Origin of the sequence: Enterobacter sp. Lyrl_3 (assembly GCF_051948675.1) — a bacterium.
Classification (GTDB): Bacteria; Pseudomonadota; Gammaproteobacteria; order Enterobacterales; family Enterobacteriaceae; genus Enterobacter; species Enterobacter cloacae.
The window spans coordinates 1-115,343 of sequence record NZ_JAYJLI010000004.1; the positions used below are offsets into that span (position 1 = coordinate 1).

Genomic DNA, 115,343 nt, shown 5'->3' on the forward strand with positions numbered 1-115,343 from the left:
GGCCTCCGGGGAATGACAAGCGGAAATATGCATTTTTATTTCAACCGCTCATCTTTTCACCAAAAAGCCTATTTTTGGTGCTTTTTGATCGCTTCAGGCAGCTCGGCCAGGCTATTAATCACCCAATCCGCTGCAGTCTCTGCTTCTGGCGTCACGGGTTTGCCGGTGCGAACTAATACTTTGGTACCCACACCCGCCGCGGTTGCCGCCTGCATATCTTCCATTTTATCGCCCACCATATAAGAAGCGGCCATATCAATATGCAAAAATTCCTGCGCCGAGATAAACATCCCCGGGTGCGGCTTACGGCAATCACAGGTCTGGCGATACTCTTCTACCGTTCCCTGCGGGTGATGAGGACAATAATAGATGCCATCAAGATCAACACCGCGGTCGGCAAGAGACCAGTCCATCCATTCCGTCAGCGTTTCGAATTGCGCTTCGGTAAATTTGCCACGCGCGATACCAGACTGGTTGGTGACAACCACCAGCGCATAGCCCATCTCTTTTAGCTGGCGCATGGCATCGATAACGCCTTCGATAAATTCGAACTCGTCAATCTCGTGAACATAACCGTGATCCACATTAATAGTGCCATCACGATCGAGAAAAATTGCGGGTACTGATTTTGCCACCGGTTTGCTCCTGAAAAAGGCGTGTTCAGCTAGTATCTCATGAATCGCAGCGCAATAAAGTGCTCATCGCACAGAGTTGGATTGATTTAGACGTCTGGATGCCTTAACATCCGTTTTGTTTACGGGCATCACCCGTATCTGGCAGACGAAAATGCCACGGCTAACTTACATACGATAAAAATAATCTAATGATTAAACTTTCCAATATCACCAAAGTGTTCCAGCAGGGGAACCGAACCATTCAGGCGCTGAACAATGTCAGCCTGCATGTTCCTGCTGGTCAGATTTATGGCGTCATTGGCGCATCGGGTGCAGGTAAAAGTACACTGATCCGTTGTGTTAACCTGCTTGAGCGCCCAACCCAGGGCAGCGTAGAAGTTGGCGGACAAGAACTGACCGCGCTCTCAGAAAAAGAACTGACCAAAGCGCGTCGCCAGATTGGCATGATCTTCCAGCACTTTAACCTGCTGGCGTCACGCACGGTGTTCGGCAACGTCGCCTTACCGCTGGAGCTCGACAACACGCCTAAAGATGAGGTTAAGCGTCGCGTAACCGAGCTGCTGGATCTCGTGGGTCTGGGTGATAAACATGATAGCTACCCGGCCAATCTGTCTGGCGGACAAAAACAGCGTGTAGCCATTGCCCGTGCGCTGGCAAGCAATCCCAAAGTGCTGCTGTGCGATGAAGCCACCAGCGCATTAGACCCGGCCACCACCCGTTCTATTCTGGAACTGCTGAAAGACATTAACCGTCGTCTCGGCCTGACGATCCTCCTTATTACCCACGAGATGGATGTCGTAAAACGCATCTGTGACTGTGTTGCCGTGATCAGCAACGGTGAACTGATTGAGCAGGACACGGTAAGTGAAGTGTTTTCACATCCCAAGACCCCGCTGGCGCAGCAATTTATTCAGTCCACACTGCATCTGGATATTCCGGAAGATTATCTGGAACGTTTGAAAACCGAACCCACGACGGACAGCGTCCCGATGCTGCGAATGGAGTTCACCGGTCAGTCCGTTGATGCCCCGCTGCTTTCCGAAACCGCGCGCCGCTTCAATGTGAACAACAACATCATCAGCGCGCAGATGGATTACGCCGGTGGCGTGAAGTTCGGCATCATGCTGACGGAAATGCACGGCACACAAGAAGAAACCCAGGCGGCAATTGCCTGGCTGCAAGAACATCACGTAAAAATAGAGGTACTGGGTTATGTCTGAGCCGATGATGTGGCTGCTGGTTCGCGGCGTTTGGGAAACGCTGGCAATGACCTTTGTATCCGGTTTCTTTGGTTTTGTGATTGGCCTGCCGGTCGGCGTACTGCTGTACGTGACGCGTCCGGGTCAAATCATTGAGAACGCGAAGTTGTACCGTACGCTCTCTGCGCTGGTGAATATCTTCCGTTCTATCCCGTTTATTATTCTGCTGGTATGGATGATTCCATTCACCCGCGTGATTGTCGGCACCTCTATTGGTCTGCAGGCGGCCATTGTTCCCCTGACGGTCGGCGCCGCGCCGTTTATCGCGCGTATGGTGGAAAACGCCCTGCTTGAAATTCCAACCGGGTTGATCGAAGCTTCCCGCGCAATGGGCGCCACACCGATGCAGATCGTGCGCAAGGTTCTGCTGCCGGAAGCACTGCCAGGCCTGGTGAATGCGGCAACCATTACGCTTATCACCCTGGTCGGTTATTCCGCGATGGGCGGTGCCGTTGGCGCTGGCGGTTTAGGCCAAATTGGTTACCAGTACGGCTATATTGGTTATAACGCTACCGTAATGAATACCGTTCTGGTATTGCTGGTTGTACTGGTTTATCTCATCCAGTTCTCTGGCGATCGCATCGTCCGGGCTGTTACGCACAAATAACGTTACACACAACACAAACTCGACGAGTTAAGGATAAAAACATGGCGTTTAAATTAAAGACCTTTGCTGCAGCAGGCGCGCTGATCGGCTCTCTGGCACTGGTGGGTTGTGGTCAGGACGAAAAAGATCCAAACCACATTAAAGTGGGCGTTATCGTGGGTGCAGAACAGCAGGTTGCTGAAACTGCTCAGAAAGTGGCAAAAGAGAAGTATGGCCTTGATGTTGAGCTGGTGACCTTCAACGATTACGTTCTGCCGAACGAAGCGCTGAGCAAAGGCGATATTGACGCCAACGCCTTCCAGCACAAACCGTACCTGGATCAGCAGATTAAGGATCGCGGCTACAAACTGGTTGCTGTGGGTAACACCTTCGTTTACCCAATCGCGGGCTACTCCAAGAAGATTAAATCGCTGGACGAACTGCAGCCAGGCTCTCAGGTTGCTGTGCCAAACGATCCAACTAACCTGGGCCGCTCCCTGCTGCTGCTGCAGAAAGTGGGCCTGATTAAACTGAAAGACGGCGTTGGCCTGCTGCCGACCGTTCTCGACGTGACCGAGAACCCGAAAAATCTGAAAATTGTTGAGCTGGAAGCGCCACAGCTGCCACGCTCTCTGGACGATGCGCAGATCGCCCTGGCTGTTATCAACACTACCTACGCCAGCCAGATTGGCCTGACCCCGGCAAAAGACGGCATCTTTGTGGAAGACAAAGATTCCCCGTACGTTAACCTGATCGTGACCCGTGAAGACAACAAAGACGCGGAAAACGTGAAGAAATTCGTTCAGGCTTATCAGTCTGAAGAAGTTTACCAGGAAGCCAACAAAGTGTTTAACGGCGGCGCGGTTAAAGGCTGGTAATCTGACCTCAGTGTAATATCATCAAGACGGGCTTCTGCCCGTCTTGTCATTTGTGCAGTCAACTGATTCAATATCTGACGTTTTGATTATCCACTGAGGAATTATTATGCGTGCTTTACCGATCTGTCTTTTAGCACTGATGCTGAGCGGCTGTTCTATGCTAAGCAGATCTCCAGTTGAACCCGTTCAAAGCACTGCAACCCCGCCAAAAGCAGAGCCCGTTAAACCTAAAGCGCCTCGCCCTGCGCCGGTACGTATCATTACCAAAGCCGACGAACTTGTGGGCAAGCCTTTCCGTGAGCTCGGTGAGGTGAGCGGTGAATCCTGTCAGGCTACCAATCAGGACTCCCCACCCAACATTCCGACAGCCCGTAAACGTATGCAGATCAACGCGGCCAAAATGAAAGCTAACGCGGTACTGTTGCACAGCTGTGAAGTCACCAGCGGGACACCCGGCTGCTATCGTCAGGCGGTGTGTATTGGTTCGGCGCTGACCATTTCGGCGAAATGAGTGCCTTTCATTTCGAACAGATAGGCGTTATCCGCTCTCCTTACAAAGAGAAGTTTGCCGTACCACGCCAGCCGGGTCTGGTCACCAGCGGCAGCGGTGAACTTCACTTGATTGCGCCCTATAATCAGGCCGATGCGGTGCGCGGGCTTGAGGCGTTCAGCCATTTATGGGTTGTTTTTGTGTTTCACCAGACGATGGACGGTGGCTGGCGTCCTACGGTGCGCCCTCCTCGTCTGGGCGGAAATGCCCGGATGGGGGTATTCGCGACCCGCTCAACCTTTCGTCCAAACCCGATCGGCATGTCGCTGGTTGAACTGAAAGATATACGCTGTCAGAAAGATCAGGTGATACTGGAGTTAGGCAGCCTTGACCTGGTTGATGGCACCCCGGTTATCGACATTAAACCCTATCTGCCTTTTGCCGAAGCGTTGCCAGATGCCCGGGCCAGCTACGCCCAGCAAGCACCGCAGGCGGATATGCCTGTTCACTTTACGCCAGAACTGCTTACGCAACTTGGCCAACTGGAAAAGCGCTATCCCCGTTTGCGGGACTTTATCGTAGATGTTCTGGCGCAGGATCCGCGTCCAGCCTACCGTAAAGAAGAGGAAGCCGGGAAAACCTACGCCGTCTGGCTGCTGGATTTTAATGTCCGCTGGCGCGTGACAGAGACCGGTTTTGAAGTGTTTGCCCTGGAACCCAGGTAATTTTCTTCTCCTCTCTTTTGGCATCTTTGCCACACTGGTAAACTAAACCACTTTTTTTGTGTCAGGCTGGCGTTTCAGCCTGTTCCAATCGTCGAAATGGAACCGTAACAACATGCGTACTAGCCAATATCTGCTCTCCACACTGAAGGAGACACCTGCCGACGCCGAAGTCATCAGCCACCAGCTGATGCTGCGCGCCGGGATGATCCGCAAGCTGGCCTCCGGGTTGTACACCTGGCTGCCGACCGGCGTGCGCGTCCTGAAAAAAGTCGAAAACATCGTGCGTGAAGAGATGAATAACGCCGGTGCTATCGAGGTGTCCATGCCCGTGGTTCAGCCCGCTGACCTGTGGCAGGAGAGCGGCCGTTGGGAGCAATATGGCCCTGAACTGCTGCGCTTCGTTGACCGTGGCGAGCGTCCGTTCGTCCTCGGCCCGACGCATGAAGAAGTGATCACCGATCTGATTCGCAATGAGCTGAGCTCTTACAAACAGCTGCCGCTGAACTTCTTCCAGATCCAGACCAAGTTCCGTGACGAAGTTCGCCCACGTTTCGGCGTTATGCGTTCTCGCGAATTCCTGATGAAAGATGCTTACTCTTTCCATACTTCTCAGGAATCTCTGCAAGAGACCTACGACAAAATGTACGAGGCTTACAGCAAAATCTTCTCCCGCATGGGTCTGGATTTCCGTGCTGTGCAGGCCGATACCGGCTCTATCGGTGGTAGCGCGTCCCATGAGTTCCAGGTTCTGGCGCAGAGCGGTGAAGACGATGTGATCTTCTCTGACTCCTCTGACTACGCGGCAAACATTGAATTTGCTGAAGCTCTGGCACCAAAAGAACCACGCGGCGCGGCAACCCAGGAAATGACGCTGGTTGACACGCCAAATGCCAAAACCATTGCCGAGCTGGTTGAGCAGTTTGCGCTGCCGATCGAAAAAACCGTTAAAACGCTGCTGGTGAAATCCACAGAAGGCAGTGCATACCCGCTGGTTGCCCTGCTGGTACGCGGTGATCACGAGCTGAACGAAGTGAAAGCTGAGAAGCTGCCACAGGTTGCCAGCCCACTGACCTTCGCAACGGAAGCGGAAATCCGCGCCGTCGTAAACGCAGGCCCAGGCTCTCTGGGTCCGGTGAATATGCCTGTGCCTGTTGTGATTGACCGCACGGTTGCGGCGATGAGCGACTTCGCTGCAGGCGCTAACATTGATGGTAAACACTACTTTGGCATCAACTGGGATCGCGATGTGGCAACGCCAGAAGTGGCGGATATTCGCAACGTCGTTGCAGGCGATCCAAGCCCGGATGGCCAGGGCACCCTGATGATTAAACGCGGCATCGAAGTGGGCCATATCTTCCAGTTGGGCGATAAATATTCCCGTGCGCTGAACGCTGCCGTTCAGGGTGAAGATGGCCGTAACCAGATCCTGACCATGGGTTGCTACGGTATTGGGGTCACGCGCGTGGTAGCTGCGGCGATTGAGCAGAACTACGACGAGCGTGGCATTGTCTGGCCGGATAACATCGCGCCGTTCCAGGTAGCGATCCTGCCAATGAACATGCACAAGTCTTACCGTGTGCAGGAGCTGGCTGAGAAACTGTACGCAGAGCTGCGCGCGCAGGGTATCGAAGTGCTGATGGACGACCGTAAAGAACGTCCGGGCGTGATGTTTGCTGATATGGAACTGATTGGTATTCCTCATACCATCGTTATCGGTGACCGTAACCTCGACAGCGACGAGATTGAATATAAATACCGTCGTAGCGGCGAAAAACAGATGATTAAGACCGGTGATATCCTTGATTACCTGGTAAAAGCCATCAAAGGTTAAATAAAAAACCCCGCTCAGGCGGGGTTTTTTCATGGCGCAAAGCCAGCGTTATTTACTGTTACAGTCTTTGCCTGCCGCGAACTTCGCATCTTTATCTGCCACAAGGGTTTTCACCAACTCGCCGCTATCCGGGTTTGGCTCCAGCGTAAAGTGACCGTCGACCGTCAATAATACCGGCTTACTGTCATTTCCGCGTGCGACCGCATAATCCCGTTCCAGCTGGGCATTGTTCGCCACGCTCACTTTCTTACCCGTTGCGCATTCTGTAAAGATGGCCGCATCAGCCATATAGAAATACATGCCCCGCATCGGCATCGGCGTGGCCGGCAGCGCCGCTTTCACCGGAGCCAGCGTGTAGTTGAACTGGGATTCAATCGGGTTGCCTTCACGGTCGAGCATCTCCATCCCCTCGCCTTTGGCGCGGAAATACGTTTTCTCGCCGCTCGTATCGGTCAACACCAGCTTCTCGGCCGTGCGTGCCCATGTCCCGTAAGTCGCAAAAGAGGAGGGTTCTTTCGCGCCCTGATACCGCTGATTCATGACCCACGTACCGTCTTTTTGCAGGAACAGCGACGTCTCAATGCCTTCACAGTCGGCACAAGGCAGTACGCCGCGCCAGCTCTGCTGCATTGGCTTTAACTCTTCATTCTGCGTGGGCTGCAGGATCTGCGTTTCCGAACGGTTGTTACATCCGAAAAGCGCAAAGAGCGTACTCACTGCCAACGCTGACCATAATGCTTTTTTCACAATGAATTCCTTATGAAATAGTGTTCCTTTTCGTCAATCCAAAGGGCGACGAACTTTACCGCGTAGTGCTTTCACTGTGGATTTCTGAGCCTTTGACGACAACCGACGCTCTTTCGATGCGCGGGTTGGCCGCGTTGCCCGACGGCTTTTTTGCACCGCAGTTAATTCTTTTATCACCGCCACCAGTCTGGCAATTGCCGCTTCCCGGTTTAACTCCTGGCTACGGTACTCCTGCGCCTTGATCACAATGACACCGTCGCTGGTGATCAGATGATGGCTGGCAGCGAGCAGACTTTCCTTATAATACTCTGGCAGGCTTGAGGCCCGAATGTCAAAGCGCAAATGGATAGCGGTTGAAGCCTTGTTAACGTGCTGTCCCCCCGCCCCCTGCGCACGGATGGCGGTGATCTCCAGCTCATTGTCCGGGATGCTGACGTTTCGGGACAACACGATCATGAAGCAGGCTGCCACGCCGTCAGATGAATTTCCAGATTATTCTGAGAGTCAGAAAGCCAGATAGCGCCGTCCTGGATCGTCGCCTGCAGAGTCATCGTCCGGCTGGCGAATTCGCTCAGCTGCGCCAGTTGTTCATCATCCAGATACCAGACCGTGAGGTTTTTAAACTGACCGCACTTGCTCTTGTTTTGCTGCCACCAGATTTCCGCAGCGCGTTGGTTGTACGCGAATAGCGCCACTTCCGCAGACTGGGTACACGCCTTTTTGAGGCGGCGCTCATCCGGCAGACCAAGTTCAATCCATAAATCGATACCCAGATGATCGTTACGCAGCCAGGCTTCCGGCTCGTCTTCTGCGCTTAAGCCACGGGTAAACTGCAGACGCTCGTCGGCATATTTAATCCACGCCAGCAGGCGCAGCATCATGCGCTCCTGGGTTTCAGAGGGGTGACGCGCCAGCGTCAGTGACGCATCCAGAAACTGGTTGCGGTCAAGGTCAGCCACATTGACCACCGCTTTATAAATTGTCGCTTTCAGCGCCATGGGAGAACCCCTTTCGAATCAGGCGCACATTGTAGCGAAAACAGCGGCAAAAGGCTGTTACGCCGTGATGAATACGGCGCCATCAAGGCTCTGATATTGCTTAAATGAGTATGGTATAGTCACCTTGCTAAACCGAGTTTATCTTCGTAGGCTTAATGATATCTCACAGTAAGTCAGTGCGCTGGCGGGAGGGGATGTGAATAATTATTGTGAGCTAATTCGCAAACGGTATGCGGAAATCGCCAGCGGAGATCTGGGATATGTCCCGGATGCGTTGGGCTGTGTATTGAAAGTGCTTAATGAAGTGGCCTCTGATGAGAGCCTTTCAGAATCGGTCAGGGAAAAAGCAGCGTATGCTGCGGCGAATTTACTGGTGAGCGATTATGTCGATGAATGATACTTATCAACCCATCAATTGTGATGACTATGACAACCTCGAACTCGCCTGCCAGCATCATTTAATACTGACGCTGGAGTTAAAAGATGGCGAAGTGTTGAAGGCGAAAGCCAGCGACCTGGTTTCACGTAAGAATGTGGAATATCTGATAGTGGAAGACGCCGGTGCGACGCGTGAGCTACGCCTGGACAAAATTGCCAGCTTCAGCCACCCGCAAATCGGCACCGTCGTGGTGAGCGAATCCTGATGACACTAACGGGCAGCCTGGCTGCCCGTTACGTTTTCCACTCCAGACTCACGCCCGATTCTGCCCAGCCCTCTTCTGTAATGAATACCCCTGCCGCCGCAATCAGTGTTTCACCGTAAAAAAGTAACGGCGTGGTATCGCGCAACCAGGGCGGCACATTGCACTCCTGCCAGATTTTTTTGAGCTTCCTTCCACCGTTACGTCCGACAATGTGCAGCATACCGCTGGCCTTAAAGCGCACGGTGACCGGTTCTTCGGCTTTCGGTAAACGCACATGGCCTGGCGTCTCCAGAGACAAGCTTCCCATATCCCAGGGCAACAGCAGCGGTTTCGCAGGCGATGGCCAGCCGAGCACCACATCTGCAAGCGAGGGGGCCGATTTCACCCACCACAGCTGGCCTTTATAGCGCCTGACGTCAAAACCGTTCAGGTGCACGCACGGCGTTGCATCCTCCCGCGCCTGGGCGACTTCGTCCCAGATACGTCCCAGCATGGCACGCGATGGCATCGTTGCACGGTGAGAGGCCAGCCAACGGCGCAGCAGCGCGGCCCGACGAACCGGACTCATCGCCTCCAGCGGTGCGATCGCCAACGCCCCGTTTACCGAAATCAGTTCAGCCAGTTCTTCACTCAGCAGTTCATCCAGCAGGCTCTCCTGTTCGGCACACAGCAGGGCGCTTCGTGCTGTTGCGTCTGCAAAGTGCGGCCAGCGTGCGGTCAGTAACGGCAAAACACGCAGACGCAGGAAATTACGATCGTAGCCATCGTCCTGATTGCTCTCATCTTCAATCCAGCTCAGCTGATATTGCTGCGCCCAGGCTTCCAGCGATGCGCGCGACTCGCCAAGCAGCGGACGCAATAATTGCGTCCCGGCAAAATCAGAGCGTTCAGGCATGGCGGAGAGCCCCGCCGGGCCACTTCCCCGTTTTAACGCCAGCAAGAAGGTTTCGCACTGGTCGTCAAGGTGCTGTGCCGTGACCAGCGCTTCGCCGGGTTGTAATGCCGCGGTAAATGCGGCATAGCGCGCTTTACGCGCGTGCGCTTCAATACCGAGCCCTTCATCTCTGAGCACCACCCGTTTAATCTCAAGCGGGATCGCCCAGGCCGAGCACACCGCTTCACAGTGCGCAACCCAGGCGTCGGCATGAGGACTCAGCCCATGATGGATATGCATCGCCCGGAGCTGAACGTCAGGCTGTTGATCGCGCCAGAGTTTGAGGCGATGGAGCAACACCGTGGAATCCAGGCCACCGCTAAATCCCACCAGCAGCTGGCGGTACGGTGAAACGGCTTGCGCAATAGCGGGTAGGGTCATAGAGAATTACACATAAAAAATGCCCGAACAGAGCGGGCATTATCACACAGGATGGCGCTTACTGCTGGTAAAGCTCCAGCGGAAGACCGTCCGGATCGTTGAAAAAAGTAAAACGCTTGTCGGTAAACGGATCGACACGAATCGCTTCGCACTTCACGCCATGCTCTTCAAGATGTTTTACCGCACGGTCAAGATCATCCACGCTAAAAGCCAGATGGCGCAGGCCGCAGGCTTCCGGACGGGACGGACGCGCAGGTGGGAAAGGAAAAGAGAAAAGTTCAATGACATACTGCCCGTTTAACGCCAGATCGCCTTTCCAGGAGTCGCGCTCCACACGATAGGCCTCGCTTAACAGCGTAAAGCCCAGAATGTCGCAATAAAAGGCCTTACTTTTGGCGTAATCGGTGGCAATGATCGCAATATGATGAACCTGTTTTAAACCCAGCATAGCTTCTCCTTTTTATGATGCCTGAACGTTACAACCGAAAACCCGCCACTGGCAAGCAGCCACCTTTATTTTAGGACTCGCACCCAGTAAACCCCATTTTCATCACGTTTCGCACCGTGGATATCCGTCTCGAAGCCCGGGTAGTGACGCCCCACAGAACAGAGCATCAGCAGAAAATCGAGCACCGCACGGCTCTCTTCGGTGATCATCTCTCCCGGCATCAGCAGCGGTACGCCCGGTGGATAAGGCAGGATCATATTGGCCGAGACGCGTCCCACCAGATTTTCCAGCTCAACGGTTTCTACCTCCCCTTTCACCTGTCGCTGCCAGGCTTTGTGCGGCGTCAGTTTCATCTCAGGCAAGACGTCAAACGCCTGCAGCATCAGGCGCGGCAGATCGTGCTGGCGGATCAGTTTGTGGATCCCCTGGGCCAGATCCTGTATACGCATATTGCGATAAAAATCAGGATCCTCCGCATAGAGATCCGGCAGCATGTTCTTCACGCGCAGGTTCAGATCGTACGCACGCTTAAACTCCATCAGCCCACGTAGCAAACCCATCGCGCGGGTTTTATCAATCCCAATGCTGAACAGGAACAACAGGTTATACGGTCCGGTTTTCTCCACCACCACGCCGCGCTCATCAAGGAATTTCGCCACCAGCGCGGCCGGAATACCTTCGTCGCTCATGTTACCCTGTTCATCCATGCCCGGCGTCAGGATTGTTACTTTTACCGGGTCGAGGAACATGTGGTCGGCATCGGCATCACGGAAGCCGTGCCACTCTTCACCCGGCGCGACCGGCCAGCACTCCGCCTCGTCAATCTCTTCCGGCTGCCAGATATCAAAGAACCAGCCCTCAGCCTCATCTTTTAACCGCTGAACCTCTTTGCGGAAATGCAGCGCGCGCTCTACAGAGCGATTGATAAGACGTTTACCCGGATTGCCGCGCAGCATCGCCGCAGCCGTTTCAATGGAGGCCACCAGCGGATAACTTGGTGAGGTGGTGGTGTGCATCATAAACGCTTCGTTAAACGTCTCTTCGTCGTACTCACCTTTGATATGGATAAGCGAGGCCTGGGAAAACGCAGCCAGCATTTTGTGCGTCGATTGCGTTTCGAAAAACACTTTGCCCGGCACACGTTCGCCACTCATTCCACTTTTACCCGCGTAGATGGGGTGAAAATTGGTATAAGGCACCCACGCGGAATCAAAGTGGATCGAGGGGACATCCAGCGTCTGTTTGATCCAGTTGGTGTTATACAGCAATCCGTCATAGGTGGAGTTGGTGATCACCGCGTGGATCGGCCAGCTTGCGCCGGGGATCGCCGCCACCTTATTTTCTATGGCTGAATGGGTGAATTCACGGCGCGGAATTCCCCCCAGGATCCCCAGCGCGTTACGCGTGGGTGACAGCCAGAGCGGTACGACATCGCTCATCATCAGCAGATGCGCCAGCGACTTATGGCAGTTACGGTCGATCAGTAACGTACTTCCGGCCGGGGCGGCATACATGCCGACGATTTTGTTTGACGTCGACGTACCGTTGGTCACCATATAGCTCTGCTCGGCCCCAAAGGTGCGGGCAATGTACTCTTCGGCTTCAAGGTGTGGACCGGTGTGATCCAGCAATGAGCCAAGCTCGGTAACCGAAATCGATACATCCGCTTTCAGGGTGTTGCCGCCGAAGAAATCATAGAACAGGCAGCCAACCGGGCTTTTTTGATAAGCCGTCCCCGCCATATGACCAGGCGTGCAAAAGGTGTACTTCCCTTCCTTCACATAGGTAAACAGCGCCCGGGTAAACGGCGGCGTGATGTTATCCAGATACTCGCCGGTATATTGCTGAATGCGGGCCGCAATATCTTCGGCCACGCCGAGTGAGTATTCGAAAAACCACAGCGCCATCCGCATATCCTGGGCACTGACGTCCATGGTCGAGTGGGTATTGATAAACGCATACAGCGGGAGATATTCATTCAGCTTGTTGATATCGCTGCACAGCTCCAGGTCGTACTCATCCCAGTCGAAGATCACGCCACAGATCCGCGGGTTGTGCTCAATGAACTTCAGCAGGTCAGCGCTGTTGTGCGGCCAGATCAGCTGATAGCCACGTGACTGCAGGGCCTGCTCCAGCTCCTTGATGGGCTCATCTTTATAAAAGACGCCGTGTGGCCCCATAATGGCAATAATATTCACGGGCTTCCTCCTTAAAAAACATTAGCTAAGCATAGCCAGGGTAAACCGCAGGTATAAAAAAAGCCGCAACAGTGTGCGGCTTTTCAGATAATTGTGAAGCTTACGCGTAACCGTAGGTCATCAGACGCTGGTAACGACGATTGAGCAGATCTTCTTTGCTCAGCACATCCAGGTCCGCCAGATCGGCCAGCAGCTGCGCTTTCAGGGAAGCGGCCATCACTTCCGGCTTACGATGCGCACCACCCAGAGGCTCAGGGATGACGGTATCGATCAGCTTCAGCTCTTTCAGGCGTGGGGCAATGATGCCCATCGCTTCTGCAGCCAGAGGCGCTTTATCGGCGCTCTTCCACAGGATAGAGGCACACCCTTCCGGAGAGATAACGGAATAGGTGCTGTACTGCAGCATATTCACTTTATCGCCCACGCCAATCGCCAGCGCACCACCGGAACCACCTTCACCAATAACGGTACAGATGACAGGCACCTTCAGGCGAGACATCTCACGCAGGTTACGTGCGATGGCTTCAGACTGACCGCGCTCTTCCGCGCCCACGCCAGGGTAAGCACCCGGGGTGTCGATAAAGGTGATGATGGGCATATTGAAACGCTCAGCCATCTCCATCAGACGCAGGGCTTTACGGTAGCCTTCTGGTGCCGGCATACCAAAGTTACGACGGATCTTCTCTTTGGTTTCACGGCCTTTCTGATGGCCAATGATCATCACCGGACGTCCATCCAGACGAGCGATACCACCGACGATAGCTTTATCGTCAGCGTAAGCGCGGTCGCCTGCCAGTTCGTCAAATTCGTCAAACGCCAGGCGGACATAATCCAGGGTGTACGGACGCTGTGGGTGACGCGCCAACTGGGCGATCTGCCATGCGCCGAGATCGGCAAAGATTTTGCGCGTCAGTTCTACGCTTTTTTCGCGCAGACGATGCACTTCTTCGTCGATGTTAATATCCAGTTTTTCATCCTGACGGCTTACCGCTGTCAGAGAATCGATTTTCGCTTCCAGCTCAGCAATCGGCTGTTCGAAATCAAGGAAATTCAGACTCATAGTATTCCTGTATTAGTCAAACTCCAGTTCCACCTGCTCCGAACCAATGAGGCCACGGAGATCGTTCAGTAAACGATCGCTCGGAGAGACACGCCACGTTGCACCAAAGCGCAACCGCGCACGTGCATCCGCCCTCTGATAGTAGAGATGTACTGGAATTGTCCCCGAGCGGTGGGGTTCCAGAGACTGACGGAGTCGGTTTAAAAGCTGGTCATCAATTTGCCTGTCCGTCAGCGAGATAGCAAGCCCGCGAGCATATTTTTCCCGGGCTTCGTCAATGTCCATCACTTCGCGGGCGGTCATTTTAAGCCCCCCGCTGAAGTCATCAAAGCTGACCTGTCCGCTGACGATAAGTATGCGGTCTTTTTCCAGCAATTGCTGGTATTTATCCAGCGCGTCGGTGAATAACATCACCTCCAGACGCCCGGAACGGTCATCCAGGGTACAGATGCCGATACGATTGCCGCGCTTGGTGACCATAACCCTTGCAGCAATCACGAGCCCCGCAGCCGTGGTGATTTTACCACGTTCTGTCGGATGCATGTCTTTCAGCCTGTAGCCTCCGACATAGCGCTCAATTTCTTTGATGTACTGATTGATCGGGTGCCCCGTCAGGTACAAGCCTAACGTTTCACGCTCACCATCCAGCACCACCTGTTCTGGCCACGGCAGACAGCTGGCGTAAGACTGCTCGATCTGCTCTGGCTCTTCCGCCAGCACGCCGAACATGTCCGCCTGGCCAATGGCTTCCGCTTTTGCGTGCTGATCCGCGGCTTTCAGCGCGTCGCCAAGCGAGTTCATCAGCGCGGCGCGGTGCGGCCCCAGCCTGTCGAACGCACCGGACATGATCAGTTTTTCCAGCACGCGGCGGTTCAGTTTTTTGGTATCGGTGCGGGCGCAAAGATCAAACAGCTCGCGGAAATAACCACCGTTATTACGCGCTTCGATGATTGCCTCAATCGGCCCTTCACCTACGCCTTTGATCGCGCCGATCCCGTACACAATCTCCCCGTCGTCGTTAACGTGGAAATGGTAAAGACCCGAGTTAATGTCCGGCGGCAGGATCTTCAGTCCCATGCGCCAGCACTCATCCACCAGGCCAACCACCTTCTCGGTGTTATCCATATCGGCGGTCATTACCGCCGCCATAAATTCAGCGGGATAGTGCGCCTTCAGCCACAGGGTTTGATACGACACCAAAGCATAGGCGGCAGAGTGCGATTTGTTAAATCCGTACCCGGCGAATTTCTCCACCAGGTCGAAGATTTTCATTGCCAGCTCGCCGTCAATGCCGTTTTTCTTCGCGCCATCTTCAAAAATAGAGCGCTGCTTGGCCATCTCCTCCGGCTTTTTCTTACCCATTGCACGACGCAGCATATCCGCACCGCCGAGGGTATAGCCGGAGAGCACCTGAGCAATCTGCATGACCTGTTCCTGATACAGGATGATGCCGTAGGTTGGCTCCAGGACCGGCTTCAGGCTTTCGTGCTGCCACTGAACGTCCGGGTAGGAAATCTCTTCCCGACCATGCTTACGGTCGATAAAGTTATCTACCATCCCTGACTGCAGCGGTCCCGGACGGAACAGCGCCACCAGTGCGATCATATCTTCGAAGCAGTCAGGCTGCAGACGTTTAATCAGATCTTTCATGCCACGGGATTCAAGCTGGAAGACCGCGGTGGTCTCCGAGCGCTGCAGCATGTCGAAACTTTTCTTGTCATCCAGCGGGATAGCCGCGATATCCAGCGGCGGCTCGCCGTTCTTCTCGCGGCGGGCGTTGATCATCTCCAGCGCCCAGTTGATGATGGTAAGCGTACGCAGACCGAGGAAGTCGAACTTCACCAGCCCGGCGTATTCAACGTCGTTCTTATCAAACTGGGTAACCGGGTGCTGCCCCGCTTCGTCACAATAGAGCGGCGCAAAGTCGGTAATTTTGGTCGGGGCGATAACCACACCACCCGCGTGTTTACCGGCGTTACGCGTGACGCCTTCCAGCTTACGCGCCATGTCGATCAGCGCTTTGACTTCTTCGTCAGCTTCGTAGATTTCCGGCAGCTGCGGCTCGGCTTCAAACGCTTTTGCCAGCGTCATCCCCGGATCGGGCGGCACCAGCTTAGAGATACGATCGACGAAGCCGTACGGATGCCCCAGCACGCGGCCCACGTCGCGGATAACCGCTTTCGCCGCCATCGTACCGAAGGTAATGATCTGCGATACCGCGTCACGGCCATACATATCCGCCACGTGCTCAATAACCTGGTCACGTTTTTCCATACAGAAGTCGACGTCGAAGTCGGGCATGGAAACACGTTCCGGGTTAAGGAAACGTTCGAACAGCAGGTCAAATTCCAGCGGGTCGAGGTCAGTGATCTTAAGCGCATAGGCCACCAGTGACCCGGCACCGGAACCACGTCCTGGACCAACCGGCACGCCGTTATCCTTCGACCACTGGATAAACTCCATTACGATCAGGAAGTAGCCCGGGAAGCCCATCTGGTTGATAACCTGAAGTTCAATATCCAGGCGCTCGTCATACTCCGGACGACGTTTTTTACGCTCTTCTTCATCCGGGAAAAGGAATTCAAGACGTTCTTCCAGACCTTCTTTGGATTTCATGACCAGGAAGTCTTCCGTGGTCATTTCCCCGGTCGGGAACTGCGGCAGGAAATACTCACCCAAACGCACGGTAACGTTACAGCGCTTGGCGATTTCAACGCTGTTTTCCAGCGCTTCCGGGATGTCAGAGAAGAGTTCACACATCTCCTCTTCGCTGCGCATGTACTGCTGAGCAGAATAATTACGCGGGCGCTTGGGATCGTCGAGGGTGAAGCCATCATGGATCGCCACGCGAATCTCGTGAGCGTCGAAATCCCCGGCCTCAAGGAAGCGTACATCGTTGGTTGCCACCACGGGCAGCCCGCGCGCTTCCGCAAGCGCCACAGCGGCATGGAGATAACTCTCTTCATCCGGGCGACCGGTGCGGATTAGCTCCAGATAATAACGATCCGGGAAGTACTCTTCATAGAATGATACGCACTGATCCACCAGCGCACTATTGCCGCGCAGCAGGCATTTGCCCACATCACCCATGCGGCCGCCGGAGATCAGCAATAACCCTTCGTTCAGCTCCGCCAGCCAGTCCCGGTCAATCCATGGCCCCAGGGCGCCGTAGCCTCGCTGGTAGGCTTTGGAGATTAGCAGGGTGAGATTCTGATAACCCGTGTTGTTCATCGCTAACACGGAAATTTGCGTCATTTCGTCGCCGAGCAGTTCGCTCTGCACATGAAAATCAGCTCCGACGATGGGTTTCATCCCCGCGCCATGCGCCGTTCCGTAGAACTTCACCAAACCACACAGGTTGGTAAAATCGGTGATCGCCAGCGCAGGCATACCCAGTGAGGCCGCCTTTTTTACCAGCGGCCCGGTTTTCGCCAGCCCATCGATCATGGAGTAGTCGCTATGCACCCGCAGGTGTACGAAACGTGGTTCAGCCATCTTCAGATTCCGCGTTACTTAATTGCTTGCGTATTGATTCAGGACACCAGTCCCAGCGCGCGTTTCACCGGGCCAAAACTGCGCCGGTGGTGCTCGGTTGCGCCATGTTCAGCCAGCTTTTCAAAGTGGAAGGCTGTAGGATACCCTTTATGCTGAGCGAAGCCATACTGAGGGTAAGTGAGATCCAGCGCGGCCATTTCAGCATCGCGAGTCACTTTGGCAATAATAGAAGCCGCACTGATTTCCGCGACCCGGCTATCCCCTTTTACTACCGCCATGGAAGGCACAGGTAATGCAGGGCAACGGTTGCCGTCAATAAGAACATACTCCGGGGCAATTTTCAGCCCCGCCACCGCACGCTGCATCGCCAGCATTGTGGCATGCAGGATGTTCAGCTCGTCAATTTCATGCGGCTCAGCACGCCCAAGGCTCCAGGCTAATGCTTTTTCCTGAATCTCATCAAATAACGCCAGTCGGCGCTTTTCTGAAAGCTTTTTGGAGTCATTCAACCCGATAATCGGACGGGCCGGATCGAGGATCACCGCCGCGGTCACAACAGCGCCCACTAACGGGCCACGGCCCACTTCGTCCACACCCGCAACAAGGTGGGTGTGAGGATAAATAAATTCCATCATCTTGCTAACTCCAGCACCGCATCAGCCGCTTGCTCATCGGCATTACAGCGGATCTGCTGATGCAGTTCGCGGAACGTATCATGCATCTGGTGGCTAGTCTTGCCGTTGGCAAGCAGCGGTAGCAGCGCATCGGCCAGCGCCTGAGGCTGACATTCGTCCTGCAGAAGCTCTTTCACCAGTTCACGCCCGGCGAGCAGGTTTGGCAGCGAAACGTACTCCGTCTTCACCAGGCGTTTGGCCAGCCAGAAGGTGAACGGTTTCATGCGATAGCCTACCACCATCGGACATTTCGCCAGCATGCACTCCAGGGCTGCCGTACCGGAGGCCAGCAGCGCGGCGTCGCTCGCAACCATCGCCTCACGGCCTTTTCCATCCAGCAGATGGATGTGAAGATCCGGTGCAACCTCGGCTTTGATACGCTCAAACTGCTCCCGGCGCTTGGCGTTCACCAGCGGCACAACCACTTCGAGATCGGGATAGGTATCGCGCAGAATTTGCGCGGTTTTCAGGAAGTCCGCGCTAAGCATCTCTACTTCTGCGCCACGGCTACCCGGCAGAAGAGCCAGACAGTGCGCATCGTGAGGGATCCCCAGCACGTCACGCGCTGCGTTTTTATCCGGATCCAGCGGCATCGCATCCGCCATGGTATGCCCGATAAAACGGCACGGAACGTTAAATTTGTCGTAAAACGCTTTTTCGAAAGGCAGGAAAGCCAGCACCAGATTGGTTGACCGTCCGATTTTGAAAACGCGTTTCTGTCGCCACGCCCAGACGGACGGACTGACGTAGTGAATTGTTTTAATGCCCTGCTTTTTCAGATTCCCTTCGAGGGTAATGTTGAAGTCAGGCGCATCGATACCGACAAAGACATCGGGTTTGAGCTCGGTGAAGCGGCGGGTAAGATCGGCGCGGATATGCAGCAGACGACGCAGTCGCCCCAGCACCTCAACAATGCCCATCACGGCCAGCTCTTCCATTTCGTACCAGGCTTCGCAGCCTTCAGCCTGCATTAGCGGGCCTGCAACGCCAACAAAGCGAGCATCAGGTACGCGAGCCTTAAGCGCGCGGATAAGACCGGCACCAAGAATATCGCCGGAGGTTTCTCCGGCGACCAGGGCTATCGTAAGCGGACGACTGTCGACCATTAACGAATCAGACCCCTTGTGGAACGGTCAAAGAATTCCATGAACGCGTTCACTTCAGGGTGCTTTTCCGCCAGTTCGGCAATTTCCGGCTTCGCCTCTTCCAGCGTTTTGCCGCTACGGTACAGTAACTTATACGCGTTGCGGATAGCCGTAATCGCTTCGCGACTAAAGCCACGACGCTTGAGGCCTTCGATGTTCACGCCGAATGGCGTGGCATGGTTGCCCTGCGCAATTACATACGGTGGGACGTCCTGCGCCACACCGGAGCATCCGCCGACCATCACATGTGCACCAATGATGCAGAACTGATGGACTGCGGTCATACCGCCAATAATTGCGAAATCATCAACCGATACGTGTCCTGCCAGCGTTGCGTTGTTGGCAAGAATACAGCGGTCACCTACGGTACAGTCGTGCGCGATGTGCGCATTAACCATAAACAGGTTATCGCTGCCCACCTTCGTCAACCCACCACCCTGTACTGTTCCACGATGAATGGTGACGCTTTCGCGGATACGGTTACGATCGCCAATTTCCAGACGGGTCGACTCACCAGCATATTTTAAATCCTGGTTAACTTCGCCGATGGAGGCGAACTGATAGATCTCATTGTTGCTGCCAATGGTCGTATGACCATTCACGACAACGTGAGATTTCAGTACTGTACCCTCACCAATTTCGACATGGGGACCAACAATACAGAACGGGCCAATGTGGACATTAGCACCAATAATGGCGCCGGTTTCCACAATAGCGGTAGGATGAATAAAGGCAGATTTATCAATCACGTATCAGGACTCCCGGCTACGAGCACACATCATCGTCGCTTCGCAAACAACTTTGCCGTCAACCAGCGCTACGCCTTTAAAGCGAGTCAGGCCACGACGCGTTTTTTCAAAAGTGACTTCCATGATCATCTGATCACCAGGCACGACAGGACGCTTGAAGCGCGCTTCATCGATACCCGCGAAGTAGTACAGTTCACCCGGCTCCAGTTTGCCTACGCTTTTAAACGCAAGAATACCGGTAGCTTGTGCCATCGCTTCCAGGATCAACACACCCGGGAAGATGGGTTTACCAGGGAAGTGCCCCTGGAAGAATGGCTCGTTAACGGAGACATTTTTCACTGCGCGCAGAAAACGACCTTCTTCAAAATCCAGCACACGGTCTACCAGCAAAAACGGGTAACGGTGCGGCAGAAGTTCTAAAATCTCTTCAATATGCAGAGTATGAGTGTCGGTAGTCAAAATACTCTTCCTGTCAAAATGTACTGATTAGCAATAATAACACGGCCTGCCGGTTTAAAAGAAAGCCGACAGGCCGGGAAATTAAGCGTTAAAAAGATGAACGCTTAGTCTTGTTGATCGATCTTACGCTCAAGGGACTTGAGTCGCTTGCTCATATCATCAATATTCATCACCAGAGCTGCTGTTTTACGCCATACCTTGTTAGGTTGCAGCGGGATGCCTGAGGAATAGACGCCTGGCTCAGTGATAGGACGCATTACCATGCCCATTCCCGTCACGGTGACCTTGTCGCATATTTCCATATGACCATTGATCACGCTGGCACCGCCAATCATGCAGTAACGGCCAATTTTCAGACTGCCTGCCATGATGACGCCACCTGCAACCGCGGTATTGTCGCCAATCACAACGTTATGCGCAATCTGGCACTGATTATCGATAATAACACCGTTGCCGATAATGGTATCGTCAAGCGCACCACGGTCAATGGTGGTACAGGCTCCGATCTCAACGCGATCGCCAATGATAACGCGACCAAGTTGCGGGATCTTAACCCAATTACCACGATCGTTAGCGTAGCCAAAACCGTCAGAACCAATCACTGTGCTGGACTGAACGAGGCAATTTTCGCCGATTTCAACTTCGTGGTAGACGGACACATTGGCCCACAAACGGGTCCCGGCGCCGATTTTTGTGTTTTTCCCAACGAAGCAGCCCGGGCCGATGACGACGTTATCGCCCAGTACGACGCCAGACTCGATCACGGCATTTGCGCCGACTGCTACGTTGTTACCCAGCTGAGCCGTCGGATCGATTGCTGCACTGGCAGCAATGTTTTGCGCCGGCTGCGGCGTGGTATCAAGAATTTGTGCCATGCGAGCATACGTCAGGTAGGGATTTTTCACTACCAGTGCCGCACCAGTGGCAAACGGAAGATCGTCCTGCGTCAGAACAACAGCCGACGCCTGGCATTGAGCCAGATGTTCACGGTACTTAGGGCTTACCATGAAGGTAATATTGCCAGCTTTAGCAGATTGCATGGACGCAACAGCGGTGATGACGATATCGCCATCACCGTGTAATTCTGCATCCAACTGCTGAGCTAAATCAGCCAGTCGAATTGAAGGCATTACTTATTTAACCTGTTTCAGAACATCAGCGGTGATGTCTTTAACATCGCTGCTGTTGAAAGCAACGGCGTTCGCATCAACAACCAGATCGATGTTCTGATCGGCAGCAACTGCTTTAACAGCAGTCTGAATGCGAGTCACCAGCTTGCCACGCTCTTCGTTAGAACGACGCTGACGATCCTGCTCGAAAGCCTGCGCTTTCTGGGAGAACGTCTGGCGCTGAGCCATTACGTCTTTTTCCAGTTTGCTGCGCTCGCTTGATTTCATGGTAGAACCATCACGCTGCAGACGCTGCATTTTGGACTGAAGATCGTTTTCCATACCCTGCAGTTCGCTTGCACGGCCTTTGAATTCGTTTTCCAGAGTCGCAGAAACGCCAGTTTTCTGTGCAACCTGCTGGAACAAATTACCCATGTTGACGATTGCAATTTTGTCTGCTGCCTGAGCAGAAGTTGCCATCGCTAAACCGAGACCTGCAGCTAATAACCACTTTTTCACAATTAACTCCTTACCATCCCATTGGCACCAGAAGGTACCGTTCTTTGCGTGGCAAGGCGATCGTTTTACCGATCGCCGGTTGTCAGCGCTACACTGCCAACGCATTCCTTTGCAGCGGAGAATTACCAGGTTTTACCAATGTTAAACTGGAATTGCTCCGACTTATCTCCATCATATTTCTTAAACGGCTGGGCGTAAGAGAAGACCAACGGCCCCAGCGGTGACATCCATTGTAATGCGATACCTGCAGACATGCGAATATTGCCCGGATCGCTGTAGTCTGGAACACCTGCCGCACGCATCTGGGCAGTGTTCTCCCAGTTGGTATCCCACACGGTACCGGCATCCCAGAAGAAGGACGTACGGACTGAGTTGGCGTATTTATCACTGATAAATGGCGTTGGCGTGATGAACTCAAGGCTCGCCACGGCCATGGCGTTACCGCCTACCGCATCATCAGAGCTACAAACCTGTTTTGGATCCCGGCTTGCGCAATTATCTTCGTCATTACCGCCGTAATAAACCGCTTTCGGACCAATGTTATTGGACTGGAAGCCACGAACGGTACTGGAACCACCGGCGTAGAAGTTCTCATAGAACGGCATCTCTTTGCCGCCTAAACCATCGCCATAGCCCCAACGGGTACGACCCAGAACCACCCACTTATGATCGTCATCGATCGGGAAGTACGAGGCAGTATCGAGCGTTAACTTGTAGAACTCGTTATCAGAACCAGGAATAGTCACTTTACCATTCAGGTTGACACGAGAGCCCTGCGTTGGGAAGTAACCACGGTCAAGGCGGTTATACGTCCAGCCGTAGTTGAAGGTGAAGTCATCCGCCGCAAAACCGTTGTTATCGCTCGAGGTGCTCGCCGACTGGCCGATAGAGTCGAGATAACGCCACATTGCCACCTGCGGTTGCATATTGGACAGGTCGTTATGCACGTAACCTAAGCCCGCACGCAGGGTGTTGTATTCGTTAACCGGGAATCCAAGCGTACCGTCTACACCGTAGCTCTTGTTGGTGTACGAGGACAGATCCGCGTCGTCTGCTTTAAAGTCGTTATAGAAGATACGACCACCCAGGCTCACACCGTCAACGGTGAAGTATGGGTTAGTGACAGAGAACTCAGAGTAGGTCTGGTAGTCGTTTTTGGTACCGTTGATACCCACCGAGTAACCCGTACCCAGCCAGTTATCCTGCTGAACGCCAACCTGGAAGCTCACGCCGCTTTCAGTACCGTAGCCCACACCGAAGTTAAAGCTACCGGTATTACGCTCTTTCACTTTGTACACGACATCAACCTGGTCCGGGCTGCCCGGCACACGCTGGGTATCGGTATCAACCGTTTCAAAATAGCCCAGACGGTTCAGACGCTCTTTACCCTGGTCAACGAGGTCGCTACCCAACCATGCCCCTTCCATCTGGCGCATTTCGCGACGCAGAACAGAATCTTTGGAGGTGTCGTTACCTTCGAAGCGGATCTTACGCACGTAGAAACGGTTGCCCGCATCAACGTTAACGTGAAGCTTAACGGTTTTATCCGCGTCGTTGATTTCCGGCTGAGTTTGCACACGCGGATAGGCATAACCATAACGGCCGAGCAGCTTTTTAATGCCGTCTTCCATTTTGGTTACTTTAGAACCGCTGTACAGATCGCCTGGCTGAATTTTGGTCAGCGATTCGATCTCGGCAGAATGCCCCGCCAGGTTGCCACTTACTTCAACACCCGAAAGCTTGTACTGATCGCCTTCTGTGATGTTAATCGTAATGTAGATCCCTTTCTTGTCCGGGGTCAGACTCACCTGAGTCGAGTCGATGTTGAAACGGGCATAACCGCGATCCAGATAGTAGCTGCGCAGGGTTTCGAGGTCGCCCGCCAGTTTCTGTTTCTGGTATTTGCGATCGCCCACAACGTTCCACCACGGCACTTCGTCACGCAGCTGGAAGGTGGAGATCAGTTCGTCGGTAGTGAACGCGTGGTTCCCGACGATGTTGATCTGTTGGATCTTCGCCGAGACGCCTTCCTGGAAGACCAGCTTAAGGTCAACACGGTTACGCGGCAGCGGAGTCACCACCGCTTTCACGCTGGCGCTATACTTACCGACGCTGTAATAGAAGTCTTCCAGACCTTTTTCAATGTCTGAAAGGGTGGTGCGGTCCAGAGATTCCCCCACACGAACACCGGATGCTTCAAGGTTCTGCTTGAGCATGTCATCTTTCACCGACTTATTACCGGAGAAAGTGATACTGGCGATCGTTGGACGTTCTTTAACCTGAACCAGCAGCGTATCACCATCGCGCAGGACGCGGACATCCTCAAAGTTGCCGGTGGCAAACAGAGCACGGATGGTGTTACTGATGTCATCATCATTAACCGTATCGCCGGGGCGCACAGGCATACTGAGGAGGGCCGCACCAACGGCGACACGCTGAAGGCCTTCGAAATGAATGTCTTTCACTACGAACCCGTCAGCACCGTATACGGTGGCGCTGCTAAACAGCAGCGACGCTATGAGCAACTTTTTCATCGCCATCGTTATTATGCGTTCTTCCTAACTAACTCTCTTACAACCGAGAGAAATCATTGAAAAGTGCAAGCCCCATTAACAGCACCAGCAAAATCGAGCCAATGCGATAACTAAAGTCTTGAACTCGCTCGGATACCGGCCCGCCTTTTAGCTTTTCAATCGCTAAAAACAGCAGATGACCCCCGTCTAAAACGGGAAGCGGGAACAGGTTGATGATCCCAAGGTTCACGCTAATGAGCGCGAGAAACATGAGATAGTAAATCACCCCGAACTCCGCTGACATCCCAGCCCCCTGAGCTATCGAAATTGGCCCACTGAGGTTGTTCAGTTTCACATCACCGGTTATCAATTTCCCCAACATGTTTACCGTCAGCTTCATCAGTTGCCATGTTTTATCCGTGGCTTCAAGGATGGCGCTAAACGGCCCATACTGGCGTATTGTCTTGTACTCATCAGGCAGCGGGATCACTTTAGGCACAACGCCTGCAAACCCTTCTGCCTTTTTGCCGACCGATTTGCTATCCGGGATCAGCGTCAGCGAGAGTGGACTACCCTGCCTTTCAACTTCCAGCGCGAGCGACGTACCCGGATTATCGCGCACCAGAGTAACAAAGGTCATCCACTGTGTTAATGGCTGACCATCGACTTTAACGATCCTGTCGCCAGCTTGCAAACCCGCTTTGCTCGCCGCCGAATTTGCCTGAACTTCGGCTAATATCGGTTCGATCTGCGCACCACGTGGGCGAATCCCCAGCGCGGAGACGGGATCTTCTTTGTCTGGTTCGAAACCCCAGTGACGCAAATCCAGCACTTTATTCTGTCGCTGGTCAGAACCAAACGGTGACACGCTGACCATGGTCTGCTCATCACCGATTTTGGCTACCAGTTGCAGTCGCACGGCATCCCAATCAGGGGTTTCGATACCATCAATCGCTTTAAGTTCCATCCCCGGCGTAATTTGCGCACTCGCCGCGATGGAATTGGGGGCGATTTCACCGACAACCGGACGCACGCCCGGAACGCCGATGATAAACACCAGCCAGTAAGCGAAGATAGCAAAGATGAAATTGGCTACCGGTCCGGCAGCAATGATGGCGGCACGTTGTCCAACGGTTTTGTTGTTAAACGCGCTGTGTCGAAGCTCAGGGGCCACAGGCTCAACACGTTCGTCGAGCATTTTGACGTAGCCACCGAGCGGGATAAGGGCGATGACAAATTCCGTGCCGTGACGGTCGGTACGCGTCCAGAGTGATTTGCCAAAACCGATGGAGAACCGCTCTACGCGCACACCGCAACGGCGAGCAACCCAGAAATGGCCAAATTCATGCACGGTAATCAGTACACCCAGTGCAACAATGAACGCCGCCAGATTCCAGAGAATGCTCAGCATAAAACCTTCCGTTAAATCGTCCCGAATACCAGTAAAAGCAGACAAGCAAACACGGGAACAGCCGCTGTCAGGCTGTCAATGCGATCCAGTATCCCGCCATGCCCTGGAATCAGGTGTCCGCTGTCCTTAATCCCTGCTTCTCGCTTGAACATACTTTCGGTTAAATCACCGAGTACCGAGGCCAGCGCGGCAAAAATCGAACACACCAGCAGTATTGACGGTGCAATGTCCAGATTCGCCCAGACGCCATAGCCCCAGGAGATAATCGCTGCCGTAAACAGGCCGCCGATGAATCCTTGCCAGGTTTTACCAGGCGACACCTTCGGAGCCAGTTTATGTTTGCCGAACAGTTTACCAAACATATAGGCCCCAGAGTCAGCCCCCCAGACCAGAATCATCACATAAAGCAGCCAAATCGCACCGCTGTAGTGGTTTTCGTCGTAGTGCCAGGCGCGCAGAGCCACCATGCCCCAGAAAAAAGGCACGATGGTAAGAAGACCAAATATAAGGCGCAGCACTTTTGAGTTGCGCCATAACGCCGCGGAGCCTGGATAAAAAAGCACCAAAACAAGGGCGGCGATCCACCAGGCCAACGATACCCACAGGGACCCGGCAACCAGTGGTTGGTGAATATCATGGTGATATTCCGGCAAGGTAAACAGCATCAGGGCCAGGATCAAGCCACAGAGTACCGCCAGCCATACCCGCTGACTGCGCGATGTAAAGCCGCTAAACTGTCCCCATTCCCACGCGGCCAGCATACACACCACCAGCGTGACAATAGCAAATCCCACCGGGGGCAGTAAAAACAGCGCCGCAATGACAATGGGTATTAATACAAAAGCGGAAATCAGGCGATACTTCAGCAAAAGCTACCCCCATCAGGCTTTGTCGCCACCAGGCTCGGTGCCGCCGAAACGACGCTCTCGATTGGCAAAGGCATGCAGCGCACCTTCAAAGTCTTGTTCATCAAAATCGGGCCAAAGCACATCCGTAAAGTAAAGTTCGGCATAGGCAATTTGCCATAGCAAAAAGTTACTTATGCGATGTTCTCCCCCTGTCCTAATTACCAAATCCACAGGTGCCAGTTCATTCATGCAGATTTGCTTGCTCAGCGCGTCTTCATCAATTTGGTCGGGTCTCAACAACCCTTCCTGAACCTGTTCGGCCAGGTGCCGAACCCCCTGGATAATATCCCAGCGTCCACCGTAATTCGCCGCGATATTCAGCGTCAGACCCGTGTTATTTTCAGTCAGCGCTTCTGCTTTACGAATCCGTTCCTGCAAACGTGAGTTAAAACGACTGGTTTCGCCAATGACACGCAGGCGCACGTTGTGGCGGTGCAGGCTTTTTACTTCGCTGTCGAGCGCCCACACAAACAGTTCCATCAACGCAGTCACTTCCTGCGCAGGTCGATTCCAGTTTTCACTGCTAAAAGCATAGAGCGTTAACGCATCAATGCCGTTATTGGCGGCAAAAGAGACGGCGCGGCGAACAGATTTCGCCCCAGCTTTATGCCCAAAGGCTCGTATCTTCCCTTGTCTTTTCGCCCAGCGGCCATTGCCATCCATGATGATTGCTACATGACGGCAGCCATGAGCTGGCAAGTTTTCGCTTATTGGTTGATTCGCAGACAACATAACGCGTTTTTAGTCCCTGAAAAGGATTTAACGGTACTCAGGAATACTGAAGCCTATACGTAAAAAAGCCGTGTCAAACCACGGCTTACCTGACCACTTAAAGTCAAATACCTGCGATCAGGTGGCGCAGACTATATCACCGAAGCCCAACGCTAACAAATAGCACGACGACTAGTGCTTGCTTTATCACCAGCTTGCGAGACGTGTCACCTGTTTGCGCGCAATAATACGAGCCTGCTCATCCACCGCCAGCACCTCTTCCACGCTTTGTGGTTCGCGCAGATCCATCAACTCCAGTACCGACAAATTCAGCATAGCGATATCGGTGAAACGGATCTGCTGATTCAGAAATGCTTCAACGGTAATTTCATTGGCTGCATTGAGTGCCGTCGTCGCCGCCTGCCCCTGGTCAAAGGCATTCATTGCAAGCTTAAGACACGGATAACGATCGTAGTCAGGTTCACTGAACGTCAGAGAACTCAGCTTGCAAAAATCGAGTGGCTTTACGCCAGATTTCACGCGTTCAGGCCATGCCATTGCATGTGCAATTGGCGTACGCATATCCGGCTCTCCCAGCTGTGCCAGCACGCTGCCGTCCTGATAGCGCACCATCGAGTGAATCACCGATTGCGGGTGGATCAGCACTTCCATCTGTTTCGCCGACGCGTTAAACAGCCAGCGAGCTTCAATGTATTCCAGACCTTTGTTCATCATAGTGGCAGAGTCAACGGAGATCTTACGCCCCATTGACCAGTTCGGATGACGGCACGCCTGATCCGGCGTCATTGCGCTCAGTTCAGACAGTGGCGTTTCACGGAACGGGCCACCAGACCCGGTAAGCAAAATCGATACAACCCCATTCTGCTCCAGGTCAGCGTACCCCAGGTTCTGCTGAAAAGGTTGCGGTAAACTCTGAAAAATGGCGTTGTGCTCGCTGTCGACCGGCAAAAGACGTGCTCCGCGCTGCTTAACCGCCTCCATAAACAGACGTCCGCAGGTTACCAGCGACTCTTTATTCGCCAGCAGAACATCTTTACCGGCATCGATGGCGGCCAGCGTCGGCAGCAACCCGGCCGCGCCAACAATGGCGGCCATCACCTGATCGACCTCGTCCAGCGCGGCCATCTCACAGGCAGCCTGCTGCCCGCTCAGAACCTCAGTACGACTGCCCTTCTCTTGCAGAGCGGCTTTCAGCTGGTGGGCACTCTCTTCGTCATCCATTACCGCATAGCGGGGCGTAAACTCCAGACACTGCTCGACCATTCGCTGCACATTCTTCCCGGCCACCAGTGCTGTCACGGTGTAAAGCGCAGGGTTGTGGCGTACAACGTCGAGAGTGCTGCAACCGATAGATCCGGTTGAGCCAAGGAGAGTTAAATGCTTCATGAGATGCCCGAAAAAAGTTAGACCAGATAAAAGCAAAACGCCGCCAGCAAGACCCGAAGTCCCTCTGAACGGCGTTTATCAGTGTAAGACAGAAATCAGAACTGCATCAGTTCCGCTTCTTTATCTGCCAGCGCCGCATCAATTTTCTTGATGGCAGCGTCAGTCATTTTCTGAATATCGTCCTGTGAACGACGATCGTCATCTTCACTGATCTCTTTTTCTTTCAGCAGCGCTTTCACTTTATCGTTAGCGTCGCGACGGACGTTACGCACGGAAACACGACCCTGCTCAGCTTCGCCACGCACGACTTTGATCAGGTCTTTACGACGCTCTTCGGTCAGCGGAGGCAGTGGAACACGGATATCAGCACCCGCAGAGCTTGGGTTCAGACCGAGGTCAGATGCCATGATCGCTTTCTCAACCGCCGGGCCCATAGAGCGATCGAACACGTTGATTTTCAGCGTACGGGTATCTTCCACGGTCACGCTCGCCAGCTGGCGCAGAGGGGTAGGCGTACCGTAGTACTCTACGATGATGCCATCCAGCAGGCTTGGAGAAGCACGGCCAGTACGGATTTTGCTGATTTGGGTTTTGAACGCTTCTACGCATTTTTCCATGCGTACTTCAGCATCTTTTCTGATGTCGTTAATCACGTTACGAATCCTTGAAAACTTGTCTCAGGCAGACTATCCGCCAGCACAGTGCTACAGGTGTGCTAAGTATAGTCGCGTTTAATTCATGACAACGCCAATGGCGCGTCCGGGTAAGATACCACTTCAAAATAAAGCGGAATCTTACCTGTATTTATCGCCGACGGAAATTATTCCGTGATCAATGTGCCTTCTTTTTCGCCCATGACCACGCGGCGCAGTGCGCCAGGCTTATTCATATTGAAGACACGGATCGGCAGTTTGTGGTCGCGAGCCAGCGTGAAGGCGGCAAGATCCATCACTTTCAGCTCTTTTTCCAGCACTTCGCTGTAGGACAGCTGATCGTACATAGTGGCAGAGGGATCTTTTGCCGGGTCGGCGGTAAACACGCCATCCACTTTGGTTGCTTTCAGCACCACATCGGCTTCGATTTCGATACCGCGCAGGCAGGCAGCGGAATCGGTTGTAAAGAACGGGTTACCCGTACCGGCGGAGAGGATCACCACGCGGTTGTTGCGCAGCAGGCTGATCGCTTCTGCCCAACTGTAGTTATCACAAACGCCATTCAAAGGAATAGCGGACATCAGGCGGGCATTCACATAGGCACGATGCAACGCATCACGCATTGCCAGACCGTTCATCACGGTTGCCAGCATACCCATATGGTCGCCCACAACGCGGTTCATCCCCGCTTTCGCCAGACCAGCACCACGGAAAAGGTTGCCACCGCCAATGACCACGCCGACCTGAATACCCAGTTCGACAAGTTCTTTGATCTCCTGTGCCATGCGGTCGAGAATGCTTGCGTCAATACCGAAGCCTTCCGATCCCTGCAGCGCTTCGCCACTCAGCTTAAGCAGAATGCGTTTGTACACGGGTTTTGCATTGGTAGCCATGTTTCTTTCCTGAGACTGTCAACGATTAAGATGGGGGTTAATTCTGGCGACATAGTATGTCGCATACCAGCACAGCGATACGGGATCCTGTCTGATTTTCGTCTGACGGGTGACAAAAAGAAGCCGCCCTCAGGCGGCTCCTTTTTCATCATTAAGACTGCTTGGACATTGCAGCAACTTCTGCTGCGAAGTCAGTCTCAACTTTCTCGATGCCTTCGCCCACTTCGAAGCGGATGAAGCCAGTTACGTCAGCGTTGTGCTCTTTCAGCAGCTGAGCAACGGATTTGCTTGGATCCATAACGAAAGGCTGGCCAGTCAGAGAAACTTCGCCGGTGAATTTCTTCATGCGGCCTTCAACCATTTTCTCTGCGATTTCTTTTGGCTTACCAGACTGCATCGCGATGTCCAGCTGAACCTGGTACTCTTTCTCTACCACTTCAGCAGACACGTCTTCTGGTTTAACGAATTCTGGTTTGCTTGCAGCGATGTGCATTGCCAGCTGTTTAACCAGCTCTTCGTCAGCGCCTTTAGCCGCAACCAGAACACCGATACGCGCACCGTGCTGGTAAGAACCCAGAACGTCGCCTTCCAGGGAAGCTACGCGACGGATGTTGATGTTCTCACCGATTTTAGCAACCAGCGCAACACGTTCTTCTTCGAACTGTGCTTTCAGAACTTCAACGTCAGTGATTTTGCCAGCAACAGCTGCGTCCAGAACTTTGTTAGCAAATGCCTGGAAACCACCATCTTTAGCAACGAAGTCAGTCTGGCAGTTAACTTCCAGAATGATGCCGTAGTTGCCGTCGATTTTAGTGATGATCACGCCGTCAGCAGCAACGTTGCCTGCTTTTTTAGCTGCTTTGATCGCACCGGATTTACGCATGTTTTCGATTGCCAGCTCGATGTCGCCGTTCGCTTCAGTCAGCGCTTTTTTGCAATCCATCATGCCTGCGCCAGTACGCTCGCGCAGCTCTTTTACCAGGGATGCGGTAATTTCAGCCATTCTTAAATCCTCGGGAGATGTGAACTGCCCGGCCTGCGGCCAAACAGTATAAATTGAAAAAAGGGGCCGATAATGGGCCCCTATTCATACACGGTACTAATAAGGGGTGAAACCTTATTATTCAGCTTCTACGAAGCTTTCTTCCGCCTGAGAAGCCAGATCCTGGGAACGGCCTTCACGAACGGTAGCAGCTACAGCGCTCAGGTACAGGCTAACAGCACGGATTGCGTCGTCGTTACCCGGGATAACGAAGTCAACACCGTCCGGATCGGAGTTGGTATCAACGATAGCGAATACCGGGATACCCAGGTTGTTAGCTTCTTTGATTGCGATGTGCTCGTGGTCTGCATCGATTACGAACAGCGCGTCTGGCAGGCCGCCCATATCTTTGATACCGCCCAGGCTGTTTTCCAGCTTGTCCAGCTCACGAGTGCGCATCAGCGCTTCTTTCTTAGTCAGCTTGTCGAAAGTACCGTCCTGAGACTGGGTTTCCAGATCTTTCAGGCGCTTGATGGACTGACGAACAGTTTTCCAGTTGGTCAGCATGCCGCCCAACCAGCGATGGTTCACGAAGAACTGGTCGCAGCTGTTAGCAGCATCTTTCACAGCTTCGCTTGCAGCGCGCTTAGTACCAACGAACAGAATCTTACCTTTACGGGAAGCGATCTTGTTCAGCTCAGCCAGGGCTTCGTTGAACATTGGTACAGTTTTCTCAAGGTTGATGATGTGAACTTTGTTACGCGCGCCGAAGATGAAAGGCTTCATTTTCGGGTTCCAGTAACGGGTCTGGTGACCGAAGTGAACACCAGCCTTGAGCATGTCGCGCATGGAAACAGTTGCCATGTTTAAAACCTCTATATTGAAAGTTGGGGTTATGCCTCCACGTATCCCATATTACCGACCCCGAAGGGCACCCCGGAATATGTGCCGATACGTGTGTGTTGTTACACAAAGTGAGATATATCGCTCCCGTCCAGCCTGTGTATCTGAGATGGATCGGAAGTCCGGCGCGCTTTATACCACAAATCACGACCAGAAACCAATAATTGTTGGCGTAGTGTGCTGTTAATGATTCTCAGTTTGGCACGGGGTGCGCCTGACTGATACCATTGACGGTACTTAGACTAGTATTGTCGAAAAAATCGACACCGATGGACAGATTACATGGCTATCTCTATTAAGACCCCTGAAGAAATTGAAAAGATGCGCGTCGCCGGTCGTCTGGCCGCGGAAGTGCTGGAAATGATCGAGCCGTTCGTGAAACCGGGCGTCAGCACCGGCGAGCTGGACCGCATCTGTAACGACTATATCGTTAACGAGCAGCACGCGGTCTCCGCCTGCCTCGGCTACCACGGTTTCCCGAAATCCGTCTGCATTTCTATAAATGAAGTGGTGTGCCACGGTATTCCGGATGACGAAAAACTGCTGAAAGATGGCGACATCGTCAACATCGACGTCACCGTCATTAAAGATGATTACCACGGTGACACCTCGAAGATGTTTATCGTGGGCAAGCCAACCATCCTGGGCGAGCGCCTGTGTAAAGTGACGCAGGAGAGCCTCTACCTGGCGCTGAAGATGGTGAAACCGGGCATTCGCCTGCGCACCATTGGTGCCGCTATCCAGAAGTTTGTCGAAGCGGAAGGTTTCTCCGTGGTTCGCGAATATTGTGGTCACGGCATTGGCCGCGTCTTCCACGAAGAGCCGCAGGTTCTGCACTACGATGCGGATGACGGCGGCGTGGTGCTGCAAAAAGGGATGACCTTCACCATCGAGCCGATGGTCAACGCGGGTGACTACCGTATCCGTACCATGAAAGATGGCTGGACGGTGAAAACCAAAGACAGAAGCTTGTCTGCACAGTACGAGCATACTATTGTGGTAACAGACAACGGCTGCGAAATTATGACGTTGCGCAAGGATGACACCATCCCGGCAATACTGACGCACGATGAATGATAAAAAAGCCGGCAAATGCCGGCTTTTTTAATGGCGATAGCTTTTTCTTATGGGTGGCGCACGATGAGTAATCTATTACCCGAACAGTATGCTAACACAGCACTCCCCACCCTCCCCGACCAGCCCGATAACCCGGGCGTCTGGGCGCAGCACGAGCTGAGCTGTGCCGGCATCAAAGCCCATATGGATGTCTTCCAGCGCTGGCTGGGAAGCGCGTTTGATGCGGGCATTTCCGCCGAACAGCTCATTGAAGCGCGCACCGAATTTATTGACCAGCTTCTGCAACGCCTGTGGATTGAGTACGGGTTCGGGCAGGTCAGCGACGTGGCGCTGGTTGCCGTCGGGGGCTATGGCCGCGGTGAGCTGCATCCGCTTTCCGATATTGACCTGCTGATCTTAAGCCGCAAAAAGCTGCCGGACGAACAGGCGCAGAAGATTGGCGAATTACTGACGCTGCTCTGGGATGTGAAGCTGGAAGTCGGCCACAGCGTACGCACCCTGGAAGAGTGCCTGCTGGAGGGACTATCGGATCTGACCGTTGCCACCAACCTGATTGAAACCCGCCTGCTGATCGGCGACGTCGCGCTGTTCCTGGAACTGCAAAAACACATATTCAGCGACGGCTTCTGGCCATCAGAAAAGTTCTTCGCCGCTAAGGTCGAGGAACAAAATCAACGCCACCAGCGCTATCACGGCACAAGCTATAACCTTGAACCGGATATCAAAAGCAGCCCCGGCGGCCTGCGCGATATCCACACATTACAGTGGGTAGCTCGTCGCCACTTTGGCGCCACCTCGCTGGATGAAATGGTGGGTTTTGGCTTTTTAACCGAGGCCGAGCGAAACGAGCTCAACGAGTGTCTGCATCTACTGTGGCGCATTCGTTTTGCCCTCCATCTTGAACTTAATCGCTACGATAACCGTCTGTTGTTCGACCGCCAGCTCAGCGTGGCCCAGCGCCTTCACTACAGCGGCGAGGGTAACGAACCGGTTGAGCACATGATGAAGGATTTCTTCCGCGTGACCCGACGCGTTACCGAGCTCAACCAGATGCTATTGCAGCTGTTCGACGAAGCTATTCTGGCGCTGACGGCCGACGAAAAACCGCGCCCCATTGATGATGAGTTCCAGCTACGCGGCACGCTTATCGATCTGCGCGACGAAACGCTGTTTATGCGCGAGCCGGAAGCGATCCTGCGGATGTTCTATACCATGGTCCGCAACAGCACGATCACCGGGATCTACTCCACCACCCTGCGCCATTTGCGCCATGCGCGCCGCCATCTGACGCAGCCGCTGTGCTATATCCCGGAAGCGCGTTCGCTGTTCCTGAGCATGCTCCGCCATCCGGGCGCCGTCAGTCGCGGACTGCTGCCAATGCACCGTCATAGCGTACTGTGGGCCTATATGCCGCAATGGTCGCACATTGTCGGGCAGATGCAGTTCGATCTGTTCCATGCCTATACGGTGGATGAACACACGATCCGCGTCATGCTCAAGCTGGAGAGTTTTGCGAAAGAAGAGACGCGCTCCCGCCACCCTCTGTGCGTTGAGCTGTGGCCACGGCTGACCCATCCGGAGCTGATCCTGATTGCCGCCCTGTTCCACGATATCGCCAAAGGGCGCGGGGGGGACCACTCGGTGCTCGGCGCGCAGGATGTGTTGAAATTTGCCGAACTGCACGGTCTGAACTCACGTGAAACACAACTGGTGGCCTGGCTGGTGCGCCATCACCTGCTGATGTCGGTCACCGCACAGCGTCGTGACATTCAGGACCCTGAAGTGATCAAGCAGTTTGCAGAAGAGGTACAAACAGAAAACCGTCTGCGCTATCTGGTCTGCCTGACGGTGGCCGATATCTGCGCCACCAACGAAACGCTGTGGAACAGCTGGAAGCAGAGCCTGCTGCGTGAACTGTACTTTGCGACCGAAAAACAGCTGCGCCGCGGAATGCAAAACACGCCGGACATGCGTGAGCGCGTGCGCCACCATCAGCTGCAGGCTCTGGCCCTGCTGCGGATGGACAACATTGATGAAGAGGCGTTGCATCAGATTTGGGCCCGCTGTCGTGCCAACTACTTTGTCCGTCACAGTCCAAACCAGCTCGCCTGGCATGCGCGGCATCTGCTGCAGCATGATTTGTCGCAGCCGATGATCCTGCTCAGCCCGCAGGCGACGCGCGGTGGTACCGAGATCTTTATCTGGAGCCCGGACCGCCCTTATCTGTTTGCTGCGGTATGCGCTGAACTGGACAGACGAAACCTGAGCGTGCACGACGCGCAGATTTTCACCACCCGCGACGGCATGGCGATGGACACCTTTATTGTGCTGGAGCCGGACGGCAGCCCGCTGTCGTCGGATCGTCATGAGGGGATACGTTTTGGTCTGGAGCAGGCCATCACTCAGCGCAGCTGGCAGCCGCCGCAGCCGCGTCGTCAGCCCGCGAAACTGCGCCACTTTACCGTCGATACCGAGGTCAATTTCCTGCCAACCCACACCGATCGTAAATCGTTCCTGGAGCTCATTGCCCTGGATCAGCCAGGTCTGCTCGCCCGCGTCGGCCAGGTCTTTGCCGATCTGGGAATTTCGCTTCACGGGGCCCGAATTACAACCATTGGCGAGCGAGTAGAAGATTTATTTATAATCGCAACAGCGGACCGGCGTGCCCTTAATAATGACCTGCAACTTGAAGTGCAACAACGGTTGACAGCAGCCCTCAATCCAAACGATAAAGGGTGACGTGTTTTTTAGTGAAATGGAAAGAGTAAACAATGCAGCAGTTACAGAACGTTATTGAGTCCGCTTTTGAGCGTCGCGCCGAGATTACCCCGGCAAATGTGGATACCGTTACCCGCGAAGCGGTTAACCAGGTGATTTCTCTGCTGGATTCCGGCGCGCTGCGTGTAGCAGAAAAAATCGACGGTCAGTGGGTCACTCATCAATGGCTGAAGAAAGCCGTGCTGCTCTCTTTCCGTATCAACGATAACCAGGTTATCGACGGAGCTGAAAGCCGCTACTTCGATAAAGTGCCAATGAAATTCGCTGATTACGACGAAGCGCGTTTCCAGAAAGAAGGCTTCCGCGTAGTGCCACCTGCTGCGGTGCGTCAGGGCGCGTTCATCGCCCGTAACACCGTACTGATGCCATCCTACGTAAACATCGGTGCCTATGTAGACGAAGGCACCATGGTGGATACCTGGGCTACCGTGGGCTCCTGCGCGCAGATCGGTAAAAACGTTCACCTGTCCGGCGGCGTCGGCATCGGTGGCGTACTGGAACCCCTGCAGGCTAACCCAACCATCATCGAAGACAACTGCTTCATCGGCGCGCGCTCTGAAGTGGTAGAAGGCGTGATCGTTGAAGAAGGCTCAGTGATCTCCATGGGCGTTTACATCGGTCAGAGCACCCGTATTTACGACCGTGAAACCGGCGAAATCCATTACGGCCGTGTTCCGGCAGGCTCCGTGGTTGTTTCCGGCAACCTGCCGTCTAAAGATGGTAAGTACAGCCTGTACTGTGCGGTTATCGTGAAGAAAGTGGACGCGAAAACCCGCGGTAAAGTGGGCATCAACGAATTGCTGCGCACCATCGATTAATCGGATATAACAAAAAGCGGGGGCAACCCCGCTTTTTTCATATCTGAGGGTGGCGAAAATAGATTTTTTCGTTAATTATTCAAAGGTTATGTTGAGATCAAGGGTACCGCTATGTACGATAATCTGAAAAGTCTGGGCATTACCAATCCTGATGAAATTGATCGTTACAGCCTTCGCCAGGAAGCCAACAACGACATTTTAAAAATCTATTTTCACAAGGACAAAGGAGAGTTTTTCGCCAAGAGCGTGAAGTTTAAATATCCACGCCAGCGTAAGACCGTCGTCGCAGACGGTGTAGGACAGGGATACAAAGAGGTTCAGGAAATCAGCCCCAACCTGCGCTATGTGATCGATGAACTCGATCAGATCTGCCAGCGCGACCGTACCGAAGTCGATCTCAAGCGTAAGATCCTTGACGATCTGCGTCACCTTGAAAGCGTTGTGACTAATAAGATCAGCGAGATTGAAGCGGATCTTGAGAAATTAACGCGTAACAAATAAGTTGGGTGCGGCCTGATGCCCTCACCCCGGCCCTCTCCCACAGGGAGAGGGAGAAAACCATCATGTAGGCCGGGTAAGGCGAAGCCGCCACCCGGCAAACAACATCATCGCTGTTCATCCAGCTGCAACGCCACATACAGCAGCAGCCTGTCGTCAAAACTTCCCAGATCCAGCCCTGTCAGCTCCGAAATCCGGTTGAGCCGATACTCCAGCGTGTTGCGGTGAATGAACAGCGCTTTCGACGTCGCCAGCGGCTGCACGTTATGCCGGAACCACGCCTGTAGCGTCCGGCGCAGCAGGCCATTGTTGTCCATCGCTTTCAGACGCGCGAGCGGACGCGCCAGCTCATTGGCCTGCCAGCCACCGCGCAGGCTGTCGAGCAGTACCGGCAGCATCAGATCCTGATAAAAATAGCTGCGGCTTTCCGGCATTCGCTGTTTACCCACCATCATCGTGGTACGCGCCGTACGCCATGAGCGGGCGATACTGCCAGGCCCGGTAAAGTAATTCCCCAGGGCGACGCGAAAACGCAGCTGACCATTCTCTTTCATACGGGAAATTAACTGCTCCACACGACGACGGTGATCTTCCGCATCCCAGCGACCGAACGCGTTAAGCGCCGGCTTGAGCACCACCATTTCCGTCAGGGATACAATCGCCACCAGGTTGTCGCGCTCCGGCGTTGCCAGCGCGTTTTGTAGCTGCTGCAATTCAGCCATCGCGCTATCGACCCCCAGCTGGCCGCTATCCACCTCAATCACCGCCACGACGCGCGGTTGGTTCAGGTCAATACCCAGACGCTGCGCCCACTCGCTCAGCGCAGGCGTATGCTCCTCTGCCTGAATCAGGTTCATCACCAGCTCTTCGCGCAGACGGCTGTCCTGGGCCAGCAGGTGCATCAGGCGCGACTGCTCCAGCATCATCTCCGCCGTCATGCAGACCAGCTCGCCATATTTACGCAGTGATTCGGGTTCACCGGTCAGGCCTATTACGCCAACAATTTCCCCTTCAAGGCGCAGCGGTAAATTGATGCCCTGACGGACGCCGTGCAGGTGTTTCGCCACGGCATCATCGATATCCACGACCCGCCCCTGGGAAAGCACCAGCAGTGCACCTTCGTGCAATTCCCCAATACGCTCGCGATCGCCGCTGCCAATAATGCGCCCGCGGGCATCCATTACGTTGATATTGGTATCGATGATGCGCATGGTGCGCGCCACGATATCCTGCGCCATTTTGGTATCAAGATGCCAGCCAGCCATGTAACCCTCCTGTGAGCAGAGCTCAAGCATAGGGGAGTTCGGTTACGGTCGCATTGTGCGAATGCACAAAATCAGGCAGTGAAGTATGGACTTGTGGGAAGGGTCACAGAAACAAAAAAGCCCCTGCTTACATCACGCAGGGGCTTACGAGGATTATTGCATCAGGAGGTAGATAGAGGTATCACCACGCTGAATATTCAGCGCCAGCACGGATGGTTTGCTGTCGAGAATTTTACGCAGTTCAGCGATGTTTTTCACCGGCTGCTGGTTAGCACCCATGATCACATCACCTTTTTTCAGGCCGATACGGGCTGCCGGGGAATTCGCTTTCACGTTATTCACCACCACGCCTTTATCTGCACCTTTGTTGCTCATCTCCGCCCCTTCAATACCGCTGAAGATGGTGCTGGAATCAACCTGATTCTGGCTGCTCTGCTGCAGCTCCAGACTCACGTTAACCGCCTTACCGTCACGCAGCAGGCCGAGGGTAACTTTGCTGCCAATTGGCATTGAACCCACTTCGGCACGCAGGGCGGCAAAACTGCTGATCGGTTTACCGTTCAGGGAGGTGATCACATCCCCGGCTTTAATCCCCGCTTTTGCTGCGGAGGAGTTCGGCATAACCTGGCTCACGAACGCGCCGCGCTGGGCGTCAACTTTCATCGCTTTCGCCAGTTCAGAGTTCAGCTCGGTACCCATGATACCCAGCTCACCGCGTTTCACCTGGCCGTACTGCACCATCTGCGCGGTCAGGTTTTTCACCATATTACTTGGGATAGCAAAACCGATACCGATGTTGCCGCCGTCCGGTGCCAGGATGGCAGTGTTAATACCAATCAGCTCACCGTTCAGGTTCACCAGCGCACCGCCGGAGTTACCGCGGTTGATCGCCGCATCCGTCTGGATGAAGTTTTCATAGTTCTCCGCGTTCAGGCCGCTACGGCCCAGCGCTGAAACAATCCCCGAGGTCACGGTTTCGCCCAGACCGAACGGGTTACCGATGGCCACGGTGTAGTCACCGACACGTAGCGCGTCGGAGTCGGCAATTTTAATCGCCGTCAGGTTTTTAGGATCCTGAATCTGGATCAGTGCGATATCAGAGCGTGGGTCCTTGCCCACCACTTTGGCGTCAAATTTACGCCCGTCGCTCAGCTGAACCTTAATGCTGTTGGCGTTATCCACCACGTGGTTGTTGGTAACGACATACCCTTTCGCGGCATCAATAATAACCCCCGAGCCAAGCGCCATGAATTTCTGCTGCTGGCCGCCGCCCTGGCCGTCATCCCCTGCGCCACCGCCCTGACAGAACGGAGAACTCTGGAATGGCGAACCGTCCTGGCAGAACGGCGAGTTATCGCCGAAGAACTGCTGGAAGTTACGCGGCATACGCGGCGTATTGACGGTCGTGCTGCCCTCAACGTTAATACTCACCACCGATGGCATCACTTTTTCGAGCATCGGTGCCAGGCTTGGCATCTGCTGCGCGGTTGCTGCCGATGACGCGGTCTCGGCTGCAGTAGCAGTCAGAGGAGACAGCGCTAAACCTAAACTCAGAGCCAGTGCACTCATTGCTAATGTGGTTTTTTTCATGTTTCTCAATCTCGATTTACAGATAACGCAAAATTGCTGTGTAACTCAGATTCGTTTTATACCGCTTAGTTCCGGCGATAAGTTTATGGAAAAAGTAAAAATTTATTGGTCGTCTTTACAAAACTCCGGGATTATTCCACCGCCATCAGCTTGCGGTACTCATCCCAGGCATACAAATCGGTCATTCCGCTGATATAGTCCTGGATGAGACGACAGCGATAATAATATTCGAGCACCGGCCACTGCGGTGAGTGGCGATCCAGTTTGCCGATGGCTTCAACGTAAGCCAGACGATGACGGGTAGAAAGTTTCTGATAAAGCCGGGACTCAATCGGTATTCGTCGCACGCGCTCTTGTTCCACCAGCTCGCTGAATTCATCGACCGACAATTGCAGCAGAGGGCGATATATTTCCAGTAAGCCGCTGATTACCCGGTATCCCTGCAGCTCTAACTGTTCGACATCGGGGTGGCTGAATACATGACGCATCGCGACATGTTTATATAACTCAAGCAACTGGCTGAAGCTACTGTCATCCTCCAGCAAGGCATGATTGAACTCGCCGCTAAAAATCATCGGCAAATTATCAATAAAGCGCGAGGCGGCGTAAGGCACCAGTTTATTTAATGTATTGACCCGCAAATACATAAAGAACTGATCTTCGGTGCTCCGGCTTAATGTATTTGCACGCGATTTTTCCCAGGCATTTTCGACCACCTGGGCAAACAGCGAACCTTTTTCATGTTTCCCCCATGCATCATAAAGATGCTGATAAAGCTCCTCGACGCTAAATATTCTTTTTTCAACCGCGTCTTCCAGGTCAGCAACGCAATAGGAGATGTCATCGGCGGCTTCCATAATCCACGTCAATGGGAAGCGGCCATTTGCAGTCAATGAAAGTTCTTTACGTAACCGCTCAATATAGCCCTCTTCGGAGAGGTAATAGCCCGGCTTTTTCATCAGATAGCTGTGCGAAGCGGGCGTTTCGCCCATCCACCAGGCGGGACGGGTATATTTGAGGATGCATCCCACCTGTGCCCAGGTCAGATTCATGCGCATCAGGGAGTGCACCAGCCGTATCCCCTGCGCATTGCCTTCAAAATGACAGAGATCCTGACGCACTTTACGACGCAGATCGTTTAGCCCGTCTTCGCCTTCACGCAGGCGTAAATCCCGCACCACGCAGCGGTCATCACTGAGCGGCTGGCTGACGGCATCCGACGGGAAGAGTCGCTGCCTGAACCAGTCGTTGATCGCCGCCTCGCCAAAGTGACCAAACGGCGGGTTGCCGATGTCGTGCATCAGGCAGGCCATCTCAACAATACTCTCAAAGGGCCCGGTCAACTCATCCAGACCGTAGGTTTCCAGCAAGCGCTGCTCTTTGAGACGGCTTAAAATCTCTTTGGCAATGTAGCGCCCCACCTGCTGAACTTCCATTGAGTGGGTAAGGCGTGTGCGCACGGCAGCGTTACGCTCAAGCGGAAACACCTGGGTCTTTTGCTGCAGACGACGAATGGCAGGCGAGTTAATGATCCGCCCGCGATCGCTTTCGAAGATACGCAGGATCTCATGTTCGCTCTTTTCACCCTGCGGCGAACGGAAACGTCGGTGCCAGTTAATTTTGGTGCGAAAATCGATCTGTGACATGTGCTCCCCCGCGTGAGAATGCGTTTCCCCTTAAGCGCATGATAGACTATGCATCTTAACAAGGCACATCGCGAGTAAATCTATGAAAATCGGCATTATTGGTGCAATGGAAGAAGAAGTTACGCTGCTGCGTGACAAAATTGAGAACCGTCAGACTCTCTCTCTGGGGGGTTGTGAGATCTATACCGGTCAACTGAACGGTGTTGACGTGGCTCTGCTGAAATCAGGCATCGGTAAGGTTGCTGCTGCGCTGGGCGCAACGCTGTTGCTTGAGCGCTGCAAGCCAGACGTGATCGTTAACACCGGCTCTGCAGGCGGTCTGGCACCGACCCTGAAAGTGGGTGATATCGTCGTCTCCGATGAAGCGCGTTACCACGATGCAGACGTTACCGCATTCGGCTACGAATACGGTCAGCTTCCAGGTTGCCCGGCCGGCTTTAAGGCCGACGATAAGCTGGTTGCGGCGGCAGAAGAGTGCATTGCTGAGCTGAACCTCAACGCCGTACGCGGCCTGATTGTGAGCGGTGATGCCTTCATCAATGGCTCCGTCGGCCTGGCAAAAATCCGTCACAACTTCCCGCAGGCTATCGCCGTTGAGATGGAAGCGACCGCGATTGCCCACGTTTGCCATAATTTCAACGTCCCGTTCGTGGTGGTCCGCGCCATCTCTGACGTGGCCGATCAGCAGTCTCATATCAGCTTCGACGAATTCCTGGTTGTCGCGGCAAAACAGTCCACCGTGATGGTGGAGAGCCTTGTGCAGAAACTGGCTCGTGGCTAAACATGCCGTCAGGGCGCTGGTCGCCCTGCTTCTGCTCGCACCGGCCTGGCTCTGCGCCGCGCCGCGTGTGATTACCCTCTCCCCCGCTAACACCGAACTGGCGTTTGCCGCCGGTATCATCCCCGTTGGTGTAAGCAGCTTTTCCAATTACCCACCGCAGGCCGCGCATATTGAACAGGTCGCAACCTGGCAAGGGATGAACCTTGAGCGCATCGTGGCGCTTAAGCCCGATCTCGTGCTCGCCTGGCGTGGCGGTAACGCAGAGCGGCAGGTTAATCAACTGACGTCGCTTGGGATCAAGGTCATGTGGGTGGATGCCGTGAGCATTGAGCAGGTCGCTCAGGCGTTACGCGCTCTGGCGCCCTACAGCCCAACCCCGGCCAAAGCCGAGGATGCGGCAAAACAACTGCTCAGCGACTATGCGGCACTCAAAGCAAAATACGATACCCCCGTTAAAAAGCGCATCTTTTTGCAGTTTGGCAGCCAGCCGCTGTTCACCACCGGAAAAGGCTCCATTCAGAATCAGGTCCTGGAAGTGTGCGGCGGAGAAAATATCTTTGCGGCCAGCCGGATACCGTGGCCTCAGGTCAGCCGGGAACAGGTTCTGGCTCGCCGACCACAGGCGATCGTTGTGGTCGGAAATGCGAGCGAGATTCCTAAAATTGAACAATTCTGGCAAAGCCAGCTAAAAATTCCGGTGATCCCCCTCACCAGCGACTGGTTTGAACGCGCCAGCCCGCGTATTATCCTCGCCGCAAAACAACTCTGTGCCGCTCTGGCCGAGAGTCATTAACATAAGACCCCCTTCGAGGATTTAACGATGCTCGTTTATTGGCTGGATATTCTTGGCACAGCCGTTTTTGCTATCTCCGGCGTTCTGCTCGCCGGAAAGCTGCGCATGGATCCGTTTGGCGTGCTGGTGCTTGGCGTGGTGACCGCCGTAGGCGGTGGAACGATCCGCGATATGGCGCTGGATAATGGCCCGGTATTTTGGGTGAAAGATCCCACCGATCTGGTGGTGGCGATGGTCACCTGCCTGTTAACCATCGTGCTGGTTCGCCAGCCCCGCCGCTTACCAAAATGGATCCTCCCGGTGCTGGATGCCGTCGGGCTGGCTGTGTTTGTCGGCATTGGGGTGAATAAAGCCTTTAATGCGGGTACAGGGCCCATGGTTGCCATCTGCATGGGCGTGCTGACTGGCGTAGGCGGCGGGATTATTCGCGATATTCTGGCACGAGAAGTGCCGATGATCCTGCGTACCGAAATCTATGCTACGGCCTGCATTATTGGCGGGATTGTACACGCCACGGCGTACTATACCTTTGCGATACCGCTGGAAAATTCAGCCATGCTGGGAATGGTGGTGACGCTGGCGATACGTCTGGCGGCGATACGCTGGCACCTTAAATTGCCGACGTTCGCGCTGGATGAGAATGGAAGATAAACGCAAAACGGTAACCGCAAGGTTACCGTTTTTAATCTTTTTTCCCTCTCCCTGTGGGAGAGGGCCGGTGTGAGGGCATCAGCCCGCCCCCGCTTAAATACTGAACGAAGACCCACACCCGCAGGTGCTGGTGGCATTTGGGTTCGTCACCACAAAGCGTGAACCTTCCAGACCTTCTGTGTAATCTACCGAACCGCCCACCAGATATTGCAGGCTCATCGGGTCAACCACCAGCGCGACGCCCTGTTTCTCGATAGTCATATCGCCGTCGTTAACCTGGTCGTCAAAGGTAAAACCATACTGGAAGCCGCTGCAGCCGCCACCGGTAATATAGACACGCAGTTTCAGATCCGGATTGTCTTCGTCGGCAATCAGGGTTTTCACTTTGTTGGCTGCTGCTTCGGTAAACTCCAGCGGCAACGCTACGTCATCACTCATCTTATGCTCCCATGAATACTGCTACTGCAATTGGGTAAAATTCACCCAATTCTTTTTGTCATTATCTAATACCCTGGTAATTCATTCAAGTATTCTGCATTGCGGCCCGTTCTGCCTCCTGCTTCGCCAGGGTGCGTGCAAGAATGGTGGAGTATAGCGGTTTTCCACCCAGGAATTGGGCTAATAGTGTCGCGCCGAGACAGGTAATGATCATTGGCAAAATGAGCTGGTAATTATCCGTCATCTCCAGCACCAGCACGATGCCGGTCAGCGGCGCGCGCAGGGAGGCCGCCAGCAGCGCTCCCATCCCGGCAACGGCAAAGGTACCCGCATCCAGATGGTATGCCGGAAAACCGACCTCAGCGGCCATGCCAAAGGCAGTACCAAGCAGCGTCCCCAGCGCCAGCATCGGAGCAAAGATACCGCCGGGCGCACCGGAGGAAAAACAGAGCACCGTCGTGATGACGCGAGAAATAAACATAAACAGAAGCAGACCCACGCTGAAGTTGCCCGCAGCTGCAATCGGGATCAGCCCGAACCCGCCCCCCGCCGCGTTCGGTTCAATGAACCCCAGCACGCCGCACAGGCCGCCCAGCAGACCGCCCATCAACACCCACTTCGTGGTATTCCCGCCGTGGATGCGCTGGAACATATCCTGCATACGCAGAATAAAAGTGTTAAACAGCGGGCCGACAATGCCGAATATCATGCCGAGGATCAGGTACAGCCACAGCGTGTTGACCGGCGCATTGGTCAGTTTGCCCACTTCGATCACCGGGCTTTCGCCATTGAAAATGCGAAACACAATGCTCGACATGATCACACCGGTAAAGACCGCTTTGATCGAGATAAGGTTGTAACGGAACTGGGCGCGCATCTCTTCGATGATAAACAGGATCCCCGCCAGCGGCGCGTTAAACGCCGCCGAAAGCCCCGCTGCGGCACCTGTCGCCAGCAGCGTATGGCGCGCTTCCGCGCTGCGCATCCGGAACAGATCCCCCACCATGCGCCCGACGTTCCCGCCCAACTGCACGGTTGGCCCCTCTCGGCCCAGCACCATACCCGCACCAAGCGTTCCCATGCCGCCGATAAACTTCACCGGGATGACGCGCCACCAGCGCACCGGGCGCAGCTCTTCCAGCGCGCCTTCAATTTCAGGGATCCCGGAACCGCCCGCTTCCGGCGCAAATTTACGCACCAGAAAGTAGCCCACCATGGCAAATAGCGCGGACAACCCGAACGCCCAGACCCAGACCAGCCATCCTTTGTCGGCGAAACCGGCCACCGTACCAATACGCCAGTTCAGCACCGCATTGACTGCCTTTTCAAAGGCGACCCCCGCCAGCCCGGCGAGCGTACCGACTACAGCGGCGGCCAGTAAAATTGCCAGCGGTGTCTTATCGCGGTTAAGCAAGCGCCGGATGCTGATCCGGTGTTGCGCGCGTCGGAACTGTTGTTCTTCAAAAGAGGGAGAGTCTGCTTTCATTACCATGTCTTTTCGTCATACAAATCGCCGCAGGGATTTTACCAGAGTGCGTCAGGTCGTCCCGTGAAAAATACTTAAAAATTGTTTAGCAATGAAAGGGGGCAAAAATTTCATTACCTTCCGCGGATCACTTAGAATAGTGTGCTTAATCATTTTATACGAACCAGGAACGACGCCATGAGCAAGTCTGAAAACCTCTACAGTGCAGCCCGCGAGCTTATCCCGGGCGGCGTGAACTCGCCTGTTCGCGCCTTTACCGGCGTAGGCGGAACGCCGCTGTTTATTGAACGTGCTGATGGCGCGTACCTGTTTGATGTCGACGGCAAGGCCTATATCGATTACGTCGGCTCCTGGGGCCCGATGGTGCTGGGTCACAACCACCCTGCCATCCGCAATGCGGTGATTGAAGCGGCCCAGCGCGGCCTGAGCTTCGGCGCGCCTACCGAGATGGAAGTCAAAATGGCGGAGCTGGTGACCGAGCTGGTGCCAACCATGGACATGGTGCGTATGGTGAACTCCGGTACCGAAGCCACCATGAGTGCTATTCGTCTGGCGCGCGGCTTTACCGGTCGTGACAAAATCATCAAATTTGAAGGCTGCTACCACGGCCATGCGGACTGCCTGCTGGTGAAAGCGGGTTCCGGCGCACTGACCCTTGGCCAGCCAAACTCCCCGGGCGTACCGGCTGATTTCGCGAAACACACCCTCACCTGCACCTATAACGATCTGAACACCGTTCGTGCGGCATTCGAGCAGTATCCACAGGAGATCGCCTGCATCATCGTTGAGCCGGTTGCAGGCAACATGAACTGCATTCCACCGCAGCCCGATTTCCTGCCGGGCCTGCGCGCCCTGTGCGATGAATTTGGCGCGCTGCTGATTATCGACGAAGTGATGACCGGTTTCCGCGTCGCGCTCGCGGGTGCCCAGTCTTATTACGGCGTAGAGCCGGATCTGACCTGTCTCGGCAAAATCATCGGCGGCGGTATGCCAGTGGGCGCATTCGGGGGGCGCAAGGATGTGATGGAAGCCCTGGCACCAACGGGGCCGGTTTACCAGGCGGGTACGCTCTCCGGTAACCCGATTGCTATGGCGGCGGGCTTCGCCTGCCTGACAGAAGTCTCCCAGCCGGGCATTCACGAAACCCTGACTGAGCGCACGACGCAGCTGGCAAACGGTCTGCTGGAAGCGGCTGAAGAGGCGGGTATTCCGCTGGTGATAAACCACGTGGGCGGGATGTTCGGGATCTTCTTCACGGAAGCCCAAACCGTGACAAGCTATCAGGACGTGGTGAAGTGCGACGTTGAACGCTTCAAGCGTTTCTTCCACCTGATGCTGGAAGAAGGCGTCTACCTGGCGCCGTCTGCTTTTGAAGCTGGCTTTATGTCCGTGGCGCACAGCGAAGTGGATATCAATAACACCATCGACGCGGCGCGTAAGGTGTTTGCGAAGTTGTAAGCACGTGCGGCGTGATGCCCTCACCCCGGCCCTCTCCCACAGGGAGAGGGAGCAAACCCTAAAACGTCAATCTTAGGATTGACGTTTACTTTTATTACCGACTCTGCTTTCTCAACAGATAAATAAAATACGGCGCGCCGATAAAGGTCGACAGCAAACCCGCCGGGATCTGATACGGGAACAGCACCATTCTTCCGCACCAGTCCGCCACCACCAGCATCACCCCGCCCGTCAGGGCAGACATCACGATATGCGGCATCGTCCGACGGAATCCCATCATTCTGGCGATATGCGGCGCCATCAACCCAACAAAACTCAGTGGACCAATGGTCATGGTGGCCGTGGCCGTCAGGCACGCCGCCAGCAGTAACAGCGCGACGCGCGTTGGCGTTAACGCCATGCCGACCGCACGTGCGGTTTCGCCCCCCAGCGGCAGGATCGTCATCCAGCGGCGGCACAGGGGCACAATCGCCAGCAGCACGATCATCACGATCCCGGAATGCACCACCTGACTGCCGGTGGCGTTGTACGTTGAGCCGGAGATCCAGGTCAGGATCTTCGCCATCCGCGGATCGCCGCTCGCCTGCAGCATCATCAGCAGCATGGTAAAGGCGGTGCTGAGCGCCATCCCGGCCAGCAGCATCCGGTGAGGCGAAAACCCGCCGCGGCCTGACGCAATCAGAATGATCATCAGCGTCACCGCCGCCCCGATGCTTCCGGCAGGCATCAGCCAGCCAAAGGCATTTCCCGGCACAAGGAACAGCATCAGCACCACGCCAAACGCGGCTCCCGAACTGATACCCAGCACTTCCGGGCTGGCCATCGGATTGCCGGTCAGGCGCTGGATAATACAGCCCGCGACCGCCAGCATCACCCCGGCAATCAACGCCGAGAGGATCCGCGGCCAGCGCCACTGCAGCAGTTCCTGGAGCAAATCGCCCGTTGCCCAATGCCAACCCGTCGCATCGCGCCCGAAAGCAAGCGCCACAAACGAGACGATGATCAGCACCGCCAGCCCGGCGAGGCTGAACCACAGCACCGACTGACGCTCGGCATAAACTTTATCCCCCGCGTCCATCGCGGGAGCGCTCATGCTGCGCAGACGTGGCAACAGCCACAGCAACAGCGGCGCGCCAACCAGTGCCGTTACCGACCCGGTAGAGACTTCCATCCAGACGCGCGCCAGCCAGAGAATGATTTGATCGGAAAGCCAGAGGATCAGCGCTCCAATTAGCGGGGCCAGCAGCAGTCGCGCCAGCAGGCGACGCGCACCGAGCATTTTTGCCAGCAGCGGGGCAAACAGTCCGATAAAGCCGATAATCCCAACCGCATTAACCAGCAATGCGCTGAGGACAATCGCCAGCGTCAGCGCCGCCAGACGCGCCAGGGAGAGCGCCAGCCCCAGATTGCGGGCTACACCGTCATCCAGCCCCATCAGCGTCAGCGGACGTAACAACAGCAGCGTCAACATGGCGCCGCCAACAAGCTGCGGCCACAGGCGCTGCACAATACTCCAGTCGGTCTGGGTCAGCGTGCCGGTACTCCACAGGAACATGCTTTGCAGCTGATCGTGATGAAACAGCACCAGCAGCTGGTTGATTGCCCCACAGTAGAGGCTCACCACCAGCCCTGCGAGGATCAGCGTCACTGGCGAGAGGCGTTTCCCCCACGCCACGCCGAAGACCAGCGCGCCTACCACGCACGCGCCTGCAAGCGCGGCAAACTGCGAGGTTAACGCGCCAGGCAGTGCCCACAGCGTGGTCACCGTGATCCCAAGCTGGGCACCGGTCGCGACGCCAAGCGTTGTAGGCTCGGCCAGCGGGTTACGCAAAACCTGCTGGAACAGGACGCCCACCAGCCCTAACCCGGCCCCGACCAGCAGCGAAATCGCCAGACGCGGCAGCAGGCTGTAGTGGAACAGCATTTGCTGAATATTATCGATATCCGGCGCAGCCAGGGCCGCGCCCCACTGCCCGCGCGGTAAGGCGGTCGAGAGGTTAAACCAGGTCAAAGCCAGCGCGGTCAGGAAAATCAGAGCCAGCAACAGCGCCGGGAAACGGGCAATACGCGTACTCATGCTTTTCCCCCCAGCGCGTTATCCAGCACCCGGGCGAAGTGCATGGCCGACAGCGTCGCGCCGTAGAACCAGACCGCCGGTGCACGCGTAAAGCGTTGCTCACGCACGAACGGCATCGCCTGCCACAACGGTGTCGCCATCAGCGCCTGCATTTCACGCTCGTTGCCGTGATCGAAGCACAGCACGTCCACATCGCGGAACGCCGCCAGACGGTCGATACCGACGGCGGTGCTGCCCCAGAAGGTCATCTCCCCTTCCCAGGCATTAGGAATGCCAAAGCTATCGAGCACTTCCTGGAACAGACAGTTTTTGCCGAAGACCAGCATATGGCGCGCATCCAGCAGCGTCACCATCAGCAGCGGGCGGTCTCCGCGATGGGCAAAACGCGGCTTCAGGGCGTCAATCAGAGCATCAAACTCTGCGAAATGTTGTTTGGCTTCCGCCTCACGGTTAAGGAAATGCGCCATCTCGTTGATGGAGTTTTTCGCCATCGTCAGCGGTTTTTTACCGTCACTGAAGGAGAACCCCCGCCCAGGGGCAATACGCGCCATTGTCTCTTCTGACGGGCCATAACCCGCGGACCAGAACAGAAATGACGGCTTCATCTGCGTCAGTAGCTCAAGATTAGGCTCTGTTCGCAGACCAATATCAATGACCGAATCGGGTAGCGCCGGCTCGTTCACCCACAGCCGGTAATTGGGAATATCGGCCACGCCATACGGCGTGACGCCCAGCGCCATCATCAGTTCAACAGGCAGCCACTCCAGCGCCACAATACGGTGCGGATCGACGGCAGCAGCCCGCGCGAGGTTCATCTTTAACAACAGCGGTGAAAGTGCCATGGCCGTCAGCAGGCGACGGCGGCTCAACAAGGTAGAATTCAGCATCAGTAAACAAAGCTCACCGGAGCAGCCCCGCCAGGATGAGGCAGGATCCCCATAGGAATACCGTAGATGTGTTCCAGCGTTTCGCTCCGCATCAGTTCAGACGGCGAACCCTCGGCAATCATCTCCCCGCCGCGAAGGGCGACAAGATAATCACAGTAGCGCGCCGCCATGTTGATATCGTGCAGCACCGCAATAACCGTCAGGCCACGCTGCTGGCTCAGGCGGTGCACCAGCGCGAGAACATCAACCTGGTGAGCAATATCCAGTGCGGAAGTGGGTTCGTCGAGCAGCAGGCAGCGGCTGTCCTGCGCGACCAGCATCGCAATCCACGCGCGCTGACGTTCGCCCCCGGAAAGGCTGTCGACCAGACGGTGCGCCAGCGGCTTTAATCCCACCAGCGCAATCGCTTCTTCCACTTTCTCTCTGTCGGCGACACCGAAGCGCCCGAGTGCGCCATGCCACGGATAACGCCCGATTGCCACCAGCTCGCGCACCGTCATCCCTTCTGCCTGAGGCAATTGCTGCGGCAGATAGGCGACTTTGCGCGCAAAGGCTTTACTGCTCCAGCTCTCCAGAGGCTGTTCGTCCAGCAAAATATCCCCTTCAGAAGGCGGCTGATGACGGCCCAGCATTTTAAGTAACGTCGATTTACCGGAACCATTGTGACCAATCAAGCCGGTAACTTTACCTGCGGGGAACGTCAACGAGAGCGGATGCAGCAAGGTGCGCCCGGGAACACGAAAGGAGAGTTGATTGAGCGTAAAGGTGGTATCGGATTGCGTTTTATTATCCTGCATATCAGCCAACTTAAATAAAAAGGGCACGGCGAACCGTGCCCGAAGAGAGATTAGAAGCGGAAGGTCGCGGTAGCCACAACCTGACGCTCAGCACCCCAGAAGCAACCGTAGGTGTTAAAGCAGCTGGCAACGTACTCACGATCGAACAGATTGTTCACATGCAGCGCCACGTTTGACCCCGCCATGCCAACGCGTGCCAGATCGTACCTGACCAGCGCATCAACGACGGTGTAGCTGCCCACTTTGAAGGAGTTAGCCGGATCACCATAGCTTGAGCCCGTATAACGCACGCCGGTGCCCAGCGTCAGACCAGACAGCGGACCATCATACATTGTGTAATCACCCCATACAGATGCCATGTGTTTCGGCACCTGGGCTGGTGTGTTGCCTTTGTAGTTAGTATCTGTCGTGTATTCCGCATCGGTGTAGGTATAGGAGCCAACAACGTTAACGCTCGCAGAGAGGGCTGCTTTCGCTTCCAGCTCTACGCCACGGGCACGGATTTCACCACCTTCAACCGAGAAGAAAGAACCCGCCGGGTCCGCCATCAGGTTGTTAGTTTTGGTCAGCTGGTACAACGCACCGGTGACAACGATCGGACGATCGCTCGGTACGTATTTCACGCCCGCTTCGTATTGCTTGCCTTTAGATGGCGAGAACAGTTTACCCTGTGCATCAGTCTGCGAAGCCGGTTCAAACGATTCGCTGTAGCTAAAGTAAGGAGTTACACCGTTATCAAACAGGTAGTTAACACCGCCACGCCAGGTGAACTGGGTATCATCACGTTTGGAGGTGGTATTGGTCACACGGTTATAGGACTCCTGATCGGCCCAGTCATAACGACCGCCCAAGGTTACCAGCACTTTATCCCACTGCGCCTGATCCTGAACATACAGACCCGTCTGTTTCTGGCGATTAAGGATTTGATAAGGACCTGAATTAGCCGGATCTTTTGAACCGAAATCAAAATCGCTGTTCACAGGATTATAGAGATCCAGCAGCGGAACAGAATCGTCATAACCAAACCAGGAATTGATGTCATTCCGCATACGCATGAAGTCAACGCCAGTCAGCAGTATGTGGTCCACCTCGCCGGTAGAGAATTTGCTTTGCAACTGGGTATCAACGGTGAAGTTCTGCAATTTCTCATTATCGACAACATATTTACGCGCCAGATAATGGCCTTTATCAGCAGGCGCAAGCGCCGCACACTGTTTGTTGCCAGCATTTGCCGGATCGGTGCAGACGCCATAGCCGTAAACGCTGTTTTGCGAAGTTTTGTTCTCGGCAAAGCGCAGATTCTGACGCACGGTGAAGGTATCGTTAAATTCGTGGTCGAAGCTATACCCCACCATTTTCTGGTTCCGGGAATAGGTATTATTCTTCGCCCCTTCATTGAAGTTAGTCGGCAAACGCTCACCGTTTGGCAGTGGCTCCACTGTCCCCTCTTTTGGCAACCAGCCGTAGTAACCCGTTTCAGGCTCGTTCTGGAAATAAGAGAGGAAGGTAAATGTGGTTTTATCATCCGGACGCCATGAGAAAGATGGCGCGATAGCATAACGCTGCTCTTTCGCACGCTCCTGCTGAGCGTTATTTGAACGCGCAACCCCCGTTAAGCGATAAGAATAAACACCGTCGTCATCAATCGCATCGCTAAAGTCAAACCCGGTCTGGAACAGGCTATCCGTGCCCACTTTGAACTGGATCTCTTTCAGGGGATCGGTTGTTGGGCGCTTACTGACCATGTTCAGCAAACCGCCAGGGCTGCTTTTGCCGTACAGAACGGAAACCGGACCGCGCATGATCTCGGCGCGCTCCAGCATATAAGGATCAATAACGGCGTCGTTATAGAAGTTCCCCTGCATTTTCATGCCATCGAGGTAGTTATTTTGAGACTGACCATCGGCCGCAAAACCGCGAATAATCAAGTAGTCATAGGTGTTTGATGCACCACGGGTGCCTACCGCAACGCCAGGGGTGTAACTCAATGCTTCTTTAACCGAGCGCGGTTGATGCAGTGCCATCTCTTCGGCTGTTACCACTGAAATAGATTGCGGTACCTTTTGAATGGGGGTGTCCGTTTTGGTCCCGGTCGCGGATTGTCTTGCTGCGATGGTAGCAGCTGGCCCCCAGGCACTTTCCTGTGCAGCCGGAGCGGCAGTGACAGTGATGGTTTCTTCTTTTTTCGGGGTTTCGGCAGCATGGGTATAAGCAGACATGCCGGCAACCGCTGTGGCTACGACAACTGCGATTTTACGCAGCGACGTGTTAATTGGCTGAGCAGTATTGGAAAGCGCCATGGTGTATCTCTGATAGAAAAGTGAATGATAACGTAAACGAGAATTATTATTATGACCGCAGCATAATAGGCGAAACGTTGGCTGCATAGCAAGCAGGAAGCGGCCCTACGAGAATTAAGGGTTTAAGAAATAACCAGGAGAAAACGAAGGGTTAATCAGAATTAAAACGAGGGTTAATAAAATGGGGAAAACGGGTAAAAAAATCCCCCCTTTCGGGGGGACCTTGAACGGTTAGTTACCGCCGAACATATCTCTAATCCAGCCCGCGACACCGTCGCTGTCTTTCTTCTCGTTCTGCTGCTGCGGCTGTTGTTGCTGCGGCTGCTGAGGCTGAGAAGACTGGTCGAACGGGTTGCCCGTCGGCTGCTCTGGCTGACTCTGCTGGCACAGGGAATCCGGGTTCGTTGTCCAGACAGGCAAGGTACGCATACCGCCGCCACAGACAAAGTTTCCGGAACTGTCCACGCCCATATCCACGATATCCTCCGGCGCAACCAGGTTTAGCGGCACCGGAGACTGATTCGCCAGATAACGCTGGTAAATCGACATCGCCCCGCTCGCACCATACAGTTTGGTTGGCTGGTTGTTGTCGCGGCCCACCCAGGTGATCACCACTTCACGACCATCGATACCGGCAAACCAGGTATCGACGTTGTTGTTGGTCGTCCCGGTTTTGCCCGCCAGATGCAGGCCCGGATACTTCGCCCCCAGCTGACGGCCGGTACCACGCTGCACAACCTGCTGCATCGTCCACAGCGTCATGTAGGCTGCCTGCGCCGGAACGGCGCGTTCCGCCTGCGGGAAGCTCTGATACAGCACGGAGCCATCTTCGGCAATCACCGAGCGCAGGGCTGACAGCGGTGCACGGTTACCACCGCTGGCAATGGTCTGGAACGCCTGTGCCACTTCGATTGGCGTCAGGTTTAACGCCCCCAGGATCATGGCTGGCACAGGGTGCAGCTGATCTTTAGCGACGCCCAGCTTCTGCCAGGTATCAACTATCGCAGGCAGACCCAGTGCCATCCCAAGGTTTACCGTCGGCACGTTCATGGAGCGGGTCAACGCATCCACCAGCATTACCTGGCCGCTGAACTGTTTATCATCGTTCTGCGGTGACCAGACCTGGCCGTTAGGCTGACGCAGGGAGATCGGCGCGTCGGCAATCCAGGTATTCAGGCGATACAGATTTGGCTGGCTCAGGGCAGTGAGATAGGTTGCTGGCTTCGCCAGTGAACCGATCGAACGACGCGCCTGCATAGCACGGTTGTAACCTGCAAACTGCGGCTCAGCCCCGCCCACCATCGCACGGACTTCACCCGTGTTACGGTCAACCACCACCATCGCGGTTTCCAGATCGCTCAGCTTACGCTGTTTCTTCAGCGCCGGAATGCCCTCAACGGCCGCTTTTTCTGCCGCATCCTGCGCCACGGAGTCAAAGGTGGTAAAGATCTTCACGCCGGAGAGATCTTTCACTTTATCACCGAGCTTGCTCTGCAGCTCCTGACGCACCAGCTGCATAAACGCAGGCTGAGGCGAAATCACACCGCCGCGCGGCTGGACGCCAAGCGGACGTGCGCTCAGCATGTCGTACAGCTCCTGGTCAATCACCTGCTGTTGTTGCAGCAGACGCAGCACCAGGTTACGACGCTCCAGCGCCAGTTTCGGGTTACGCCACGGGTTATAGATGGACGCCCCTTTCACCATACCCACCAGCAGCGCCTGCTGGTCCAGGCTCAGCTCTTCCACCGGACGGCCAAAGTAGTACAGGCTCGCCAGCGGGAAACCGCGGATTTCGTTATCACCGCTCTGACCGAGATAGACCTCGTTCATATACAGCTCAAGGATACGATCCTTGCTGTAACGCGCATCCATCAGCACGGCCATGTACGCTTCGTTGGCTTTACGCCAGTATGAGCGCTCGCTGGAGAGGAACAGGTTCTTCACCAGCTGCTGGGTAAGCGTACTCGCCCCCTGTACCGTACGGCCCGCCGTCAGGTTGGCCAGCACCGCACGACCAATGGAGTAGAGGCTGATACCATCGTGCTCATAGAAGTGACGGTCTTCGGTTGCCAGCAGCGTGTCCACCAGCAGGTCCGGGAAACCGTTACGGGCGACGAACAGACGCTGTTCACCATTCGCCGAAGAGAGCATGGTGATAAGACGCGGATCGAGACGGAAGAAACCGAACTGGCGGTTGTTATCCATGTTCTCGATGGTTTCCAGGCGATCGCCGTCAAAAGTCAGACGCGCACGCACCTGCCCCTCTTTGCTGTCCGGGAAATCGAACGGACGACGGATCATCTCAATGCTTTTCGCCTGCACGGTAAATTCGCCAGGACGCGTCATTTTCGACACCTGACGATACTGGGTGGCCTCCAGCAGTTTCACCATCTCGTTCTTACTGATCGACATGTCAGGCTCAAGGTTCACCATGCGGCCATACACTGCCGCAGGCAATTGCCAGACTTTTCCGTCGATACGGCTGCGGATCTTCTGATCCAGATAAACGCCGTAGATCGCCATCAGTACAACAAAAACAATGAACAGCTTCAGCAGCAGCCAGAACCAGCCGCGTTTACCCCGAGGCTTACGCCCTTTGCCTTTTCCTTTACGCAGCATCGGTTCTTCATCCTCATAATCGTCTTCATAGTCATCGTCATAATCCTCATCTCTGAGGCGACGACGGCTCACCTTTTCTTTGGCCGGACGCGTTGGTTTTCCCTTACGCCCAATTGGCTCGCGGTCATTCCCCGCCATGCTTTTTCTCCGCAACGTTCAGGCGCAAAGGCCCGATTCTCATTTCTTCCACTGACCTGTGAAAGAAGAAATCTCTCAAAATTGCTTTTCTCCCTCTCCCTGTGGGAGAGGGTCGGGGTGAGGGCATCAGGCCGCACTCCCCTTTACGAATATTTCTTCGTCCGCCGTGTCGGTGCCGTATTCGCCGGATCGTCCGGCCAGACATGTTTGGGATAACGCCCTTTCATCTCTTTTTGCACTTCACGGTAGCTCCCCGCCCAGAATGCGCCCAGATCGCGGGTAATCTGCAGCGGGCGATGCGCAGGTGACAACAGCTCAAGCACCACGGGCACGCGCCCTTCGGCAATGGATGGCGTGGTCGCCTCGCCAAACATCTCCTGCATCCGTACCGCCAGCGCCGGTGGATTATCCTCGTGATAACGAATGGCAATCCGGCTGCCGGTCGGCACAGTGTAATGCCCTGGCAGTTCACTATCCAGACGTTGACGTAACGACCAGTCGAGTAAATTCTGTAACGCGACCTTAACATCAAGCGCTTTTAACGCCCGCAGCGAGTGTACACCGCTCATTTGCGGCAGAAGCCAGCTTTCCAGCGACGCAAGTAACGTGTCATCATCCACCGCCGGCCAGGCATACTCGGGCAACCAGCGCGCGGCGCAGTGCAGACGAATACGGTACTGCTCGGCCTCCGGGGTCCAGTTCAGAACACCTAAACCTTTTTCACGAATACCGTTCAGCATTGCCTGGTGCAACTCCTCTTCCGATGGCTTTGCCAGCGGCTTCGTCCCCAGGGTCAGTTTACCTATCTGGCTACGACGAAATGCCTTCAGGGTGCCCTGCGCATCATCCCACTCGACGATGTCGGACTGCTGAAGCAACTGCGGACAAGCGCGCGTGAGGGCATCGATATCCACAGCCACGGCCTGCAAAATTCGGGCATCGGGCGAGTGGCTACCCTGCAATAAGAGCGGCGCAATCAGCCATTCATGGCGCGTCAGGGCGTCATCGCTGTCCAGCATAGCCCCCATGCCGTTTGCCAGCTGGTAGCGTCCATCCAGCCCGCGACGACGCGCAATCCTGTCGGCAAATGCCTGCGCCAGGAGAGGCGCAATGCTGTCAGCGTCCGGCGTACCACCACGGCTGTTAAGCCGTTTACAGAGCTGCTGCGCTCGCTGCTGCCAGTTCCCCTGATTACGTGAAAAGGCCTGCGCCAGATCGCAATTTGCACCACGAGGCGGCTCCTCAAGGATAGCCGCCAGTTTCGCCGCGGTAGCAATTTCATCATCCCCCTGCGCGGCCACCAGCATCCCCGCCAGCCGGGGATCGTTACCCAGCGCGGCCATTTTCTGCCCACGTGATGATAGCCTTTCGCCGTCCAGCGCCCCTAGCTGGGTCAGCAACGCGCGCGCCGCCGCCAGGTTTACCGCGGGAGGCGCATTGAGCCAGGTTAACTGCGCGGGATCGGGGCAACCCCACTGCAACAGTTCCATGATCAGCCCCGAAAGATCGCTTTGTAAAATTTCCGGCGTGCTCTGCACAGCCGCGCGTTCGGCCTGTTCTGCACTGATGAGATGCACACAGATGCCTGGCTCAAGGCGCCCGGCACGGCCAGCTCGCTGAACCATCGACGCCTGGCTGATGCGTTGCGTCAGCAGCTTTGTCAGCCCGGTGCGCGGGTCAAAACTGGCTACTCTTTCCTGGGCGCTGTCCACCACCAGGCGAATGCCTTCAATGGTCAGACTGGTTTCGGCAATATTGGTGGCCAGTACCACTTTACGCTGCCCCGTCGGCGCGGGAAGGATGGCCTTGCGCTGGTCACTCAACGACAGTGCGCCGTAGAGCGGGCAGAGCAATACGTCGCTGCCCACGCGGGCGGCAAGCTGCTCCTGCACCCGCTGGATTTCGCCAACGCCCGGCAAAAACAGCAGCAGCGAACCGGATTCCTGACGAAGCAAATCAGCCGTGGCGATCGCCACCGCTTCATCGAAACGCTGATGGGCAGGAAGCGGCTGATAGCGGCGCTCAACCGGAAACGCGCGCCCTTCGGAGGTGATGACCGGCGCATCCGGTAACGTCTGCTGTAGCCGCTCGTTATCCAGCGTGGCCGACATGATGAGTAGTCGGAGATCGTCCCGTAACCCCTGCTGGACGTCCAGCAACAGCGCCAGCGCCAGATCCGCCTGCAGGCTGCGCTCGTGGAACTCATCCAGAATCACCAGCCCGATGCCGGACAGTTCCGGATCGTTTTGCAGCATACGGGTGAGGATCCCTTCGGTCACCACTTCAAGCCGCGTGGACGGGCCGACGCAGGTTTCGGCGCGCATACGGTAGCCTACCGTCTCGCCCGGTTTTTCATTCAGCAGTTCCGCCAGGCGCTGCGCCACGTTGCGCGCAGCCAGCCTGCGCGGCTCCAGCAGGATAATCTTCCCGCTGATAATGCCTGCGTTGAGAATGTGCAGCGGTAGCCAGGTGGATTTACCGGCACCCGTAGGGGCGTTAAGTAAAACCTGCGGGGCATCCTGCAAGGCAGCGAGCAGTTCAGGAAGGACGACGGCGACCGGCAATGAGGACACTAACAGCTCCAGAGGGTTAACATTAGTCGGCGTACATTGTAGCATCGGCGCATATCATTACCGAGTCCCCTGTATGTCTGAGTCGAAACGACTGTTTTTCGCCATTGAGCTTCCCGCGCCGATCCAACGGCAAATTGTTCGCTGGCGCGCCGAACACTTCCCGCCCGAAGCGGGCCGCCCGGTTGCTGCGGCAAACCTCCACCTGACGCTGGCTTTTCTGGGCGACGTCAGCGGCGAGAAACAGCGCGCCCTGGCGGCGATGGCCGGTCGGATTTCCCAGCCGGGATTTACGCTGACCCTTGACGATGCGGGGCAGTGGCTCCGCTCCCGCGTCGTCTGGCTGGGCACGCGCCAGCCGCCGCGCGGATTATTACAGCTTGCGAATATGCTGCGCGCCCAGGCGGCACGCAGCGGGTGTTACCAGAGCCCACAGCCGTTTCATCCTCACATTACCCTACTGCGCGATGCCGGTCAGGCCGTTGCTATCCCGCCACCGGGATTTCACTGGGCCTTTCCGGTGACCTCTTTCGCGCTGTACGAATCTGTTTTTTCACAAGGACGCACCCGCTATACGCCGCTCCAGCGCTGGACGCTGGGCGATACCCTAAGGAATTCTGATGAAGTTTAGTCCTGCACTGCAACACGCCACGCTTATTCAACGCTACAAGCGTTTTCTCGCTGATGTCGTCACCCCTGAAGGGGAGCCGTTAACGCTGCACTGCCCCAACACCGGGGCAATGACGGGATGTGCGACACCGGGTGACACGGTCTGGTATTCCACTTCAGAAAATACTAAACGCAAATATCCTCACACCTGGGAAATGACGCAAACCCAACAAGGGGCTTTTATTTGCGTTAACACCCTGCGCGCGAATCAATTAGTTAAGGAGGCTCTGACGAACGGAACCCTTCCCGAACTGGTGGGTTATGGCACCCATAAATCTGAAGTGAAATATGGCGATGAAGGCAGCAGAATTGACTTTATGTTACAGGCGGAAGACCGTCCCGAGTGCTATATTGAAGTCAAATCAGTCACGTTAGCGGATCAGGAAAACGGCTATTTCCCGGATGCAGTCACGCTACGGGGACAAAAGCATCTGCGGGAGCTGATGAGTGTTGCGGCGGCGGGCAAACGCGCCGTACTGCTGTTTGCGGTTTTGCACTCAGCCATTGAACGGTTTTCTCCAGCCCGCCATATTGATCTTAAATACGCGCAATTGTTGAATGAGGCACAAAAGCAGGGGGTAGAGGTTTTGGCTTATAAAGCGGAACTTTCTGCCGATAATATGACTCTGAGATCCTCTCTTCCCATTGCCTTATAAGGGAATAGACGATTGATGAATAAGTGTTCTGGCCGCGTGCGCAAATACGCTTTTCCTCACAGGCTTGTCAAGTGTTACGTTTAGATAATTGCCATACGGAAAAGCATCTGCTATTTATAGCGACCTGATTTTTCCCCCAACACGGGGATCGATAGTGCGTGTTAAGGAGAAGCAACATGCAAGAAGGGCAAAACCGTAAAACATCGTCCCTGAGTATTCTCGCCATCGCTGGGGTGGAGCCGTATCAAGAGAAACCGGGCGAAGAGTATATGAATGAAGCCCAGCTGTCGCACTTCAAGCGTATTCTTGAAGCATGGCGTAATCAACTCAGGGATGAAGTCGATCGCACCGTTAGTCATATGCAGGATGAAGCGGCTAACTTCCCGGATCCGGTAGACCGTGCCGCTCAGGAAGAAGAGTTCAGCCTTGAACTGCGTAACCGTGACCGCGAGCGCAAACTGATCAAAAAGATCGAAAAAACGCTGAAGAAGGTCGAGGACGAAGATTTTGGCTACTGCGAATCCTGTGGTGTTGAAATTGGCATTCGTCGCCTGGAAGCGCGTCCGACCGCCGATCTGTGCATCGACTGTAAAACGCTGGCAGAAATCCGCGAAAAACAGATGGCGGGTTAATCCCGGTCCTGTTTACCCACTCCAAAGGCGGGAGTCTCTCCCGCCTTATTACTGTTGATATGTCTGAATCTCACTATATCGGGCGCTTCGCGCCATCCCCCTCCGGTGAATTACATTTCGGCTCGTTAATTGCCGCTCTCGGCAGCTACCTGCAGGCTCACGCACGCCTGGGTAAATGGCTCGTCCGCATTGAAGATATTGATCCTCCACGTGAAGTTCCCGGTGCAGCAGACACCATTCTGCGTCAGCTGGAACATTACGGTCTTCACTGGGACGGCGAAGTTGTCTGGCAATCAACACGTCACGACGCCTACCGGGAACGTCTGGCCTGGCTCGCTGAGCAGGGGCTCTCTTATAACTGCACCTGTACCCGCGCGCGCATACAGAGCGTGGGGGGCGTCTATGACGGCCACTGCCGCACGCTCAACCACGGCCCGGAAAACGCCGCCGTTCGCCTGATCCAGCGTGCCCCTGTGCTCCACTTTAACGACCTGCTCTCTGGCGACATTCATGCGGATGAACGGCTGGCGCGGGAAGATTTTATTATCCACCGCCGTGACGGGCTGTTTGCCTATAACCTGGCGGTGGTGGTGGATGACCACTTTCAGGGCGTCACCGAAATTGTGCGCGGAGCCGATCTGGTTGAACCTACGGTGCGGCAAATAGCGTTGTATCACCAGTTTGGCTGGACGGCGCCGGATTACATTCATCTGCCGCTGGCCGTCAACGAGCGGGGCGATAAGCTGTCGAAGCAAAACCACGCCCCCGCCCTGCCAGAGGGCGATCCGCGCCCCGTTTTGATCGACGCGTTACGATTTCTCAACCAGAATGTAACCAACGAATGGCAGGATCTTTCCATTGACGAATTGCTGAAACAGGCCGTTGCCACCTGGTCGCTCACGAGCGTGCCAAAAATCCAGCATTCTCAAATGCGTTGCGCTGAGCTATGATTAGCCGCTTTTTTCATAACAAAACACACTACGAGGTGTACCATTTTTACCCGAGTCGCTAATTTTTGCCGTAAAGTGCTAAGCCGCGAAGAGAGCATGGCGAATGACGCTATTGCGCAACCACAGATGTCGGTTATCCCGCGTGAGCAGCACAATATTTCCCGCAAAGATATCAGTGAAAATGCCCTCAAGGTGCTCTATCGTCTGAATAAAGCGGGCTACGAGGCCTATCTCGTTGGCGGTGGAGTACGTGATTTACTGCTGGGCAAAAAACCCAAAGATTTCGACGTGACGACCAGCGCCACGCCCGAACAGGTGCGTAAATTATTCCGCAATTGCCGTCTCGTTGGTCGCCGTTTCCGTCTGGCACACGTCATGTTTGGGCCGGAAATTATTGAGGTGGCGACGTTCCGTGGTCACCACGAAGCGGGCGCATCCGATCGCACAACTTCCCAGCGCGGCCAGAACGGTATGCTGCTGCGCGACAACATCTTCGGTTCTATCGAAGAAGATGCCCAGCGTCGCGATTTCACCATCAACAGCCTTTACTACAGCGTGGCGGATTTCACCGTGCGTGATTACGTCGGCGGCATGCAGGATCTGAAAGAGGGCCTGATTCGCCTGATCGGCACGCCGGAAACCCGGTATCGCGAAGACCCGGTGCGTATGCTGCGCGCCGTGCGTTTCGCCGCCAAGCTGGATATGCGCATCAGCCCGGAGACGGCAGAGCCGATCCCGCGTCTGGCGACGCTTATCAATGACGTACCGCCAGCCCGCCTGTTCGAAGAAGCGCTCAAACTGCTGCAAGCCGGTCACGGATTTGCCACCTATAACCTGCTGCGCGAATACAACCTTTTCCAGCCGTTATTCCCGTCCATTACCCGCTACTTCACCGAAAACGGTGACAGCCCAATGGAACGCATGATTGCGCAGGTGCTGAAGAATACCGACACCCGTATCCGCAACGATATGCGCGTGAACCCAGCGTTCCTGTTTGCGGCGATGTTCTGGTATCCGCTGCTGGAAACGGCTCAGCGCATTACCCAGGAAAGCGGCCTCGCCTATTATGACGCTTTCGCCCTGGCGGCAAACGACGTGCTGGACGAAGGCTGCCGTACGCTGGCCATTCCGAAACGTATTACCACGCTGGTGCGCGATATCTGGCAGCTTCAGCTGCGTATGTCCCGTCGTCAGGGCAAACGCGCCTGGAAGCTGATGGAGCATCCTAAGTTCCGCGCGGCCTTTGATCTGCTCTCTCTGCGTGCTGAAATTGAACGCAACCAGGAGCTGCAGCGTCTGGCGCAGTGGTGGGCCGAGTTCCAGGTCTCCGCACCGCCGGAGCAGAAAGACATGCTCACTGGCCTTGATGAAGAGCCGGCGCCGCGTCGTCGTCACCGTCGTCCGCGCAAGCGCGCACCGCGTCGCGAAGGCACGGCATGACCCTCGCGTATATCGCTATCGGCAGCAATCTGGCCTCTCCTCTGGAGCAGGTTAATGCTGCCGTTCAGGCGCTGGGTGAGATCCCCCAGAGCCGCATTGTGGCGATCTCCTCGTTTTACCGTACACCGCCGCTCGGCCCGCAGGATCAGCCTGATTACCTGAATGCCGCCGTGGTGCTGGACACCGCGCTGGATGCCGAAACGTTGCTTGATAACACCCAGCGCATTGAGCTGCAACAGGGTCGCGTGCGTAAAGCAGAGCGCTGGGGGCCACGTACCCTTGACCTCGACATCATGCTGTTTGGCAACGAGGTGATTAACACTTCACGCCTGACGGTGCCGCATTACGACATGAAAAATCGCGGATTTATGCTCTGGCCGCTGTTTGAAGTCGCCCCCGACCTCACCTTCCCGGACGGCATCCCGCTCAGGGAGATCCTGGACAACCTCCACGCAGAAAAACCCGCTCGCTGGTAAGCCTGTGCCCCCGCGCATTAGCCACAAAATAATTGTGGCTAATAGACGACCTAAAATCATTGTTCCCTCGAATGTTACTGTTAGAATGCGCAAAGATTCGCTTTGGGTTATCAGGAAACAGTATGAAACCAACCACCATCTCCTTACTGCAGAAATGCAAACAGGAAAAGAGACGCTTCGCCACCATCACCGCATATGACTACAGCTTCGCCAAACTGTTTGCCGAAGAGGGGATCAACGTCATGCTGGTCGGGGACTCGTTAGGGATGACGGTACAAGGACATGACTCTACCCTGCCGGTCACGGTCGAGGATATTGCTTACCACACCCGCGCCGTGCGCCGTGGTGCACCTGCCTGCCTTCTGCTTTCCGATCTGCCGTTTATGGCCTACGCCACGCCGGAGCAGGCTTTCGACAATGCGGCGGCCGTGATGCGCGCAGGTGCTAATATGGTCAAAATCGAAGGCGGCGCCTGGCTGGTGGAGACGGTAAGAATGCTCACCGAACGCGCCGTGCCGGTGTGCGGACATTTGGGCCTTACGCCACAGTCCGTCAATATCTTTGGCGGTTACAAGGTGCAGGGCCGCGGTGATGCCGCACAGGCGCTGTTTGATGATGCTCTCGCGCTGGAAGCGGCGGGCGCACAGCTGCTGGTGCTGGAATGTGTACCGGTTGAGCTGGCAAAACGCATCACCGACGCGCTGTCTATTCCGGTCATCGGGATTGGGGCTGGCAACGTGACCGACGGTCAGATTCTGGTGATGCACGACGCCTTTGGCATCACCGGCGGCCATATCCCGAAATTCGCCAAAAATTTCCTTACTGAAGCGGGCGACATGCGCGCCGCGGTCAGGCAGTATATTGCCGATGTCGAATCCGGTGTTTACCCGGGTGAAGAACACAGTTTCCATTAAGGAGTCTCGTTGTGCTAATCATTGAAACCCTGCCGCTGCTTCGCCAGCATATTCGCCGTGCACGACAGGAAGGTAAACGTATCGCACTGGTCCCGACCATGGGTAACCTGCATGACGGCCATATGAAACTGGTCGACGAAGCGAAAGCCCGTGCAGATATCGTGGTGGTCAGTATCTTCGTTAATCCGATGCAGTTTGACCGCGCGGACGACCTGGCGCGCTATCCTCGTACGCTGCAGGAAGATTGCGAGAAGCTGAAAAAGCGCCATGCGGACTTCGTCTTTGCGCCGGCACCCGCAGATGTCTACCCTCAGGGTACGGAAGAGTCCACGTACGTTGATGTCCCGGGCATTTCGACCATGCTCGAAGGGGCCAGCCGTCCAGGCCACTTCCGCGGCGTGTCCACCATCGTCAGCAAGCTGTTCAACCTGGTGCAGCCGGACGTAGCCTGTTTTGGTGAGAAAGATTTCCAGCAGCTGGCGCTGATCCGTAAGATGGTTGCCGACATGGGTTATGATATCGAGATCGTGGGCGTGCCGATTGTACGCGCCAAAGACGGTCTGGCGCTCAGCTCCCGTAACGGCTATCTGACCGCTGACCAGCGTAAGATTGCCCCAGGATTAAGCAAAGTCATGAATACCATGGCAGAGCAACTGTCGGCGAAAGAGTTGACCGCTGAAGAGATCGTGGCCCTGGCTGAACAAGCGCTGAACGATAAAGGCTTCCGCGCTGACGATATTCAAATCCGTGATGCTGACACGTTGCTTGAGTTAACCGACGCCAGCAAGCGCGCGGTTATTCTGGTGGCTGCATGGCTCGGCCAGGCGCGCCTTATCGACAACAAAGTGGTTGAACTGGCATAACCTTCTTACCCTCCCCTCTTACAGGAGGGGTTAACGCATGATTAAAGGTACACGTAATGATTCGCAAAATGCTGCAAGGTAAGCTTCACCGTGTGAAAGTCACGCAGGCCGACCTGCACTATGAAGGCTCCTGCGCGATCGATCAGGATTTTCTCGACGCGGCGGGTATTCTTGAAAACGAAGCGATTGACATCTGGAACGTGAACAACGGCAAACGCTTCTCCACCTACGCGATTGCCGCAGAGCGCGGGTCTAAGATCATCTCCGTTAACGGTGCCGCCGCGCACTGTGCTGACGTAGGGGATATTGTGATCATCGCGAGCTTCGTCATGATGTCCGACGAAGAGGCGCGCCGCTGGCAGCCTAAAGTCGCCTATTTTGAAGGCGACAACGAGATGAAACGCACCGCGAAGGCAATTCCGGTGCAGGTTGCCTGATGCCGCCAGGAGCGGAGCCTTCAGGTTCCGCTCCTCAAAGGTAAAGAAAACATCCTTTTTTTGTATACATAGCCTCTCCTCTATTTATTTCCCCTATTTTCTCCTCTCTCAGCGTTTCTGTTGGTTTAAAAAAAACATTATTCTGAATGATATAATTAAAGGAATGATCTTTGTCATTTATAATCTAAACAATCCAATATAATTTGGCTGCAATAAAAATCGTCTCTCTCCGTTCATTCAAAAAAAATTTAAAGATCATTTTCAATAACTTATCAAACATTCAATTTTTCTAATAATGGCTTTTAGCAATTTTAAATACCCAACCCATTCATAGATCCCTATCATCATTTTGCTTAAATTAAATCTGTACAATGTTTTTAAATGGAATTTAAATTATGTTAAAAAAAACGTTATTAGCTTCAGCTGTAACTTTGTTTGCAATGGGTTCTTTTTCAGCAATAGCAGACACCGATATCGGTTTAATCACCTTTGACGGTGCGGTAACAGACACAACGTGTAATATTTCCACCGCCAATGGCGAATCACAAAATAATATTACTATTACCTTACCAGTTGTTAAAAAATCTGATGTTGAATCAACCACCGTCGATACCGGTGTCGGCTCTAAGAATTTTGAACTGCTGCTCACCAACTGCCCAGGAACATTAAAGACTGCTTCAGCAAGCTTTATGTCAAAAAATATGGGTGCCATTGCAAACGGTACTATTGAACCTGACGCCAACGTAGCAGGCTCAGCAACCAACGTTGCACTTGCCTTGTATAATAATGCCCCTACCGAATCTTCTCGTATTATGGTCGGCCAGCCTGCTAATAATACGCAGAAAGCCAATCTCACCGCCGGTTCCGGCAAGCTGTTCTACCGCGTTGCATACGTTCCGGGCTCCAACTGGGTGAAAGACACGAACCCAGTGCAGTCAGGTAAAGTCAGCGCCAACGCGTACTTCACCATGAGCTACGAATAATTTTATCCCTCCCGTTAATGTGCCCTGTTGGGCACATTTTTGCGTATTTATTGAGAGTTTACATGTACGTACTGAATATTAAGAGCGGACTAAAAGCCCTGCTGCTGGCCTCGATGAGCGTGTTTGCTCTTAACGCCAGTGCAGATATTGTGATTTCCGGCACCCGTGTCATTTATCCTGAATCGGCAAAAGACGTAACGGTGTCAATGGATAACCGTGGCACCCGGCCACTGCTGGTACAGACCTGGCTCGATGATGGAAGAGATACCACTAACCCTCAGGAACTTAAACTGCCTTTTATTGTGACGCCGCCCGTTTCGCGTGTTGAACCGCAAAAAGGGCAAACCGTCAGAATCACCTGGCTGGGTCAGGCATTGCCAAAAGATAAAGAGTCGCTGTTCTGGTTTAACGTTCTGGAAGTTCCACCGAAGGCTAAGGAGAGCGATAACCAAAGTATGCTTCAGCTTGCTTTCCGTACCCGCATTAAACTCTTTTTCCGTCCCACTGGGTTAAAAGGGGAACCGACAGACGCGGCCAAAAATCTTAAGTGGTCCCAAACCCGACAAGGGCAAAAAATCGTTTTAAGTGCGAAAAATGACTCGCCTTATTATGTGTCGCTGGCAAGTGCGGCGCTTATTTCAGGCGGTAAAAGTTACGAGATCGAAACGCATTATATTGCACCGTTCTCAAGCCAGACGATGAATGTGAAAAATTACACCTCATCCGGAAATAGCAAAATAACCTGGCAAGCCATTAATGATTTCGGTGGAATTGATAAGTATGAGTCTATACCGCATTGATTCCCTGTCAGCTTCAGAATATTCACAAAAACTATAATTAGCGTTGCCCTGGGACAGAGTTCATCATGCACTTTAGACGTTCGCTACTATGTTTATCGATAAGTGCGGTATTGCCGTTATGTGCATTTGCTGCTGAAAATAATAACGAAGAAGACGTGCAATTTAACGAGCAGTTTCTTTATAACACTGGCGCATCCATTGATATCAGTCGTTTTTCAAAAGGCAACCCTGTTATTGCCGGAACCTATAAGGTGAAGATGATCGTTAACGGGAAACCTTCCGTGACCACGGATCTTCTGTTTAAGGAGAATGGCACACCGCGCGCCACTCCCTGCATCACCCCGAAACTACTCACGCAGGCAAATGTCACCACCGAGCAACTGAAACACCCTGAGGAGGATTCAGCTGACACCTGTGTCTCTATGCCAGACGCCTATCCCGGCTCGCGTGTGGCTTACGATCCCTCCACACAGGAGTTAGACCTTTCCATTCCTCAGGCTTTCGTTATTCAGCGTCCAGCGGGATTTGTCGATCCTTCACTGTGGGAAGACGGGATCCCGGTGGCCATGCTCTCATGGGATCTTAACGGCTGGCACGCAGACATGCCGGATTCCAGCACTGATACGGCCTATGCAGGTCTGCGCTATGGGGCAAACCTGGGGCCATGGCGACTCCGGGCGCGAGGCAACCTGAACTGGGATCAGGATTCCGGTACTCATTACGCCAGCCAGGATATCTATCTTCAGCGTGATATCACGCCGCTGAAAGCGCAGTTTATCGCCGGCGATTCCTATACCCGTGGCGACGCCTTCGATTCCATTAGCCTGCGCGGGGCGCGTTTATATAACGATGACCGTATGCTTCCGAATGGTATATCGACCTATGCGCCGGTGATCCGAGGGGTTGCAAACAGCAACGCCAAAGTCACGATCGCCCAAAGCGGCAATACGATTTACGAAACCTCCGTCCCCCTAGGACCGTTTGAAATCACCGATCTCAGTACAACAGGTTACGGTAGCGATCTCATCGTCACGGTAGAAGAGACGGATGGGAGCAAACGTTCCTTCTCAGTCGCCTATTCTTCCGTCGCGCAAATGCTTCGTCCTGGCTACTCCCGATGGGATGTCGGCGTGGGTGAACTGCGTGACGACAGCCTGCGTGACAAACCAAAGGTGGGATACGCAACGGGCTACTATGGCTTAACCAATACCTTCACGGGGTATGCGGGCCTGGAATATACCGATAGCGATTTCTACGCCGCATTGTTGGGTATTGCCATGAATACCGGAGTCGGCGCATTCGCCCTTGATGTCACGCATTCGGATGCCCGGATAGACGGCTTACGACATCTCACGGGCGAAAGTTATCGCGTCTCCTACAGCAAACTCATGGAAGCCACGAATACCTCTTTCAACGTCGCCGCCTACCGGTTTTCAACGTCTGACTATCTCAGCCTGAACGATGCGGCCTCGTTGACCAATGAGATCAAATACCGTGACAGGGAGCGTAACCCGGAACGTAACAACAGCGACGTGTATCAGACCTTCCAGCGCATGAAAAACCAGATCCAGGTGAATATCAGCCAACCGCTGAATATTGCCGATCTTGATTTGGGATCGCTGTATGTCAACTCAACCTGGCAGGACTACTGGAATGAAAGCAGTTCATCGGCGCAATACTCGGTTGGCCACAGTCATTCGCTAAGTTGGGGAAGTTATAGCCTCACCGTGCAGCGCACCTACAATGAGTTTGGGGAAAAAGATGACAGTGTCTATCTGAACCTCACGATTCCATTCGACACGCTGATGGGTAACAGCAAGCGAGCGGGTGGATTCTCCTCACTCACGACGGGCATCGGCAGCGATTTAAAAGGCGGTAGTAGCTTTAACGCCAGCGCCAATGGCAACACCGAAGATAACCGTTTCAGTTACAGCATTACCGAAAGTACCACGCGTTACGACGATACGTTAAATCAGTTAAGCGGGTACGGCAGTTACAACGGCCCGCATGGACCGCTAAGCCTTTCCGTCTCCGCCTCAGATGACGGTACACGACAATATTCTGCCAGCTATAGCGGCGGGATGGTTCTGCACTCCGGTGGCGTAACACTCGCCCCTGGCAGCATCAGCGAAAGCGATACGCTTGCCTTAATTAAAGCTGAGGGGGCAGAAGGCGCCCGCGTCTCTATCGGTAACGGTGAAATCGGCGCCTCAGGCTATGCCCTTATGCCCTATCTGTCCGCCTACCGTGAAAACAGCGTTGGTCTTGATATCAGTGAAATGCACTCAGACGTGGAAGTGAAAAATACCCGCTCCACCACCGTTCCCCGTAGCGGTGCCGTTGTGCTGGTTAACTTTGAAACCGATCAGGGGCGCTCAGTGTTAATGGAACTGATGCGCGACGATGGCGGGTTTATCCCGTTAGGCGCCGATGTGCAAACCGACCAGGGCGTATCCGTGGGTAGCGTGGGTCAGGCCGGGCAAGCCTGGATCCGCGGAATTGAAGATAAAGGGACGTTAAACATCGTCTGGGGAAATGAGCCCGGCACATCCTGTACCGTCTCCTACCACATCCCACCGGATGCGAGAAAGATTGGACCGACAACGCTGCTGACGGGCCAGACCTGCCGCGTCACAGCCTTATAAAGGGAGTTAAAACATGCTTTTTAGAGCCTGGAAAAAAACAGGGTTAGTTATTTTAAGCACGGGGCTAATGGCGCTGTTGCTGGAAACACACGCCGATAATCTCGATATTACCTTTACCGCAAATATCCGTGACACCACCTGCGATATGAAAATCGAAGGCGGCAGCGGTGATGGCACCAGCAATGTGATCCCCATTGGGACTAACGGCAAGGTGCGCCTGGATTACATCATCCTGAAAAATGCCAAAGCCACGACCAACTTTAAACTCAAAATGGTCTCATGCCCGCCAAGTCTGGCATCGCTGAAAACCACCATCAGCGGTAGCGCCAGCCCGCTGACGACGGCCATTAAGAACTCACTTTCCGGCGATGGCAGTGCGGAAAATATTGGCGTGGCGATTTCCCGTACCGCCACCCCGAATACCCCCTTCGTCATTAATTCATCCACCGATACACAGCGCCTCGTCTGGTCGAGCGGAGAGATAAGTGCTGGCGAGGTACCACTTCTGGCAACGCTGGTGGAAACCGCAAACGGCCAGGGCACGACCGGCAATTTTAGCGGTATCGCTACGTTTAATTTCACCTATGAATAACTGGCAGCAATGCGGAGCGTTGATATGAAAATGAAAATGACATTACTGGTGCTTGCAATGACTGCCACCCTGCCTTCCGTTGCGTTAAGTGCGATTACGGGGACGACGAGCGTGCAGGCAACGTTTACATCCACCATTGAGGCCGGGACCTGTAACGCGGAGATTCAAAACGCCAGCGGAGCCCCCATTGACATTTTGCCGTTTGGCGATGTGTTTAAGTCTGACCTGGTGAGCCAGAGCCGACGAGAAACCTTCAAAATCGCCTTCACGAACTGTGCCGGGGTAAAAAACGCCGCCATTCAGGCCATGCCGGGTGCAGGCGGGTCGTGTACCGGTAATGCATATGCAGCCGGGCATAACGTCGGTTTTGAAATCTGGAAAGGCTCTGTCGACTCAGGCTCCATATTGAACTGCGCCACTGTCCCGACGTCTGTCATCAACCTGTCTAACGGGACGGGGAATTTTGAAATGGATGCGCGCATCGTCATTGCAAATGGTAAAACGATTTCGGACGTGACGACAGGTTCGGTCAATGCGCCCGTGACGTTTACCGTGACCTATCAATAATGTTTATTCAGACAGGTAGCTTAAACAGGATGTGCCAGTCCCGCTTAATCTTAAGAAATGCGATGTCATGGCTGGCCCTCTGCCTGGGGTTTCCCGCAGTGGGTTTTGCCTCCAGCCTGGAAATGGATATGACGGCAAACATTATCAACAATACGTGCCAGGTCAGTATTCCAGAAAGTGGAAACGTAACGCTGCCAACGGTGGGAAAACCGTGGTTTTACACTGCGGAGGGCACCGATCTACTTCAACCAGCAGACCCCGCGGGAGGAACACGCTTTATGATTCAGGTTGTGGACTGCAGCGGGGATGAATCGGGATCCGGGCAAGCGCTGCACTTTACCTTTAAACCGCAGTCTGCCCAAATTGATGGGATTTCAAAACAGATATTCAGTAATGAAACATCCGCCCTTGCTGGCGGCGCTGAAAACGTGGGGATTGTAATTTTTTCTGAATCCAATAATCAAAACGTCCTCGACAGCGAGGGGCAGTCTGATGTGGAGGTCAAAATAGCGACCCCATCAGACCAACAAAGCTATTTAAAAGCGTATAACTTTTACGCCCGCTATCAAAATTACGGCCCGATCAGCGCAGGAAAAGTGACCGCGCGCGCATTAGTCAGCGTGACATATCGCTAACAGGCAACGCTAAAAAGGAACAATTATGGCACAGCGTCCTGGGATAACCGTGTCCCCACGTTTTAACGGTTTTATCATTTTATTTATGTTTTTAACCATGAACGCTTTTTACGCCCATGCAGATATTGAGTGTAAATTTCGATTTGGCGACACGCAGTCCATCGGCGACTATAATGGCGCAAAGCCGACCCTGCAAATCGTGGATAATGTCGCTGTTCCTACAAAAATCAGCTCGCTATATCGCCTGAATCTGAGCCCCGGATTAAGTAGTAAATGCACGATAGGAAAACATGGCGAAAACATTTTCACCCTGGCAGACGCCAGTCTGTTAGTCGGCAGTATTGATGGTAAAGCTTTATTCAAAACCAATGTAACCGGAATAGCCTATGCTCTGGCTTTTGGCACAGTAGACAATACCGCCACGGCCTATTTCGCTCCCAGTACGAGCTGGTTTCTTGCATTACACATGAATGACCAGGATGAGCTGCTGGATAATCGCGCCTGGCGGGCCATGGTCGAATTTTACCAACTTCCCACGTTTGCCGGTATTCCTGCTAACGTAGTATCTATTGGCCCGGTTGGTGGAACAATTGGAAAAATTACCATTGGAGACCCGGTGGGATCCGATCCAGACGATCATCCCAAACCGACCATTACCATAGCCAATATGGCCTTCATTACACCAATAGAAAAACCCACCTGCACGCTCACGGCTCCTAAAACCGTAGACCTGGGGGATTATGGTGTATCCGATATCGAGAACGATAAAACCATAAACGCCGATTTTGGGGTGACAGGGAATTGCACCAACACCCGTAAAGTCACCGTGACGTTGACCACCAGTAAAACAACCGGGACTGATGGCTCATTACTTGCCAACACCGCATCGTCGAACGCGGCAAAAGGCGTGGGCGTGTTACTGAAGTGGCCGAACAACAGGCAGATAGTGCCTAATTCAACTAGCAGCTATACCGCACAAGATAATACTACCCTCACGATATTCAGTTGGTTACTTACGGCCCGGTTAGTTAAGTCTGGTACAGAAAAAGTCACCTCTGGCACGTTCAGCGCCATCGGCACATTGCAGTTCACGTACGAGTAGCTTAGCCCTGCGGCTGGTTGCTGATCAGCCGCGACATGGTCTCCAGCGAATCCGTTCTTAAGATGTACAGGCGTTTCAGTAAGAACGGATTATCCCCCGGCTTGACCTTCCCTTTTACCGTTGTCACTGCGAGATGAAAACCGGCGTCATTCGCGGCTTTTATGGCTTTATTGTCATAGCCACCAAACGGATAAGAGAGATACAGCACGCGCGGGTTAAACTGCGCCAGCGCCCGGCGCGAGCGTTCGAAATCAAACAAAATCACGTGGTAGCTGCGGCTCAGTAGAATCGGATGCTTGTTACCATCCACGCGGTGCAGGAAATGCGTGTGGGACTGAATGTCAAACACGTCCTGGATGCCCTTCAACTCCTGAACGCTCATAAATTGAAGTGATTTCGGATCCCACTTCTGCGGATGCCGCTTAATGCGGGATGAGATAATAAACGCCGTGGCGTTAAACCCGTACTCTTTCAGAATCGGGTAAGCATAGCGGCTTACGGACTTTAGCCCGTCATCAAACGTAATCACCACCGATTTGGCCGGCAGGTTCAGTTTGTTACGCACATACCCTTCCAGCTGATACATCGTCAGGGTGGTATACCCCTGGTCACGCAGCCAGGCCATCTGGTTATTGAACGCGCGCACGCTGGTGGTGGTAGAGGTATGCCGGAAGCGCGTGTTCTCTTCATCACGCAGAATATGATGGTAGGTCAGCACCGGGAGGCCATTATCTTCCTGCGCGTCCAGGCTGCTGATCCATGCCAGTCGGTTGCCGATACGGATCTGGTACCACGTCTGGTTTAAGCGGTCTTTGAGTTTGCTTAAAACCGGATACCGAAGATTGGCGCTCAGCGTACCGAATGGCGCACTGCCGCTGGACGGCGCGTTGTAGACCGGTGTGTCTTTCCAGGTGATCAGGTTTTGATTACTGAGCGGCTTATTAAGATCGCCAAGGCTGTCCTCAACGCGCTGCTTTCCCTGCACCTGCTCCAGATGGCCTTTATCGATAAATCCCGTCCCGAAGCCGAAGCGAAACTCGTAATAATCCGCAGCGGTAGGCACAACGGCAAGGATCTGTCCGGCTCTGACATGGCCGACGTTAACGACCTCGTTTCCCACCTGCGCCCAGATAGCCGCATCTTCAGTGGTTTGCATGTACTGGGCTGGAAGACCTTGCTGACTTAATAAACTGGCTGATGCCCCGCCAGAGAGAACCAGCAGGCACAGGAACAAAATACGCGTGAACATGTATGTGATATCGGTACGAATAAACTGGTGCCATTGTAACAAATGCACCATCAATACCAATGTTTAATTCTTATACAGGTCGTGAAGAAGAACGAAGGGGGGATTTTTCTGCTGCTGATGCCACAAGCTGCTGACGCCCGGCTCACCCTGCGCCACGATGGCATCGCGAAACTCTGCGCTGCTTAATAATTCACGCCGTGGATACATTAACTCAAGCAGGGGAAGATCAATACCGGAGATCACTTCGCAGCAGTCGTGTTTGTGGCTCAACAGAGCGGCCGCACGATACGGCGCAGCGCCAGATTTATCGGTGAGAAAGATAACGCCTTCGCCAGTGTCGGTTTCATGCAGGGCATCACACATCATCCGGCTCAGCATGTTGGTGCTCAGCCCTTGCCAGTAATTCACCGCACGACATTGCGCCAGAGGACCAAACCTGGCTTCAAGCTTTATCAACATCTCCTGCGCCTGTTCATCGTGGCAGGTAATGACCCATCCCAGCATAACTCTCTCCTTAGCAGGCGAGTAGTTTAGCGAAGTGAAGATTAGCTTACGGTGATAACAGTCAAAGAAAAGGCCCGGCAACCAGAAAGTCACCGGGCGGAAGGTTAGCTGCGCAGTCCGCGTCCGCGCTGGATTAAGTACCAGCACAGCAGGTAGAAGGCGACGATAAACACCACCAGCACCGCAACGGTAGTGAACAGTGGTACGTCAGTAATGCCGAGGAAGCCGAAGCGGAAACCGCTGATCATGTAGACAATCGGGTTCAGGTGCGACAACGCCTGCCAGAACGGCGGCAGCAGCGTCAGGGAATAAAACACCCCACCCAGATAGGTCAGCGGCGTCAGCACAAAGGTCGGGATCAGGCTGATATCGTCAAACGTTTTGGCAAACACCGCGTTCAGCAGACCGGCAAGCGAAAACAGGATCGCCGTCAACAGCAGCGTCAGCCCCACGAACAGCCAGGAGTGCACCTGGAACGGCACGAAGAACAAGGAGATAGCCGTCACCAGTATCCCGACGCACAGGCCGCGCGCCACACCACCGCCGACGTAACCCGCGATGATTACATGCGTTGGCACCGGTGCCACCAGCAGCTCCTCAATGTTGCGCTGGAACTTAGCGCTAAAGAAAGACGAAGCCACGTTGGCATAGGCGTTGGTGATCACCGCCATCATGATCAAACCCGGAACGATAAACTGCATATAGGTAAAGCCATGCATCTCACCAATGCGGGAACCAATCAGATTACCGAATATGATGAAATAGAGCGTCATGGTGATCACCGGCGGCACCAGGGTTTGTACCCAGATGCGCATAAAGCGGTTAATCTCTTTCGCCCAGATGCTTTTCAGCGCGACCCAATAAAGATGCGTCATGCCTTGTCTCCTTGTTTATCCTGCACCAGAGAGACAAACAGCTCTTCCAGTCGGTTCGCTTTGTTACGCATACTTAAAACCTGAATGCCCTGAGCACTCAGCTGGGAGAAGACGCTGTTAATGCCCTGCTCCCGCAATACTTCCACCTCCAGCGTGGAGGTGTCGACCAGGCGATACTGGTACCCTTCAAGCTTCGGCAGCGCGCTTTTTGCCGCCAGATCCAGAATGAACGTTTCTGATTTGAGCTTCGAGAGCAGATCCTTCATTGAGGTGTTTTCCACCAGCTCGCCGTTCTGAATGATGCCGATGTTGCGGCACAGCATTTCCGCTTCTTCAAGGTAGTGCGTCGTCAAAATAATGGTGGTGCCTTTGTCGTTGAGATCTTTCAGGAACCCCCACATTGAGCGACGAAGCTCAATATCTACCCCAGCGGTGGGCTCGTCGAGGATCAACAGTTTTGGCTCATGCATCAGCGCACGGGCAATCATCAGACGCCGCTTCATACCGCCAGACAACATACGCGCACGTTCGTTACGTTTTTCCCATAGATCAAGCTGCTTCAGGTACTTTTCGCTGCGTGCCAACGCTTCTTTTCGCTCAACGCCGTAGTAACCCGCCTGGTTGACGACGATCTGCTGCACCGTCTCAAAAGGGTTGAAGTTGAACTCCTGCGGTACCAGACCGAGCTGACGTTTGGCGTTGACCACATCTTTTTGCAGATCGTAGCCAAACACGCAGACCCGGCCAGAGGTCTTATTGACCAGCGAGCTGATAATGCCGATGGTCGTCGATTTCCCCGCGCCGTTCGGCCCCAGAAGCGCATAGAAATCCCCCGCTTCTACTTTGAGATCTATCCCGCGTAGCGCCTGAACGCCGCCCGGATAGGTTTTTTTAAGCTGCTCAAGCTCCAGTGCAATCGCCATGAATTAAACTTACCTTAGGTTCTGACACACGTTGTGTGGTTTCATTAAAAGTCGGGTTACCCTATAGTAGCGCAACGCAATCACTTGGTTACAGGTCGCTAACCTCCATGAACAACATAGATACACTCATCAGCAACAATGCACTATGGTCAAAAATGCTGGTGGAGGAAGACCCCGGTTTTTTTGGAAAGCTCGCGCAAGCGCAGAATCCACGCTTTCTCTGGATTGGATGTTCCGACAGCCGTGTTCCGGCTGAGCGACTGACGGGCCTTGAGCCCGGCGAACTGTTTGTTCACCGTAACGTTGCCAACCTGGTGATTCATACCGATCTCAACTGCCTGTCTGTCGTTCAGTACGCCGTAGACGTCCTGGAGGTCGAGCACATCATTATTTGCGGTCACTACGGCTGCGGCGGTGTGCAGGCCGCTGTGGAAAACCCGGAACTGGGGCTCATCGATAACTGGCTGCTGCACATCCGCGATATCTGGTTCAAACATAGCTCACTGCTGGGTGAAATGCCGCAGGAGCGCCGGATGGACACGCTGTGTGAACTGAACGTGATGGAGCAGGTGTATAACCTGGGTCATTCAACGATCATGCAGTCAGCGTGGAAGCGCGGGCAGAAGGTCTCTATCCACGGCTGGGCGTACGGCATTCACGACGGCCTGCTGCGCAATCTGGAAGTGACCGCCACCAACCGCGAAACGCTGGAGCAGCGTTACCGTTCGGGCATTGCCAACCTCAAGCTTAAGCATGTGAACCATAAATAAAGCGGGGATTTTCTCCCTCTCCCTGTGGGAGAGGGCTGGGGTGAGGGCACCAGGCCGCACTACTCGTCCAAAAGCACAACCTTCCCAACATACGGCAGATGGCGATAACGCTGCGCGTAGTCAATACCGTAACCGACGACGAACTCGTCCGGAATAGAGAAACCAACAAACTCCACCGGTACCTGCACTTCACGGCGGTCTGGTTTATCCAGCAGAGTACAGATGGCCAGGGATTTCGGCTCACGCAGGCTCAGGATCTCGCGCACTTTAGAAAGCGTGTTACCGGAGTCGATGATGTCTTCGACGATCAACACATCTTTGCCACGAATATCTTCATCCAGATCTTTCAGGATTTTCACATCACGGGTTGTGGACATGCCGCTGCCATAGCTGGAGGCGGTCATAAAATCGACCTCATGTGACACCTGCACTTCACGGCACAGGTCTGCCATGAACATGAAAGAGCCACGCAACAGACCAACCAGCACCATTTCGCTGCCGCTGTCCTTGTAATGTTCGGTGATTTGACGACCCAGTTCGGCGATACGCGCTTTGATCTCGGCTTCCGGGATCATCACTTCAACAGTATGTTTCATATTACTAACCATATGATTTTAATGAAAATCTCTCAATGCGGATGAGTGTTATTCCGGCATCGATACGCAAGCCAGCCATTATATCAGCAAATGACTAAGCCTGGCGTATGAGTTATAAAAAGCAAATATTGTGATTCCGATCACACTTGTTAATACCTATAATTAGTTGCTAGCAAATTATTAACAAAAACTGACGAGTACACTTTCTATGGCTGAAACAAACTCTAAACAGCCGCGTCTACTGGTTACACTAACAGCGTTATTCGCCGCCTTCTGCGGCCTGTACCTGTTAATCGGTGGCGTCTGGCTGGTCGCAATTGGCGGCTCCTGGTACTACCCCATTGCGGGCCTGGTTATGCTTGGCGTAACTGTTCTGCTCTGGCGTAGAAAACAATCCGCACTGTGGCTTTATGCGGCATTACTCCTCGCAACCATGATCTGGGGCGTCTGGGAAGTCGGGTTCGACTTCTGGGCACTGACGCCACGCAGCGACATTCTGGTCTTCTTCGGTATCTGGCTGATCCTGCCGTTCGTCTGGCGTCGCCTGATTGTGCCTTCCAGCGGTGCCGTTGCAGCGCTGCTTGTCGCTCTGCTAATCAGTGGCGGTATCCTGACCTGGGCCGGCTTTAACGACCCGCAGGAGATCAACGGTACGCTGAATGCAGAATCCACCCCTGCGGCGGCTATCTCGCAGGTGGCTGACGGCGACTGGCCAGCGTATGGCCGTAACCAGGAAGGTCAGCGCTACTCCCCGCTGAAGCAGATCAACGCGGACAACGTGAAAAACCTGAAAGAAGCCTGGGTATTCCGTACCGGCGATCTGAAGATGCCAAACGATCCGGGTGAACTGACCAACGAAGTGACGCCAATTAAAGTGGGCAACATGCTTTATCTGTGTACGGCGCACCAGCGACTGTTCGCGCTCGACGCGGCCACCGGTAAAGAGAAATGGCACTTCGATCCGCAGCTGAACTCCAACCCGTCGTTCCAGCACATCACCTGCCGCGGTGTCTCTTACCACGAAGCGCGTGCGGATAATGCCAGTCCGGACGTCATTGCCGACTGTCCTCGCCGCATTATGCTGCCGGTGAACGATGGCCGCCTGTTCGCGATTAACGCCGAAACGGGCAAGCTGTGCGAAACCTTCGCCAACAAAGGTATCCTGAACCTGCAGACCAACATGCCGGACACCACGCCGGGTCTGTATGAACCCACCTCACCGCCAATCATCACTGATAAAACCATCGTGATTGCTGGTTCGGTCACGGATAACTTCTCTACCCGCGAAACCTCTGGCGTTATCCGTGGTTTCGACGTGAATACCGGTAAACTGCTGTGGGCCTTCGATCCGGGCGCGAAAGATCCTAATGCGATCCCGTCTGATGAACACACCTTTACCTTCAACTCGCCAAACTCCTGGGCACCGGCTGCGTATGATGCGAAGCTGGATCTGGTCTACCTGCCAATGGGCGTGACCACGCCTGATATCTGGGGCGGTAACCGTACCCCTGAGCAGGAACGTTATGCCAGCTCCATTCTGGCGCTGAACGCGACCACCGGTAAACTGGCGTGGAGCTACCAGACCGTACACCACGATCTGTGGGATATGGATATGCCGTCCCAGCCAACGCTGGCGGACATTACCGTTAATGGCAAAACCGTTCCGGTGATTTATGCTCCGGCGAAAACCGGTAACATCTTCGTACTGGACCGTCGTAACGGCGAGCTGGTTGTGCCTGCACCGGAAAAACCGGTTCCTCAGGGCGCGGCTAAAGGCGATTACGTCACTAAAACGCAGCCGTTCTCCGAACTGAGCTTCCGTCCGAAGAAAGACCTCAGCGGCGCAGACATGTGGGGTGCCACCATGTTTGACCAGTTGGTGTGCCGCGTAATGTTCCATCAGCTGCGCTATGAAGGCATCTTTACCCCGCCTTCTGAGCAGGGCACGCTGGTCTTCCCGGGTAACCTTGGGATGTTCGAATGGGGCGGGATCTCCGTTGACCCTAACCGCCAGGTAGCGATCGCCAACCCGATGGCGCTGCCGTTTGTCTCTAAACTGATCCCACGTGGTCCGGGTAACCCGATGGAGCAGCCGAAAGACGCGAAAGGCAGCGGTACCGAAGCCGGTATTCAGCCGCAGTATGGCGTACCGTTTGGCGTGACCCTGAATCCGTTCCTGTCTCCGTTTGGTCTGCCGTGTAAACAGCCTGCCTGGGGATATATCTCCGGTCTGGATCTGAAAACCAACCAGATCGTGTGGAAAAAACGTATTGGTACCCCGCAGGACAGCATGCCGTTCCCGATGCCGGTTCCGGTGCCGTTCAACATGGGTATGCCAATGCTGGGTGGCCCAATTTCCACCGCCGGTAACGTGCTGTTCATCGCGGCAACCGCAGATAACTACCTGCGCGCGTACAACATGACCAACGGTGAGAAACTGTGGCAAGGCCGTCTGCCAGCCGGTGGGCAGGCAACGCCGATGACCTATGAAGTGAATGGCAAGCAGTACGTTGTCATCTCTGCGGGTGGTCACGGTTCGTTTGGCACGAAGATGGGCGACTATATTGTCGCGTATGCGTTGCCGGATGACGCAAAATAAATGCAAAACGGCAACCTCGGTTGCCGTTTTTTATGTTTGTTCTCTCTCCCTGTGGGAGAGGGCCAGGGTGAGGGCATCAGGCCGCACCTGCGAAATGTAGGCCGGGTAAGGCGAAGCCGCCACCCGGCTTTTTTTATACGGTAAAACCCAGCATCATCCCGGTATCTTCATGCTCCAGCAGATGACAGTGCGCCATATAGGCAAACTCCTTCGGCGCCTCGTGGTCAAACTTCACCAGCACCTCGCTGATGCCCCCTTCCACTCTCACTGTATCTTTCCAGCCCGCGCGATGCGCATCCGGCGCTTTGCCGTTCTCTGAAAGAATACGGAACTGGGTGCCGTGAATATGGAACGGATGCAGCATCATGTCGCCTTCGCCTGAAATCACCCAGCGCTCAAACTGCCCTTTTGTAGCAGCAAACATTGGCGTGTTCATATCGAACGCTTTGCCGTTGATCATATTGGCATTGTGGAAATCAAACCCGTGACCGCCGTGATTCATACCGCCCATCTTGCCGTGATCCATGTTCATATGGCCCATCATCTGCCCGTGGTGCATCCCCGCCATCGCCTGATCGCCATACTTTTTCATCAGCGCCTGCATGCCCATCATGTCGAGCATCGGATCCATGGAGAGCTGCAGCTTACGTTGCGTAAGCCCGGCCAGCGATGGAAGCGCCGGCAGCGTGGTTAAGGTGTCCGGCAGCGTACCGGAGGCGGTGATCTGCAGCGGCTGAATACGTAAAACCGGGTGTGGCTTATCGAATGGCGCAACGGCCATCCCCATCTGGCTGACCGGGAGCGTCACCAGGTCAAATGACTTACCGTCGCTGATGTCCACCAGCACCTCAAAGCGCTCGCCCATCAGCACAGGGAGTTCATTCACTTTGACCGGCTCAGGCAGCAGTCCTCCGTCGCTCGCCACGACGTACAGCGGACGATTATCGCTGGTGGCAAAGTTCAGCGAGCGCGCGTTGCATCCGTTGAGCAGACGTAACCGCAGCCAGCCTTTTGGTGCAGCGTGCTGGGGGTAGATCGCGCCATTGGTCAGCAGCGTATCGCCAAACCAGCCTACCGCCGCGGTCATCACATCCAGCTGATAATCAATCTGACCGTCTGTGGAGAATTTTTTGTCCTGCACAATGACCGGCACATCGTCGATACCCCACTGTTTGGGCAGACGCAGCAAGCGACTTTCGTCATCTTCAATCAGCACCAGACCTGCCAGCCCCATGGCCACCTGATGGCCCGTTTTACCATGCTGATGCGGGTGGAACCAGCAGGTCGCCGCCCGCTGCTCGGGGGTAAAGGTCACTGTGCGCTTCCCGCCCGCTTTTATAATCCCTTGCGGGCCGCCGTCGACCTCGCCCGGCACTTCCAGCCCGTGCCAGTGCAGCGTCGTCTCTTCTGCCAGCGTGTTGTGAATATCAACGGTGACGGCTTTTCCTCTGCGCAGTTGCAACGCCGGGCCAAGCACATTGCCGTTATAGCCCCAAGTGGTGGCGTTATTTTTACCAAACGCCGTTTTACCGGACTGAACCACCAGCTGGATACGGCCACGGGCATCGGCGGTCAATAAATCAGGAATGGGTAAGGCAGGTCTGTCAGCCGCCAGAACCGCGCGACTCCACAGTGGTAATGCGCTGGCAACCCCCAACGCAACGGAATATTTTAGAAATTCACGACGTTGCATATTCATTTCCTTATTTCGTGCAGACGATCTTTTGAGCATAAACCCTCCCCTTACCGGAAGGTCAAGTAACGCGGCAATAATAAAGATCGTCGCACTGGCACCAAATATGCTAACGTTGATTTTCCGTGATGCAGTGGTAGAAGCAATGAAGACGTTTTTCAGGACAATTTTGTTCACCAGCCTGATGGCAATGTGTGCGAACAGCTATGCGCTCAGTGAAAATGAAGCGGAAGATATGGCCGATCTGACGGCGGTTTTTGTGTTCCTGAAAAATGATTGTGGCTACCAGAATTTACCCAACGGGCAAATTCGTCGCGCACTGGTCTTTTTTGCCCAGCAGAACCAATGGGACCTCAGCAACTACGACAGCTTCGACATGAAAGCGCTCGGTGAAGACAGTTACCGTGATTTAAGCGGTATTGGCATCCCAACGGCAAAAAAATGCAAAGCGCTGGCCCGCGATTCGCTTAGCCTGCTCGCCTACGTGAAATAACCTTCCCGACGCCTCTTGTTTCGCTGGAACCGTGCAACCACGGTTATAGTTAGCTATCATGTTTCGCTCATTTTTCGTGAGTGTAACGGATGTTAACGAAGAGGAGTCCGCGTATGGCCGACCACACGTTGTGGCATGAAACACTGCATGACCAGTTTGGTCAGTACTTTGCCGTTGATAACGTGCTTTATCATGAGAAAACCGATCATCAGGATCTGATCATCTTCGAGAATGCCGCTTTTGGCCGCGTAATGGCGCTGGACGGCGTGGTGCAAACCACCGAGCGAGATGAGTTTATCTATCATGAGATGATGACCCACGTCCCGCTGCTGGCCCATGGCCACGCGAAGCACGTGCTGATTATCGGCGGCGGCGACGGGGCGATGCTGCGCGAAGTCTCCCGCCACCAGTCCATTGAAACCATCACCATGGTAGAGATCGACGCGGGCGTGGTCTCATTCTGTCGTCAGTACCTGCCTAACCATAACGCGGGTAGCTACGACGATCCGCGCTTTAAGCTGGTGATTGACGATGGCGTGAACTTCGTCAACCAGACGACCCAGACGTTTGATGTTATTATCTCCGACTGTACCGACCCTATCGGCCCGGGCGCCTCGCTGTTTACCTCATCGTTCTACGAGGGTTGCAAGCGTTGTCTGAACCCTGGCGGTATCTTCGTGGCGCAAAATGGCGTCTGCTTCCTGCAGCAGGATGAAGCGCTCGACAGCCACCGCAAACTGAGCACCTATTTTGGCGATGTTAGCTTCTATCAGGCTGCCATTCCGACCTACTACGGCGGGATCATGACCTTTGCCTGGGCGACGGATAACGACGTCCTGCGTCATCTCTCCACGGAGATTATCCAGGCGCGCTTCCATCAGGCAAGTCTCCAGTGCCGTTACTACAATCCGGCGGTCCATACCGCAGCCTTCGCCTTGCCGCAGTACCTGCAAGATGCACTGTCCTCCCAGGGGGTGAACTAATTGAAAAAGCTTAAACTGCATGGCTTTAACAACCTGACCAAAAGCCTGAGTTTTTGTATTTACGATATCTGCTATGCCAAAACAGCGGAAGAGCGCGATGGCTACATCGCCTATATCGATGAACTCTACAATGCCAACCGACTGACCGAGATCCTGTCGGAAACCTGTTCTATTATCGGCGCAAATATTCTGAACATCGCCCGCCAGGATTATGAACCTCAGGGCGCTAGCGTGACCATTCTGGTCAGCGAAGAGCCGGTCGATCCTAAGCTTATCGACAAAACCGAACACCCGGGCCCGCTGCCTGAAGTGGTTGTCGCCCACCTCGATAAAAGCCATATCTGCGTGCACACCTACCCGGAGAGCCACCCGGAAGGCGGCCTGTGCACGTTCCGCGCCGATATCGAAGTATCCACCTGCGGCGTGATCTCCCCGCTAAACGCGCTGAACTATTTAATTCATCAGCTGGAATCCGATATCGTCACCATTGATTATCGTGTGCGTGGTTTTACGCGCGATATCAACGGCATGAAGCACTTTATCGATCACGAGATCAACTCCATTCAGAACTTTATGTCCGAGGACATGAAATCGCTGTACGACATGATGGACGTGAACGTGTATCAGGAGAACATCTTCCACACCAAGATGCTGCTTAAGGAGTTTGACCTTAAGCACTACATGTTCCACACAAAGCCAGAAGATTTAAGCGAAGAAGAGCGTAAGGTCATTACCGACCTGCTCTGGAAAGAGATGCGCGAAATCTACTACGGCCGCAATATTCCGGCCGTGTAAGACTCGCACGGAGCAAGGACGCTCCTGTGTGCTATTTCTGTTTCATAAACTCCCGGTACGCCGCCACGACCTGCAGAAAGTCCTCCACGCCGCACAGCGATAGGCTCTCTTCGTCGTAGTAGCTCATCCCCTCTTCCATCTCGTCGCCCGAGAATTCCAGCTGGTTGGCCCGCACCATCACCTCTTCGCCATCCATCCACAGCGTGTATTCATGACCCGCACGTTGCCAGGAACGTTCACTGCCTTTTATCGTATTCGCCGCCTGTTCAACTTCATCAAGAAGCGCTAGATTTTCTTTCACTTCTTCGTTAAACCAGTGTCCAACGGCTTCGTGGCCCATCGACATACGCACTTTCACCACCCCGGTGATGTCGCGCAGAAATTCGTAATCCATAGTGTTTTCCTCTGCAAAGCCATTACGGTAATTATCGCAGCAGAGAGGAAGAAAAAAAGCGTGTGAGGTGGGAGGAATGAAAATAAAAAGGTGAGAGCAAGGCCCTGCGGCCTGATGCCCTCACCCCGGCCCTCTCCCATGGGAGAGGGTGCAAACACTAAAAACCGTCTCGTGGAGACGGTTTTGCTTTTATACCGCCGTCTGGAAGATCACCCCGTCAGCTTTCTCGGTGTACTGAGAGAGCTGGTCGAAGTTCAGATAGCGATAGGTATCCACCGCCGTCTTATCAACCTGAGCAACGAAGGTCTGGTACTCTTCCGGCGTTGGCAGTTTGCCAATCAGCGCCGCAACCGCCGCCAGCTCAGCAGACGCCAGGTAGACGTTCGCACCGGTACCTAAACGGTTCGGGAAGTTACGGGTAGAGGTGGAGACCACCGTCGCACCGTCTGCCACGCGCGCCTGGTTACCCATACACAGGGAACAACCTGGGATTTCGATGCGCGCACCGCTCTTACCAAACACGCTGTAGTAACCCTCTTCAGTCAGCTGCGCCGCATCCATACGGGTTGGTGGCGCAACCCACAGGCGGGTTGGCAGCTGGCCTTTATGAGTATCCAGCAGTTTACCGGCAGCACGGAAGTGACCGATGTTGGTCATACAGGAACCGATGAACACTTCGTCGATCTTATCGCCCTGCACGTCAGACAGCAGACGCGCATCGTCAGGATCGTTCGGCGCACAGAGAATTGGCTCTTTAATGTCTGCCAGATCGATGTCGATCACCGCCGCATATTCTGCGTCAGCATCGGCTTCCAGCAGCTGCGGATCCGCCAGCCATTTCTCCATCCCCTGAATACGACGCTCCAGCGTACGACGGTCGCCGTAGCCTTCCGCAATCATCCACTTCAGCAGGACGATATTAGAGTTCAGATACTCAATGATCGGCTCTTTGTTCAGCTTGATGGTACAACCCGCAGCGGAACGCTCTGCAGACGCATCGGTCAGCTCGAATGCCTGCTCAACTTTGAGATCCGGCAGCCCTTCAATTTCCAGGATGCGGCCAGAGAAGATGTTTTTCTTACCCTTCTTCTCAACGGTCAGCAGGCCCTGTTTGATGGCATACAGCGGGATAGCGTGAACCAGGTCGCGCAGGGTGATACCCGGCTGCATTTTACCTTTGAAGCGCACCAGTACCGATTCCGGCATATCCAGTGGCATCACGCCGGTCGCTGCGGCAAACGCCACCAGACCGGAGCCCGCCGGGAAGGAGATACCAATCGGGAAACGGGTATGGGAGTCACCGCCGGTACCTACAGTATCCGGCAGCAGCATACGGTTCAGCCAGGAGTGGATAACGCCGTCGCCCGGACGCAAGGAGACGCCGCCACGGTTCATGATGAAGTCTGGCAGCGTGTGGTGCGTGGTTACGTCAACCGGCTTCGGATACGCCGCCGTGTGACAGAAGGACTGCATGACCAGATCGGACGAGAAGCCCAGGCACGCCAGGTCTTTCAGCTCGTCACGGGTCATTGGGCCAGTGGTGTCCTGAGAGCCCACAGAGGTCATCTTCGGCTCGCAGTAAGCGCCAGGACGGATACCGGCCACGCCGCACGCGCGGCCAACCATTTTCTGCGCCAGCGAGAAGCCACGATTGCTTTCTGCTACGTCTTTCGCATGACGGAACACGTCTGAGTGCGGCAGACCCAGCGCTTCACGCGCTTTGGTGGTCAGGCCACGACCGATGATCAGCGGGATACGGCCACCGGCACGCACTTCGTCGATCAGCACATCGGTTTTCAGCTCGAAGCTCGCCAGCAGCTCGTTGGTGTCGTGGTTACGGACTTCACCTTTATACGGGTAAACGTCAATCACGTCGCCCATGTTCAGGTTAGAGACATCCACTTCGATTGGCAGTGCGCCAGCATCTTCCATGGTGTTGAAGAAGATTGGGGCAATCTTACCGCCCAGGCACAGGCCGCCACCGCGTTTGTTCGGCACATGCGGAATATCGTCACCCATAAACCACAGGACGGAGTTAGTGGCGGATTTACGGGAAGAACCGGTACCGACAACGTCACCGACGTAAGCCAGCGGGAATCCTTTTTTCTGCAACGCTTCGATCTGTTTGATCGGGCCGACAACGCCTGGCTGATCCGGCTCAATGCCTTCACGGGCGTTTTTCAGCATCGCCAGTGCGTGCAGCGGGATATCCGGGCGAGACCATGCATCCGGTGCCGGAGAGAGGTCATCGGTGTTGGTTTCACCGGTGACTTTGAATACGGTAACGGTAATTTTTTCAGCCAGCGCAGGACGGTTCAGGAACCATTCGGCATCGGCCCAGGACTGCATCACCTGCTTCGCATAGACGTTGCCTGCTTTGGCTTTTTCTTCCACATCGTAGAAGTTATCGAACATCAGCAGCGTTGAAGAGAGCGCTTTAGCGGCAATCGGTGCCAGCTTGTCGTTATCCAGCGCGTCAATCAGCGGATGAATGTTATAACCACCCTGCATGGTGCCGAGCAGTTCAATGGCTTTTTCAGGAGTAACCAGTGGGGAGGTGGCTTCGCCTTTGGCGATAGCAGCAAGGAATCCGGCTTTTACGTAGGCAGCTTCATCTACGCCAGGCGGTACGCGGTTGATCAGCAGATCTAACAGGAATTCTTCTTCGCCCTTAGGCGGGTTCTTCAGCAGCTCGACGAGCGCGGCCATTTGGGTTGCATCTAACGGTTTGGGTACAATTCCCTCGGCGGCACGTTCTGCTACGTGCTTACGGTATTCTTCTAGCACGACGGTTCTCCTCGCTCTCATTGTCATATGCGGCGGGCGTTCTCTTCACGCTCCTGTGAGACAGCAGTTTGTAGGGTAAATGCCCGATACCGCGTCGGGCAGCATAGCAGGATTTCTGCACAGTGTTAATCCGTTTACAAAAAAGCAACATTAAAAAATTTGCTGAATCGTTAAGCATGGTGTAGAGGGCTGACGGGTGGAATTTTGGCAACAAAAAAACCGCCTGAAAGCGGTTTATTTGTTGCCTTGCGGTGGTAGCACACCGGGTTGGCAGATTTGCGGCAACACCAACGTGAAATATTGTGCATCACTCCCTGTGGGCTTGCAAGCTGCTATCACGATTTTGCGTAGCGCCTTCCCATTTCGTATGAAAGCCCATGTAATTGCATTTTTTGCCTTTTTCAGATCCATTGAATTGACTATTCTTCTCCGCGGCCTGCTCCGCTGGTGTAGCAACCAGTCACCGGGCCCGGGAGCAGTTCCTTCATCTACGCGGCAACATCAACTTGCCAGGTTCTGCCTTTCCCGGTGAAGAATGAACCCGCGTAGCCTGTACAGGAACGCACGCAATGGAGATGCGAATCACTGCGCTGATCGTTGCGCTCGGTTTACTGCTTACGGCACTGCACGGTGGCTGGAACATATCCGACATCACAGTGCTGTTTGTTGTCAACCTCGGCAACTAGCTGCTGGCCGCTCGCAAGAGCGGCCTTCTGAAATCCCAGCGGCTTTTCAGCTATCACATATAATTGTGTAATAAATACTCACACTCTTTATCCGGACGTACCGGCAGTTCCCCAACAAAAGTCAAAACAGTAAAAGGCGAGTGAATAATACTCACGCCAACCGTAACGCCTCACGGCACAGCGCCTGTCTCGTTGGAGTCATTTTATGAAGTTGCCCTTTAAACCACATCTGCTTGTTCTTCTGTGCAGTGCCGGGCTGTTTGCCGCCTCAGGCGTCATGTTTGTCAAAAGTCGGGCGACAGAGCCTGTCGTCCCCGCTCCCGTCGCACAGCAACCGGTAACCCCCGCAGCAGCGCAACCCGCCCCTGTCGTCGCCCCAGCCTATACGGCCGCGCAAATCGATCAGTGGGTTGCTCCCATCGCGCTCTATCCGGATGCCCTGCTGTCCCAAATTTTAATGGCCTCGACCTACCCGGCCAACGTCATCCAGGCGGCGCAGTGGTCCAAAGACAACCCTAAAATGGAAGGAGACGCCGCTATCCAGGCCGTTGCCAGCCAGCCCTGGGATCCCAGCGTAAAATCGCTGGTCGCGTTTCCTCAACTGATGTCGCTGATGGGTGAAAACCCGCCGTGGGTACAAAATCTGGGGGATGCGTTTCTCGCGCAACCGAAGGATGTCATGGATTCCGTCCAACGCCTGCGCGCGCTGGCTCAAAAGACCGGCGCCTTACAATCGACGCCTCAGCAGACGGTCACCACCGTGACGAAACCTGCCCCGGCCAAATCGGCCACCAGCGAAACGACGACCTCCACCACGCTTGCCCCGACGGTGATCAAAATTGAATCCGCGGATCCGCAGGTCGTTTACGTCCCCACCTATAACCCCAATACCGTTTACGGTACCTGGCCAAACACGGCTTACCCGCCAACCTATCTTCCTCCTTCTCCGGGAGAGCAGTTTACGGACAGTCTGGTCAAAGGCTTAGGCTTCAGCCTGGGTGTGGCGACAACCTACGCCATCTTCAGCAACATCGACTGGGATGATGACGACGACTGGGACCACCATCATGACGATGACTGGAATCATGGCGGCTATAACCGCAACGGTGATAACAATATCAATATCAACGTTGAGAACTTCAACAAAATCAGTGGTCAACGCCTGACGGATGCCAACCGCACCTGGCAGCATAACCCGGCGTATCGGGAAGGTGTGCCCTACCCCACCAGCCAGCTCAATAACCGCTTCCATTCCACTAACACGGTAACGGGGCTCAGTTCTACGCAGCAAAAACCGGTTAACCGCGACAGCCAGCGTCAGGCGGCTCTGAGCCAGATGGAGAAATCGACGGGTAAAACCTTCCCGCAAACCGCGCGTCCGGGAACCAAAGATGCACAGCGCCAGGCTTCAGGCGAACAGCTGAAGCAGATATCCCAGCGCAACAACTACCGTGGCTACGACACCAGACCGCAAACGGCAAAGCGAACCACCTCGCAGCAGCGTGATAATCGCCATGCCGTAACCCAGCGGCAGGAGAAACGGATCGCGCAGCCTGCTCAGCAACGCCATATCCCGCAGCGAACCAGCCAGCCTCGCGCAAATGCCTTGAGCGGCAACGACAGCCGCTCTGCCAACTGGCAAGCCCAGCAGCAACGGGGGGCGCAAAGCAGACAATTGGCTGCCCGTCATCAGCAGCCGCGTCAGGCCCCTGCCGGACGTGCTGAACACCGTGAATTCCGTCATCGTTAAGGGAGCCAACATGAAAAAGAATCTTGTCTGTGGAATGGTGTTGTTCATGATGTCCGCCGCTGCGATGGCACAGCAATCCTTCAGCACGCCCGCTCAGGCGACCGATGCGCTGGCGCATGCCATCAGTGAGCAGAATGAAACGGCGATGAACAATCTGCTTGGAGAGAACTGGCGCGATTTTCTGCCGCCTGAAGGGGTCGATCCTGATGCCGTCGATCGTTTCCTGCGCGACTGGAAGGTGCGGCACAACACGGTTATCGATGGTAATACGGCGCATCTGGTCGTCGGAAATAACGACTGGCAGTTGCCCATCCCGGTTGTCAAAACCGCTGCCGGATGGCAATTCGATATCAAGGAGGGCGCCGAGGAGATCCTGACCCGCGAGATCGGGCGTAACGAGCTTGCCGCCATCGAAGCATTACATGCCTATGTGGATGCCCAGCAGAGCTATTTCGCCATGAATCAAAAATACGCGCAGAAAATTGTCAGCTCTGAAGGGAAAAAAGATGGTCTCTACTGGCCCGTTTCGCCGGGTGAAGCCCCCAGCCCGCTGGGACCGGCCTTCAGCCCCAAAGAGCCCGGTGCAGGCTATCACGGCTATCGGTTCCGTATCCTGCCTGATGAAAAAGGCTTTGCGATGGTGGCGTGGCCCGTCAGCTATGGCCAGACAGGCGTCATGAGCTTTGTGATAAACCAGGATGACAAAGTGTACCAGGCCGATCTCGGCAATGACTCTGAGCAGAAAGCCCAGGCGTTAACCGCCTATAGCCCGGATAAAACCTGGCAGCCTGTGGCTCCCTGAATCCAGCACATAAAAAAAGCGGCCACAGGCCGCTTTTTTTGTCTGAAGAAACTTATTTCTTCTTCGCTTTCGCGTTTGGCAGGTCGGTGATGCTACCTTCAAACACTTCTGCCGCCAGGCCCACGGACTCGTGCAGAGTTGGGTGAGCGTGGATGGTCAGCGCGATGTCTTCCGCGTCGCAACCCATTTCGATCGCCAGACCGATTTCACCCAGCAGCTCGCCGCCGTTGGTACCGACAATCGCACCACCGATAACGCGGTGAGTCTCTTTGTCGAAGATCAGTTTGGTCATACCGTCTGCGCAGTCGGAAGCGATAGCACGGCCAGAAGCAGCCCACGGGAAGGTGGCGGTTTCGTAGCTGATGCCTTTCTCTTTCGCTTCTTTCTCGGTCAGACCTACCCATGCCACTTCTGGCTCGGTGTACGCGATAGATGGGATCACTTTCGGATCGAAGTAGTGTTTCATGCCGGCGATAACTTCAGCGGCAACGTGACCTTCGTGAACACCTTTGTGCGCCAGCATTGGCTGACCGACGATATCGCCGATAGCAAAGATGTGCGGCACGTTAGTGCGCAGCTGTTTGTCAACGCGGATGAAGCCACGGTCGTCCACTTCCACGCCAGCTTTGCCCGCGTCGAGGTTCTTACCGTTCGGCACACGGCCGATCGCCACCAGCACGGCGTCGTAACGCTGTGGTTCGGATGGCGCTTTTTTACCTTCCATGGAAACGTAAATACCGTCTTCTTTCGCTTCAACGGCAGTCACTTTGGTTTCCAGCATCAGGTTGAATTTCTTGCTGATACGCTTGGTGAAGACTTTAACGATGTCTTTATCCGCAGCCGGGATAACCTGGTCGAACATTTCAACCACGTCAATGTCTGAACCCAGCGCATGGTACACGGTACCCATTTCCAGACCGATGATACCGCCGCCCATAACCAGCAGACGTTTTGGAACGGTTTTCAGTTCCAGGGCATCGGTGGAATCCCACACGCGTGGATCTTCATGTGGAATGAATGGCAGTTCGATTGGACGAGAGCCCGCCGCGATGATCGCATTGTCGAAGTTGATTACGGTTTTGCCGTTTTCGCCTTCCACTTCAAGGGTGTTCGCGCCGGTGAATTTACCCAGACCGTTAACCACTTTCACTTTACGGCCTTTCGCCATGCCAGCCAGACCACCGGTCAGCTGAGTGATAACTTTCTCTTTCCAGGTACGGATTTTATCGATATCGGTTTTCGGCTCGCCGAAGACGATACCGTGTTCAGCCAGCGCTTTGGCTTCTTCGATAACTTTCGCTACGTGCAGCAGCGCTTTAGAAGGGATACAACCTACGTTCAGACAAACACCACCAAGGGTGTTGTAACGTTCTACGATGACGGTTTCCAGACCTAAATCAGCGCAACGGAAGGCTGCAGAGTAACCTGCGGGACCTGCCCCAAGTACCACGACCTGAGTTTTGATTTCAGTACTCATCATGACCTCTTATTGATTTCCGGCGGTCCAGGTACTTGTCGCCCTTCATCCACCGGGACGTTCTATCCGCTCGCAGTTTACAAAATTGTTAACAATTTTGAAACAACAAACGGCTCACGAATTGTCGCTTTCGCCAATAACCTCACAAACCACATGAGATTAACAGAAAAAAGCCGGCCGACTGGCCGGCTTTTCACTTACATCACCAGGCGGCGAATGTCGCTCAGCATGTTGTTGATGATGGTGATGAAACGCGCACCATCAGCACCGTCGATCACGCGGTGGTCGAAGGACAGAGAGATTGGCATCATCAGACGCGGCACGAACTCTTTGCCATTCCACACCGGCTCCATCGCGGACTTGGACACACCGAGGATAGCCACTTCCGGCGCGTTAACAATCGGTGCGAAGTGGGTAGTACCCAGGCCGCCGATGCTGGAGATAGTGAAGCAACCGCCCTGCATTTCGCCGGCAGTCAGCTTACCATCACGCGCTTTTTTGGAGATGGTGGTCAGTTCACGGGACAGCTCAGTGATGCTCTTCTTATTCACGTCCTTGAAGACCGGAACAACCAGACCATTTGGCGTATCAACCGCAACACCGATGTTGATGTATTTCTTCAGCGTCAGCTTCTGGCCATCTTCGGACAGGGAGCTGTTGAAGCGTGGCATCTGCTCCAGGGCAGCGGCAACGGCTTTCATGATGAAGACCACTGGGGTGAATTTCACGTCCAGTTTACGCTTCTCAGCTTCGGCGTTCTGCTGTTTACGGAACGCTTCCAGATCGGTGATATCGGTTTTGTCGAAGTGCGTAACGTGCGGGATCATGACCCAGTTACGGCTCAGGTTAGCACCAGAGATTTTCTGGATGCGGCCCAGTTCCACTTCTTCAATTTCACCGAACTTGCTGAAGTCCACTTTCGGCCATGGCAGCATGCCCGGGATACCGCCGCCTGCGGCTGCAGCTGGTGCAGCTTCAGCGCGTTTCACCGCGTCTTTCACATAAGCCTGAACGTCTTCGCGCAGGATACGACCTTTACGGCCAGTCCCTTTCACTTTCGCCAGGTTCACGCCGAATTCGCGCGCCAGGCGACGAATCAGCGGGGTCGCGTGGACGTAAGCGTCGTTTTCAGCGAACTCAGATTTGCTTTCCGCTTTTGCAGCAGGTGCCGCTGGTTTAGCAGCCTGAGCCGGTGCAGCAGCCGGTGCTGGAGCAGCCGCGGCAGCCGGAGCGGCAGCAGGCGCAGCGCCTTCCACTTCGAAGACCATGATCAGAGAGCCGGTAGAGACTTTGTCGCCGGTGCTGATTTTGATCTCTTTAACGGTACCCGCGAACGGCGCAGGCACTTCCATAGAGGCTTTGTCGCCTTCAACGGTGATCAGTGACTGTTCAGCGGCAACTTTGTCGCCCACTTTCACCATCACTTCGGTCACTTCGACTTCGTCACCGCCGATGTCAGGAACGTTAACGTCTTTCACGCCGCCTGCTGCTGGTGCAGCCGCTGGAGCCGGAGCAGCAGCCTGAGCTGGCGCAGCGGCAGGTGCAGCACCCGCCACTTCGAAGATCATGATCAGAGAGCCGGTAGACACTTTGTCACCGGTGTTGATCTTGATCTCTTTAACGGTGCCCGCGAACGGCGCCGGCACTTCCATAGACGCTTTATCGCCTTCTACGGTGATCAGAGACTGCTCAGCTGCAACGGTATCGCCCACTTTCACCAGGATTTCAGTGACTTCAACTTCGTCACCGCCGATGTCAGGCACGTTAACTTCTTTCGCTGCCGCGGCAGCTGCTGGAGCAGCGGCGGCCGGAGCTTCTTTCTTCTCTTCCTGCGCAGGTGCAGCAGCTGCTGCACCGTCGGCGGAATCGAAAATCATGATCAGTTTGCCAGTCTCGGTTTTATCGCCAACAGAGACTTTGATCTCTTTAACGATGCCAGCCTGAGGAGACGGGACTTCCATAGAGGCTTTGTCGCCTTCTACGGTGATCAGCGACTGTTCAGCTTCAACTTTGTCGCCTACTTTGACCAGGATCTCGGTGATTTCAACTTCATCAGCCCCGATGTCCGGTACATTGATTTCGATAGCCATTATTCTTTTACCTCTTACGCCAGACGCGGGTTAACTTTTTCTGCATCGATGTTGAATTTGGTAATTGCGTCCGCAACCACTTTCTTATCGATTTCGCCACGTTTAGCCAGTTCGCCCAGTGCTGCTACAACCACGTAAGAAGCATCAACTTCGAAGTGGTGACGCAGGTTTTCGCGGCTGTCAGAACGACCGAAGCCGTCAGTACCCAGTACGCGATAATCATCAGCTGGAACGTAAGTACGAACCTGCTCAGCGAACAGTTTCATATAGTCAGTAGACGCCACCGCTGGCGCGTCGTTCATCACCTGAGCGATGTACGGAACGCGTGGGGTTTCCATTGGGTGCAGCATGTTCCAGCGCTCACAATCCTGGCCATCACGCGCCAGTTCAGTGAAGGAGGTCACGCTGTACACGTCGGAACCCACACCGTAGTCTTTCGCCAGGATCTGCGCTGCTTCACGAACGTGACGCAGAATAGAACCGGAGCCCAGCAGCTGAACTTTACCTTTGCTACCTTCAATGGTTTCGAGTTTGTAGATACCTTTACGGATACCTTCCTCGGCACCTGCTGGCATTGCCGGCATGTGGTAGTTTTCGTTCAGGGTGGTGATGTAGTAGTAAATGTTCTCTTGCGCTTCGCCGTACATGCGCTGCAGACCGTCATGCATGATGACTGCCACTTCGTACGCGTAAGACGGGTCGTAAGAGATACAGTTAGGGATAGTCAGAGACTGAATGTGGCTGTGGCCATCTTCGTGCTGCAGACCTTCACCGTTCAGGGTCGTACGACCGGAAGTACCACCAATCAGGAAGCCGCGAGCCTGCTGGTCGCCTGCCTGCCAGCACAGGTCACCGATACGCTGGAACCCGAACATGGAGTAGTAAATGTAGAACGGGATCATCGGCAGGTTGTTGGTGCTGTAGGAGGTCGCAGCAGCCAGCCAGGATGCGCCTGCGCCCAGCTCGTTGATACCTTCCTGCAGGATCTGACCTTTCTCGTCTTCTTTGTAGTATGCAACCTGCTCACGGTCCTGCGGGGTGTACTGCTGGCCGTTCGGGCTGTAGATACCGATCTGACGGAACAGACCTTCCATACCGAAAGTACGCGCTTCGTCAGCGATGATTGGCACCAGACGATCTTTGATCGACTTGTTCTTCAGCATCACGTTCAGGGCACGAACGAAAGCGATAGTGGTGGAGATCTCTTTGTTCTGCTCTTCCAGCAGCTGAGAGAAGTCTTCCAGCGCTGGCAGTTCCAGTTTCTCGGTGAAGTTAGGCTGACGAGCTGGCAGATAGCCTTTCAGCGCCTGACGACGTTCGTGCAGGTACTTATACTCTTCAGAACCTTCCGGGAAGGTGATGTAAGACAGGTTTTCTACCTGCTCATCGGTCACTGGCACGTTGAAACGGTCGCGGATATAGCGCACGCCGTCCATGTTCATTTTCTTAACCTGGTGAGCGATGTTTTTACCTTCTGCGGTATCACCCATGCCGTAACCTTTGATGGTGTGGGCCAGGATTACAGTCGCTTTACCTTTGGTTTCGCGCGCTTTTTTCAGTGCAGCGTAGATTTTCTTCGGATCGTGACCACCACGGTTCAGCGCCCAGATCTGCTCGTCAGTCCAGTCTGCAACCAGTGCGGCGGTTTCAGGATATTTGCCGAAGAAGTGCTCACGAACGTAGGCACCGTCTTTGGATTTGAAGGTCTGGTAGTCACCGTCAACGGTTTCGTTCATCAGCTGGATCAGTTTACCGCTGGTGTCTTTACGCAGCAGTTCGTCCCAACGGGAACCCCACATTACTTTGATAACGTTCCAGCCAGCACCTGCGAAGATGCCTTCCAGTTCGTTGATGATCTTACCGTTACCGGTTACCGGACCATCCAGACGCTGCAGGTTACAGTTGATGATGAAGCACAGGTTGTCCAGCTTCTCACGGGTAGCGATGGTGATCGCACCTTTAGATTCTGGCTCATCCATCTCACCGTCGCCCAGGAAGGCGTAAACGGTTTGCTCAGAGGTATCTTTCAGACCACGGTGTTCCAGGTACTTCAGGAATTTCGCCTGATAGATTGCACCAATTGGGCCCAGACCCATGGATACGGTCGGGAACTGCCAGAATTCAGGCATCAGTTTAGGGTGCGGGTAAGAAGACAGGCCTTTACCGTGAACTTCCTGACGGAAGTTGTTCATCTGCTCTTCAGTCAGACGACCTTCCAGGAATGCACGTGCATAGATGCCCGGAGAGATGTGGCCCTGGAAGTACACCAGGTCACCGCCGTCTTTCTCGTTAGCAGCACGGAAGAAGTGGTTGAAGCACACTTCGTAAACGGTCGCAGAGGACTGGAAGGACGCCATGTGGCCACCCAGCTCCAGATCTTTCTTGGACGCACGCAGAACGGTCATGATGGCGTTCCAGCGGATGGCAGAACGGATACGGCGTTCCAGATCCAGATTGCCCGGGTATTCCGGTTCGTCTTCAACGGCAATCGTGTTTACGTAGTTGCTAGCCCCTGCACCTGAAGCAACCTTCACGCCGCCTTTGCGGGCTTCAGAAAGCAGCTGATCAATCAGATACTGAGCGCGCTCAACACCTTCTTCACGGATGACCGATTCGATCGCCTGTAGCCAGTCGCGAGTTTCGATCGGATCCACGTCATTTTGGAGACGTTCTGACATGGGGGTATTCCTTATCTATCTAATACGTTGATTTGTCTGGAACCTGTCCCATTGTATTTTCGTCAGAAAACACAATAAGACAGGTTCTGCGTTTAGTTGCCGCGCTCTAAAAGTACCTGGCGCTTAATCCTTTCGTTGCTGTATGCGGCGTAATGAACGTTCGCGACGCGATTGTTCTCGGCTGCGGTCCAGCAAGATTTCCTCAATGAAAGCCAGATGTCGGTGCGACGCTTCGCGCGCCTGCTCCGGTTCCCCGGCCATTATCGCCTCGAATACTCGGGTGCGATGGTTGCTTACCAGCGGGAGCATGTCCCGACGGGCATACAACAATTCAAAATTTTGACGAACGTTCTGGGCCAGCATCGGCTCCATGCAGCGTAGCAGATGGAGGAGCACAACGTTGTGTGCCGCTTCGGTGACGGCAATCTGATACTGGACGACGGCATTGGACTCGGCGTCTAAGTCGCCGGACTGCTGTGCCCGTTCAATGGCCTGATGCAGTTCGCGGATACGCACGCGATCTTCATCAGTGCTGCGAAGGGCGGCGTAATAGGCCGCGATACCTTCAAGCGCGTGACGGGTCTCAAGCAGATCAAACTGGGATTCTGGGTGGTCAGAGAGAAGTTCTACCAGCGGATCGCTGAAGCTCTGCCACAGGCTGTTTTGAACAAAGGTTCCGCCGCCCTGGCGACGAAGCAGCAAGCCCTTTGCTTCGAGGCGTTGAATCGCCTCACGCAGAGAGGGGCGGGATACGTCGAACTGTTTAGCCAGCTCGCGTTCTGGCGGAAGTTTCTCACCCGGGCGCAGTGTCCCCTCGAGGATTAAAAACTCCAGCTGCTGCTCAATCACATCGGATAGTTTTGGTTGGCGAATTTTGCTGTAGGCCATATTCCCTGTCTTACGCCTTTTTGCCCGGAGTCAATTGGTCTTACCAATTTCAAGTTCGTATCGCTAAAGTAACAAAGTATTCACCTTCTGTCCATATTGGTTTTGATTGAAATCAGTAAACCCTGCACATTTTAACAACCTTACAGAAATAACGTTTCAGAAATGTAACTTTGCACAAATGAGCTGATTACTACCAAAGAGGGAGTTTTAACCATAATGAAACGAGGGTTTTTGCAATCTGAAGCGATTCAACAACGCAAAAAATGAAAATTCGCCCACTTTTAAGGCATTTCTATTCTATAGGTTGGGGTAGTAAGAATTAACGGTGCGATTTACAAATGCTTTCTTTTTATTCAACTCGTCATCAGCCCTTCATAAAGCAGGTGCATTCACAGGCGCTTACCACTATTCTTGCGCTTACGGAAGACATCTCCGCTTTTTTCGGTCTTATTAACCGTAAAGAAATAAATACAGAAAACGGATATTCATAATTACACACGCACAGCGTGAACATAACAACCACACACGAGGTTTCAAATGGAAGCTCAACAGCACGGCGATCAGCTAAAGCGCGGCCTTAAAAACCGCCATATACAGCTCATCGCATTGGGTGGTGCTATCGGCACAGGTCTGTTTCTGGGAAGCGCATCCGTCATCCAGTCCGCCGGTCCAGGCATTATTTTGGGTTACGCTATCGCAGGTTTTATTGCGTTTCTGATCATGCGCCAGTTAGGTGAAATGGTCGTTGAAGAGCCGGTTGCAGGCTCGTTCAGTCACTTTGCCTACAAATACTGGGGCAGTTTTGCCGGTTTCGCTTCCGGCTGGAACTACTGGGTGCTTTACGTTCTGGTGGCCATGGCAGAACTGACCGCCGTGGGGAAATACATTCAGTTCTGGTATCCCGAGATCCCAACCTGGGTTTCTGCGGCAGCGTTCTTCGTCATTATCAACGCCATCAACCTGACCAACGTAAAAGTGTTCGGTGAGATGGAGTTCTGGTTTGCCATCATCAAAGTCATTGCCGTGGTGGCGATGATTATCTTTGGCGGCTGGCTGCTGTTCAGCGGCAACGGTGGCCCACAGGCCACGGTGCGTAACCTCTGGGAGCAAGGTGGATTCCTGCCTCACGGGATGACCGGTCTGGTGATGATGATGGCCATTATTATGTTTTCCTTCGGGGGGCTGGAGCTGGTGGGGATCACCGCCGCTGAAGCCGACAACCCGGAGCAAAGCATCCCGAAAGCGACGAATCAGGTTATCTACCGAATTCTGATCTTCTATGTGGGTTCACTGGCCGTTCTGCTCTCGCTGCTGCCGTGGACACGCGTCACGGCCGACACCAGCCCGTTCGTCCTTATCTTCCACGAACTGGGCGATACCTTCGTGGCGAATGCGCTCAATATCGTCGTGCTGACGGCGGCGCTTTCCGTTTACAACAGCTGCGTGTACTGCAACAGCCGCATGCTGTTCGGCCTTGCGCAGCAGGGTAACGCACCAAAAGCCCTGCTGAACGTCGATAAGCGCGGCGTGCCGGTCAATACCATCATTGTTTCGGCTATCGTGACGGCGCTTTGCGTGCTGATTAACTACATGGCCCCCGAATCGGCGTTTGGCCTGCTGATGGCCCTGGTGGTCTCGGCTCTGGTGATTAACTGGGCGATGATCAGCCTGGCGCACATCAAGTTCCGCCGCGCTAAACAGCAGCAGGGCGTAACCACCCGCTTCCCTGCCCTGCTCTATCCGCTGGGTAACTGGGTTTGCCTGCTGTTTATGGCGGGCGTGCTGGTGATTATGCTACTCACCCCAGGCATGGCGATTTCCGTTTACCTGATCCCGGTCTGGATTGCGATCCTCGGCGTGGGGTATCTGGTAAAACAGAAAAACGGTAAAACCGTAAAAGCACATTAATAGCCCCTCAGCTCAGCACTCGTTTCGCGGGTGCTGAGCGTTTGTTACCTTCCTCACAAATTCACCTCGTCAGCCGCTTTATCCATATCACCGCCCTGATACTGCAACGCATATATCGATTAGCCAGCAAATAATTCTCTCCATACCGTCACCCGGAGAGCAGTCAATGGATAACAATAAACTGTCAGTAAAAGAGAAGATCGGCTATGGGATGGGCGATGCAGGATGCAACATCATCTTCGGCGCCATCATGTTGTTTGTTAATTATTTTTATACCGATATTTTTGGGCTGGCACCTGCGCTGGTCGGCGTGTTGCTGCTGTCTGTGCGCGTCATTGATGCCGTTACGGACCCGATCATGGGGGCCATCGCGGACCGTACCCGCAGTAAATATGGGCGGTTTCGTCCATGGCTTTTGTGGATTGCGTTCCCCTATGCGCTATTCAGTATCCTGATGTTCACCACGCCAGACTGGAGCTATAACAGCAAAGTTATCTATGCCTTTGTGACCTACTTCCTGCTCTCGTTAACCTATACGGCCATCAACATTCCCTACTGCTCGTTGGGCGGCGTGATCACCAATGACCCAAAAGAGCGCGTGGCCTGCCAGTCCTATCGCTTTGTGATGGTGGGTATTGCCACGCTTTTACTGTCGCTCACGCTCCTGCCGATGGCCGACTGGTTTGGTGGCGATAACAAAGCCAAAGGCTACCAGATGGCGATGACCGTGCTGGCGCTGATTGGTACCTGTATGTTCCTGTTCTGCTTCGCCACCGTGCGCGAGCGCGTACGTCCGGCGGTGCAGACCCATGATGAGCTGAAAAACGATCTGAAGGACGTGTGGAAAAACGACCAGTGGGTACGCATTCTGCTACTGACCCTCTGCAACGTCTGCCCGGGCTTTATCCGCATGGCGGCCACCATGTATTACGTCACCTGGGTAATGGGCCAGAGCACTCACTTTGCCACCCTGTTTATCAGCCTGGGCGTGGTGGGGATGATGCTCGGCAGTATGCTGGCGAAAGTGCTGACCGACCGCTGGTGTAAACTGAAAGTGTTCTTCTGGACCAACATCGTGCTGGCGCTTTTCTCCTGCGCGTTCTATTTCTTCGACCCGAAAGCGACCGTCACCATCGTGGTGCTCTACTTCCTGCTTAACATTCTTCACCAGATCCCATCTCCGCTGCACTGGTCGCTAATGGCCGATGTGGACGACTATGGCGAGTGGAAAACCGGTAAACGCATCACCGGGATCAGCTTCTCGGGCAATATCTTCTTCCTCAAGCTGGGGCTGGCGATTGCTGGCGCGATGGTGGGCTTCCTGCTCTCATGGTATGGCTACGACGCCGGTGCGAAAGCGCAAAGCGCAGAGGCCATTAACGGGATCGTTCTGCTGTTTACCGTGATCCCGGGTGTGGGGTATTTGATCACTGCGGGCGTAGTACGACTGCTGAAAGTGGATCGGGAAACCATGAAACAGATCCAGCTCGACCTGGAGAAACGCCGCACCAACTACAGCGAACTGAACGCCTGGCAGGAAACGAGAGCCGAAACAAAAGAAGGAACGCCGCATGCATAACTGGCCTAACCCGTTTATAGAACAACGCGCTGACCCGTACATTCTGCGTCATGAAGGGCAATATTATTTTATCGCCTCCGTGCCGCAATACGACAGGCTGGCGATCCGCCGGGCAGCGTCGCTGGAAGGTTTGCGCAGTGCCGACGAGGTGGTCGTATGGCGCAAACCGGAGACCGGCCCAATGAGCCAGCTTATCTGGGCACCGGAACTGCATCATATCGACGGTAAGTGGTACATCTATTTTGCCGCCGCGCACACCCAGGCGCTGGATGGTCTGGGCATGTTCCAGCACCGCATGTTTGTGCTGGAGTGTGCCGACCGCGATCCGCTAATCGGCACGTGGACTGAAAAAGGCCAGGTAAAAACGCCATTCGACACCTTTGCGCTGGACGCGACCACGTTCGTGCATCAGGGGAAACGCTGGTATCTGTGGGCGCAAAAAGCCCCGGATATCTCCGGCAACTCCAATCTCTATTTATGTGAAATGGAGAACCCGTGGACGCTGAAAGGCGAGCCGGTGATGCTCAGTAAACCGGAATATGACTGGGAGTGCCGCGGCTTCTGGGTCAACGAAGGCCCGGCGGTGCTGTTCCACGGCGACAAGTTGTTTATCAGCTATTCCGCCAGCGCGACCGACGAGAACTACTGCATGGGGCTGCTATGGACAGAGATCAATGCCGATCCGCAAAATCCTGCCAACTGGCACAAGGCCTCGCGCCCGGTCTTCGTCACCAGCTACGAAAACCGCCAGTATGGGCCAGGCCATAACAGCTTTACACAAACGCCGGAAGGAGAAGATGTGCTGGTGTATCACGCGCGAAATTACACCGAAATTGAAGGCGATCCGCTTTATGACCCCAATCGTCATACCCGCCTGAAGCTCGTCCGTTGGCACGAAAACGGGATGCCTGATTTTGGCATCCCGCCTGCCGATACGCCGTAACCGCTACGGCACGCGGGTTCAGACCAGCGTGCCGTAAATGGTTAGCAACGCTACGATAACGACCACCACAAACGACGTTTTCTTCGCCATCGAGACCGCCGCTTTCGGCGTTTCTATCTTGTCGGTATGCGGCTCACGCGCCAGAGAGAACTGCGCCAGGCGTGTCAGCAACTGGTACTGCGAGGTATGACGGTCGCCAAGCGACGCGAACCACGCCGGGAGCGCTTTTTCGCCGTGGCCAATAAGCGCGTAGACCACACCCACCAGACGAACCGGAAGCCAGTCGAGCACGTGCAGGATCGCATCAATGCCGGAGAGCAAACGTTCATGCGGGGTGAGATAGCGGGCAAGCCAGGTCTGCCAGGCGCGCAGGAACGCATATCCCATCAGCAGTACCGGTCCCCACGGGCCACCCACCACAAACCAGAACAGCGGCGCCAGGTAGTAGCGGAAGTTAATCCACAGCAGCGCGTTTTGCAGTTCACGCAGGAACTCGCGTTCATCGCAATCCGGCGGCACGCCGTGGATCATCGTCAGCTCGGTGGCCATGGCGCTACGTGCATGCGCATCATCACGGGAAGCGGCTTTCAGATAAGCGTGATAGTGCATACGCACCTTGCCTGCGCCAATACACAGCACGCCGAGCAGGATCCACACCACCAGTAGCGGCACGTTGAAAAAGAGGCCGTATAACGAGCGCAGCAGCAAGAACGTAATCACCATCACGCCCGCGGTCATCAGCAGCGTACGCAGCATGGAAAAATGGTTAATCCGGCGGAAAAGCACCTCCAGCCGGTGATCCAGATGCCAGTGCTCACCGAGTTTGAACAAGCGTTCTGCGATGATGACCAGCAGCATGGTAAACAACGTCATGTTATCTCCTTATTCTGACGACGCGGTAAGCATGGCGCGAAACCGGGGCCAGTCAAATGCAGGGCCAGGATCGGTTTTTCGCGCCGGGGCGATATCACAGTGTCCCGTCATGTTCTCTGCAATCGCAGGGTAAAGCCTGATGAGCGTTTGGGTGATATCCACCAACCGCTGGTACTGTGCATCGGTATAAGGGGTGGTGTCCGTGCCTTCCAGTTCAATCCCAATAGAGAAGTCATTGCAACGCTCGCGCCCCTGATACATCGAGACACCCGCATGCCAGGCGCGCTTATCAAAAGGAACATACTGAACCACTTCGCCATCGCGACGGATCAGGCAGTGCGCCGATACGCGCAGATGCGCAATCTCAGCAAAGAAAGGATGGGCATCGGGATCTATCGTTCCCGTGAATAACGCATCGATCCACGGGCCGCCAAACTCACCCGGCGGGAGACTAATATTATGAACCACCAGCAGTGTGGGCTTTTCATCCTCCGGGCGGCCATCGTGGTGCGGTGAGGGTACACGCCGCGCATCCACCAGCCATCCGTCTTCTAACAACATGCTGGAACTCCTTATGTATGGTGCTGTTACTCGGTTCAGAGTAGCATGTTTCAATATTATGATTCGTTACCAATTTGGAGTTTTATCATGCCGCCTCGCCGCTACAACCCCGACCACCGACGTGAAGCGCTTCTGGAACGTATTAATATGGATATTCCGGCAAGCGTTGCCCATGCTTTGAAAGAAGATCTGGGCGGTGACGTCAGCGCGGACAACGATATTACCGCACAATTATTGCCGAAAGAGACACGCTCACACGCCGTGATCATCACCCGTGAAGATGGCGTGTTTTGCGGCAAGCGCTGGGTTGAAGAGATCTTTACTCAACTGGCTGGCGATGAGGTGCAAATCACCTGGCATGTTGAAGACGGTGACGCCATTACCGCAAACCAGCCGCTGTTTGAGCTTGAAGGCCCGTCCCGCGTGCTGCTGACCGGTGAACGTACCGCGCTTAACTTTGTGCAGACCCTGTCAGGGGTGGCAAGTGAAGTGCGTCGTTACGTTGACCTGCTGGCCGGTACCCATACGCAACTGCTGGACACCCGTAAAACGCTGCCAGGTCTGCGCACGGCATTAAAGTACGCGGTGCTTTGTGGCGGGGGAGCCAACCACCGTCTGGGGTTGTCCGACGCCTTCCTGATTAAAGAGAACCACATTATTGCCTCTGGCTCCGTGCGTCAGGCGGTGGAGAAAGCCTTCTGGCTGCACCCGGATGTGCCGGTTGAAGTGGAAGTTGAAAACCTCGAAGAGCTGGAGCAGGCCATCAAGGCCGGTGCCGATATCATCATGCTCGATAACTTTGAAACAGCACAGATGCGCGAGGCGGTGAAGCTCACCAACGGCCAGGCACAGCTCGAAGTTTCAGGGAACGTCACCTTCGAAACGATCCGTGAATTCGCCGAAACCGGCGTGGACTACATTTCTGTCGGGGCGCTGACCAAGCACGTTCGCGCCCTCGATCTCTCCATGCGCTTCAAATAACCGTCGTCTCCCCTCCCTGCCTGGAGAGGGGAAATTTCAGCCCTCCTCGCAATCTCTCTGTTCTTCTCTGCAAGTAAGTACAAATTCCCTGAACGCCGCTTCACGTTCCATTTTTTGCCCCTCGTCTGCTTTTTTCCCCGCTGTCAGAGTAGCGCCACTTAACCCTGAGGAGCAGATATGAACAGACAACAAGGCTTCACGCTCATTGAGCTGATGGTGGTAATCGGCATTATTGCCATCCTGAGCGCCATTGGTATTCCCGCCTACCAGAACTACCTGCGAAAAGCGGCCCTGACCGACATGCTGCAAACGTTCGTGCCCTATCGCACGGCGATTGAACTTTGTGCCCTGGAACATGGCGGCGTGACGAGCTGCGACGGCGGCAGTAACGGTATCCCTTCTCCAACGACAACACGCTATGTCTCGGGAATGAGCGTGACGCAGGGCGTCGTGTCGTTAACCGGGCAGGAGAGCCTTAACGGACTTGAGGTGGTGGTGACGCCGCAATGGAGTAGTGGCAACGGTATGACGGGCTGGAAACGTAGCTGCAATATCAGCAATGACGGTGCGCTCAAAGAGGCCTGCGAAGATGTTTTCCGTTTCGACAGTAACTGACAGGAGCGGACAATGAATTCAGATCAACTCGTCACCCTGTGCCAGCGCCACCATGCTTTGCTGCTGACCAGCGACGCCGACATGATTAGCATCGCCGTCGTGGGAAATCCCGCCGCTGAAATGATGGAAGCGCTACGTTTCGCCACGCAAAAACGTATTGATATTGAATGCTGGACAGCGGAGCGCATGGAAAAACACCGGCAGTTAACCGCGCAATCACACCTCCCGGTTGTTTTAACGCCGCACAACACGGTGGATATTCTCAACCACACCCTGCAGCAGGCGATCAACCAGCGCGCATCTGACATTCATATCGAACCGATGGGGGATATCTGTCAGGTCCGCTTGCGTATTGACGGTGTGCTTTGTCCGCTGCCTCCGCTTTCTGCAGCGGTGGCAAATACCCTCACCGCTCGCTTAAAAGTGCTGGGCCAACTGGATATTGCGGAGCGCCGTTTACCGCAGGATGGTCAATTTACGATTGAACTGGCAAGCGAGCCGGTCTCTTTTCGCATCGCCACGCTTCCCTGCAGCGGCGGAGAGAAAATTGTGTTGCGCCTGCTGCATCAGGTTCATCAGGCGCTGGAACCCGAAAAACTGGGAATGAGTGCGAAACAGCTGGCCCGCTTTAACGAGATCCTCCATCAACCGCAAGGGCTGATTTTGGTCACGGGCCCCACTGGCAGCGGAAAAACGGTCACGCTCTATAGCGCATTGCAGGCGCGTAATACCCCTGACGTTAACATCTGCAGCGTGGAAGATCCGATCGAGATCCCGCTTGCGGGGCTGAACCAAACGCAGATTAATCCCCGTGCGGGCTTAACCTTTCAGAGCGTTCTGCGGGCGCTCCTGCGCCAGGATCCGGACATCATTATGGTAGGCGAAATCCGCGATAGTGAAACGGCAGAGATTGCCATTAACGCCGCACAGACCGGGCATCTGGTGCTGTCGACGCTGCACACCAACTCCACGACGGAAACCGTCATTCGCCTGCAGCAGATGGGGGTTGCACGCTGGATGATCTCCTCTGCACTCTCGCTGGTGATTGCCCAGCGGCTGGTGCGTCGTCTGTGTCCTCACTGTCGGCAGGAAGCCAACAGCCGCGCAGAATTACCGCGCACCTTATGGCCCCGGCCGCTTCCTCGCTGGCAACCTGGCGGCTGCGATCGCTGCTATCACGGCTTTTATGGCCGCGTCGCCATTTTTGAAGTCCTCGCCATCGACACCACGCTCCGGCAGGCCATCGCCAGTGGCGCCTCGATAGAGGTCATCGAAGCCAGCGCCCGTCAGGCGGGAATGACATCGTTATTTGAGCAGGGTTGTCTGGCCGTCGAGCAAGGACTCACCACGCTCGAAGAGTTGCTGCGCGTGCTGGGAATGCCCAATGAGTGTTAATCATCTCTGGCGCTGGCGGGCGCTATCCAGTGAAGGCGAATCTCTGTGTGGGGTGCTGTGGGCGCCAGATCGCGAAACGGCCTTCGTCAGGCTGATACGTAAAGAGTTACATCCACTTTCGCTCACCCGAGGCTCGCTGACGCACCGCTGGCGACCCCATCATTGCTATGAGATGTTTCGCCAGCTTGCCACGCTGTTGCAGGCTGGCCTGACGTTATCGCAAAGTCTGCAAATGCTGGCCGATCAGCATCCTGTCAAACACTGGCAGGCGCTGCTGGAAAACATGAATGATGATCTGAGCGAGGGATGCGCCTTTTCAGAGGCGCTGAAGCGATGGCCTGCGGTATTTAGCCCGCTGTATGTCTCGATGGTAAAAACAGGGGAGCTAACGGGGAAGCTGGAAACGTGCTGCCGCCAGCTCGCTCAGCAGCAACAATCCCAGCAGCAACTCACGGCAAAAGTGAAGAAGGCGTTGCGCTATCCGACGATCATCCTGGCGCTGGCCATTCTTGTCGTTCTGGCCATGGTCACTCTGGTCTTGCCGGAGTTCGCGGCCATCTACAAAACGTTTAATACTCCCCTGCCGCTGCTGACACAGATGGTCATGGGTCTGTCGGCGTTTATCCAGACATACGCCATCGCCCTGTTCGTGCTGTTGCTTATTCCCGTGGCCATCGCCTGGGCGCTGCGACGGGATCCGCGCTGGCAACGTATCCTGATGCATATTCCCGTGACGGGAAGGCTGGCAAGAGGGCAAAAACTGGGGCAGATCTTTACCGTACTGTCACTCACCCAGCAGGCGGGCATCCCCTTTTTACAGGGATTACAGAGCGCAGAAGAAACTGTTGATAGCCGGTACTGGCAAGGTATATTGCGCAGCGTTCGTGGGGACATTGAACAAGGCTTTACCGTCTGGTCTTCATTTCAGAAAGCGGCCGTCTTTACCCCGCTGTGCATTCAACTCATACGCACCGGGGAGGTATCTGGGTCACTCGACATTATGCTGGAAAACCTTGCCCGCCATCATACGGAGCAAACCTTTCAACTGGCAGATAATCTGGCCGCGCTTCTGGAGCCAGTGCTGCTGATTGTAACAGGGGTGATTATCGGTACGCTGGTGGTGGCGATGTATCTGCCCATTTTCCATCTCGGGGATGCAATGAGCGCGGGATAACGCTGGCGTACGGACATACGCCAGCAGAAATATTACAGGCTATTGAAAACGCGGTTTTCCTGCTCCTGAACGCGGATAAACGTCGTACGTTTTGTCAGCTCTTTCAGACGAGATGCCCCAACGTAGGTACATGCGGAACGCAGGCCGCCCAGGATGTCACGAGCCGTGTTTTCGACCGGGCCACGCAGGGGCAGCTTCACGGTTTTGCCTTCCGCAGCACGGTATTTTGCCACGCCACCTACGTGACGGGTCATTGCTGATTCTGAGCTCATGCCGTAGAACAGCATGAACTTCTCGCCGTTCTCTTCAACCACGGTGCCGCCGCTCTCTTCATGACCCGCCAGCATGCCGCCAAGCATCACGAAATCCGCGCCGCCGCCAAAGGCTTTCGCGACATCACCCGGCATGGTGCAACCGCCGTCGCTGATGATCTGGCCACCCAGACCGTGCGCGGCATCAGCACACTCAATCACCGCAGAAAGTTGCGGGTAACCCACACCGGTCTTCACACGCGTGGTACACACGGAACCCGGGCCAATGCCCACTTTTACGATGTCTGCACCGGAAAGGATCAGCTCTTCACACATTTCACCGGTTACCACGTTGCCCGCGATAATGGTTTTGGTGGGCCAGGCCTCACGCGCCTTGCTGACAAACTGCACGAAGTGCTCGGAGTAACCATTTGCCACATCAATACAGACAAAATTGAGCGCCGGGTTAGCGTTAAGAATCTGTTTGGTCTTCTCGAAATCGGCATCGGAGGTACCGGTGGAAACCATGACATGCTTCACCACATCGTCCGATGCAGAGGCGATAAAGGCATTCCACTCTTCCGGGCTGTAGTGCTTATGCACAGCGGTAAGGATATCGAATTTCGCCAGCGCGGTCGCCATCTCGAAGGTTCCCACCGTATCCATATTGGCTGCGATGATCGGCACGCCAGACCAGGTCTGACCGGAATGTTTAAAGGTGAATTGACGTTCGAGTTCAACGTCTGAGCGACTTTTCAGTGTAGAGCGTTTAGGGCGGATAAGAACGTCTTTGAAACCTAACTTCAGATCTTCTTCGATACGCATGTGCGGATTCCTGGGGTTAGAGGCAAATATGTTAAAAGCACAACTCCAGTGACGTTATCATACGCACTAATACCTGCTCCGCAAGACTGCGAAATTCTCTTTTTTTACGCTACAATCCTATAAATTTACCTGGTAAAAAGCCGGTAAAGAGAGCCAAACAGTGGCTGGCGCACGTTTGAATTTTAACCAACTGATTTTAATAATGAATAATTCCCAGGATTTGATTTAATGGGGTATATCGTCGCATTAACCGGCGGCATCGGTAGCGGGAAAAGTACCGTTGCGGACGCATTTTCTCGTCTGGGTATCACCATAATCGATGCCGATATCATTGCCCGTCAGGTGGTAGAGCCAGATACACCCGCACTAAACGCCATTAAGGCACATTTTGGTCAGGCAATTATCAACGCGGATGGCACGCTAAATCGCCGCAAGCTTCGTGAGTGCATTTTTTCTGATTCTTCAGAAAAGGCCTGGCTTAATGCTCTGCTCCACCCCATTATCCACCAGGAAACCCAGCGTCAGATTGCCGCAGCCCGCTCGCCGTATGTTCTGTGGGTGGTTCCGCTGCTGGTAGAGAATCAACTGCACAATAAAGCCGACCGGGTACTGGTCATTGATGTCTCACCCGAAACGCAAATCCAGCGCACCGTGGCGCGCGACCATGTCTCGCGCGAACAGGCTGAACAAATTCTTGCCGCTCAGGCCACGCGCGCTCAGCGCCTTGCCGTTGCGGATGATGTTATTGATAATAACGGCGCACCAGATGCCATTGCATCGGATGTTGCCCGCCTGCACGCGCAGTATCTGACGTATGCCGCGCAGGCCGTTGCACAGGAAAAACCATAATGTCGACCCACATCCTTTTTGAGCATCCGCTCAACGAAAAAATGCGTACCTGGCTGCGTATCGAATTTCTGATTCAACAACTCTCACAACATTTGCCCATCAACGATCATGCGACGGCGCTGCACTTCTTCCGCAATGTGGGCGATCTTCTGGATGTAATTGAACGAGGCGACGTTCGCACCGAGCTACTGAAAGAGCTGGAGCGCCAGCAGCGTAAATTACAGGCCTGGGCCGAAGTTCCGGGCGTTGACCAGAGCCGCATTGATTCACTCCGTCAACAGCTTAAAAACAGCAGCAGTACGCTGATGGCCGCTCCCCGCGTTGGGCAGTTTTTGCGTGAAGACCGCTTAATCGGGCTGGTGCGCCAGCGCCTGAGTATCCCGGGCGGCTGCTGCAGCTTTGACCTGCCGACACTGCATATGTGGTTGCATATGCCGCAGCTCCAGCGTGATGCACAGGTGAAAAGCTGGCTGGACAGCCTGGAGCCGATGCATCAGACGTTATCCCTGATCCTCGATCTCATCCGTAACTCGGCGCCATTCCGCAAGCAAACCAGCCTGAACGGTTTCTACCAGGACAACGGTGATGATGCGGATCTGCTGCGTCTGAACCTCTCTCTGGGTGAACAGCTTTACCCGCAAATCTCCGGGCATAAGAGTCGTTTTGCGATTCGCTTTATGCCGCTGGATAGTGAAAATGGCACCGTGCCGGAACGCCTCGATTTTGAACTGGCCTGTTGTTAAGGAGTGCCTATGTCTGATGTAACCACCGTAAACTGCCCAACCTGTGGCAAAACTGTTGTCTGGGGAGAGGTGAGTCCGTTTCGCCCATTCTGCTGTAAGCGCTGTCAGTTAATTGACCTGGGCGAATGGGCGGCGGAAGAGAAACGCATTCCAAGTGAAGGCGACCTCTCAGACAGCGATGACTGGAGCGAAAACCAGCAGTAGCGGTAGATGCCTGCTGGCGCTTCGCTTAGCAGGCCTACAGGTTGCCCGTTAGCCGGGATATGACGGGCGCATTTGCCGGAGGAAATTTTTCGGCATCACTCGCGTGAAGCGAAACCCAGCCACCCGGTTGACCCTCTTTCCCCCAGGGTTCCCCCTCCCAGCTTTCCACAAGCCAGAACCACAACGTGATGTGACGATCCGGAAACTGGTATTCCAGCTTATCAAACAGCGTTGCGCCAATCGGAGTAATGCCGACCTCTTCCTGAAGCTCACGCACCAGCGCCTGCTCCGGCGTTTCACCGGACTCGATTTTCCCGCCAGGAAACTCCCACTTGTTTGCCATGTGGGCGTCAGCGGCACGTTGCGTAATGAAGATTTGGTTTTGCGGGTTGCGAATAATCCCGACAGCAATTTGCAGTTTTTTCATATTGTCACTTCCATAAAAAAGGCGCAGATTTCTGCGCCTTTTCGTTTTTTATGAACTTAGCTCAGGCGGCCGTGGCACGCCTTATATTTTTTACCGGAGCCGCATGGGCACGGATCGTTACGCCCCACTTTGCGATCGCCAGTTTGCGCGGCGATCGCCGCAGCGGCTTCGCTATCGTCAGTCTGGTGGCTGAGCTGCTGCATCTGTGCCAGACGCTCGGCTTCCTCACGACGCTGTTGCTCCATCGCTTCCACTTCTTCCGGCATACGCACCTGCACTTTGCTCAGGGTGCTGATAACTTCATATTTCAGCGACTCCAGCATGGAGGCAAACATCGAGAAGGATTCGCGCTTGTACTCCTGCTTAGGATCTTTCTGCGCATAGCCACGCAGGTGGATCCCCTGACGCAGGTAGTCCATCGCCGCCAGGTGCTCTTTCCACAGTGAGTCCAGCGTCTGCAGCATCACCCCTTTTTCGAAGTGACGCATCATCTCAGCGCCAACAACCTCTTCCTTACGCTTGTATACCTCCAGCGCGGTTTCGTAGATACGCTCGCGCAGGGTCTCTTCGTGCAGCTCTGGCTCTTTATCCAGCCACTCTTTGATTGGCAGGTCGAGGTCGAAGTCGTTTTTCAGGCGCTCCTGAAGGCCTTCGATATCCCACATCTCTTCCAGAGACTGAGGCGGAATGTGCGCATCGATAGTCGCTTTGAACACATCTTCACGAATGCTGTTGATGGTTTCGCTCACGTCGGATACGTCCAGCAGTTCGTTACGCTGGGTATAGATAGCACGACGCTGATCGTTGGCGACGTCGTCATATTCCAGCAGCTGCTTACGAATATCGAAGTTGCGGCTTTCCACTTTACGCTGCGCGTTGGCAATCGCTTTGGTCACCCATGGGTGCTCAATGGCTTCACCTGGTTTCATCCCCAGCTTACGCATCATGCCGGAAACACGGTCAGAGGCGAAGATACGCATCAGCGCATCTTCCATCGACAGGTAGAAGCGGGAAGAACCGGCATCACCCTGACGACCTGCACGACCACGCAGCTGGTTATCGATACGACGTGATTCGTGACGCTCGGTACCAATGATATGCAGACCACCAGATGCCAGAACCGCGTCATGACGCACCTGCCAGTCGGCTTTGATCTGCGCAATCTGTTCCGGCGTTGGGTTTTCCAGCTCAGCCACTTCGGCCTGCCAGCTACCGCCCAGCATAATATCGGTACCACGACCCGCCATGTTGGTGGCGATGGTCACGGCCGCCGGATAACCCGCCTGCGCAACGATATCTGCTTCTTTGGCGTGGAATTTGGCGTTCAGTACGTTGTGCTTGATACCCGCTTTAGTCAGCTCATTAGACACCACTTCGGATTTCTCGATGGAGATGGTCCCCACCAGAACCGGCTGGCCTTTAGCAGTACGCTCACGAATATCTTCGATGATTGCCTGAATTTTTTCCGCTTCGGTCATGTATACCAGGTCTGGCATGTCCTTACGGATCATTGGACGGTTGGTTGGAACGACAACGGTATCCAGTTTGTAGATGGAGCTGAATTCAAACGCTTCGGTATCTGCTGTACCGGTCATCCCTGCCAGCTTCTCGTACAGACGGAAGTAGTTCTGGAAGGTAATAGACGCCAGCGTCTGGTTTTCGTTTTGAATATCCACGCCTTCTTTGGCTTCAACGGCCTGGTGCAGACCGTCAGACCAGCGACGACCCTGCATGGTACGGCCAGTGTGCTCATCAACGATGATGACTTCGCCGTCTTTGACGATGTAGTCGACGTCGCGAGTGAACAGCGCATGGGCGCGCAGTGCGGCAGTCACGTGGTGCATCAGCATGATGTTGCTCGGGGAGTAAAGAGACTCCCCCTCTTCCATGATGCCTTCAGCCACTAACAGCTCTTCAATTTTAACCAGACCACGTTCGGTCAGGTTCACCTGGCGCGCTTTTTCATCAACGGAGAAGTGGCCTTCACCCTGGAAGGTATCGGAGTCTTCTTTCTCCTGACGCAGCAGGTGCGGAATGATTTTGTCGACTTTACGGTACATATCAGAGCTGTCTTCGGCCGGGCCGGAGATGATCAGTGGGGTACGCGCTTCATCGATCAGAATGGAGTCCACCTCATCCACCAGCGCATAGTGCAATTTACGCTGCACACGTTCTTCAGGGCTGAACGCCATGTTGTCACGCAGGTAGTCGAAGCCGTATTCGTTGTTGGTACCGTAGGTGATATCGGCGTTATACGCTTCGCGCTTGGCTGGCGCAGGAAGACCGGACATGTTGATGCCGACGGTCATCCCCAGGAATTCGAACAATGGACGGTTATTTTCGGCGTCACGCTGTGCCAGATAGTCGTTGACGGTCACGACGTGCACGCCTTTGCCGGTCAGTGCGTTCAGGTAGGCAGGCAGCGTCGCGGTCAGGGTTTTACCTTCACCGGTACGCATTTCCGCGATGCAGCGCTCGTTAAGCACCATACCGCCCAGCAGCTGCACGTCGAAGTGACGCATGCCGAATACACGTTTACTCGCTTCACGCACAACCGCGAAGGCTTCCGGGATCAGGCTTTCTAAGGTTTCGCCTTTTTCCAGGCGTGCGCGGAATTCTGCGGTTTTCGCTTTCAGCTCGTCATCAGACAGCTTCTCCATCGCCGGTTCCATACCGTTGATGACAGCGACAGCTTTGCGCATACGGCGCAGGGTACGATCGTTACGACTACCAAAAACTTTGGTTAATAATTTGATTAGCATAATAAATTCTCAAACGCCCCATAACGGGCAGATAAATTAAGGTATTGAAAACGGTTAATTTAACTGAGGCGCTGAGGCCCGGCGCGGATGCCATGAACCTGGCTTATCCACGTCGAGACAGAGAATGTGGCGGGTGAAACAACGATGGATTGCGCTGTCTGCGGAACGCTAACAGCTGGCTGGCTGTCCTGCGTCAACAGCGCGTTGAGCGTATCCAGCAGCGCAAGGTGTTGCGCCTGAACCGGCAGCGTCTCTTCAGCAACCGGTATGGCCTGCGGCGCCATTGCAAATGACAGATGGCGGATAACCGTGCGGATGGCGTGCTGCTGCCAGTAATCTACCGAAAAGTTAGGACGGCGGCTGGCTTCAAGCCACGCAAGATTGGTGAAGTTAACGCGCGCGGTGAGATCGTGTTTAGTGGTTGACGTCTTTGCCGGTGTGGCAGCTTCGGCGCTATTGCTGAGCGCAGGCAAGCCGAAACTCGCCGCGACCATCCCTAATAAGAGATGCGGCCAGAAGTAACGTCTGCCAAATTGTCGCCAGCGCGTCAGAATTCCGCTCACTTGCTCCACCACATAAACCCGTCTTAAACAGGCTGAGTTCAGTTATTCTTTTAAGCGCCCAGATATTACCACTAAAGCCAATACACAGCAGCAGGAATGACATACTGCAGCGGGGAAAAACGGTCAAGAATGCAGCTAACGCACAGATTTTCTACGCCTGCTAAGCGAAAGGGGAAGCTGGGGCAAAATGAAGAAAGGTAAAAATAAAAACGACTGGTTTCCCTGGTCGGAGAGAGTACCAGATTAACCAGTCGATTTTTTTACGAAACGGCTTGAACCGTTACG

General features: G+C 54.5%; 103 protein-coding genes (1 of these 103 running past the window's edge). 49 read left to right on the top strand and 54 right to left on the bottom strand.

Going from position 1 to position 115,343, the window contains the following annotated elements; translation table 11 throughout:
* Positions 1-68 precede the first annotated feature (68 nt).
* The gene (gmhB, locus tag VF709_RS09945; protein WP_020688563.1) at positions 69-635 is read right to left on the bottom strand and encodes a D-glycero-beta-D-manno-heptose 1,7-bisphosphate 7-phosphatase; all 567 of its coding nucleotides are present in this window, start codon (positions 633-635) and stop codon (positions 69-71) included.
* A 188-nt stretch (positions 636-823) separates the two neighbouring features.
* Here gmhB and metN point away from each other — a divergent pair, with 188 nt between their 5' ends.
* From metN to proS, 6 genes are all read left to right on the top strand, one after another.
* Positions 824-1,855: a methionine ABC transporter ATP-binding protein MetN gene (gene metN / locus VF709_RS09950; RefSeq protein ID WP_023621751.1), complete on the top strand. Its 1,032-nt coding sequence runs from the start codon at positions 824-826 to the stop codon at positions 1,853-1,855.
* Complete coding sequence (locus tag VF709_RS09955; protein ID WP_003856130.1) at positions 1,848-2,501, top strand: methionine ABC transporter permease MetI; 654 nt, start codon at positions 1,848-1,850, stop codon at positions 2,499-2,501. Before metN ends, VF709_RS09955 begins: the two co-directional genes overlap by 8 nt.
* Positions 2,502-2,542: 41 nt before the next feature.
* Positions 2,543-3,358, top strand: a complete 816-nt coding sequence (gene metQ / locus VF709_RS09960; protein ID WP_013095678.1) for a methionine ABC transporter substrate-binding lipoprotein MetQ — start codon at positions 2,543-2,545, stop codon at positions 3,356-3,358.
* 106 nt (positions 3,359-3,464) lie between these two features.
* A complete protein-coding gene (rcsF, locus tag VF709_RS09965; protein ID WP_014830728.1) occupies positions 3,465-3,869 on the top strand; it encodes an Rcs stress response system protein RcsF in 405 nt (134 codons plus the stop codon).
* A complete protein-coding gene (gene tsaA, locus VF709_RS09970) occupies positions 3,866-4,573 on the top strand; it encodes a tRNA (N6-threonylcarbamoyladenosine(37)-N6)-methyltransferase TrmO (protein WP_029883821.1) in 708 nt (235 codons plus the stop codon). Before rcsF ends, tsaA begins: the two co-directional genes overlap by 4 nt.
* Before the next feature lie 112 nt (positions 4,574-4,685).
* Positions 4,686-6,404: a proline--tRNA ligase gene (proS, locus tag VF709_RS09975; protein ID WP_020688559.1), complete on the top strand. Its 1,719-nt coding sequence runs from the start codon at positions 4,686-4,688 to the stop codon at positions 6,402-6,404.
* Between the two features lie 48 nt (positions 6,405-6,452).
* Here the strand turns inward: proS and nlpE are convergent, their stop codons facing one another.
* From nlpE to VF709_RS09990, 3 genes are read right to left on the bottom strand one after another with little or no spacing between them, the layout of a single operon-like run.
* Positions 6,453-7,151 (bottom strand): envelope stress response activation lipoprotein NlpE, encoded by a 699-nt coding sequence (gene nlpE / locus VF709_RS09980; RefSeq protein WP_440231467.1) that lies wholly within the window; start codon positions 7,149-7,151, stop codon positions 6,453-6,455.
* Positions 7,152-7,184: 33 nt separating this feature from the next.
* Entirely contained in the window at positions 7,185-7,607 is a 423-nt protein-coding gene (arfB, locus tag VF709_RS09985; RefSeq protein ID WP_020688557.1) for an alternative ribosome rescue aminoacyl-tRNA hydrolase ArfB, read from the bottom strand.
* Positions 7,604-8,149, bottom strand: a complete 546-nt coding sequence (locus VF709_RS09990) for a YaeQ family protein (protein ID WP_020688556.1) — start codon at positions 8,147-8,149, stop codon at positions 7,604-7,606. Before VF709_RS09990 ends, arfB begins: the two co-directional genes overlap by 4 nt.
* A gap of 196 nt (positions 8,150-8,345) precedes the next feature.
* On the opposite strand from VF709_RS09990, the gene VF709_RS09995 reads away from it, so the two are divergent.
* Positions 8,346-8,546: a YaeP family protein gene (locus tag VF709_RS09995; RefSeq protein WP_008501889.1), complete on the top strand. Its 201-nt coding sequence runs from the start codon at positions 8,346-8,348 to the stop codon at positions 8,544-8,546.
* The gene (rof, locus tag VF709_RS10000) at positions 8,533-8,793 is read left to right on the top strand and encodes a Rho-binding antiterminator (protein ID WP_014830722.1); all 261 of its coding nucleotides are present in this window, start codon (positions 8,533-8,535) and stop codon (positions 8,791-8,793) included. The genes VF709_RS09995 and rof overlap by 14 nt, the downstream gene beginning before the upstream one ends.
* Before the next feature lie 28 nt (positions 8,794-8,821).
* Here the strand turns inward: rof and tilS are convergent, their stop codons facing one another.
* From tilS to rpsB, 20 genes are all read right to left on the bottom strand, one after another.
* Positions 8,822-10,108 (bottom strand): tRNA lysidine(34) synthetase TilS, encoded by a 1,287-nt coding sequence (gene tilS / locus VF709_RS10005; RefSeq protein WP_149896556.1) that lies wholly within the window; start codon positions 10,106-10,108, stop codon positions 8,822-8,824.
* Positions 10,109-10,166: 58 nt separating this feature from the next.
* Positions 10,167-10,556 (bottom strand): VOC family protein, encoded by a 390-nt coding sequence (locus VF709_RS10010; protein ID WP_013095668.1) that lies wholly within the window; start codon positions 10,554-10,556, stop codon positions 10,167-10,169.
* A gap of 65 nt (positions 10,557-10,621) precedes the next feature.
* A complete protein-coding gene (locus VF709_RS10015; RefSeq protein ID WP_029883819.1) occupies positions 10,622-12,754 on the bottom strand; it encodes a lysine decarboxylase LdcC in 2,133 nt (710 codons plus the stop codon).
* 100 nt (positions 12,755-12,854) lie between these two features.
* Complete coding sequence (gene accA / locus VF709_RS10020) at positions 12,855-13,814, bottom strand: acetyl-CoA carboxylase carboxyl transferase subunit alpha (protein ID WP_013095666.1); 960 nt, start codon at positions 13,812-13,814, stop codon at positions 12,855-12,857.
* 12 nt (positions 13,815-13,826) lie between these two features.
* Positions 13,827-17,309, bottom strand: a complete 3,483-nt coding sequence (dnaE, locus tag VF709_RS10025) for a DNA polymerase III subunit alpha (protein ID WP_013095665.1) — start codon at positions 17,307-17,309, stop codon at positions 13,827-13,829.
* Positions 17,310-17,347: 38 nt separating this feature from the next.
* On the bottom strand, positions 17,348-17,944 hold the full coding sequence (gene rnhB, locus VF709_RS10030; RefSeq protein WP_440231473.1) for a ribonuclease HII: 597 nt from the start codon (positions 17,942-17,944) through the stop codon (positions 17,348-17,350).
* Positions 17,941-19,089 (bottom strand): lipid-A-disaccharide synthase, encoded by a 1,149-nt coding sequence (gene lpxB, locus VF709_RS10035; RefSeq protein WP_013095663.1) that lies wholly within the window; start codon positions 19,087-19,089, stop codon positions 17,941-17,943. The genes rnhB and lpxB overlap by 4 nt, the downstream gene beginning before the upstream one ends.
* Complete coding sequence (gene lpxA, locus VF709_RS10040) at positions 19,089-19,877, bottom strand: acyl-ACP--UDP-N-acetylglucosamine O-acyltransferase (protein ID WP_013095662.1); 789 nt, start codon at positions 19,875-19,877, stop codon at positions 19,089-19,091. The genes lpxB and lpxA overlap by 1 nt, the downstream gene beginning before the upstream one ends.
* Positions 19,878-19,880: 3 nt before the next feature.
* Positions 19,881-20,336: a 3-hydroxyacyl-ACP dehydratase FabZ gene (gene fabZ / locus VF709_RS10045; RefSeq protein ID WP_010426706.1), complete on the bottom strand. Its 456-nt coding sequence runs from the start codon at positions 20,334-20,336 to the stop codon at positions 19,881-19,883.
* Positions 20,337-20,440: 104 nt separating this feature from the next.
* Positions 20,441-21,466, bottom strand: coding sequence for a UDP-3-O-(3-hydroxymyristoyl)glucosamine N-acyltransferase (gene lpxD, locus VF709_RS10050; protein ID WP_013095661.1), 1,026 nt, complete (start codon positions 21,464-21,466; stop codon positions 20,441-20,443).
* Between the two features lie 3 nt (positions 21,467-21,469).
* The gene (gene skp / locus VF709_RS10055; protein WP_013095660.1) at positions 21,470-21,964 is read right to left on the bottom strand and encodes a molecular chaperone Skp; all 495 of its coding nucleotides are present in this window, start codon (positions 21,962-21,964) and stop codon (positions 21,470-21,472) included.
* A gap of 122 nt (positions 21,965-22,086) precedes the next feature.
* Positions 22,087-24,504: an outer membrane protein assembly factor BamA gene (bamA, locus tag VF709_RS10060; protein ID WP_095907355.1), complete on the bottom strand. Its 2,418-nt coding sequence runs from the start codon at positions 24,502-24,504 to the stop codon at positions 22,087-22,089.
* 31 nt (positions 24,505-24,535) lie between these two features.
* Positions 24,536-25,888, bottom strand: coding sequence for a sigma E protease regulator RseP (rseP, locus tag VF709_RS10065; RefSeq protein WP_440231478.1), 1,353 nt, complete (start codon positions 25,886-25,888; stop codon positions 24,536-24,538).
* Between the two features lie 11 nt (positions 25,889-25,899).
* The gene (gene cdsA / locus VF709_RS10070) at positions 25,900-26,757 is read right to left on the bottom strand and encodes a phosphatidate cytidylyltransferase (RefSeq protein ID WP_013095657.1); all 858 of its coding nucleotides are present in this window, start codon (positions 26,755-26,757) and stop codon (positions 25,900-25,902) included.
* A gap of 12 nt (positions 26,758-26,769) precedes the next feature.
* The gene (gene ispU, locus VF709_RS10075) at positions 26,770-27,528 is read right to left on the bottom strand and encodes a (2E,6E)-farnesyl-diphosphate-specific ditrans,polycis-undecaprenyl-diphosphate synthase (protein ID WP_028028110.1); all 759 of its coding nucleotides are present in this window, start codon (positions 27,526-27,528) and stop codon (positions 26,770-26,772) included.
* 186 nt (positions 27,529-27,714) lie between these two features.
* Positions 27,715-28,914: a 1-deoxy-D-xylulose-5-phosphate reductoisomerase gene (ispC, locus tag VF709_RS10080; protein ID WP_149896554.1), complete on the bottom strand. Its 1,200-nt coding sequence runs from the start codon at positions 28,912-28,914 to the stop codon at positions 27,715-27,717.
* A gap of 95 nt (positions 28,915-29,009) precedes the next feature.
* Entirely contained in the window at positions 29,010-29,567 is a 558-nt protein-coding gene (gene frr, locus VF709_RS10085) for a ribosome recycling factor (RefSeq protein ID WP_008501909.1), read from the bottom strand.
* 167 nt (positions 29,568-29,734) lie between these two features.
* Positions 29,735-30,460, bottom strand: coding sequence for a UMP kinase (gene pyrH / locus VF709_RS10090; RefSeq protein WP_003856194.1), 726 nt, complete (start codon positions 30,458-30,460; stop codon positions 29,735-29,737).
* 151 nt (positions 30,461-30,611) lie between these two features.
* On the bottom strand, positions 30,612-31,463 hold the full coding sequence (gene tsf, locus VF709_RS10095; RefSeq protein WP_008501911.1) for a translation elongation factor Ts: 852 nt from the start codon (positions 31,461-31,463) through the stop codon (positions 30,612-30,614).
* 117 nt (positions 31,464-31,580) lie between these two features.
* Positions 31,581-32,306 (bottom strand): 30S ribosomal protein S2, encoded by a 726-nt coding sequence (rpsB, locus tag VF709_RS10100; protein ID WP_013095653.1) that lies wholly within the window; start codon positions 32,304-32,306, stop codon positions 31,581-31,583.
* 321 nt (positions 32,307-32,627) lie between these two features.
* Here rpsB and map point away from each other — a divergent pair, with 321 nt between their 5' ends.
* From map to VF709_RS10120, 4 genes are all read left to right on the top strand, one after another.
* Entirely contained in the window at positions 32,628-33,422 is a 795-nt protein-coding gene (map, locus tag VF709_RS10105; protein WP_013095652.1) for a type I methionyl aminopeptidase, read from the top strand.
* Positions 33,423-33,485: 63 nt separating this feature from the next.
* Positions 33,486-36,161, top strand: coding sequence for a bifunctional uridylyltransferase/uridylyl-removing protein GlnD (gene glnD, locus VF709_RS10110; protein ID WP_038418715.1), 2,676 nt, complete (start codon positions 33,486-33,488; stop codon positions 36,159-36,161).
* Positions 36,162-36,193: 32 nt separating this feature from the next.
* The gene (gene dapD / locus VF709_RS10115; protein ID WP_013095650.1) at positions 36,194-37,018 is read left to right on the top strand and encodes a 2,3,4,5-tetrahydropyridine-2,6-dicarboxylate N-succinyltransferase; all 825 of its coding nucleotides are present in this window, start codon (positions 36,194-36,196) and stop codon (positions 37,016-37,018) included.
* A gap of 111 nt (positions 37,019-37,129) precedes the next feature.
* Entirely contained in the window at positions 37,130-37,519 is a 390-nt protein-coding gene (locus tag VF709_RS10120; protein ID WP_008501916.1) for a DUF3461 family protein, read from the top strand.
* 104 nt (positions 37,520-37,623) lie between these two features.
* Here the strand turns inward: VF709_RS10120 and cdaR are convergent, their stop codons facing one another.
* The 3 genes from cdaR to dgt form a co-directional block, all read right to left on the bottom strand.
* Entirely contained in the window at positions 37,624-38,781 is a 1,158-nt protein-coding gene (gene cdaR, locus VF709_RS10125) for a DNA-binding transcriptional regulator CdaR (RefSeq protein ID WP_013095649.1), read from the bottom strand.
* Between the two features lie 153 nt (positions 38,782-38,934).
* Positions 38,935-40,371, bottom strand: coding sequence for a serine endoprotease DegP (gene degP, locus VF709_RS10130; protein WP_013095648.1), 1,437 nt, complete (start codon positions 40,369-40,371; stop codon positions 38,935-38,937).
* 131 nt (positions 40,372-40,502) lie between these two features.
* Positions 40,503-42,017: a dGTPase gene (dgt, locus tag VF709_RS10135; RefSeq protein WP_038418713.1), complete on the bottom strand. Its 1,515-nt coding sequence runs from the start codon at positions 42,015-42,017 to the stop codon at positions 40,503-40,505.
* An 82-nt stretch (positions 42,018-42,099) separates the two neighbouring features.
* Between dgt and mtnN the strand changes: the two genes are divergently transcribed.
* The 3 genes from mtnN to VF709_RS10150 are packed head-to-tail and all read left to right on the top strand — an operon-like array spanning position 42,100 to position 44,242.
* Positions 42,100-42,798: a 5'-methylthioadenosine/S-adenosylhomocysteine nucleosidase gene (gene mtnN, locus VF709_RS10140; RefSeq protein WP_013095646.1), complete on the top strand. Its 699-nt coding sequence runs from the start codon at positions 42,100-42,102 to the stop codon at positions 42,796-42,798.
* A complete protein-coding gene (btuF, locus tag VF709_RS10145) occupies positions 42,791-43,591 on the top strand; it encodes a vitamin B12 ABC transporter substrate-binding protein BtuF (RefSeq protein WP_038418711.1) in 801 nt (266 codons plus the stop codon). The genes mtnN and btuF overlap by 8 nt, the downstream gene beginning before the upstream one ends.
* 27 nt (positions 43,592-43,618) lie before the next feature.
* Positions 43,619-44,242, top strand: a complete 624-nt coding sequence (locus VF709_RS10150; RefSeq protein WP_013095644.1) for a TRIC cation channel family protein — start codon at positions 43,619-43,621, stop codon at positions 44,240-44,242.
* Between the two features lie 93 nt (positions 44,243-44,335).
* On the opposite strand, the gene erpA is transcribed toward VF709_RS10150, so the two are convergent.
* Entirely contained in the window at positions 44,336-44,680 is a 345-nt protein-coding gene (gene erpA / locus VF709_RS10155) for an iron-sulfur cluster insertion protein ErpA (RefSeq protein ID WP_013095643.1), read from the bottom strand.
* Between the two features lie 85 nt (positions 44,681-44,765).
* Positions 44,766-46,166, bottom strand: a complete 1,401-nt coding sequence (clcA, locus tag VF709_RS10160; protein ID WP_038418710.1) for a H(+)/Cl(-) exchange transporter ClcA — start codon at positions 46,164-46,166, stop codon at positions 44,766-44,768.
* A gap of 177 nt (positions 46,167-46,343) precedes the next feature.
* On the opposite strand from clcA, the gene hemL reads away from it, so the two are divergent.
* On the top strand, positions 46,344-47,624 hold the full coding sequence (gene hemL, locus VF709_RS10165; RefSeq protein WP_440231489.1) for a glutamate-1-semialdehyde 2,1-aminomutase: 1,281 nt from the start codon (positions 46,344-46,346) through the stop codon (positions 47,622-47,624).
* A 94-nt stretch (positions 47,625-47,718) separates the two neighbouring features.
* On the opposite strand, the gene fhuB is transcribed toward hemL, so the two are convergent.
* From fhuB to hrpB, 6 genes are all read right to left on the bottom strand, one after another.
* Positions 47,719-49,701: a Fe(3+)-hydroxamate ABC transporter permease FhuB gene (fhuB, locus tag VF709_RS10170; protein ID WP_013095640.1), complete on the bottom strand. Its 1,983-nt coding sequence runs from the start codon at positions 49,699-49,701 to the stop codon at positions 47,719-47,721.
* A complete protein-coding gene (fhuD, locus tag VF709_RS10175; RefSeq protein WP_013095639.1) occupies positions 49,698-50,588 on the bottom strand; it encodes a Fe(3+)-hydroxamate ABC transporter substrate-binding protein FhuD in 891 nt (296 codons plus the stop codon). Before fhuD ends, fhuB begins: the two co-directional genes overlap by 4 nt.
* Complete coding sequence (gene fhuC, locus VF709_RS10180; RefSeq protein WP_023620747.1) at positions 50,588-51,385, bottom strand: Fe3+-hydroxamate ABC transporter ATP-binding protein FhuC; 798 nt, start codon at positions 51,383-51,385, stop codon at positions 50,588-50,590. The genes fhuD and fhuC overlap by 1 nt, the downstream gene beginning before the upstream one ends.
* A gap of 50 nt (positions 51,386-51,435) precedes the next feature.
* Positions 51,436-53,685, bottom strand: coding sequence for a ferrichrome porin FhuA (gene fhuA / locus VF709_RS10185; protein WP_013095637.1), 2,250 nt, complete (start codon positions 53,683-53,685; stop codon positions 51,436-51,438).
* 231 nt (positions 53,686-53,916) lie between these two features.
* On the bottom strand, positions 53,917-56,442 hold the full coding sequence (gene mrcB / locus VF709_RS10190; protein ID WP_440231491.1) for a bifunctional glycosyl transferase/transpeptidase: 2,526 nt from the start codon (positions 56,440-56,442) through the stop codon (positions 53,917-53,919).
* A 143-nt stretch (positions 56,443-56,585) separates the two neighbouring features.
* Positions 56,586-59,015, bottom strand: a complete 2,430-nt coding sequence (hrpB, locus tag VF709_RS10195; protein WP_149896553.1) for an ATP-dependent helicase HrpB — start codon at positions 59,013-59,015, stop codon at positions 56,586-56,588.
* Between the two features lie 73 nt (positions 59,016-59,088).
* On the opposite strand from hrpB, the gene thpR reads away from it, so the two are divergent.
* From thpR to VF709_RS10275, 16 genes are all read left to right on the top strand, one after another.
* Positions 59,089-59,643: an RNA 2',3'-cyclic phosphodiesterase gene (thpR, locus tag VF709_RS10200; protein ID WP_013095634.1), complete on the top strand. Its 555-nt coding sequence runs from the start codon at positions 59,089-59,091 to the stop codon at positions 59,641-59,643.
* On the top strand, positions 59,633-60,337 hold the full coding sequence (gene sfsA, locus VF709_RS10205) for a DNA/RNA nuclease SfsA (RefSeq protein WP_440231493.1): 705 nt from the start codon (positions 59,633-59,635) through the stop codon (positions 60,335-60,337). The genes thpR and sfsA overlap by 11 nt, the downstream gene beginning before the upstream one ends.
* 176 nt (positions 60,338-60,513) lie before the next feature.
* Positions 60,514-60,969, top strand: a complete 456-nt coding sequence (gene dksA / locus VF709_RS10210) for an RNA polymerase-binding protein DksA (protein WP_013095632.1) — start codon at positions 60,514-60,516, stop codon at positions 60,967-60,969.
* A 59-nt stretch (positions 60,970-61,028) separates the two neighbouring features.
* Positions 61,029-61,919 (top strand): tRNA glutamyl-Q(34) synthetase GluQRS, encoded by an 891-nt coding sequence (gene gluQRS, locus VF709_RS10215; RefSeq protein ID WP_038418706.1) that lies wholly within the window; start codon positions 61,029-61,031, stop codon positions 61,917-61,919.
* A gap of 42 nt (positions 61,920-61,961) precedes the next feature.
* Entirely contained in the window at positions 61,962-63,359 is a 1,398-nt protein-coding gene (gene pcnB / locus VF709_RS10220) for a polynucleotide adenylyltransferase PcnB (protein WP_072193776.1), read from the top strand.
* The gene (folK, locus tag VF709_RS10225) at positions 63,356-63,835 is read left to right on the top strand and encodes a 2-amino-4-hydroxy-6-hydroxymethyldihydropteridine diphosphokinase (protein ID WP_047352019.1); all 480 of its coding nucleotides are present in this window, start codon (positions 63,356-63,358) and stop codon (positions 63,833-63,835) included. Before pcnB ends, folK begins: the two co-directional genes overlap by 4 nt.
* Before the next feature lie 122 nt (positions 63,836-63,957).
* Positions 63,958-64,749, top strand: a complete 792-nt coding sequence (gene panB / locus VF709_RS10230) for a 3-methyl-2-oxobutanoate hydroxymethyltransferase (RefSeq protein WP_013095628.1) — start codon at positions 63,958-63,960, stop codon at positions 64,747-64,749.
* A gap of 11 nt (positions 64,750-64,760) precedes the next feature.
* A complete protein-coding gene (gene panC, locus VF709_RS10235) occupies positions 64,761-65,612 on the top strand; it encodes a pantoate--beta-alanine ligase (RefSeq protein WP_013095627.1) in 852 nt (283 codons plus the stop codon).
* Between the two features lie 56 nt (positions 65,613-65,668).
* Positions 65,669-66,049, top strand: coding sequence for an aspartate 1-decarboxylase (gene panD, locus VF709_RS10240; protein WP_003856284.1), 381 nt, complete (start codon positions 65,669-65,671; stop codon positions 66,047-66,049).
* 395 nt (positions 66,050-66,444) lie between these two features.
* The gene (locus VF709_RS10245) at positions 66,445-67,032 is read left to right on the top strand and encodes a fimbrial protein (RefSeq protein ID WP_013095626.1); all 588 of its coding nucleotides are present in this window, start codon (positions 66,445-66,447) and stop codon (positions 67,030-67,032) included.
* 62 nt (positions 67,033-67,094) lie between these two features.
* The gene (locus tag VF709_RS10250) at positions 67,095-67,832 is read left to right on the top strand and encodes a fimbrial chaperone (RefSeq protein WP_149896552.1); all 738 of its coding nucleotides are present in this window, start codon (positions 67,095-67,097) and stop codon (positions 67,830-67,832) included.
* A gap of 65 nt (positions 67,833-67,897) precedes the next feature.
* Positions 67,898-70,477 (top strand): outer membrane usher protein, encoded by a 2,580-nt coding sequence (locus VF709_RS10255; protein ID WP_440231501.1) that lies wholly within the window; start codon positions 67,898-67,900, stop codon positions 70,475-70,477.
* A gap of 13 nt (positions 70,478-70,490) precedes the next feature.
* On the top strand, positions 70,491-71,069 hold the full coding sequence (locus VF709_RS10260) for a fimbrial protein (RefSeq protein WP_149896550.1): 579 nt from the start codon (positions 70,491-70,493) through the stop codon (positions 71,067-71,069).
* 24 nt (positions 71,070-71,093) lie between these two features.
* Positions 71,094-71,636 carry a fimbrial protein gene (locus tag VF709_RS10265; protein ID WP_058650414.1) on the top strand — a complete coding sequence of 181 codons (543 nt, stop codon included), beginning with the start codon at positions 71,094-71,096 and terminating at the stop codon, positions 71,634-71,636.
* A gap of 29 nt (positions 71,637-71,665) precedes the next feature.
* Positions 71,666-72,271, top strand: a complete 606-nt coding sequence (locus VF709_RS10270; protein ID WP_440231504.1) for a fimbrial-like protein — start codon at positions 71,666-71,668, stop codon at positions 72,269-72,271.
* 25 nt (positions 72,272-72,296) lie between these two features.
* A complete protein-coding gene (locus VF709_RS10275) occupies positions 72,297-73,373 on the top strand; it encodes a fimbrial protein StkG (protein WP_149896548.1) in 1,077 nt (358 codons plus the stop codon).
* A gap of 1 nt (position 73,374) precedes the next feature.
* Here the strand turns inward: VF709_RS10275 and VF709_RS10280 are convergent, their stop codons facing one another.
* The 4 genes from VF709_RS10280 to VF709_RS10295 all read right to left on the bottom strand — a co-directional run bounded on the left by VF709_RS10280 (position 73,375) and on the right by VF709_RS10295 (position 76,924).
* Positions 73,375-74,622 carry a polysaccharide deacetylase family protein gene (locus tag VF709_RS10280; protein ID WP_029883642.1) on the bottom strand — a complete coding sequence of 416 codons (1,248 nt, stop codon included), beginning with the start codon at positions 74,620-74,622 and terminating at the stop codon, positions 73,375-73,377.
* Positions 74,623-74,685: 63 nt separating this feature from the next.
* Positions 74,686-75,126: a PTS sugar transporter subunit IIA gene (locus tag VF709_RS10285; protein WP_013095618.1), complete on the bottom strand. Its 441-nt coding sequence runs from the start codon at positions 75,124-75,126 to the stop codon at positions 74,686-74,688.
* A 104-nt stretch (positions 75,127-75,230) separates the two neighbouring features.
* Positions 75,231-76,001: an ABC transporter permease gene (locus VF709_RS10290; protein WP_013095617.1), complete on the bottom strand. Its 771-nt coding sequence runs from the start codon at positions 75,999-76,001 to the stop codon at positions 75,231-75,233.
* Positions 75,998-76,924: an ABC transporter ATP-binding protein gene (locus tag VF709_RS10295; RefSeq protein ID WP_013095616.1), complete on the bottom strand. Its 927-nt coding sequence runs from the start codon at positions 76,922-76,924 to the stop codon at positions 75,998-76,000. Before VF709_RS10295 ends, VF709_RS10290 begins: the two co-directional genes overlap by 4 nt.
* Before the next feature lie 107 nt (positions 76,925-77,031).
* On the opposite strand from VF709_RS10295, the gene can reads away from it, so the two are divergent.
* Positions 77,032-77,694 (top strand): carbonate dehydratase, encoded by a 663-nt coding sequence (gene can / locus VF709_RS10300; protein ID WP_013095615.1) that lies wholly within the window; start codon positions 77,032-77,034, stop codon positions 77,692-77,694.
* Between the two features lie 59 nt (positions 77,695-77,753).
* Here the strand turns inward: can and hpt are convergent, their stop codons facing one another.
* Entirely contained in the window at positions 77,754-78,290 is a 537-nt protein-coding gene (hpt, locus tag VF709_RS10305) for a hypoxanthine phosphoribosyltransferase (protein ID WP_013095614.1), read from the bottom strand.
* 208 nt (positions 78,291-78,498) lie between these two features.
* On the opposite strand from hpt, the gene VF709_RS10310 reads away from it, so the two are divergent.
* Positions 78,499-80,889, top strand: coding sequence for a glucose/quinate/shikimate family membrane-bound PQQ-dependent dehydrogenase (locus VF709_RS10310; protein ID WP_013095613.1), 2,391 nt, complete (start codon positions 78,499-78,501; stop codon positions 80,887-80,889).
* Positions 80,890-81,022: 133 nt separating this feature from the next.
* Here VF709_RS10310 and cueO read toward each other — a convergent pair whose 3' ends face one another.
* A complete protein-coding gene (cueO, locus tag VF709_RS10315; protein WP_149896547.1) occupies positions 81,023-82,582 on the bottom strand; it encodes a multicopper oxidase CueO in 1,560 nt (519 codons plus the stop codon).
* Positions 82,583-82,727: 145 nt separating this feature from the next.
* Here cueO and VF709_RS10320 point away from each other — a divergent pair, with 145 nt between their 5' ends.
* The 3 genes from VF709_RS10320 to speD all read left to right on the top strand — a co-directional run bounded on the left by VF709_RS10320 (position 82,728) and on the right by speD (position 84,853).
* Positions 82,728-83,075, top strand: coding sequence for a YacC family pilotin-like protein (locus tag VF709_RS10320; RefSeq protein WP_014830675.1), 348 nt, complete (start codon positions 82,728-82,730; stop codon positions 83,073-83,075).
* 113 nt (positions 83,076-83,188) lie between these two features.
* Entirely contained in the window at positions 83,189-84,058 is an 870-nt protein-coding gene (speE, locus tag VF709_RS10325) for a polyamine aminopropyltransferase (RefSeq protein WP_038418693.1), read from the top strand.
* On the top strand, positions 84,059-84,853 hold the full coding sequence (speD, locus tag VF709_RS10330; protein ID WP_013095609.1) for an adenosylmethionine decarboxylase: 795 nt from the start codon (positions 84,059-84,061) through the stop codon (positions 84,851-84,853).
* 31 nt (positions 84,854-84,884) lie between these two features.
* Here the strand turns inward: speD and yacL are convergent, their stop codons facing one another.
* Both yacL and acnB read right to left on the bottom strand, forming a co-directional pair.
* Complete coding sequence (yacL, locus tag VF709_RS10335) at positions 84,885-85,247, bottom strand: protein YacL (RefSeq protein WP_013095603.1); 363 nt, start codon at positions 85,245-85,247, stop codon at positions 84,885-84,887.
* A gap of 189 nt (positions 85,248-85,436) precedes the next feature.
* The gene (gene acnB / locus VF709_RS10340; protein WP_013095602.1) at positions 85,437-88,034 is read right to left on the bottom strand and encodes a bifunctional aconitate hydratase 2/2-methylisocitrate dehydratase; all 2,598 of its coding nucleotides are present in this window, start codon (positions 88,032-88,034) and stop codon (positions 85,437-85,439) included.
* An 891-nt stretch (positions 88,035-88,925) separates the two neighbouring features.
* On the opposite strand from acnB, the gene VF709_RS10345 reads away from it, so the two are divergent.
* Together VF709_RS10345 and VF709_RS10350 are read left to right on the top strand one after the other, a co-directional pair.
* Positions 88,926-90,470, top strand: coding sequence for a DUF3300 domain-containing protein (locus VF709_RS10345; protein ID WP_149896546.1), 1,545 nt, complete (start codon positions 88,926-88,928; stop codon positions 90,468-90,470).
* A 10-nt stretch (positions 90,471-90,480) separates the two neighbouring features.
* On the top strand, positions 90,481-91,272 hold the full coding sequence (locus VF709_RS10350; RefSeq protein ID WP_058683670.1) for a DUF2950 family protein: 792 nt from the start codon (positions 90,481-90,483) through the stop codon (positions 91,270-91,272).
* A gap of 52 nt (positions 91,273-91,324) precedes the next feature.
* On the opposite strand, the gene lpdA is transcribed toward VF709_RS10350, so the two are convergent.
* From lpdA to pdhR, 4 genes are all read right to left on the bottom strand, one after another.
* Positions 91,325-92,749: a dihydrolipoyl dehydrogenase gene (lpdA, locus tag VF709_RS10355; RefSeq protein WP_014830669.1), complete on the bottom strand. Its 1,425-nt coding sequence runs from the start codon at positions 92,747-92,749 to the stop codon at positions 91,325-91,327.
* 197 nt (positions 92,750-92,946) lie between these two features.
* Positions 92,947-94,839, bottom strand: a complete 1,893-nt coding sequence (aceF, locus tag VF709_RS10360) for a pyruvate dehydrogenase complex dihydrolipoyllysine-residue acetyltransferase (RefSeq protein WP_023620930.1) — start codon at positions 94,837-94,839, stop codon at positions 92,947-92,949.
* A gap of 14 nt (positions 94,840-94,853) precedes the next feature.
* Entirely contained in the window at positions 94,854-97,517 is a 2,664-nt protein-coding gene (aceE, locus tag VF709_RS10365) for a pyruvate dehydrogenase (acetyl-transferring), homodimeric type (RefSeq protein ID WP_013095597.1), read from the bottom strand.
* 123 nt (positions 97,518-97,640) lie between these two features.
* Positions 97,641-98,405, bottom strand: coding sequence for a pyruvate dehydrogenase complex transcriptional repressor PdhR (gene pdhR, locus VF709_RS10370; protein ID WP_013095596.1), 765 nt, complete (start codon positions 98,403-98,405; stop codon positions 97,641-97,643).
* Positions 98,406-98,942: 537 nt separating this feature from the next.
* On the opposite strand from pdhR, the gene aroP reads away from it, so the two are divergent.
* The 3 genes from aroP to VF709_RS10385 all read left to right on the top strand — a co-directional run bounded on the left by aroP (position 98,943) and on the right by VF709_RS10385 (position 102,835).
* Positions 98,943-100,313, top strand: coding sequence for an aromatic amino acid transporter AroP (gene aroP, locus VF709_RS10375; protein ID WP_013095594.1), 1,371 nt, complete (start codon positions 98,943-98,945; stop codon positions 100,311-100,313).
* 166 nt (positions 100,314-100,479) lie between these two features.
* A complete protein-coding gene (locus tag VF709_RS10380) occupies positions 100,480-101,892 on the top strand; it encodes a glycoside-pentoside-hexuronide (GPH):cation symporter (RefSeq protein WP_020688510.1) in 1,413 nt (470 codons plus the stop codon).
* Positions 101,885-102,835 (top strand): glycoside hydrolase family 43 protein, encoded by a 951-nt coding sequence (locus VF709_RS10385; protein WP_114519186.1) that lies wholly within the window; start codon positions 101,885-101,887, stop codon positions 102,833-102,835. The genes VF709_RS10380 and VF709_RS10385 overlap by 8 nt, the downstream gene beginning before the upstream one ends.
* Before the next feature lie 18 nt (positions 102,836-102,853).
* Here VF709_RS10385 and ampE read toward each other — a convergent pair whose 3' ends face one another.
* Positions 102,854-103,708, bottom strand: a complete 855-nt coding sequence (gene ampE / locus VF709_RS10390) for a beta-lactamase regulator AmpE (protein ID WP_114519187.1) — start codon at positions 103,706-103,708, stop codon at positions 102,854-102,856.
* A gap of 9 nt (positions 103,709-103,717) precedes the next feature.
* Positions 103,718-104,269 (bottom strand): 1,6-anhydro-N-acetylmuramyl-L-alanine amidase AmpD, encoded by a 552-nt coding sequence (gene ampD, locus VF709_RS10395; protein ID WP_047352025.1) that lies wholly within the window; start codon positions 104,267-104,269, stop codon positions 103,718-103,720.
* A gap of 87 nt (positions 104,270-104,356) precedes the next feature.
* Here ampD and nadC point away from each other — a divergent pair, with 87 nt between their 5' ends.
* From nadC to hofC, 4 genes are all read left to right on the top strand, one after another.
* Entirely contained in the window at positions 104,357-105,250 is an 894-nt protein-coding gene (nadC, locus tag VF709_RS10400; RefSeq protein WP_114519188.1) for a carboxylating nicotinate-nucleotide diphosphorylase, read from the top strand.
* 177 nt (positions 105,251-105,427) lie between these two features.
* Positions 105,428-105,865: a prepilin peptidase-dependent pilin gene (gene ppdD / locus VF709_RS10405; protein ID WP_023620000.1), complete on the top strand. Its 438-nt coding sequence runs from the start codon at positions 105,428-105,430 to the stop codon at positions 105,863-105,865.
* Between the two features lie 12 nt (positions 105,866-105,877).
* On the top strand, positions 105,878-107,260 hold the full coding sequence (gene gspE, locus VF709_RS10410; RefSeq protein WP_440231514.1) for a type II secretion system protein GspE: 1,383 nt from the start codon (positions 105,878-105,880) through the stop codon (positions 107,258-107,260).
* A complete protein-coding gene (hofC, locus tag VF709_RS10415; RefSeq protein WP_114519189.1) occupies positions 107,250-108,434 on the top strand; it encodes a protein transport protein HofC in 1,185 nt (394 codons plus the stop codon). Before gspE ends, hofC begins: the two co-directional genes overlap by 11 nt.
* Positions 108,435-108,466: 32 nt before the next feature.
* Here hofC and VF709_RS10420 read toward each other — a convergent pair whose 3' ends face one another.
* Positions 108,467-109,510, bottom strand: a complete 1,044-nt coding sequence (locus tag VF709_RS10420; RefSeq protein ID WP_020688503.1) for a GMP reductase — start codon at positions 109,508-109,510, stop codon at positions 108,467-108,469.
* A gap of 228 nt (positions 109,511-109,738) precedes the next feature.
* Here VF709_RS10420 and coaE point away from each other — a divergent pair, with 228 nt between their 5' ends.
* The 3 genes from coaE to yacG are packed head-to-tail and all read left to right on the top strand — an operon-like array spanning position 109,739 to position 111,306.
* Positions 109,739-110,359, top strand: a complete 621-nt coding sequence (coaE, locus tag VF709_RS10425) for a dephospho-CoA kinase (RefSeq protein WP_014830656.1) — start codon at positions 109,739-109,741, stop codon at positions 110,357-110,359.
* A complete protein-coding gene (gene zapD, locus VF709_RS10430; RefSeq protein WP_047352027.1) occupies positions 110,359-111,102 on the top strand; it encodes a cell division protein ZapD in 744 nt (247 codons plus the stop codon). Before coaE ends, zapD begins: the two co-directional genes overlap by 1 nt.
* 9 nt (positions 111,103-111,111) lie before the next feature.
* Positions 111,112-111,306 (top strand): DNA gyrase inhibitor YacG, encoded by a 195-nt coding sequence (gene yacG / locus VF709_RS10435; RefSeq protein ID WP_003856332.1) that lies wholly within the window; start codon positions 111,112-111,114, stop codon positions 111,304-111,306.
* Positions 111,307-111,340: 34 nt separating this feature from the next.
* Here yacG and mutT read toward each other — a convergent pair whose 3' ends face one another.
* From mutT to lpxC, 4 genes are all read right to left on the bottom strand, one after another.
* Entirely contained in the window at positions 111,341-111,733 is a 393-nt protein-coding gene (mutT, locus tag VF709_RS10440) for an 8-oxo-dGTP diphosphatase MutT (protein ID WP_020688501.1), read from the bottom strand.
* A 56-nt stretch (positions 111,734-111,789) separates the two neighbouring features.
* Positions 111,790-114,495, bottom strand: a complete 2,706-nt coding sequence (secA, locus tag VF709_RS10445; protein WP_013095581.1) for a preprotein translocase subunit SecA — start codon at positions 114,493-114,495, stop codon at positions 111,790-111,792.
* A gap of 59 nt (positions 114,496-114,554) precedes the next feature.
* Complete coding sequence (gene secM / locus VF709_RS10450; RefSeq protein WP_013095579.1) at positions 114,555-115,058, bottom strand: secA translation cis-regulator SecM; 504 nt, start codon at positions 115,056-115,058, stop codon at positions 114,555-114,557.
* 280 nt (positions 115,059-115,338) lie between these two features.
* On the bottom strand, positions 115,339-115,343 hold the 3' portion of the coding sequence (gene lpxC, locus VF709_RS10455; RefSeq protein WP_013095578.1) for a UDP-3-O-acyl-N-acetylglucosamine deacetylase. Its footprint extends 913 nt past the window's final position; the window shows 5 of its 918 coding nt (coding positions 914-918); the start codon falls outside the window, past its right edge — the gene reads right to left on this strand; the stop codon is at positions 115,339-115,341.

Bases quoted from the DNA above. Each gene is read 5' to 3' on its own strand.
- tsf (WP_008501911.1), bottom strand. From the start codon at position 31,463: ATGGCTGAAATTACCGCATCCCTGGTAAAAGAGCTGCGCGAGCGTACT.
- cueO (WP_149896547.1), bottom strand. From the start codon at position 82,582: ATGCAACGTCGTGAATTTCTAAAATATTCCGTTGCGTTGGGGGTTGCC.
- fhuB (WP_013095640.1), bottom strand. From the start codon at position 49,701: ATGAGTACGCGTATTGCCCGTTTCCCGGCGCTGTTGCTGGCTCTGATT.
- map (WP_013095652.1), top strand. From the start codon at position 32,628: ATGGCTATCTCTATTAAGACCCCTGAAGAAATTGAAAAGATGCGCGTC.
- aroP (WP_013095594.1), top strand. From the start codon at position 98,943: ATGGAAGCTCAACAGCACGGCGATCAGCTAAAGCGCGGCCTTAAAAAC.
- VF709_RS10380 (WP_020688510.1), top strand. From the start codon at position 100,480: ATGGATAACAATAAACTGTCAGTAAAAGAGAAGATCGGCTATGGGATG.
- lpxB (WP_013095663.1), bottom strand. From the start codon at position 19,089: ATGGTCGACAGTCGTCCGCTTACGATAGCCCTGGTCGCCGGAGAAACC.
- hpt (WP_013095614.1), bottom strand. From the start codon at position 78,290: ATGAAACATACTGTTGAAGTGATGATCCCGGAAGCCGAGATCAAAGCG.
- VF709_RS10345 (WP_149896546.1), top strand. From the start codon at position 88,926: ATGAAGTTGCCCTTTAAACCACATCTGCTTGTTCTTCTGTGCAGTGCC.
- degP (WP_013095648.1), bottom strand. From the start codon at position 40,371: ATGAAAAAAACCACATTAGCAATGAGTGCACTGGCTCTGAGTTTAGGT.
- ppdD (WP_023620000.1), top strand. From the start codon at position 105,428: ATGAACAGACAACAAGGCTTCACGCTCATTGAGCTGATGGTGGTAATC.
- clcA (WP_038418710.1), bottom strand. From the start codon at position 46,166: ATGAAAGCAGACTCTCCCTCTTTTGAAGAACAACAGTTCCGACGCGCG.
- fhuA (WP_013095637.1), bottom strand. From the start codon at position 53,685: ATGGCGCTTTCCAATACTGCTCAGCCAATTAACACGTCGCTGCGTAAA.
- ampD (WP_047352025.1), bottom strand. From the start codon at position 104,269: ATGTTGTTAGAAGACGGATGGCTGGTGGATGCGCGGCGTGTACCCTCA.
- VF709_RS10250 (WP_149896552.1), top strand. From the start codon at position 67,095: ATGTACGTACTGAATATTAAGAGCGGACTAAAAGCCCTGCTGCTGGCC.
- nadC (WP_114519188.1), top strand. From the start codon at position 104,357: ATGCCGCCTCGCCGCTACAACCCCGACCACCGACGTGAAGCGCTTCTG.
- tsaA (WP_029883821.1), top strand. From the start codon at position 3,866: ATGAGTGCCTTTCATTTCGAACAGATAGGCGTTATCCGCTCTCCTTAC.
- mtnN (WP_013095646.1), top strand. From the start codon at position 42,100: ATGAAAATCGGCATTATTGGTGCAATGGAAGAAGAAGTTACGCTGCTG.
- VF709_RS10285 (WP_013095618.1), bottom strand. From the start codon at position 75,126: ATGCTGGGATGGGTCATTACCTGCCACGATGAACAGGCGCAGGAGATG.
- cdaR (WP_013095649.1), bottom strand. From the start codon at position 38,781: ATGGCTGGCTGGCATCTTGATACCAAAATGGCGCAGGATATCGTGGCG.
- aceF (WP_023620930.1), bottom strand. From the start codon at position 94,839: ATGGCTATCGAAATCAATGTACCGGACATCGGGGCTGATGAAGTTGAA.
- dnaE (WP_013095665.1), bottom strand. From the start codon at position 17,309: ATGGCTGAACCACGTTTCGTACACCTGCGGGTGCATAGCGACTACTCC.
- sfsA (WP_440231493.1), top strand. From the start codon at position 59,633: ATGAAGTTTAGTCCTGCACTGCAACACGCCACGCTTATTCAACGCTAC.
- VF709_RS10255 (WP_440231501.1), top strand. From the start codon at position 67,898: ATGCACTTTAGACGTTCGCTACTATGTTTATCGATAAGTGCGGTATTG.
- rnhB (WP_440231473.1), bottom strand. From the start codon at position 17,944: ATGATGGAATTTATTTATCCTCACACCCACCTTGTTGCGGGTGTGGAC.
- panB (WP_013095628.1), top strand. From the start codon at position 63,958: ATGAAACCAACCACCATCTCCTTACTGCAGAAATGCAAACAGGAAAAG.
- metN (WP_023621751.1), top strand. From the start codon at position 824: ATGATTAAACTTTCCAATATCACCAAAGTGTTCCAGCAGGGGAACCGA.
- VF709_RS10275 (WP_149896548.1), top strand. From the start codon at position 72,297: ATGGCACAGCGTCCTGGGATAACCGTGTCCCCACGTTTTAACGGTTTT.
- fhuC (WP_023620747.1), bottom strand. From the start codon at position 51,385: ATGCAGGATAATAAAACGCAATCCGATACCACCTTTACGCTCAATCAA.
- pyrH (WP_003856194.1), bottom strand. From the start codon at position 30,460: ATGGCTACCAATGCAAAACCCGTGTACAAACGCATTCTGCTTAAGCTG.
- dapD (WP_013095650.1), top strand. From the start codon at position 36,194: ATGCAGCAGTTACAGAACGTTATTGAGTCCGCTTTTGAGCGTCGCGCC.
- dksA (WP_013095632.1), top strand. From the start codon at position 60,514: ATGCAAGAAGGGCAAAACCGTAAAACATCGTCCCTGAGTATTCTCGCC.
- bamA (WP_095907355.1), bottom strand. From the start codon at position 24,504: ATGGCGATGAAAAAGTTGCTCATAGCGTCGCTGCTGTTTAGCAGCGCC.
- yacG (WP_003856332.1), top strand. From the start codon at position 111,112: ATGTCTGATGTAACCACCGTAAACTGCCCAACCTGTGGCAAAACTGTT.
- dgt (WP_038418713.1), bottom strand. From the start codon at position 42,017: ATGTCACAGATCGATTTTCGCACCAAAATTAACTGGCACCGACGTTTC.
- thpR (WP_013095634.1), top strand. From the start codon at position 59,089: ATGTCTGAGTCGAAACGACTGTTTTTCGCCATTGAGCTTCCCGCGCCG.
- gspE (WP_440231514.1), top strand. From the start codon at position 105,878: ATGAATTCAGATCAACTCGTCACCCTGTGCCAGCGCCACCATGCTTTG.
- speE (WP_038418693.1), top strand. From the start codon at position 83,189: ATGGCCGACCACACGTTGTGGCATGAAACACTGCATGACCAGTTTGGT.
- hemL (WP_440231489.1), top strand. From the start codon at position 46,344: ATGAGCAAGTCTGAAAACCTCTACAGTGCAGCCCGCGAGCTTATCCCG.
- tilS (WP_149896556.1), bottom strand. From the start codon at position 10,108: ATGACCCTACCCGCTATTGCGCAAGCCGTTTCACCGTACCGCCAGCTG.
- lpxD (WP_013095661.1), bottom strand. From the start codon at position 21,466: ATGCCTTCAATTCGACTGGCTGATTTAGCTCAGCAGTTGGATGCAGAA.
- VF709_RS10350 (WP_058683670.1), top strand. From the start codon at position 90,481: ATGAAAAAGAATCTTGTCTGTGGAATGGTGTTGTTCATGATGTCCGCC.
- VF709_RS10295 (WP_013095616.1), bottom strand. From the start codon at position 76,924: ATGGCGATTGCACTGGAGCTTGAGCAGCTTAAAAAAACCTATCCGGGC.
- VF709_RS10260 (WP_149896550.1), top strand. From the start codon at position 70,491: ATGCTTTTTAGAGCCTGGAAAAAAACAGGGTTAGTTATTTTAAGCACG.
- ispC (WP_149896554.1), bottom strand. From the start codon at position 28,914: ATGAAGCATTTAACTCTCCTTGGCTCAACCGGATCTATCGGTTGCAGC.
- VF709_RS10385 (WP_114519186.1), top strand. From the start codon at position 101,885: ATGCATAACTGGCCTAACCCGTTTATAGAACAACGCGCTGACCCGTAC.
- rcsF (WP_014830728.1), top strand. From the start codon at position 3,465: ATGCGTGCTTTACCGATCTGTCTTTTAGCACTGATGCTGAGCGGCTGT.
- fhuD (WP_013095639.1), bottom strand. From the start codon at position 50,588: ATGCTGAATTCTACCTTGTTGAGCCGCCGTCGCCTGCTGACGGCCATG.
- VF709_RS10320 (WP_014830675.1), top strand. From the start codon at position 82,728: ATGAAGACGTTTTTCAGGACAATTTTGTTCACCAGCCTGATGGCAATG.
- lpdA (WP_014830669.1), bottom strand. From the start codon at position 92,749: ATGAGTACTGAAATCAAAACTCAGGTCGTGGTACTTGGGGCAGGTCCC.
- VF709_RS10280 (WP_029883642.1), bottom strand. From the start codon at position 74,622: ATGTTCACGCGTATTTTGTTCCTGTGCCTGCTGGTTCTCTCTGGCGGG.
- folK (WP_047352019.1), top strand. From the start codon at position 63,356: ATGACCCTCGCGTATATCGCTATCGGCAGCAATCTGGCCTCTCCTCTG.
- secA (WP_013095581.1), bottom strand. From the start codon at position 114,495: ATGCTAATCAAATTATTAACCAAAGTTTTTGGTAGTCGTAACGATCGT.
- VF709_RS10420 (WP_020688503.1), bottom strand. From the start codon at position 109,510: ATGCGTATCGAAGAAGATCTGAAGTTAGGTTTCAAAGACGTTCTTATC.
- rseP (WP_440231478.1), bottom strand. From the start codon at position 25,888: ATGCTGAGCATTCTCTGGAATCTGGCGGCGTTCATTGTTGCACTGGGT.
- zapD (WP_047352027.1), top strand. From the start codon at position 110,359: ATGTCGACCCACATCCTTTTTGAGCATCCGCTCAACGAAAAAATGCGT.
- can (WP_013095615.1), top strand. From the start codon at position 77,032: ATGAACAACATAGATACACTCATCAGCAACAATGCACTATGGTCAAAA.
- gluQRS (WP_038418706.1), top strand. From the start codon at position 61,029: ATGTCTGAATCTCACTATATCGGGCGCTTCGCGCCATCCCCCTCCGGT.
- VF709_RS10310 (WP_013095613.1), top strand. From the start codon at position 78,499: ATGGCTGAAACAAACTCTAAACAGCCGCGTCTACTGGTTACACTAACA.
- accA (WP_013095666.1), bottom strand. From the start codon at position 13,814: ATGAGTCTGAATTTCCTTGATTTCGAACAGCCGATTGCTGAGCTGGAA.
- erpA (WP_013095643.1), bottom strand. From the start codon at position 44,680: ATGAGTGATGACGTAGCGTTGCCGCTGGAGTTTACCGAAGCAGCAGCC.
- VF709_RS10245 (WP_013095626.1), top strand. From the start codon at position 66,445: ATGTTAAAAAAAACGTTATTAGCTTCAGCTGTAACTTTGTTTGCAATG.
- yacL (WP_013095603.1), bottom strand. From the start codon at position 85,247: ATGGATTACGAATTTCTGCGCGACATCACCGGGGTGGTGAAAGTGCGT.
- pdhR (WP_013095596.1), bottom strand. From the start codon at position 98,405: ATGGCCTACAGCAAAATTCGCCAACCAAAACTATCCGATGTGATTGAG.
- VF709_RS10150 (WP_013095644.1), top strand. From the start codon at position 43,619: ATGCTCGTTTATTGGCTGGATATTCTTGGCACAGCCGTTTTTGCTATC.
- mutT (WP_020688501.1), bottom strand. From the start codon at position 111,733: ATGAAAAAACTGCAAATTGCTGTCGGGATTATTCGCAACCCGCAAAAC.
- rof (WP_014830722.1), top strand. From the start codon at position 8,533: ATGTCGATGAATGATACTTATCAACCCATCAATTGTGATGACTATGAC.
- ampE (WP_114519187.1), bottom strand. From the start codon at position 103,708: ATGACGTTGTTTACCATGCTGCTGGTCATCATCGCAGAACGCTTGTTC.
- hofC (WP_114519189.1), top strand. From the start codon at position 107,250: ATGAGTGTTAATCATCTCTGGCGCTGGCGGGCGCTATCCAGTGAAGGC.
- VF709_RS09990 (WP_020688556.1), bottom strand. From the start codon at position 8,149: ATGGCGCTGAAAGCGACAATTTATAAAGCGGTGGTCAATGTGGCTGAC.
- VF709_RS10290 (WP_013095617.1), bottom strand. From the start codon at position 76,001: ATGACGCATCTTTATTGGGTCGCGCTGAAAAGCATCTGGGCGAAAGAG.
- aceE (WP_013095597.1), bottom strand. From the start codon at position 97,517: ATGTCAGAACGTCTCCAAAATGACGTGGATCCGATCGAAACTCGCGAC.
- mrcB (WP_440231491.1), bottom strand. From the start codon at position 56,442: ATGGCGGGGAATGACCGCGAGCCAATTGGGCGTAAGGGAAAACCAACG.
- proS (WP_020688559.1), top strand. From the start codon at position 4,686: ATGCGTACTAGCCAATATCTGCTCTCCACACTGAAGGAGACACCTGCC.
- panD (WP_003856284.1), top strand. From the start codon at position 65,669: ATGATTCGCAAAATGCTGCAAGGTAAGCTTCACCGTGTGAAAGTCACG.
- VF709_RS09955 (WP_003856130.1), top strand. From the start codon at position 1,848: ATGTCTGAGCCGATGATGTGGCTGCTGGTTCGCGGCGTTTGGGAAACG.
- coaE (WP_014830656.1), top strand. From the start codon at position 109,739: ATGGGGTATATCGTCGCATTAACCGGCGGCATCGGTAGCGGGAAAAGT.
- VF709_RS10010 (WP_013095668.1), bottom strand. From the start codon at position 10,556: ATGCTGGGTTTAAAACAGGTTCATCATATTGCGATCATTGCCACCGAT.
- VF709_RS10270 (WP_440231504.1), top strand. From the start codon at position 71,666: ATGTGCCAGTCCCGCTTAATCTTAAGAAATGCGATGTCATGGCTGGCC.
- rpsB (WP_013095653.1), bottom strand. From the start codon at position 32,306: ATGGCAACTGTTTCCATGCGCGACATGCTCAAGGCTGGTGTTCACTTC.
- VF709_RS10120 (WP_008501916.1), top strand. From the start codon at position 37,130: ATGTACGATAATCTGAAAAGTCTGGGCATTACCAATCCTGATGAAATT.
- VF709_RS10265 (WP_058650414.1), top strand. From the start codon at position 71,094: ATGAAAATGAAAATGACATTACTGGTGCTTGCAATGACTGCCACCCTG.
- glnD (WP_038418715.1), top strand. From the start codon at position 33,486: ATGAGTAATCTATTACCCGAACAGTATGCTAACACAGCACTCCCCACC.
- arfB (WP_020688557.1), bottom strand. From the start codon at position 7,607: ATGATCGTGTTGTCCCGAAACGTCAGCATCCCGGACAATGAGCTGGAG.
- ispU (WP_028028110.1), bottom strand. From the start codon at position 27,528: ATGTTGTCTGCGAATCAACCAATAAGCGAAAACTTGCCAGCTCATGGC.
- metQ (WP_013095678.1), top strand. From the start codon at position 2,543: ATGGCGTTTAAATTAAAGACCTTTGCTGCAGCAGGCGCGCTGATCGGC.